The organism is Actinokineospora guangxiensis (assembly GCF_042657845.1).
Taxonomy (GTDB): Bacteria; Actinomycetota; Actinomycetes; order Mycobacteriales; family Pseudonocardiaceae; genus Actinokineospora; species Actinokineospora guangxiensis.
In genome coordinates, this window is the sequence record NZ_JBHSKF010000007.1 from 227,303 (window position 1) to 312,381 (window position 85,079).

The window sequence follows — 85,079 nt, forward strand, 5'->3', positions numbered from 1 at the left end:
CCGCGACGTGCGTGCCGTGGCCGTTCGTGTCGCGTGTGGACTGATCGTCGACGAAGCCGCGGGAGGCGGCGACGCGGCGGCGCAGGTCCGGGTGTGCCGGATCGACGCCGGTGTCCAGGACGGCGACGGTGACGCCCTTGCCGGTATAGCCCGCCTTCCACGCGCTGGGCGCGCCGATCTGGGCGGCGGTGTGGTCGAGGCTGGGCTTGCGCAGGCCGTCGAGCCAGATCGGCGCGCGGTCGCGGTCGGCCCACAGCGCGGCCATCTCGCCCTTGCCGCGCGCCTCGGCGTCGGCGTCGAGCGCGGAGCCGGTGATCAGCGGCAGGTCGGCGCGGCGGTCGTCGCCGTAGCCGTCGCGCAGCAGGGTGGCGACGTCGAAGAGCCTGCGGTCCAGGGTGCCCGCGTTGAGCCCGGCCCAGGCGTCGGACGGGACGACATGCAGCCCGCCGTCGGCGGCGGTCGTGGCGAAGTGGACGGACTCGCGGCCGGGCGCGGGCGCCACGGCGGGCACCAGCGCGGTCCCGACGCGGCGCAGGCTGACCCGGTCCCCGGTGATCAGCGTGATGGCGCCGAGGTACTCGGTCGCGGCGGGCGTGGTGCGGTCGGTGGGCTCGGCGTTCGCACGCGGGGCGGCGACCGGCGAGGCGACGAGCGCGGCGGCCGCCAGGGCGCAGAGCAGCTTGCGGGACATCGGGGCCTCCGGCGTCGGCTCCTTCCCAACCAAGCCCAGCCCGCCGGGGCCGTCAACCCGTTGCCAATTGCCGGAGCCGATGGTTGCCAGTTGCCGGCCCGGTTGATCGTTTCGCGGCGGGGGTACCTAGCCGGGCGTGAAGCTCTACGCGGAGACCCCGGTGCGCTTCGTCCGCCAGTTCGCCGCCGACGTCGCCGCGGCCGCGTTCCTGCTGCTCGCGGTGTGGGTGGCGATGGAGGTCCGCGAGGGCGTGCTGCTGCTGCGCGCCCCGGGCGACGGGCTCACCGAGGCGGGCACCGCGATCGGCGGGGCGTTCCAGGGCGCCGCCGACAACGCCCGGGATGTGCCGCTCGTCGGCGAGGACCTGGCGAACGCGCTGGGCACCGGCACCCGCGCGGGCGAGGGCATCGCCGAGGCGGGCCGCATGCAGGTCGAGGCGGTCACCACGCTCGCCTTCTGGCTGACCGCCGCGCTGATCGCCGTCCCCGCGCTCGCCCTCGCGCTGACCTGGCTGCCCCGCCGCGTCCGCTTCGCCCGCGACGCCACCGCCGCGGCCCGGCTGCGCGAGCGCGGCGACGAGGGGATGGCCCTGCTCGCCACCCGGGCGATGCTGACCCAGCCGCTGGCGCGGCTGTCCCGGGTGCGCACCACCGACTGGCAGTCCCCCGACACGCAGGCCGACTTGGCGGACCTTGAGCTGCACCGGCTCGGACTGCGCGGAAGCCGTTAGGGAACCAGCACCGCCTTGAGCACCCGTCCGGCGGCGACGTCGTCGAGGGCGCGGGCGTGGTCGGCCAGCGGGTAGGTGGTGACGAGCCGCGCCAGGTCGAAGCGAGCGGCCAGTTCGGGCAGCAGCCGGACGTACTCGGCCAGGTGCGCCCCGCTGAAGGCCCACGACCCGTAGACCGACAGCTGCCGGTGCACGATCTGGTGCGGGTTGATCGCGGTGTCACCGGCATCGGTGTACTGGCCGACCACGAGGTAGGAGCCGCCGCGCCGGGCCATCCGCAGGCCCTGGGCGACGGCGGCGGGCACGCCCGCGCACTCGATCACCAGGTCGGCCTCGCCGACGTCGGCGCCGATGTCGGCCCACGCGTGCCCGATGCCCAGCTCGGCCGCGAGCGCCAGGCGTCCCGGCGGCCCGCCGACGACGGTCACCTCGGCCCCGGCGAGCTGGGCCAGCGCGGCGGCGGCGAGCCCGACCGGCCCGGCGCCCTGCACGATCACCCGCTCGCCGACGACGACCGGCCGGCGTTCGGTGAGCGCGTGCACCATGGTCGGCCCCGCGCACGCCAGCGCCATCGCCGCGAGCGGGTCGACGGCGGTCCGCACGATCGTGGTCCCCGGGTGCAGGGCGATGTGGTCGGCCCACGCCCCGGGCCGGTTGACGCCGTAGGTCTTGCGCTCGGCGCACAGCGTCGGCTCGCGCCACCGCGCGCACGGCTCGCACCGCCCGCACGACACCGACGACGCCCACATGACGGTGTCGCCTTCGGACACCCCGGCCCGGCCCGAGGAGACCACGACGCCCAGGCCCTCGTGCCCGAGCACCAGCGGAGTCGGCACCGGCAGCCTGCCCTCGCGCAGGTGCAGGTCGGTGCCGCAGATCCCGGCGTAGGCGGTGCGCACCAGCACCCCGTCCTCCGGCGCCGCAGGCACGTCCCGGCGACCAGCTCCAGCGGCCGTCCGAACTCCGCGAGCACCACCGACCTCGATGTCGCACTCATCGCCGTCCCCTCTACTCGTAACCCTTTCGTGCCATCTTCCGGCACCACCCGAGACGGTTATGACACGTCCTGTGACCGAACGCGGCACTCGGCAACACTTTTGGGCCAGTCGGCGATACGCAGGTCATACCTACAGTAGGGAAAGGGTTACGCCGATGAAGCCTGGCCGCATCCGGGCGGGGGCGTTCGCCGCCGCGCTGGCCGCCGGACTGGTGGCCGGTCTGGTGGCCATCCTGCCCGCGGGAGCCGCGCAGGCCCCCGCGCTGCCCGCGGGGTTCCTGCTGAAGGACACGCCCACCGGCCTCGCCGAGCAGGGCGACGCGCTGACCGACTTCGCCTACCTGCCGGACTCGTCGGTGGTGGCCGTCGGCAAGTTCGGGCGGGTGATGTGGGTGCCCAAGACCGGCGCGCCCCGGCGGATCGCCACCCTGCCGGTGCGCACCGAGCAGGACCTCGGCCTGATCGGCGTCGGCGTCGCCGCCGACTACGCGAACAGCCGCCACCTCTACACCGCCAGGACCGCACCGAGCACCGCGCCGGGCTCCGGCGCCTACGGCGTGCTGCGGCTGAGCCGCTGGACCGTGCAGCTCGACGCCAACGGCGAGCCCAGCGGCCTGACCGGCGAGCAGACCCTGGTCGAGACCTCGGCCGACTCCGACATCCACGGCATGACCGGCGTCGCCGTCGCCCCCGACGGGACGATCTGGCTGAGCATCGGCGACAGCCGCGACAACTTCGTCTCCACCGTCACCCTGCGCGCGGGCCTGATCGATGACCTGCACGGCAAGATCCTGCACCTGCGCCCCGACGGCTCCGGCGTGCCGAACAACCCCTACTACGACGCGGCGAAACCGCGCGCGGCCCGCAGCCTGGTCTACGCCTCCGGCTTCCGCAGCCCCTTCCGCATCAGCCTCGACCCGGTCACCGAGACCCCGATCGTCGGCGACGTCGGCTGGAACGCCTTTGAGGAGGTCAACCACATCACCCCCGGCGGCGACTACGGCTGGCCCTGCTGGGAGGGCACGGTCCGCACCCCCGGCTTCCGCGACCTGCCCGGCTGCGCCACCCGCTCCACCCTGCCGCCGCAGCACGCCTACGCCCACGGCGCGAGCACCGGCTCCAGCATCACCGGCGGCGTGGTCTACACCGGGTCGAACTACCCGCTGGAGTACGCGGGCAGCTACTTCTTCGGCGACTACACCTCAGGTCGCTTGTGGACCATGCGCTTCGACGCGGCGGGCCGGGTCGTCACGCCGTCGGGCACCCGGGGCACGAACGTCGGCGGACCGGTCGCGCTGCGCACGATGCCGGTCAGCGGGGACGTCGTCTACGCCGACATCTTCACCGGCAGCCTGCGCCGCATCGTCTACCAGGCGGGCAACCGACCCCCGGTCCCCGACCTCGCCAGCACGGCCGACCCGGCGACCGGCCGGGTGTCCTTCGACGCCACCGGTTCCAGCGACCCCGACGGCGACGCCCTGACCTACGCGTGGGACTTCGGCGACGGGGCCACCGCCACCGGCCCGACGGCCGAGCGCGCCTACGCGGGCGCGGGCGGCTACACCGCCACGCTCACCGTCACCGACCAGTTCGGCGCGACGGCCACGAAGACGGCTTCGGTGCATCCGCGCAACCACGCCCCCTCGCTGGTCCTCACCCCGCCGTCCGCGAGCAGCCGCTACGCCGTCGGCGACGTGATCAGCGCCTCGGCCCAGGCGAGCGACGCCGAGGACGGCGCGGTGGACATCGAGTGGAGCAGCAACCTGATCCACTGCCGCGGCCAGGACTGCCACACCCACCCGGGCACCCGGCAGACGGGGAACTCCTTCTCGCTGGCCTACGCCGGCCACCCCGGCGACACCCGCCTGGAGATCACCGCGACCGCGACCGACAGCCTCGGCGCGCGCACGACGAGCACCTTCACCGCCCAGCCGCGCCAGCGCAGGCTGACCGTGCAGAGCGCGACGGCCGCCGACTTCACCATCGGCGACCAGCAGACCACCACCGACCTGTTCACCGTCGGCCAGCAGCTGTCGGTCATCGCCCCGCAGGCCTCGCGCGACGGCGTGGCGACCTTCGAGCGCTGGTCCGACGGGTCGGGCCGGGTGCGCGAGCTGACCATGCCCGACGCCGACGTCACCCTGACCGCGACCTACCTGACCCCCATCGACCGCCGCTACGCCTCCGACGCCGCCCTGCGCGCGGTCGTCGGCGCGCCCAAGGCCGTCGAGCAGGGTGACGCCACCGCGCGCTGGCGCGAGTACGCGACCGGGCGGGTCTACTGGGGACCGAACACCGGTGGCGCGTTCGAGATCCACGGATCGATCCTGGTGAAGTACCTGGCTTCCGGCGGGCACGTGGCAAACGGACTGCCGACCAGCGACGAGCTGGTCATCGGCACCGGCAGGCAGAGCCTGCTGGCGGGCGGACGCTCGGTCGTCTACAGCGGACAGACCGGCGCGCGGCTGCTCGGCGGACCCATCCGGCAGCGCTGGCTGGCCATGGGCGCGACCTCGTCGGTCCTGCGGTTCCCGACCGGCGACGACAAGCCGACCCCGGACGGCATCGGCCGCTACAGCCACTTCCAGGGCGGCTCGATCTACCACACCGCCGCCACCGGGGCCCACGAGGTCTACGGCGCCATCCTGGCGAAGTGGCGGGCGCTGGGCTGGGAGAAGTCGGTCCTGGGCTACCCGACGAGCGGGGAGCTGGCGGGCACCGGCGGCGGGCGGTACAACCTGTTCCAGCGCGGCTCGATCCACTACATCGCGGGCACGGGCGCCTTCGAGGTGCGCGGGTCGATCTACTTGAAGTACAAGGCGATGGGCTCGGAGAAATCGGTGCTGCGCTACCCGACCACCGACGAGAAGCCCACACCCGACGGCATCGGCCGCTACAACCACTTCCAGGGCGGCTCGATCTACTACACCGGTCGCACGGGTGCGCACGAGGTGTACGGGCGGATCCGGGCGAAGTGGCAGTCGATGGGCTGGGAGCGTTCCTACCTCGGCTACCCCGTTTCCGGCGAGTACGCCGTCGCGGGGGGCCGCCGGAACAACTTCCAGGGCGGTTACATCATCTACACCTTCGCCGACCAGACCGCGCGGGCCTACCGCCGCTGACCGCTTTCCCCGCACAGCAAGGATTCCAGCACGGCGCCAGAGCGGCGGGTGGCGGCAGGAGCGACTGCCGCCACCCGCCGAGCCGACCGGGGGACCGCCGGTCGGGGCTTGTGACGTGGTTCGTCCGGCCGAGACGGGCTGGGACACCACCGCCTCGGACGGACTGGCTTTCGGGGGCCTCCCGCTGGGAGCGCTCCCAGACCAAGGTTAGCCAGATCACTCTCGTTGTGTAAACCCCTGACCCGCACAGAGTTCGCGAGAAGGTCCCACCAGCGAAACATCGGCCGACCCGAACTCCCCCTTCCGGGACCGGTTTCGGCCGGTAGAACGCGATTCGGGACCATCAGCCCTGCTGTCCGAGCCCGAAACGTTACGTTCAACAACCTTGACTGCCGTCTGTGGCCCCCGGCACACTGCTCCCACCCAGCTGGGAGCGCTCCCAGGAAGTCCAAGCACTGGTGACCCGCGACGGCCACCGGCGTCAACCCATAGGGGTAGCTGTGCGTCAACTGTTCCGGAGGGCACTGGCCCTCGGTGCCGCGGTAACGCTCTCAGGCGGCATTGCCGCTTGCGGCTCCAGCGACGAGCCGGGCGGAGAAACCCCCTCCGACGGCCCCGTCGAGCTGACCCTCGGCACGTTCACCGAGTTCGGCTACGAGGACCTGATCAAGGAGTACGAGAGCCTCAACCCGAACGTCAAGATCAAGCACAACAAGACCGGCCAGGGCGGCCCGTACCACCAGCAGCTGTTCACCAAGCTGGGCGCCGGTTCCGGCCTGGAGGACGTCGTCGCGATCGAGGAGGGCCACCTCAGCGACGTGCTGTCCAAGGCCAGCCTGTTCAACAACCTCCTGGAGATCGGCCCCGCCGACGTCAAGGCCGACCGCTGGCTGGACTGGAAGTCCGGCCAGGCCACCAAGGACGGCAAGCTCATCGGCTACGGCACCGACGTCGGCCCGCTGGCGATGTGCTACCGCAAGGACATGTTCGAGGCCGCGGGCCTGCCCAGCGACCCCGAGGGCGTCAAGCCGCTGTTCGAGACCTGGGACGCCTACTTCGCCGCGGGCGACAAGTTCATCGAGAAGAGCGACGCCGCCTGGTACGACTCCAGCGCGCAGATCTTCAACGCGATGCACAACCAGCTCCCGACCGGCTTCTTCGACACCAGCGACCAGCTGGTCATCGAGTCCAACGCCGACATCAGGAACAACTGGAACAAGGTGACCGCGGCGACCGGCCGCGGCCAGTCCGCCAAGCTGACCGCGTTCAGCAACGAGTGGAACTCCGGCTTCAAGTCCGGCGCCTTCGCCACCAAGACCTGCCCGTCGTGGATGCTGGGCGTCATCAAGGCCCAGGCCGGTGACGAGAACAAGGGCAAGTGGGCCGTGACCGACGCCTTCCCGGGCGGCGGCGGCAACTGGGGCGGCTCCTTCCTCGCCGTCCCGACCCAGAGCAAGAACCCCAAGGAGGCCGCCAAGCTGGCCGCCTGGCTGACCGCGCCCGAGCAGCAGATCAAGGCGTTCGCCAAGACCGGCAACTTCCCCAGCCAGAAGCAGGCGCAGGCCGCCCCCGAGCTGCTGGAGCCCACCAACGACTACTTCGGCGTCAAGGCGGGCGAGCTGTACGCCAAGCAGGCGCAGAAGGTCGGCAAGGCCCAGTACAAGGGCCCCGGTGACGGCCGTATCCAGGAGAACGTGACCAGCCCGGCGCTGCAGTCCGTCGAGCAGGGCACCTCCCCTGACGACGCGTGGGGCCAGGTCATCGACGGCGCCAAGAAGATCGCGAAGTAGCACATGTCGACCGACATGAAGGAGAGCCCGGCCCGCGCCCCGCGCGGGCCGGGCTTCCCGGCGCGTCCCGGCGCGCGGGAGAAGCTGGCGCGCCTGGACGTCAAGCTCTCCCCCTACCTCTACATCGCCCCGTTCTTCGTCGTCTTCGCCATCGTCGGCCTGTTCCCCCTGCTGTACACCGGATACGTCTCGCTGTTCGACTGGGAGCTGATCGAGGACGACCCGGAGTTCATCGGGCTGGAGAACTACGCCACGCTGCTGGTCGACGCGCAGTTCTGGAAAGTGCTCGTCAACACGGTCAGCATCTTCCTGCTGTCGAGCATCCCGCAGATCATCATCGCGGTGCTGATCGCCTACTTCCTGAACTCCCGCCTGCGGGCGCCCACGGTGTGGCGGGTCAGCGTCCTGCTGCCCTACGTGGCCTCCCTGGTCGCGCTCGGCATCATCTTCGCCAACCTGTTCGGCCCGCAGTTCGGTCTGGTGAACGCCATCCTGGAGACCTTCGGGATCGATCCCATCCAGTGGCAGGCCGACCGCTTCTCCAGCCACGTCGCCATCGCGGTGATGGTGAACTGGCGCTGGACGGGCTACAACGCCCTGATCATCCTCGCCGCCATGCAGGCGATCCCCAAGGACCTCTACGAGGCCGCGGTGGTCGACGGGGCGTCGTCGGTCCGCCGGTTCTTCAGCATCACCCTGCCGCTGCTGCGCCCGACGCTGATCTTCGTCGTGGTCACCTCGACCATCGGCGGCCTGCAGATCTTCACCGAGCCCAAGCTGTTCTCGGAGATGCCGGGCTCCAACAACGGCGGCGCGACCAACCAGTTCCAGACGGTGACCCTGTACATGTACCAATCCGCCTTCGAGCAGCAGGACTTCGGGTACGCCTCAGCGATCGCCTGGGTCCTGTTCGTGATCATCATCGTGATCGCGATCATCAACTTCCTGATCACCCGCAGGCTGGCCGGGACGGGGTCGCAGCGATGACGATGACTTCACCCAGGGCCACCCCGCCCGCGGCGCTGCCGACCAAGGCCCTGCGCCGGGCCGCGCGCAACGACGGGCGCTCCAACGGAGGCCGGGCGGGCTTCTGGACCTACGGGCTGCTCCTGGCCTTCGTCGCCGGGTCGGTGTTCCCGTTCTACTGGCAGTTCCTGGTCGCCTCGCGCGACTCGTCCATGCTGACCGACAAGGTCCCGCCGCTGCTGCCGGGCGGCAACTTCTTCGCCAACGCGCAGCGGGTGTTCGACTCGGTGCCGTTCTGGAAGTCCCTCGGCAACAGCCTGATCGTGGCGGGCACCGTCACCTTCAGCACGGTGCTGTTCTCCACGCTGGCCGGCTTCGCCTTCGCCAAGCTGCGGTTCAAGGGCCGCAACGGGCTGTTCCTGTTCGTCGTGGCGACCCTGGCCGTGCCGACGCAGCTGGGCATCATCCCGCTGTACATGGCGATGGCCGAGTTCGGCTGGACCGGTCAGCTGCACGCGGTCATCGTGCCCAACCTGGTGACCGCCATCGGCGTGTTCTGGATGCGCCAGTACACGATCGAAGCCGTGCCCTACGAGCTGATCGAGGCCGCCCGCGTGGACGGCTGCTCGATGCTGCGCACGTTCTGGCACGTCTGCGTCCCCGCCGTGCGGCCCGCGGCGGCGTTCCTCGGCATGTTCACCTTCATGACGTCGTGGAACGACTTCCTCTGGCCGCTGGTGGTGCTCAACGCCGACAACCCGACCGTGCAGCTGGCCCTGGAGCGCCTGCAGTCCGGCTACTACGTCGACTACTCGCTGGTGCTCGCGGGCACCACGCTGGCGACCATTCCCGTCCTGATCGTCTTCGTCCTGCTCGGCCGCCAGATCGTGGCGGGCATCATGCAGGGCGCCGTTAAGGGGTGACCGTGTCCGTACAGACCGACCCGGCCGCAGCGACCCTGCGCTTCCCGCCCGGTTTCGTCTGGGGCGCGGCGACCGCCGCGTTCCAGATCGAGGGGGCGACCACGGAGGACGGCCGATCACCGTCCATCTGGGACGTGTTCAGCGCGACGCCGGGCAAGGTGGTGGGCGGGCACACCGGTGAGCCCGCCGCCGACCACTACCACCGCATGCCGCAGGACGTGGCGCTGATGAAGGAGCTGGGCCTCGGGGCGTACCGGTTCTCCCTGTCGTGGCCGCGTGTGCGGCCGGACGGTGGCGCGGAGAACCCGGCGGGGCTGGACTTCTACGACCGCCTCGTCGACGAGCTGCTGGCCGCGGGCATCACCCCGGCGGCGACGCTGTTCCACTGGGACCTCCCGCAGGCGCTGGAGGACCAGGGCGGCTGGACGTCGCGGGAGACCGCGCTGCGCTTCGCCGACTACGCCGAGTCCGCCGTGCGCAGGCTCGGCGACCGGGTCCCGATGTGGAGCACGCTGAACGAGCCGTGGTGCGCGGCGTTCCTCGGCTACGGCAGCGGCATCCACGCGCCGGGCCGCACCGACGGCGCCGCCGCGCTCGCCGCCACCCACCACCTGATGCTCGCGCACGGGCTCGGGATGACGGTGCTGCGCGCGTTCGCTCCGCAGGCGCAGTCCGGGCTGACGGTGAACCTGTACCCGGTGTTCCCCGCCGACCCGGCATCGGAGGCCGACCGCGACGCCGCCCGCCGCGTCGACGGGCTGCAGAACCGGCTGTTCCTGGACCCGGTGCTGCGCGGTCGGTACCCGGCCGACGTCCTCGCCGACGTGGCGGGCTACGGCATGGAGACCCACATCCGCGAGGGCGACCTGGACGTCATCGGCGCGCCGGTGGACTGGGTCGGGGTCAACTTCTACCGCGACTGGTGCGTCTCGGCCGAGCCCGACGGCAGCTACGACGCCGGGTGGCCGGGCAGCGAGACGGTCAGCTTCCGCCTGCGGGGGCTGCCGCTGACCGCGTCGGGCTGGGAGGTGCGCGCGGCCGGGCTGACCGAGTGCCTGGTGCAGACCGACCTGCACTACCCGGGCGTGACCTGGTACGTCACCGAGAACGGCGCGGCCTACGAGGACGAGCTGGTCGACGGCGCCGTGGACGACGCCCAGCGGCTGGACTACCTGGAGAGCCACCTGGTGGCCGCCCACGCGGCGATCGCGGCGGGCGTGGACCTGCGCGGCTACTTCTACTGGTCGCTGCTCGACAACTTCGAGTGGGCGCAGGGCTACACCCACCGCTTCGGCATCGTGCACGTGGACTACGAGACCCAGGTCCGCACGGTGAAGCGCAGCGGGCACTGGTACTCGGCCGTGGCCAAGGCCAACGGCATCGAGGGCGCTCAGCGGTGAGCGAGGCGATCGACCGGGCCCCGGTGACCCTGGAGGAAGTGGCCAGGGCCGCCGGGGTCTCCCGGTCCACGGTGTCCCGCGTGATCAACGACCTCCCCGGCGTGAGCAAGCGCGCCCGGGAGGCGGTCGCCGTCGCCATCAGCTCCCTGCGCTACGTCCCCAACCAGGCCGCCCGCAACCTCGTCACCCGCCGCACGGACTCCATCGCCGTGGTGGTCTCGGAGAAGGGCGACCAGGTCTTCGGCGACCCGTTCTTCGCGGGCGTGCTGCGGGGCGTCTCGGCGGGCCTCGGCACCAGCGCCAAGCAGCTGGTCCTGCTCATGAGCCAGGGCGAGTCCGACCGCGACACCCTGGAGAACTACCTGTGCAGCGGCCACGTCGACGGCGCGATCGTGGTCAGCCTCCACGGCAACGACCTCCTCCCCCGCCGCCTGGTCGACGCCGGCCTCCCGGTGGTCCTCGTCGGCCGCCCCCTGGCAGGCGGCTCAGTCCCCTACGTCGACTCCGACAACCTCACCGGCGGCCTGACAGCCGCCCGCCACCTGCTCTCCCTCGGCCGCTCCCGCATCGCCACCATCGCAGGCCCCGACGACATGGCCGTCGGCATCGACCGCCTCATCGGCTGGCGCCGCGCCCTGGGCGACGCCAAACGGCCCACCAACGCCGTCGTTCACAGCCACTTCGCCATCGAAGCAGGCGCCCGAGCCATGGCCGACCTCCTCACCCACCACCCCGAAACCGACGCCGTCTTCGCCGCCGCGGACATCATCGCGGTGGGGGCCATGCAGTACCTGCGCTCACGGGGAATCCGCGTGCCCGAGGACATCGCGATCGTCGGTTTCGACGATTCAGTGCTGGCGACGATGGCCACACCGTCCCTGACCACGGTGCGGCAGCCGGTGGAGGAACTGGGACGGACCACGACGTGGCGCCTGCTGGCCCAACTGGCAGGCGAACGCCACCTACCACCGTCGATCCTGCTGCCAACGGAACTGATCCTGCGGTCGTCGGCGTAGCGACCTCTCCCCTGGCCAATCACGATCAACTGCCGGTCCCCCTCCCCCAACTCCCCCGCCGACAGCACCGGGCCGAGGACGTCGAGGGCGTAGGCGATGCCTTCGGCGCCGTCGAGCAGGCCGGGCCGGCGACGAGTCGTCCAGGGCCGCGGTGAGCACCGGGCCCGGCCGGAACTCGGCGCGGATGGAAGCGGCGTAGCCGTGGGGCAGGGAGAAGCGCCGCTCGATGACATCGATGAGCCCGCCGACCTTGTCCGGGGCCAGTTCCAGCATCGCGTTCAGCGGCAGGAACACCCAGAGCTTGAGCGCGGCGACAGCGTGGCGGTCGATGTCCACCCCGGACCGGTCGGCGGGGGCGCGGACTTCCGCCGGCAGGCGCTCGACGGCGGCGACGATGCCGGTGGCCCGCGCGGTGAACGCCGCGAGCGACTCCTCGTCGGTGGTGTGCCGGGTCAGCGGGTAGTCGCGGGCCAGCCACGGACCCAGCGCCATGCCGGCCATCTCGCGCATGGCCAGGAAGCACGACCTCGCGGCCGTCGTCGCGGCGGGCGGCCAGGTGCGGCGCCAGGCAGGCGGGCAGCTCGACCCAGGACGGCACCGTGAAGGTCGGGGCGCGCTCGTCGGGGACCAGGTCGCCGCCGGGTCCGCGCAGCGCCAGGACCCTGGCCCCCTCGTGCTCGGCCCACCGCTCGGCGAACCCGCCGTAGCGCCCGTAGAGCGGGCCGCCCGCATGGCGCAGATCGCTCAGGATGTACGGACCCGAGAATCCTTCGATCCGATCCGAGAGATCGCCGAGGAGTTCCGCGAAGTGCGCGTCATCCGTCGGGTAGATGAGCTTGCCACTGCCCGACCGCTGGGCGTATTTCGCGCTGTTCGCCAGAAGGATGCCCCGGCTCCGCAGGCGCTTGAAAGTCACCTTGGCGGCGAAGCAGTATTCGGAGACAATGCCGAGGATGGTTTCCGCGTTGTCGAGCGTTGCGGATACGTGGATCTTCCAGCCTTGCTCGGGAGTAACCGCACCCATCAGGCCTGAGCAGGCGCCATGTCCCCAGTCCGCCCACCACCCGGTTTCCGGAAGAGCGACAACCGCCTCGCAGCCACCAGAGGAATCGGCGGCCACCCGCTGTTCGTCGAAGAACAGCGGATCGGCGAAACAGAACGCCGCATACCGAAGACCCATCGTAACCCTTCCCAGGTGACCTCGCCGCCGAATTCCCTCGATCCCGGCGCAAATCCCCTTCCAGCGGGACACATCCAATCCCCCATGCCACTCCGCATCACACCAATCCGCCCTTCCGGGGTCGCCTGCCATCCGATCGTGCGGCCGCGCGAAAGGATTACCGCGGAGTAACGCTTGCATTGCGTGGTGGAATTGGACGGCGAGATCACCCGAACGCCGCGCATACCCGCGGCCACCTGGAACAATCTTCAAAGTTAGGGCCGCTCACTTCCGGGTGACGCCGTCCACTCGCGCCACCGTCAGGACCAGGCTGCGGCGCGCGAGGGCCGACATGGCACCATCTGGCGAACGCGGGGGCCGGCGCCGGAGGGAGATTTCCATGCACGACCGGACCGAGCAGGTCGACGACCTCCACCTGGTCGCCCTGCCCAGCGCCATCGGGTGCGCGGACATGTTCGTGCGTTTCTCGCTCACCGAGTGGTCCCTGCGCGACCTCCGCGACCTGGCCGCCGAGACGATCCGCGCGCTCACCGGCGCCGTCGTCGCCGCCGCCGACCCCGACGCCCCCGGCATGATGACCGCGCGCGCCCGCCTCTCCGGCGGCGACCTGGTCATCGAGATCGAGCCGCCCGCGCCGATCCCGGCCCCCGCCGTGCCCGCGGGCGCGCGGGCGGGCGTGCTGGACATCGGCGGTGGTCGGACCATGTTGTGGGCGGCGATCGCGCTGCCGTCGGGGATGTCGGCCTCGGCCGTCCCGCTGCCGCGGCGCCAGCGCAGGCCGTCCTCGCAAACCGTGCGCGGCAACCCCCCGGACGAGCCGATCGGGGCGGATGCCGAGACCATGCAGCGCATCCTGTTCGGTCTGAACGGACGACGCGAAGGCGACCAGGGGTGATACCTGCACCCCAACCGGGGCGCGTCGGCCTAAGCTGATCGGGCACGGACGTCAAGGGACCCGTCCGGGCGATCGGGAGTTGAATTGAGCATGACCGAGTCGGACGAGCGGGTCGCGCCGACCCTGGAAGAGGTGGCGCGCGTCGCGGGCGTCTCCCGTTCCACGGTGTCGCGCGTCATCAACGACATGCCCGGGGTGAGCAAACGCGCCAAGGAAGCGGTCACCGAGGCGATCGCCACCCTGAAGTACGTGCCGAACCAGGCCGCGCGCAGCCTGGTCACCAGGCGCACCAACTCCATCGCGCTGGTGGTGTCCGAACAGGGCGATCGCGTCTTCGGCGACCCGTTCTTCGCGGGCGTGCTGCGCGGGGTGTCGGCCGGGATGGCCCAGCACCGGCAGCTGGTGCTGATGATGGGCCGCACCGACCAGGACGAGGCGGTCGCCAACTACCTGTGCGGCGGGCACGTCGACGGCGCGGTGGTGGTCAGCCTGCACGGCCACGACACGCTGCCCAAACGCCTGGCGCAGGCGGGGCTGCCGGTGGTCGTCGTCGGCAGGCCGCTGGGCGACATCGTCGTGCCGTACGTGGACTCCGACAACATGTCCGGCAGCCTGCAGGCGGCCCGGCACCTGGTCGAGCTCGGCCGCAAGCGCATCGCCACCATCGCGGGCCCGGAGGACATGGCCGTCGGCATCGACCGCCTCGTCGGCTGGCGGCGCGGCATGAGCGAGGCGGGCCGCAACCCCGACCTCGTCGTGCACAGCGACTTCACCGGCGCGGGCGGCGCCGCCGCGATGGCCGAGCTGCTCGACCGCGACCCCACGATCGACGGCGTCTTCGCCGCGGCCGACATCATCGCCGTCGGCGCCCTGCAGACCCTCGCCGACCGCGGCCGCCGCGTCCCCGACGACGTCGCCGTCGTCGGCCACGACGACTCCATCCTGGCGACCTCCACCACCCCCGCGCTGACGACCGTCCGCCAGTCGGTGGAGGAGCTGGGCCGCAGCGCGACCTGGCGCCTGCAGGCCCAGCTGGCGGGCGAGTCGCACCTGCCCCCGTCGGTCCTGCTGCCCACTGAGCTGGTCGTACGGGGCTCGACCTTAATTCGAACCTAAGATTCGTCACCCCCGGTAACGTGGGCTGGGTCTCATTCCGATGGAACCAAGTGACAGCTCCACCCATCCATCCTGAGACCGCAAAGTTCTCCACCACCCCGGGGGCACCCATGGACACCGCCGAACCGCACGAACTGACCGCCCGAACCCGCGCGATGCTGCGCGCCATCGCCGCGGGCCGAGGCACCCTCCGCTGTGGCCGCGAACCCCACCTCTACATCGACGGCGTCCCTTGCTGCGACCAGTTCAGCGCCCACGCCCTCATCCACGACGGCCTGGTGGCCACTCCCCCCGGCCCCACCGGCCAGTTCGTCCCCGCCACCCTCACCCCGGCGGGCTCGGCGGCCCTGGACCTGGCGACAGCCGCCGCCTGACCACCTCCGAACCGGCCCGGCAGGATTCTGCCGGGCCGTTTGCGTGCGCTCACGCTGGGTAGGCGGATGGGGTGGGCGAGGAGGGGCGGCCGTTCGGACCCCACCCACCCGACGTCACCACGGAACCCCTACTCGCCGAACAGCTCCCCCATCCCCAGATCCGCCCCCGCCGACCCCCACCACCCCGCCACCACCCAATCCCCCACCCCCGGAACGATCACCGAAACCCCCCTCCCCCGAACCAACGGAACAACCACCCGAACAGCCTCCACCACCATCCCACCCCCACCGACCTCCTCAGCCACCCGCCGAGCGACCCCGTCATCCACCCGCACCGCGTGCACCGGCAGATCAGCCACACACCCCAGTTCCCCCGCCCCCCGCCCGAACTCCGTCAACACCACCCGCACCCCCAGATCCGCCAACACCACCACGTTGTCCGCCACAGGCCCATCCGGAACCGCCGCCGCCCCCACCGGCATCCCGAGGTCAAGCCGCGACAGCTCCACCCCGCTCGACGCGCAGACGGCCCGCACCACAGCGACCAGATCGGCATCCGCGGCCAGGTCGGCGGTCAGCTCGACGTACAACCGCCCCTTCGACCCCACCCGCTCGGCGGCCCGCGACAGCATCCACCGTCCGACGCTCACCCCCATCCCGGTCTCGGCGAGCAGGTCCGCGCACATCCCAGCCGGGATCAGGCCCCGCGTCGGGCTGTTCCAGCGCAGCACCGCGCGCTCGGAGGTCCGGACACCATCGGCCAAACCGCACACCGGCTCCAAGTCCACGTCCAGTTCGCCGTTCTCCCACGCGCCCGGCAAGGCGGCGGCGAGGCTCCAGCGCGAGGAGCGGCGGGCGACTTCGGCCGCGTCGACCAGGCCCCACTGGCGTCGGCCCCTGGCCCGCAGCTCCCGGATGGTGATGTCGGTGGCCCGCAGCAGCTCCACGGGCGGTGTGCCCGCCGCCGGGCGCACGGCGACCGCGACCGAGGCCGACACCGCGATTCCCGTGCCGTCCACATAGGTCGGTTCCGCCAGTGCGTCGTTCACCTGCGCGGCGATGCGCGGGCCTGCGTCCGCCGGGCGCAGCAGAATGGCGAACTCGTGGTCGCCGAGGCGGGCGACGACGGCGTCGGTGTCCTCCACCAGCTCGACCACCCGGGAGGCGACGGAGGTCAGCAGCCGGTCGCCCGCGTGCCTGCCGAGGCCGTCGTTGACCACGGCGAAGTCCTCCAGGGCGAGGTGCACGACGGCGAAGTCGGCGCCCGCGCCGATCGCCTCCTCCAGCCTGCTGGTGAACGCCGAGCGGTTCGGCAGGCCGGTGAGCATGTCGTGGGTGCCCTGGTAGGTGATGCGGTGTTCGAGCAGGTGCAGGTCGGAGATGTCCTCGACCATCGTGACGTGGTGGTCGGGCAGGCCGTCGGCGTCGCGCAGCAGCGACACGGCGATGCGGGTCCACACGACGTCGCCGTCGGCGCGCAGCATGCGGGTGCGCTCGCGCAGCTCGCCGCCGCTGGTGGCCAGTTCGGCGTAGCGGCCGCGCAGGTAGGTGCGGTCCTCGGGGTGCAACAGGTCCTCGAAGCGCTTGCGGAACAGGGTGCCGCGCGGGTGGCCGAGGATCTCCTCGATCGCCTCGTTGGCCCGCGCCACGCCGCCGCCGGGGTCGGTGACGAGCATGCCGAGGGCGGAGGTGTCGAACAGCTCGGTGAAGCGCGCCTCGCTGGCCGCCAGGCTGCGCACGGCGTTGTCCTTGGCCCGGTGCAGGGCGGCGTGCAGGTTCTCCTGCTCGGAGAACAGCTGTGTGCGGGCGGCCTCGGCGAACCCGGCGGCCAGCTCGCCGAGGACGTGTCCGTCCACTCCGGGCAGCTCGGCCAGCAGGCCGATGGTGGTGCCGAGGCAGTCGGGGTGGCGGAAGCCCAGGGTGACGATGCCGCGGCCGACCTCGGCGGGCTGGGCGGCCAGCCGGGCGACGAGCGCCGCGAACTCCCGCTCCACCGCGGCGCGGTCGAGCGGGACGTAGGTGATGCGGGAGACGGCGGCTGCCCATCTGGCGGGCAGCTCAGCTCGATCCACGTCGACCGTCCATCGGGCGTCCTCGTCGGCAGACCATCCGGGAGGGGTATCACTCTGCACCCGATCGGGTACCCGGCGCCACCCCCGGCGCTCATCCCGAGGCGACCGCCACACCCGCGTAGAGGTTGGACCGGGCCGCGTCGGCGGCGTCCTCCTCGCGCTCGGGTCGCCACTGCGGGGTGTACACCAGGCCGGGCTCCACGAGGTCGAATCCGGTGAGCATGCGCAGGATCTCCCCGCGCGTGCGCGGGAAGATGGGGTCCTGGCTGTTGCGGAACACCTCGACGGCGCCCGCCATGCCCGCGGGCGCGTTATCCCAGGTGAACGCCGAGAGCGCCAAGTGGCTGCCAGGGGCGAGCAGCTCGCGGTAGCGGGCCACGAGCGCCCACGGGTCGTCGTCGTCGGGGATGAACTGGACGACGCCGACCATCAGCAGGCCCAGCGGCCGGTCGAAGTCGATCAGCTCCCTGGTGCGCGGCGAGGCGACGATCCTCTCCGGGTCGCGCATGTCGGCCTGCAGGGCCGAGGCGCGCGGGTTGGACTCCAGCAGCAGTTCGCTGTGCGCGATGGCGACGGGCTCGTAGTCGACGTACAGGACGCGCGCGTCCGGGTTGGCGTCCTGGGCGATCTCGTGGACGTTGCCGACGGTCGGGATGCCGGAGCCGAGGTCGAGGAACTGGTCGATGCCCTGTTCGACCAGGTACAGCACGGCCCTGCGCAGGAAGGCGCGGTTGAGCCTGGCCATGTCCCGCGCGGGCACGACCTTGACCAGCTTGTCGGCCAGCGCCCGGTCACCGGGGAAGTTGTGCCCGCCGCCGAGCAGGTAGTCGTACACCCGCGCGGCGCTGGGAAGTTCGGTGTTGACGCCCTCGGGGACCCAGCTCGCGGTCTCGCCCACCACACACCTCAATCGCCGGGGATGATCCATAAAGCCTACTGAGACCGCCTGTCATCCATTCGGGTCATCCTTTCCGCAGTCGTCTTCTACTCAGTGTCGCCGCCGGAGGTCGCCGTCAGCCCGGCGATGTGGTCGGGGTGCACCGGGGCGTGGGTGAGGGCGCGGCCGGTCGCCGCCCGGATCGCGGCGACGACGGCGGGCGTGGCCGAGATGGTCGGCGGCTCGCCGACGCCGCGCAGCCCGTAGGGCGCGTGCGGGTCGGCGAGTTCGAGGACGTCGACGGTCATCGGCGGCATGTCCAGGATCGTCGGGATCAGGTAGTCGGTGAACGACGGGTTGCGCACCTTCCCGTCCACCACCTGGATCTCCTCCATCACCGCCAGCCCCAGCCCCTGGGCGGTGCCGCCCTGGATCTGCCCGACGACGGCCTGCGGGTTCATCGCCTTGCCGACGTCCTGCGCGCACGCCAGCTCCACCACCCGCACCAGGCCCAGTTCGGTGTCGACGTCGACGACGGCCCGGTGCGCGGCGAAGGCGTACTGCACGTGCGCGACGCCCTGCCCGGTGACCGGGTCCAGCGGGTGGGTCGGCCGGTGCCGCCACTCCACGGTGTGCTCGACGGGCCCGGTGAGCACGTCGGCCAGGTCCGCGACCGGCTCGCCGTCCACAGTGGTCAGCTTGCCGCCGTGCAGCGCCGCCGCTCCCGCCACCCTGCCCAGCACGTCGGCGCGCACCCGCTCGCACGCGGCCTTGACCGCGCCCCCGGTGACGTAGCTCTGCCGCGACGCCGAACTCGACCCCGCGCTGCCCACGGAGGTGTCGGCGGGCACCACGGTCACCTGCCGCACCCCCAGCTCGGTGCGCACGATCTGGGCCTGCAGGGTCACCAGCCCCTGGCCGACCTCGGCGGCGGCGGTGTGCACGCTGGCCACCGGCTCCCCGCCGACCATCTCCAGCCGCACGCGCGCCGTCGAGTAGTCGTCGAAGCCCTCGGAGAAGGCGACGTTCTTGATGCCGACCCCGTAGCCCACGCCGCGCACCACGCCCTCACCGCGCGTGGTGCCCGCGACACCGCCCGGCCGCTCCCTCGGGTCGTCGGCGGCGGGTGCGGGCATCGGCTTGCCGCGCACCCGGCCCAGCAGCTCGGCCACCGGGGCCGCGGAGTCGATGACCTGGCCCGTCGGCATCACCGAGCCCTCGGAGACGGCGTTGCGCACCCGGATCTCCACCGGGTCGACGCCGATGCGCTCGGCGAGGCGGTCCATCTGCGACTCGTAGGCGAAGCACGCCTGCACCGCGCCGAAACCGCGCATCGCGCCGCACGGCGGGTTGTTGGTGTACATGCCGTAGGCGTCGATGTGCGCGTTCGGCACCTCGTAGGGGCCGACGCCGAGCGTGGCGGCGTTGGCCACCACCGCGCCGGTGGACGAGGCGTAGGCGCCGCCGTCGAGCAGGATGCGGGCCTTGACGTAGACCAGCCTGCCGTCCTCGGTCGCGCCGTGCTCGTAGCGCATGCGGGCGGGATGGCGGTGCACGTGGCCGAAGAAGGACTCCTCGCGGCCGTAGACCATCTTCACCGGCTTGCCGGTGCGCAGCGCGAGCATGCTGGCGTGGACCTGCATCGACAGGTCCTCGCGCGCGCCGAACGCGCCGCCGACCCCGCCGAGGGTGATGCGCACCTTCTCCTCGGGCAGCCCGAGCGCGGCGGCGACCTGGGTCCGGTCGACGTGCAGCCACTGGGTGGCGACGAAGAGGTCGACGCCGCCGTCCTCAGCGGGCACGGCCAGACCGGACTCGGGTCCGAGGAACGCCTGGTCCTGCATGCCGACGGTGTACTCCCCGACGACCACCACCGGCGCGGTCGGCTCGACGCCGTCGGCGTAGGCGCCGTGGCGGATCGGGACGTGCCGCAGCAGGTTGGACCCGTGCTCGGCGTGCAGGGCGGTCGCGGTGAAGGCGGCCTCGGGGTCGGTGATCGGGTCGAGGACCTCGTACTCCACGCGCACGGCCGCGGCGGCCCGGCGCGCGGTCTCCGGGTGGTCGGCGGCCACGATGGCGATGGGCTCGCCCTGGTAGCGGATGAGACCATCGGAGAGCACGGGCTGGTCGGCGTGTTCGAGGCCGTAGCGGTTGCCGCCGGGCACGTCCTCGTGGGTGAGGACGACACCGGCGATCTTCACGGCCTCGGTCAGGTCCATCCGGACAATGCGGGCGTGCGGATGCGGACTGCGGACCGTGGCCCCCCAGAGCATGCCGTCGGCCCACAGGTCGGAGGAGTAGGCGAACTCCCCGCGCACCTTCAACACCCCGTCAGGGCGCACAGGACTGGTTCCCACCCCAGAATCAACGGAGGAGGCGGTCTGGGTGCTGGCGGTGCTGGCGGTGCTGGCGGTGCTGGCGGTGCTGGTCATCGGACAGACCTCCGACTGCTCTGCTGGACGTGGCGTGGCCCACCGGTCTCGCCGTACACGCGTCGTGATCGGAGGAGACCGGCTAACCTGCATTCGAGTGAACCGGACCGGGGGCCATGACTGACCTCATCATCGCGATCGCACTGTGCGTCGCGGTCGCGATCGTCTACGCGACCGCCGCGCTGATTCAGGCTGGGTACGCCCACCTGACCATTCGCGAGTGCACGCGTGTTCCGCTGTGGTGGGTGGCCCAGCTGCTCAACGTCGCGGGCGCGGGCCTGCACGTCGTCTCGCTGGGCTTCGGTCCGCTGTCGCTGATCCAGCCGCTGGGCGTGCTCACCCTGGTCATCGCCATGGTGTTCAGCGCGACCAGGGCGCGGCGGAGGATGACCCGCCTGGAGACGATCGGCCTGGTGTCCACCGTGGCCGGTCTGACGGGCCTGGCGATGCTCATCACCACCGGCGGCACCCCCGACACCCTCAGCACCGGCGAGCTGACCGGCCTGCTGCTGGGCGGCGTCGTGCTGGTCGGCCTGCTCGCGGCGAAGGGCGCCATGGCGGGCTCCTCGGCGCTGTGGGAGGCCGCGGCGGGCGGCATCGCCTACGCGATCTGCTCGGCGCTGTGCCAGACGTTCGTCGTCGGCCTGCAGACCACCGGGCTGAGCGTGCTGGTCACCCCGTTCATGCTGGTCGCGATCCTGGCCATCGGCGCCTTCGCGGTCGGCGGCACCGTGTTCACCCAGCGCTCCTACCGCGACGGCCTGGCCGCCCCGCTGGCGGTGACCAACCTGGTCAACCCGGCCAGCGCCACCGGCATCGGCGTGGTCTTCCTCGGCGAGTCCGTGGCCACCACGCCCACCGAGATCGTGCTGGCCGTCGTCTGCGGCGCGCTCGCCGCCTACGGCGTCACCTCGCTGGCCAAGGCCCGCGAGGCCGAGCCGGTCCTGCAGCGCGCCTGACACGGCCGCTACCCGATCAATCCCGCTTTGCGGGCCAGGCGCGTGCTCGCGCCCGCCAGCGCGGTGGCGATGTCGTCCTCGGCCGCCTTGCACAGCCGGTCGTCCTCGACCACCGGGTGCCCGCCGACGAACAGCGCGCTCAGCGGCGGCAGCGCCCCCAGCACCAGCGCGGCGACCGGGTCGGCGATGCCCGCGTGCTCGATGCCGGTGAGGTCCCACAGCGCCAGGTCGGCCAGCTTGCCCGGCTCGATCGAGCCGATCTCGCCCGCCCTGCCCAGGCACTGCGCCCCGCCCATGGTGGCCAGCCGCAGCGCCTGGCGGACGTCCAGGGAGCCCGCTCCGCCGCGCAGCCGGGCCAGGTAGGCGGCCTGGCGCATCTCGACGCCGAGACCGCCGTCCTCGTTGGACGCCGCGCCGTCGGCGCCGAGGCCGACCGGGGCCCCGGCCGCGATGAGGTCGGCGACCCTGGCGGTGCCCGCGCCGAGACGGGCGTTGGACGTCGGGCAGTGCGCGACCCCGGTCCGGGTGCGGCCCAGCGTCCGCACCGCGTCGTCGGCCAGGTGGATGCCGTGCGCGAGCCACACGTCCGGGCCGGTCCAGCCGGTGCGCTCGGCGTACTGCACGGGCGTGCAGCCGTACTCCTCGAGGCACTGGCGCTCTTCGTCCAGGGTCTCGGCCAGGTGGGTGTGCAGGCGCACGCCGCTCGCGCGGGCCAGCTCGGCGCAGCCGGTCATCAGCTCGGCGCTGACCGAGAACGGCGAGCACGGCCCGACGGCCACCCGGACGTCGGCCTCCGGGGCCGGGTCGTGGTAGCGCTCGATGGCCGCCTGGGTGCCCGCGATCGCGCCGTCGGTGGTCTCCACCAGCGAGTCCGGCGGCAGGCCGCCGTGGGAGATGCCGCGGTCCATCGACCCGCGCACGGCGTGCAGGCGCAGTCCGACGTCCCCGGCCGCCCGCACGACGGCGCCGAGCAGGTCGGGGCCCTCGGGGAAGATGTAGTGGTGGTCGGCCGCGGTCGTGCAGCCGGTGCGGGCGAGCCTGGCCAGGCCCGCGGTCGCGGCGGCCTGGGTGATCTCCTCGTCCAGCCCGGCCCACACCGGGTAGAGGGTGACCAGCCAGGTGAACAGGTCGGCCTGCTGCGCCAGGCCGCGCGTGGCCCACTGGTAGAGGTGGTGGTGGGTGTTGACCAGGCCGGGGGTGAGCAGGCGTCCGCGCGCGTCGATGCGCCGGTCGGCGGGCAGGTCCGGGGCCTGCCCGGGGCCGACCTGGGCGATCAGCCCGTCCTCCACCACGACGTGCCCGGTGGCGTGCTCGGTGCCTGCCGCGTCCACCGTGGCCACCGCGGCGCCGTCGATGATCAGCCGCACGGCTCAGCCCCTCGCACGGGAGGCGGCCAGCCGGACCGCTTCCATGATCTTCTCGTACCCGGTGCAGCGGCACAGGTTGCCCGCCAGCGCCTCGCGGATGTCGGCGTCGGCCGGGTCGGGGTCGCGGCGCAGCAGGTCGTGCGCGGCGACGATCAGGCCGGGCGTGCAGAAGCCGCACTGCACCGCCCCGGTCTCCAGGAACGCCTGCTGCACGCCGTCGAGCTCGTCCCCGCTCCCGAGCCCCTCGACGGTGCGCACCACCCGGTCCTGCACCTGGCCAGCGGCGACCAGGCAGGCGCACACGGCGACGTCGTCCAGGTACACCGTGCACGAGCCGCATTCGCCCTGCTCGCAAGCGTTCTTGCTGCCGGGCAGGCCCAACCGCTCGCGCAGCACGTAGAGCAGGCTCTCGCCCTCCCAGACATCGTCGGCGATCCGCTCCTCGCCGTTGACCTCGACCCTCACGCGCATCCCGGCCACCTCCCGCCCCGGTGCTCGGCCCACGCCCAGCCCAGGGTCCGCTTGCCCAGCACGCCCAGGGCGTGGCGCCGGTAGGCGGCGCTGCCCCGGACGTCATCGATCGGCCGCGCGGCGGCGGCCACCAGCTCGCCGAAGCGCCGCGCGGCGGCCTCCGGCAGGTCGGCGTCCCAGTCCAGCGACGCCGCGAACTCCTCGGCCTCGACCGCGCGCAGCGGGGTCGGCCCGGCCGAGCCGATGCCGGTCCCGACCGTGCGCGCGGAGACGTCGAGTGCCAGGCCGAAGGAGCACACCGCGATGACCATCGCGTTGCGGGTGCCGACCTTGGCGAACTGCTGGGGCCCTCGCGGCCGGGGCACGCCCACCGACACCACCAGCTCGTCCGGCGCGAGCACGGACTTCTTGGGGCCGGTGAAGAACTCCCGCGCCGCCACCTCGCGCTCGCCGGAGACCGAGGCGATGCGCACGGTGGAGCCGTCGGCCAGCAGCGGCGGGTGCGCGTCGCCCGCGGGCGAGGCCGAGCCGAGGTTCCCGCCGACGGAGCCGCGATTGCGGATCTGCGGCGACCCGACCGTGCGGGCGGCCGCGGCCAGGCCGGGCGCGCGCTCGGCCAGCTCGGTGATGATGCGCGCGTACGGCAGCGCCGCGCCGATCCGCGTCCCGCCCGCCTCATCGTCCCATGTGGACAGTTCGGGCACCGCGGACAGGTCCAGCAGCGCGGCGGGCCTGCGCTTGTCGAAGTTCAGCTCCACCATGACGTCGGTGCCGCCCGCGATGGGCACCGCGTCGGGCCGCTCGGCCTTGGCGGCCAGCGCTTCGGCGAGGGAGGTCGGCCTGAGGAAGTCCACGCTCACCACCACGCCAATCCGGGCTCGGGCGCGCCGGGCCTGCGCACGGCGCCCTCGATCAGGCCGTACGGGCGGTCGGCGGCGAAGAACACCTCGCCGGGGTTGTCCAGGCCGAAGGGTTGCAGGTCGACCAGGAAGTGGTGCCGGTTCGGCAGCGACAGCCGCACCTCGGCGATCGACGACGAGGCCTCCAGCACCTTCTGGCCCATCGCGTACAGGGTCTGCTGCAGCGAAAGGCTGTGGGTGGCGGCGAACGCGCCGATGAGCGCGGCCCGCGCCGCCGTGGCCGAGGTGCCCCAGTCGGTGGGCTCGGCGTGGCGCCACCGCGCGCTGACGGCGGTGGCGAGGATGCGGTCGGAGGTCTCCTGCAGCGTCGTGTACTCGTCGCGGTGGAAACCGTGGAACTCCGAGCCGGTGGTGTTGAGCAGCACGAGGTCGCCGACCCCGGAGACGACCCACTCCCCGTCGGCCGACGCGGAGACCGTGGTCGAGCGGGTGCCCGCCCCCTTGGCGAAGGAGTGCCCGCCGACACGGTCCCAGCTGTGCTCATCGATGTGCACCCTGGCCCGGTCGATGGTGGGCGTGGTGTCCACGAAGTGCCGGGCCAGCCGCAGCGCGAAGTCCTCGATCTGGCCGACCCCGTCGCGGGCGAAGGCGTAGACGACGTTCTTCTGCGTGTCCGTCGGCAGCACGCCCGCGTTGTCGCCGGTCAGGTGCGTGGCGGCGAGGTCGCCTGCGAGGGTGGTGGTCACCGTCAGGTCGGTCAGCCGGTGCTGCGGGCCGTCCCGGTCGACGCGCACCAGCCGCACCTCGGCCTTGCCGTACTGGTTGTCCCCGAGTTCCATCAGCTCCCCCGGTAGGTCGTGTAGCCGAACGGGCTCAGCAGCAGCGGCACGTGGTGGTGGCGGTCGTCGGCGACGCGGAACTCGATGGTCGCCGCCGGGTAGAAGGCGTCCTCGCCCAGGTAGGCGGCGATGTCGAAGACCAGCCGGTGGATGCCGGGCTCGGCGGTCCAGCCCGCGACGCGGCCGTCGGCGTCGGTCGCGCCCGCCGCGACCGGCACCCAGTCGGCGCCGGCGCGGCGCTCGTGGCGGACCGGCACCCCGACCGCAGGAGCGCCGCGCGCGGTGTCGAGGACGTGCGTGGAGAGACTCACCCGATCATCCTGTCGCCGCTTTCGCCAGGCGCAAGTCCGCGATCTTGCCCAGCTCCTCGCGGACGACCTCGCGCTCGTCGTCGATGTCGTTGCCCATGCGCGCCCGCAGGGCGTCGAGGACCTGCTCGGTGGACAGGCCGGTGGCGCAGATCAGGAACACGTGGCCGAAGCGGCGCTCGTACTCGGCGTTGCCCGCGCGCAGCCGCTCGCGCAGGGCCTCGTCACCGGTGGCGGCGGCGGACTGCTCCTGGCGCGACCAGCCCGCCTCGGTGCCCGTCCCCTCGGCGCGCTCGCCGATCCTCGGGTGCGCCGACATCGCCTCGACCAGGTCTGGCCAGGCCAGACTGTCGAAGACGGCCGCCGAGCGCGCGCGCAGGGCGTCGTCATCGGTGTAGGGCCTGCCCGCGACGAGCGCCGACGCCCACTTCTGCGAGGCGCAGCACGCCAGCAGGGCGGCTGAGGCCTCCACCCCGTCCGCGGCGTTGAACCGCGCCATGAACCCGGACATCGGCACAGTCAACACCCACACGCGCCCCTCGTGCCACAAGAACCGGAGAACGGCCGGGTCTCAGGCGCTGGGGGTGAAGACCGGGGTGACCCAGTAGTGGCTGGCGTCGTAAACCTGGTGGGGGAACTGGCCCCCGGCGCCGAAGACGCCCGGGGTGCCCCCGTGCGGGTCGTAGGAGAAGTGGAACTGGGGCATGACCGGCGCGGCCGGGTTCTCCTCCTGCTCGGTCCAGACACCTGCCTTCGCCCGGTACAACGCGCCCGCCGGAACCGTGTAGGAGACGGTGTACTCGGTGTAGGAGTCGATCAGCACCGGGGCGGGGAGGGTGAAGGTCACGACGCCGGTGGCCGGGTCCTCGGAGGCCTGCGTGCTCCTGGCGAGCAGGAACGCCTCGGGGGTCAGGTACGGGCGCACCGGGATGGGCTCCCACAGCCTGGCCTGCATGCCGGGGTGCACACCGGCTCCGGCGCTCACCCGCACGGCGGAGACGTAGCCGGGCCGGTCGGTGAAGAACCGCAGGCCCAGTTCGCGGTCGACGGTCTCCCAGTAGGCGGGCGGCTCCTCGCCGTCGTGCGCCGCGAGCGCGCACGGGCAGGCCACGGGCGGGGTCTGCCCCGTCGTCACCTTCAGGTGCAGCAGGACGTCCGCGGCCTGCCCGCCGTCATCGAGGTTGACGCGGTAGCGGATGACCATCGGGCCGACGTCCGCGGCGCCGGGGGTGAAGGTGTGACTCCAGTCCGTCTCGCCCGCGCCCGCCACGACCACGAAGCTGGTGGGGTGGTGCAGGGACAGCTCGGTGAACTTCACCCCGGAGGTGGCGGTGCCCCGGGAGTGCCCGGTGATCGTCACCGGCTGCCCGGCGACCACCTCGGTGCCGGACGGGAGGTCGCTCCAGGCGCCCACCGCGCTCTGCGCCGCCGCTGGGGGCGCCATGAGCGGTAGCAGCGCCATCGCCGCCAGCGGTACCAACCACTTTCGCATCGCCACTCCTCCGGGAACCGACCGGTGCTCCATGGCGCTGTGCGCCCACATCGGAGTCGGCTGGGAAGTTCGGAGTGTTACGACGGTGAGTGGCGGTGAGGTTACGCTGGGCGCGCGAGCACGCGCCCAGCGTCGACCCGATCAGCCGAATGAGCCGCCCTGCTCGGCCTTCTCCACCAAGGACGACGGCGGCAGGAACCGGTCGCCGTAGCGCTCGGCCAGCTCCCGTGTCCTGGCGACGAAACCGGCGAGGCCGCCCTCGTAGCCCTCGATGTACTGGATGACGCCGCCGGTCCAGGGCGGGAAGCCGATGCCGAAGATCGAGCCGATGTTGGCGTCCGGCACCGAGGTCAGCACGCCCTCGTCGAAGCACTTGACGGTTTCCAGCGCCTCGGCGAACAGCATCCGCTCGACCATGTCCTGGAAGGGGATGTCGGCCGTGCCCACCGGGAACGCGTCGGTCAGCCCCGGCCAGAGCCCGGTGCGCTTGCCCTCGTCGTCGTACTCGTAGAAGCCCGCGCCCGAGGAGCGGCCCTTGCGGTCGAACTCATCGATCATCCGGTCGATGACGGCCTCGGCCGGGTGCTCCGGCCAGTCGATGCCCTGCGCCTCGACCGCGGCCCTGGTCTCCTGCCGGATCTTGCGCGGCAGGGTCAGGGTCAGCTCGTCCAGCAGCTGCAGCGGCGGCGCGGGGTACCCGGCCTGCGAGCCCGCCTGCTCCACCGACGGCGCGGGCACGCCCTCGGCCAGCAGCGCGACGGCCTCGTTGATGAAGGTGCCGATGACCCGGCTGGTGAAGAAGCCGCGGCTGTCGTTGACGACGATCGGGGTCTTCTTGATCTGCAGCGCGTAGTCGAAGGCCTTGGCCAGCGCGACCTGCGAGGTCTGCTCGCCGACGACGATCTCCAGCAGCGGCATCTTGTCGACCGGGGAGAAGAAGTGCAGGCCGATGAAGTCCTCGCGGCGCTGCACGCCCTCGGCCAGGCCGGTGATGGGCAGCGTGGAGGTGTTGGAGCCCAGCAGCGCGTCCGGGGCGACGAGCGACTCGACCTCGCCGAAGACCTTCTTCTTCAGCTCCGGGGACTCGAACACGGCCTCGACCACCAGGTCGACGCCCGCGACGTCCTCCGCCTTGCCGGTCGGGGTGATGCGGGCCAGGACCTCGTCGGCCTTCTCCCGGGTGATCTTGCCGCGGCCGACGGCCTTGTCCAGGATCTTCGCCGAGTACGCCTTGCCCTTCTCGGCCGCCTCCAGCGTCACGTCCTTGAGCACGACCTCGATGCCGTTGCGGGCGCTGACGTAGGCGATGCCCGCGCCCATCATCCCGGCGCCGAGCACCGCGACCCGCTTGGCCTGGTGCTGGGGGATGCCGTCGGGGCGGGACAGGCCCTTGTTGATGGCCTGCAGGTCGAAGAAGAACGCCTTGGTCATGTTCTTCGAGACCTGGCCGGTGACCAGGTCCACGAAGTACTGGGTCTCGATCCTGGTCGCGGTCTCCAGGTCGACCTGCGCGCCCTCGATCGCGGCGGCGAGGATGTTGCGCGGGGCGGGCATCGGCGCGCCCTTGAGCTGCTTGCGCAGGTTCGCCGGGAAGGCGGGCAGGTTCGCGGCGAACTTCGGGTTCGACGGGGTGCCGCCGGGGATCTTGAAGCCCTTGACGTCCCAGGGCTGCACGGCCTCGGGGTTGGCCTTGATCCACGCCTTCGCGGCGGCGATCAGCTCATCGGGGGTGTCGACCAGCTCGTCCACCAGGCCCAGTTCCCTGGCCTTGGCGGGCTTGTGCCGCTGGCCCTGGAGCAGGACGTTGAGCAGCGCGGACTGGATGCCCAGCAGCCGCACGGTGCGCGCGACGCCGCCACCGCCGGGCAGCAGGCCGAGGGTGACCTCGGGCAGGCCGATCTCGCTGCCCCGCACGTCCTGGGCGACGCGGTGGTGGCAGGCCAGCGCGATCTCGTAGCCGCCGCCGAGCGCGGCGCCGTTGATGGCGGCCACGACCGGCCTGCCCAGCTGCTCCAGCCTGCGGAAGTCGGCCTTCATCGCGTTGACGCGCTCGGTGAACTCCGCGGCGTCGGCGCGGGTGGCCTTGCTCATCAGCTTGAGGTCGCCACCGGCGAAGAACGTCTTCTTGGCCGAGGTGACCACCACGCCGGTGATCGAGTCCTTCTCGGCCTCCAGGCGCTCGACCGTGGCGGTCAGCGAGGTGCGGAAGGTGTCGTTCATCGTGTTCGCGGACTGGCCGGGGTCGTCCATCGTGAGCGTGACGATGCCGTCGGCGTCGGCGTCCCAGCGGAACATGTTCTCAGTCATCTGTCCTGGCCTCAGACTCGCTCGATGATGGTCGCGACGCCCATGCCGCCGCCGATGCACAGGGTCACGAGCGCGCGGCGCTCGCCGCGGCGCTCCAGCTCGTCCAGCACGGTGCCGAGGATCATCGCGCCGGTCGCGCCGAGCGGGTGGCCCATGGCGATGGCCCCGCCGTTGACGTTGATCTTCTCGTGCGGGATGTCCAGGTCCTTCATGAACTTCAGGACCACCGCGGCGAAGGCCTCGTTCAGCTCCCAGAGGTCGATGTCGTCCTTGGTGAGCCCGGCCAGGCGCAGCGCCTTCTGCGCGGCCGGGGTCGGGCCGGTGAGCATGATGGTCGGCTCGGCGCCGGTCACCGCGGCGGAGACGACGCGTCCGCGCGGGGTCAGCCCGGCGGCCTGGCCCGCGGCCTCGGTGCCCAGCAGCACCAGGGCGGCGCCGTCGACGATGCCCGAGGAGTTCGCGGCGGTGTGCACGTGCTCGATGCGCTCGACCTGGTGGTACTTCTGCAGCGCGACGGCGTCGAAGCCGCCCATCTCGCCGATGCCGGCGAAGCTGGGCGCCAGCTTGCCCAGGCTCTCGGTCGTGGAGCCGGGGCGCATGTGCTCGTCGTGGTCGAGCAGGCTCACCCCGTTGCGGTCGCGCACCGGGACGACCGACTTGGTGAAGTAGCCGCCCTCCCAGGCGCGGGCGGCGCGGTTCTGCGACTCGACGGCGTAGGCGTCGACGTCGTCGCGGGAGAAGCCCTCGATGGTGGCGATCAGGTCGGCGCTGATGCCCTGCGGGACGAAGTGCGAGTCGTAGTTGGTCTCCGGGTCCAGGAACCACGCGCCGCCGTCGGAACCCATCGGCACCCGCGACATCGACTCGACGCCACCGGCGATGACCAGCTGGTTCCAGCCCGCGCGCACCTTCTCCGCGGCGGTGTTGACCGCTTCCAGGCCCGAGGCGCAGAAGCGGTTGAGCTGCACGCCGGCGACCGTGTCCGGCAGGCCCGCGGCGATGGCGGCGGTGCGGGAGATGACCGCGCCCTGGTCGCCGACCGGGGAGACCACGCCGAGGACGATGTCGTCGATGGTGGCCGGGTCGAGTTCGGGGTGGCGGGCCCTGAGTTCGCCGATGAGCCCGGTGACCAGGCTGATCGGCTTGACGCCGTGCAGCGACCCGTTCTTCTTGCCGCGCCCGCGCGGCGTGCGGATCGCCTCGTAGATGAAGGCTTCGGTGCTCACGCCCGACCGGTCCTCTCCTGCGGGGACTTCGCTAATGACGATTAACATTCTGGCGCAGATCCGCTGGTTGTCAACGGTGGGGGCCCACGCCTACGGTGTAACTCACGCTCACTCGGAGGTGACGGTGACCGCCGACACGACCCGGTCGGCCCGCAGGCCCCGCGACCGCAAGGCGCAGCTGGCCACCGCGGCGGCCGACCTGTTCCGCAAGCGCGGCTACCACGCGGTGGGCGTCAACGACATCGCCGCCGCGGTCGGCATCACCGGGCCGGGCATGTACCGGCACTTCCAGAACAAGCAGGCCGTGCTCGGGTACGTGCTGCTCACCGGCGTCGACCGGCTCGCGACCCGGCTCAACGGCGTGCTGGCGGGCTTCAGCGACCCGGCCTCGGGGCTGCGGCCGCTGCTGCTGGAGGCGGCCGAGACCTCCATCGAGCACCGCGACCTGACGGCGCTGTGGCGCTGGCAGGGCAGGCACCTGCACCAGGCCGACCAGAAGGAGCTGATCCGGCGGACCGGCGTGCTGCTGGCGGGCTGGCAGTCCGGCCTGCGGGCACTGCGGCCCGAGCTGTCCGACGGCGACGCGATGCTGCTGTGCTTCGCGGCGCTGAGCGTCTACGGCAGCGTCGGCGACCACCACGCCGCACCCGCGCGCGCCCGCTTCGCCGAGCTGCTGGCCGACCTGGCCGAGTCGGTGGTGCGCTGCGCGGGCGTGCCCGCCCCCGGCGGATCGGCCCGCCCGCGCCCGGCCCCGGCGGCGAGCAGGCGCGAGGAGCTGCTGTCCGCGGCCACCCGGCTGTTCCGCGACCACGGCTTCCACGCCGTGAGCATGGAGGACATCGGCGCGGCGGCGGGCATCGCGGGTCCGAGCATCTACCGCCACTTCGCGGGCAAGTCCGACATCCTGCTGGCCGCGGGCAGGCGCATGGCGGACCGCCTCGCGCTGGGCCTGGCCGACTGCACCACCGCGGCCACCTCGCCCCGCGACGCCCTGCACCGCCTTGCCCGTTCCTATGTAGACACCGTTCTGCGCTCGGACGATCTGATCGCGGTGTACGCCAACGAGATCGGCAACCTGCCCGAGCGCGACGCCAAGGAGCTGCGCAGGCTCCAGCGCGCCTACGTCGCCGAGTGGGCGCGCCTGCTGCGCGAGCAGAACCCGGCCCTTAACGACGCCGAGGCCCGCGTGGTCGTCCAGGCCGCCCTCACGGTGGTCAACGACCTGCCCCGCACCCGCGGCATCACCGACCGCCCCGGCCTCGCCGACGAGCTGACCGCCCTGGCTGTCTGCCTGCTGGACCGCTGACCGAGAACGCCGATCGCAAACGAGAACACTGTTCTTGACCGTGCCACCGCCGATGCGGCACACTCGGTGCCGTTCGAGAACAGTGTTCTCTGTTTCCGAGAGGGTGGCCCATGGACACCGACCCGTCCCGGCGCCGGGACCTGGCGGGCCGCGGCCTGATGGCCGTCAACTCCGCACTGACCTTCGCGGTCTTCGTCAACGGACTGTCCGTGATGGCGGGCGCCGACGAGGACCGGCTGATGGTCGAGGGCTGGCGAACCTTCGGCTTCCTGGTCTTCAGCGCGATGTGGGCGATGCTCGCCCACCACCCGCGCCGCTCCCCGGCCATCTGGGAACTGGTGATCTTCCACAAGGTCGCCGCCACGGTGCTCGCGCTGACCCTCTTGCACACCCAGGAAGGCCTGGTCGCGGCCGTCGCCGACTCGTGGGTCGCGCTGTCCACAATCCTCGCCTACATCCTCTGCCGAGGGTGGCGTTCGTGGCAGATTGTACGCGCACACGCGGCGGCCTGAGCGCCAGATGTAGGGTTGCGCAATGGTCACCCCACGGCAATCCGCGCGCGAGCAGATGATGCGCGACATCGTGCGTGTCGGCCGCGAACACCTCAACGAGGTGCTCCCGGCCGAGCTGTCGCTGCGAGCCGTAGCGCGCGATCTCGGCGTGGTGCCCTCGGCGCTCTACCGCTACGTGCGCGACCGTGAGGCGCTCATCACACTGCTGATCGTCGACGCCTACGACGAGCTCGCCGACGAGGTCGACGCCGCGATCGCCGCGGCCGCCCGCAAGGCCTACCGGGCCCGCCTGGAGGCCGCGGTGCTGGCCGCGCGGTCCTGGGCGATCCGCGAGCCGTCGCGGTTCGCGCTGCTCTACGGCACCCCCGTCCCCGGCTACTCCGCACCCGGCGACCTGACCTCGGGGCCCGGGACGCGGGTCGTCCTCGCGCTGGGCACCCTCGCCGAGGACGCCTGGCAGGCGGGCAAGCTCAGGAAGGTCGTCACCACGCTGCCCAGAGCCGTGCGCGCGGACATGGAGCGGCTGCGCCGGGAGTACGAGCTGGACATGCCCGCCGAGAACGTCGCCCGCGTCTACGGCCTGTGGTCAGCGGTCTTCGGCGCGATCCTGTTCGACAACTTCGGCCAGTACGGCGAGGGCTCGCTCACCGACCGAGAGGGCTTCCTGCGCGTGCACGTGGCGGGCTTGGCCGAGACCATCGGCCTGTGACGCGTCCGACCGCCCACTGAGGACACCAGTGCACCATGGTGAAAATGTCGCCCATTCGGGGGTAGCGTTCGTTACTTGGCAACAGCAAGGGTGAGGTGTCCGAACCCAGCACCGACGGGAGCGGGGCGTGGAATCGACCGAAACCCTTGTCGTCGGCGGCGGCCTCGTCGGGCTGGCCTCGGCGTGGCACCTGGCCCGCGCGGGCAGGCGGGTCACCGTCCTGGCGCCCCAGCACCCCGGCACGGCGAGCACCGCGGCGGCGGGCATGCTCACCCCGGGCTGCGAGTGGAACGGCTGGCTGCCGCGGCACTTCCTGGAGCTGCTGGTCGCCGGGCGCGACTACTACCCGGAGTTCCTCGCCGCCCTGACCGGCGGCGATGACGCCGACGGCTACCGGGTGGGCTACCGCACCACCGACTTCCTGTACCTCGACTCACGCGAGCGCGACGAGCAGATGGAGCGCCACCACGCCGCGCTGAGCGCGGCCGGGCTGGACGTCACCCACCTCGACCTGCGCGAAACCCTGCGCCACGAGCCCGGCCTCAACCTCGACCCCGTCCGGGGCTCGCTGCGCATCCGCGGCGACGCCGTCGTCGACCCGCGCGCCGTGCTCGGCGAGCTGCGCGCGCGGCTGGCCGACGTCCTCGTGCCCGACGGGGTCGCCGACATCACCGACCACGGCGACCGCTTCACCGTGCGCACGGCGGGCGGGCGCGAACTGGCCGCCGAGCGCCTCGTGCTGGCCGCCGGGGCGTGGACGCAGGAAGTGGCGGGCCTGCTGGGCGTCGACGTGCCCGTGGCGCCGATCCGGGGGCAGATCGTGGAGCTGCGCGGTGCGCCCGGCGCTGTGCGCACCGTGCTGTACATCGCCACCGGCGCGTGCGGCAGCGTCGTGGAGCGCTACCCGGGCACGTACGTGGTGGGCACCAGTGAGGAGGGGACATCGGCCACCGTGGCGAACACCCCCGCCGTCGTGGCCGCCGTGCTCTCCCGGGTGTCGTCGCTGGTGCCCGCGCTCAGCACGATGTCGATCACGGACATGTGGTCGGGGTTCCGGCCGACCACCCCCGACGAGATGCCGGTCATCGGCGCGGTCGACGGCGGGCGGATCGTGCTCGCCACCGGCCACTACCGCAACGGCGTGCTGATGGGCCCGGTGACCGGTCGGCTGGTGTGCGACCTGGTCACCGGCGCGGCGCCCGCGCTGGACCTGGACCCCTACCGCCCTGACCGGTCGTTCGGCAAGCAGTACCGCCTGGCCGCCCGCTACTGAACCCCGCACGCTGCCGAAGGAGTCGCCGGTGGAGACCCTGTTCGAGGTCGCGGAGGAATCGCTGTCCGGAGTCGCCGACGCGCTGGCCTGGCAGACGGCGGCGTTCCCCTCGGTGTGGCGGTGGACCACCGACCGGCACCTCAGCCCGCCGCGCAGGCTGGTGGCCGACTACCAGCTGCGGCACCGGGGCCTGCTGCCCGCCGAGGAGCCATCCGGGTCCGGTGTGGACAGCGGGTTCCCCAAGGCCGTCGTCGACCAGCTCACCGCGGACTGCGCCGTGCACCCGCACGGCGCGTCGATGGTGGCCGACCGGGCGCCGATCCGCCTCGTCGGCGTCCCGTCGCTGCTGTGCCCGCTGTATGTCAACGAGACCAGGGAGCTGTTCCTGCCCGGCTGGCTCGACGCCGCCGCGCTGTCGGTGCTGTTCACGCCGACCGGGGCGTTCACCGCCCCGCGCCCGGTGTGCCTGACCTGGCTGGTGCTCGACGCCGCCGTGCGCCGCGACCCGGGGCGCGAGCTGGCCACCTTCGCGTTCTTCTTCACCCGCGAGGGGACCGACCCCGGCGCGCGCTGGCACTGGCGGGCCAACACAGGCCGCGACTGACCGACCGAAACCGGGCCGTCAGTCGCGGTCCGGGACGAGGGGAGGAGGTGGAACGGATGCGCAAGGCGCTGCTGTCGGTGGCGGTCTTCGTGGGCATCGCCCGCAAGGACCGGCTCACGGCTCCGTACGTCTACTACTGATCGGCCACTAATGATCGGCGTGTGGGGCCGCCTGTCCGGGGCGGCCCCACCCCTTCTCCGCCTGGGAGGCCACCATGCCCGGTCCGCCCCCCGGCCCCGTGGGCGACCGCACCACCGGCACCCTGGCCGCCTTCACCGCCGACCCGCTGGGCTTTCTCACCGCGTGCGCGCGCGAGCACGGCGACGTCGTGTCGATCGCCTCGCGCAACGTGCTGCTGTGCGCGCCCGAGGACATCGAGCAGATGCTGGTGGACCGGACGGGCGACTTCGCCAAGACCGGCGGGCTGACCCGCGGCCGAAGGCAGGGCTTCCCCGAGGCGATGATGAACAGCGACGGCGCGGTGTGGCGGGGCAAGCGCGACCGGCTCGGCCCGGCGTTCACCCGCGACCTGGTGACCGCCGCCGCGGCGCTGGCGCGCGCCGAGGCCGCCGCGGTGGACTGGCCGCCGGGCACCGCGGTCGACCCGGCACCCGCGGTGGCGCGGGTGACCCTGCGCTCGGTGACCCGCCTGCTGTTCGGCACCGCCCTCACCGACGTCGACGTGGCCGCCGTCGGCAGGCTGGTCGCCGAGATCATGGACCTGTCGGTCTCCCCGTACGCGCTGCCCGAGTGGCTGCCCACCCCGCGCGCCCTGCGGATGCGCAGGGCGCTGCGCGGGATGGACGGCGTCGTCGCCCGGATCGGCGCGGGCTCGTCGCCGGTGCTGAGCGCGCTCGGCGGCGCGGGCGCCGCGGAACTGCGCGACGAGCTGGCGACGCTGGTCCTCTCCGGCTTCGAGACGACCAAGAACGCGGTGCTGTGGACCCTGCACCACCTGGCCACCCACCCCGAGCACGCCGAGCGGGTGGCCGAGGACGCGGGCGGGGCGTTCACCGACGCCGTCGTGCGCGAGGCGATGCGCCTGCACCCGCCCGCCTGGCTGACCAGCCGCGAAGCGCTGCGCGACGTCGAGTTCGGCGGCTACCACGTCCCAGCGGGCACCACGGTGACGGTGAGCCAGTGGGTCACCCACCGCGATCCGCGCTGGTTCCCCGACGCGGACGGCTTCCGCCCGGACCGCTGGCTCGGCCCGGCGACGCGCCCGCGCGGGTCGTACTTTCCCTTCGGCCTCGGGCCCCGCGCCTGCATCGGCGGCGCCATCGCCGTCGCCGAGGCCACGGCCGTCGTCGCCGAGCTGGGCCGCCGGTTCCACGTGCGCTCCGCCGGGCCGGTCCGCCCGCGCCCCGCGCTGTCCCTGCAGCCCGCGGGCCTGCGGCTCCTGGTCAGCGCCCGGGCGGGCACCCGAACCGGATGAGCGAGACCGGACGAGCGGGGGCGCACGAGCGGGGCCGCTGGGCCGCGCCGCTGCGGGTGCCGGAGTTCCGGGCGATCCTGGCCGCGCACGGGATCTCGCTGCTCGGCGGCGCGGTCGCGCAGGTGGCGCTGGGGGTCTTGGTCTACACCGGGACGGGTTCGCCGCTGCTGACGGCGTTGGTCTTCGCGGTGGGCCTGCTGCCCAGCCTGCTCACCGCGACGCTGGTCTCCGCGGTCGCCGACCGCTTCCCACCGCGCCGGGTGCTCGTCGGCTGCCAACTGGTCAGCGGCGTGGTGGTGGCGGCGCTGGCCGTCCCCGGGCTTCCCGCGGCCGGGGCGCTGCTGCTGGTGTTCGTGCTGGGCGCGGCCGGGTCGGTGTTCGTCGGCGTGCGGGCCGCGGTGCTGCCCGAGGTGCTCTCCGCCGAGGTGTTCCCACTCGGCCGCGGCCTGCTGCGGGTGGTCGCCAACGCCCTGCAGATCCTCGGTTACCTGCTGGGCGGCGCGGTGCTGGCGGTGTTCTCCCCGGCGACGGCGCTGCTGGTCGACGCCGCCGCGTTCGCCGTGGCGGCCCTGCTGCTGCGGCGCACGGCCGACCGACCGCCCGCGGTGGGACGCGCGGTCGGGGTGCTGCGGCGGTCGTGGTCGGGCGTGCGCGAGAGCCTGCGCGACCGCCGCCTGCGCGCTCTGCTGGCCCTGCTGTGGCTGCCGCCCGCGTGCGCCGTCGTGCCCGAGGCGGTCGCGGTCGTGTACGCGGCCGAGAACGGGATCGGGACGGCGGGCCTCGGTCTGCTGCTGACCGGCACGCTGGTCGGGGCCGTGCTCGGCGAACTCGCCGTCGGCCGGTGGCCGGGCGACTCGGCCCGGCTGGTCACGCCGATGCTGCTGCTGGTGGCGCTGCCGCTGCTCGGGTTCCTGGCCCGCCCCGGCGTGGTGGTGGCGGCACTGCTGCTCGTCGCCTCCGGCGCCGGGCTGGGCTGCGCGATCGGCGTCGACCGGCTGCTGCTGGCCGCCGTCGCGCCCGAGCTGCGCGGGCGGGTGCTCGCGATGGCGACCACGCTGCCGATCGCCGCGCAGGGCCTGGCCATCGCCGCGGCAGGGGCGCTGGCCGAGGTGCTGCCCGCGCACCTGGTGGTCGCGGCGGCGGGCGTACCGGTCCTGCTGGTGCTGGGCACGGTGGGCGGGCGCGCGGCGGCGGTGCGCTGATGCGGCTGCTGGTGACCGCCTGCCCGGCGGCGAGCCACTTCCACCCGCTGGTGCCACTGGCCAGCGCGGCACAGGCGGCGGGCCACGACGTGCTGGTGGCCGTGGGAGGCGGCTTCGCGCCGCGGGCCGCGGCGGCGGGCTTCGCCGTGCACCCGGTGGGCGGCGGGATCGACCTGATGTCGGTCCCGGGCGGACCGGGCCGCTCCGGCTGGGCGCGGATGGTCGCGCTCGCCGAGCGCACCGCTCCCGAGGTCATCGCCCTGGCCCGGCGCTGGCGGCCCGACGCGGTGCTGCGCACCCCACCGGAGTTCGCGGGCGCGCTGGCCGCCCGCGCGGTGGGCGCGGCGCTGGTGGAGCACTCCTTCGGCCTGGTGATGCCCCGCGCGCGGCTGGCCGCCGCCGAACGGGAGATCGCGGAGTTGAGCGCCGCGCACGGTGTGACCGGCGGTCTCGCCGAGCCCGACGCGCTGATCGACCTGTGCCCGCCGTCGCTGCGCCCCGCCCACCTGCCGACGGGTGTGCCGATGCGCTACGAGCCTTACGACGGGGAACCCGCCGCGGGCGGCTCCGACATCGACCTCTGCCTCACGCTCGGCACGATCCTGCCCCGGCTGGGCCGCACCGAGGTGGTGCGACCGGTCCTGGCCGCGGCCGAGTCCCTCGGTCTGCGGACCGTGGTGCTCGGCCTGGACCCGGGCGCGGCGTGGACACCGCTGTCGGGTGTGCTGGCCCGCTGCCGCGTCCTGGCCCACCACGGCGGCTCCGGCACCACGTTCAGCGCGCTGGCGGCCGGTGTTCCGCAGCTGGTGATGCCGCACATGACCGACCAGCCCGACAACGCGGCGCTGGTCGCGGGCACCGGGGTCGCGCTGGCCCCCGACGAGGTCACCGCGGCCTCCGCCCGCCGGGCTCTCGCGCACCTGCTCACGCCCGCGGCGCGCGCGGCGGCGCGCCGGGTCCGCGACGAGGTGGCCGCCCTGCCCTCGCCCGCCGCGACCGCGGCCCGCCTCTTCGGCTGACGGGTCGCGGTGTGGCAGGACCGGCCCCGGGGTGTTTGGCTGATCGCATGGAGCTGATGCCCGCCCTGGAAGCAGGCCTGACCGAGTTCGACAGCCGCGTCCGCCTGGTCCAGGACTGGGCGGCCCCCACACCCTGCGCCGAGTGGGACGTCCGCGCCCTGGTCAACCACGTGACCGCCGAACACCTGTGGGCCCCCTACCTGCTGCGCGGCGCCACCCTCCCCGAAGTCGGCGACCGCTTCGACGGCGATGTCCTCGGCGACGACCCGGTCGCCGCCTGGACCCACGCCATGACCGCCTCCCGCGCGGCCTTCCACGAGAACCGCACCCTCAGCGGCCAGGTCCACACCTCCGGCGGCCCGATCAACGCCGACGAGTACGCCTGGCAGATGACCTTCGACCTCACCATCCACTCCTGGGACCTCGCCAGGGGCGCGGGCCTCGACGAGCACCTGGACCCCGACCTGGTGATGACCGTCCACGACGAACTCGGCAAGTACTTCCCCGTCTGGTACGGCGCGATCCTCGACCACCCGGTCGCCGTTCCCGACGACGCCTCCGACCAGGACCGCCTGATCGCCGCCACCGGCCGCGACCCCGCCTAGGCCGCCGGTCGGGCGTGCGAGCGCGCTGCCCGCACCCCCACCCAGACGCCGACGGCCCCGCCGAGCACCGTTCCCACCAGGCCGAACGTCGTGAAAGCCGTCACCACGACCGCCATGAGGAACCGCAGCCAGGGCGGGCCGCCCATGTCCGGCATCGCGCTCTGGATGCTCGCGATCTCCAGCACCCCCGCACCCACCATCGCGGCGAAGGACACCGACGCCACGAACGCGAAGACGACGGTGAAGAGGGCGGGCCAGCCGGAGACCTTGGTCGCGGCCAGCGCCCAGGTCGCGAGCGCGCACCCGAGTGAGAACGCCAGTGTCGCGAAGAAGACCCCGATCCAGCCGTCCGCGCCCGCGACTTCGGGCGAGAGCGCCGCGCCGCCCAACCCGGCCAGCACCGGAAGGGCGACGTCCAGCCCGGTGTCCCATGTCCCGCCTTCGCGCTCCGTCCTCTCCGACCACGTCTCGGCGACTGGTCGCGCCACCCGCGGAAGCGGGGCATCGGCCGCGATCGCCCGCGTGTTCTGGAGCACGCCCGCGGCGGTGTACACCCGCAGCTCGCCGCCCGCGGGCCGCAGCTGCCGGATGGCGTCCTCGATAGCGTCGGCCTTGAGCCGGTGCTCGGCCAGCACCGCTCCCCCGGCGTCGCGGACAGCCCAGACCGCCCCGCTCTCGGACCTGTTGACCACTCGGCTGCTGTCCATGGCGTCTCGATTCACCCGTCGTACCCCGGTACGTCGCGCGGACCGCCCCGCCGGTTACGGGTCGAAGTGCCTGATCAGCCCGCCTCGTGCACCGAGCGGTGCAGGCTGCGGGCCCACTCGCGCAGCACCCGGTCGCGGCGCTTGGTGTCGTCGGTGAGGACGTTGGCCAGGCCGAGGCCGCGGGCCAGGTCGAGGGTGGCCTGGACGGACTCGCGGACGCCGGGGTGGGACTCGTCGGCGTCGAGGGCCTCGACGGTGAGGCGGTGGGCTTCCCGGCCGACGTGGGCCTCCAGTGGGACGACCTTGGCGCGGAGGGTGTCGTCGGAGGCGGCGGCGACCCAGAGCTGCAAGGCCGCACGGAAGAGCTTGCCCGCGTACATCTCGCCGATGGTCAGCACGACGTGCTCGGTGCGGTCGTAGCCCGGCGGCAGCGCGGGCAGGTCGGCGCGGAGCTGGGCCAGGCGCTCGTCGGTGACGTGCTCGATGGCGGCGGTGACGAGGTCCTCCCTGGTCGGGAAGTGGTGCTGGGCGGCGCCCCGGGAGACGCCCGCCCGCTCGGCCACCACCGACACCGTGCTGCCCGTCCAGCCGAGTTCGGCCAGGCAGCCGACAGCCGCGTCCAGCAGCCGCCGCCGGGTGGCCCGGCTGCGGTCCTGCTGCGGCTCAGCCACGTCTCCCCCTAGTAGGACTTCGGCAGCCCGAGCGAGAACTGCGCCACGAAGTTGAGCACCATCTCCCGGCTCACCGGGGCGATCCTGGTCAGCCGGGACGCCGCGACGAGCGCACCGAGACCGTACTCGCTGGCCAGGCCGTTGCCGCCGTGGGTCTGCACGGCGGCGTCGACGGCCTTCACCACGGCCTCGCCCGCGGCGTACTTGGCCATGTTCGCCGCCTCGCCCGCGGCCATGTCGTCGCCTGCGTCGTAGAGCGCGGCGGCCTTCTGGGTCATCAGCTTGGCCAGTTCCAGCTCGATCTTGGCGATCGCCAGCGGGTGCGAGACGGCCTGGTGGGCCCCGATGGGCTCCTTCCACACCGTGCGGGTGTTGGCGTAGTCGACGGCCTTCTCCAGCGCGAAGCGGCCCATGCCGACGGCGAACGAGGCGGCCATGATGCGCTCGGGGTTGAGGCCGGCGAACAGCTGCATGAGCGCGGCGTCCTCGGACCCGATCAGCGCGTCGGCGGGCAGCGCGACGTCGTCGAAGAACAGGGTGAACTGGCGGTCGGGACTGATGATGTCCATCGGGATGTGCTGGGCGGTGAAGCCCGGCGCGTCGGTCGGGACGACGAACAGCGCGGGCTTGAGCTTGCCCGTCTTGGCGTCCTCGGTGCGCCCGACGACCAGCACCGACTCCGACTCGTCCACGCAGGAGATGTAGACCTTGCCACCGCTGAGGACCCAGCCGCCGTCGGTGCGCCGGGCCGTCGTGGTGATCTTGTGGGAGTTGGAGCCCGCGTCGGGCTCGGTGATGGCGAAGGCCATGCGCAGCGAGCCGTCGGCGAAGCGGGGCAGGTAGCGCGACTTCTGCTCGTCGGTGCCGAAGCGGGCGATGATCGTGGCGCAGATGGCGGGCGAGACGACCATCTGCAGCAGTCCGGCCCCGGCCGCGCCCAGCTCCTCGCACACCGCCGCGAGGTCGCCGATGCCGCCACCCCCGCCGCCGTACTCCTCGGGCACGTTCACGCCGAGGTAGCCCAGCCGACCGGCCTCGTCCCACAGCTCGGTCGTGTGGCCGCCGGAGCGGGCCTTCTCGACGGTGTAGGCGTGGCCGTACTTGCGGCCCAGTTCCAGGACCGCCTTGCGCAGCGCCTGGCGTTCCTCGGACTCGGTGAAACCCGCTTCGGTGTGGGTCATGCTTCCTCCTCGCTCACGACGGCCAGCACGCGCCCGACGTCCACCTGGTCGCCCGCGCCCACGCCCAGTTCGGTGACCACGCCGTCGGTCGGCGCGTCGATCCGGTGTTCCATCTTCATCGCTTCCAGCCACAGCAGCGGCTGCCCGGCGCTGACCTCGTCCCCCTGCGCCACCGCGACCCGCACGACGGTGCCGGGCATCGGCGCGAGCAGCGAGCCGGCCGCGACCTGGTCCGCCGGGTCGGTGAACCGCCCGACACGGGTCAGCGCCACCGATCCCGAGTTGGTATCCACATAGGACACCCCAGCGTGGCGCGCGACGGTGAACCGCCGCCGGATGCCGCCGACGTCCAGCACGACCAGCTCCGGCGAGGCCGACACCAGCGCGGCGGGCCCGTCCAGCACCCCGCGCTCGACCCGGTAGCGCACCTCGTGCTCGCCCAGCGCCGAGGTGAACCGCTTGACCTGCGGCTGCGACACCACATTGCGCCACCCGCCGGGCAGGCGTCCGAGCACCTTCGCCGCGGCGCGGTTGGCCTCGGCGTCGGCCAGCGCCGCGGCCAGCGCGCACAGTTCGGCGGTGTCCTTGTCCACCAGCGGCGTCGACAGCGCCGCGAGCCCGTGCCGCTCGAAGAACGCCGTGTCGGTCTCCCCGGCCAGGAACGCCGGGTGCCGCAGGACGTTGACGAGCAGGTCCCGGTTGGTCACCACGCCGTGCAGCCGCGCCCTGGCCAGCGCCCCCGCCAGCGCCCGCGCCGCGCTCGCGCGGTCCGGGGCCCAGGCGATGACCTTCGCCAGCATCGGGTCGTAGTGCACGCCGGCGACCGAGCCCGGCTCGACCCCGGAGTCCAGCCGCAGCCCCGACTCGCCCGCCACGCCGAAGCGCGCGGTCACCCCGGGGACGGCGATGTCGTGCAGCACGCCGCTCTGCGGCCGCCAGTCCGCCGCCGGGTCCTCGGCGTAGAGCCGGACCTCGATGGCGTGGCCGCGGGTCGGCGGCGGCTCGGCGGGCAGCGCCGCGCCCTCGGCGATCGCCAGCTGCCAGCGGACCAGGTCAAGGCCGGTGACGCACTCGGTGACGGGGTGCTCGACCTGCAGGCGGGTGTTCATCTCCAGGAAGAAGAACCGGCCGGCCTCATCGGCCAGGAACTCCACCGTGCCCGCGCCCGTGTAGCCGATGGCCCGCGCGGCCGTGACCGCCGCGTCGAACAGCCCGGCCCGCATCTCGGCCGAGACCAGCGGGGACGGGGCTTCCTCCACGACCTTCTGGTGCCTGCGCTGGATCGAGCACTCCCGCTCGCCGACCGCCCACACCGTGCCGTGCGCGTCGGCCAGCACCTGCACCTCGATGTGCCTGCCGCGCTCGACGTAGGGCTCGCAGAACACGGTCGGGTCGCCGAAGGCCGAGCCCGCCTCCGAGCGCGCGGCCTCGATCGCGCCGGGCAGCTCGTCCAGGGTCCGCACGATCCGCATGCCCCGGCCGCCGCCGCCCGCCGACGCCTTGACCAGCACCGGCAGGTCGGCCTCGGTGACCTCGGCCAGCTCGGCGAGCACCGGCACACCCGCCTCGGCCATGATCCGCTTGGACTCGACCTTGGAGCCCATCGCCTCGATCGCCTCGGCGGGCGGGCCCACCCAGGTCAGCCCCGCCTCGGCGACGGCGCGGGCGAAGGCGGCGTTCTCCGAGAGGAACCCGTAGCCCGGGTGCACCGCGTCGGCCCCGGCGTCGACGGCGGCGCGCACGAGCAGGTCGGCGCGCAGGTAGGTCTCGGCGGGCGCGGCCCCCGGCAGCCGCACCGCGGTGTCGGCCTCGGTGGCGTGCGGGGCGTCGGCGTCCGGGTCGGAGAACACCGCGACGGTGCCCAGGCCGAGGTCGCGGGCGGTGCGGAAGACGCGGCGGGCGATCTCACCGCGGTTGGCGACCAGCACGGACGTGATCATCTTGGGGGCGCTCATCGCGGTCCTCACATCCGGAAGACGCCGAAGCCCTCGGCGCCCTTGATCGGTCCGCTGTGGATGGCCGAGAGGCTCAACCCCAGCACGGTGCGGGTGTCGCGCGGGTCGATGATGCCGTCGTCGTAGAGCATCCCGGACAGGAACATCGGCAGCGACTCAGCCTCGATCTGGCCCTCGACCATCGCGCGCATGGCCGCGTCGTGCTCCTCGTTGTAGGGCTGGCCCGCGCGCTCGGCGTTCTGCCGCATGACGATCGACAGCACGCCGGCCAGCTGCGCGGGCCCCATGACCGCGGACTTCGCGCTGGGCCAGGCGAACAGGAAGCGCGGGTCGTAGGCCCGCCCGCACATGCCGTAGTGGCCCGCGCCGTAGGAGGCTCCCATGAGGACGGACAGGTGCGGAACGGTCGAGTTCGACACCGCGTTGATCATCATGGCGCCGTGCTTGATGATGCCGCTCTGCTCGTAGTCCTTGCCGACCATGTATCCGGTGGTGTTGTGCAGGAAGATCAGCGGCGTGTCGGTCTGGTTGGCCAGCTGGATGAACTGGGTGGCCTTCTGCGACTCCTCGCCGAAGAGCACGCCGCGCGCGTTGGCCAGGATGCCGACCGGGTAGCCGTGCACGCTCGCCCACCCGGTGACCAGGCTGCTGCCGTAGAGGGGCTTGAACTCGTCGAAGTCCGAGCCGTCCACGACGCGGGCGATGACCTCGCGCGGGTCGAAGGGCACCTTGAGGTCGGTGGGCACGATGCCGAGCAGGTCATCGGGGTCGTGCACCGGCTCGGCGTAGTCGGCGGCGGGCTCGGGGCCCAGCTTGCGCCAGTTGAGCCGGGCGATGACGCGGCGGCCGACGCGGATGGCGTCCTGCTCGTCGGCGGCGAGGTAGTCGGCGAGGCCGGAGACGCGCGCGTGCATCTCCGCGCCGCCGAGGGACTCGTCGTCGGACTCCTCGCCGGTGGCCATCTTCACCAGCGGCGGGCCGCCGAGGAACACCTTCGCCCGCTCCTTGACCATGACCACGTAGTCGGACATGCCCGGCAGGTAGGCGCCGCCCGCGGTGGAGTTGCCGAACACCAGCGCCACGGTCGGAACCTTGCGCTGCGAAGCCCGCGTGAGATCCCGGAAGGTGCGCCCCCCGGGGATGAATATCTCCTTCTGGGTCGGCAGGTCCGCGCCGCCGGACTCGACCAGATTGATGGTGGGCAGCCGGTTCTGGGCGGCGATGTCGGCGGCGCGGAAGCCCTTGCGCATGCCCCACGGGTTGATCGCGCCGCCCTTGACGGTCGGGTCGCTGGCGTTGACCAGGCACTCGACGCCCTCCACGACGCCGATGCCGGTGACCAGGCTGCCGCCGACCTGGTAGTCGCTGCCCCACGCGGCCAGCGGGGACAGCTCCAGGAACGGCGAGTCCTCGTCCAGCAGCAGTTCGACGCGCTCGCGGGCGAGCAGCTTGCCCCGGTCGCGGTGGCGGGTCACGTACTTCTCCCCGCCGCCCGCGACGGCCTTGGCCTGCTCGGCGCGCAGCTCGGCCAGCTTGGCGAGCATCGCCTCGGCGTTGGCCTTGAAGTCGTCGCCGCCGGTGTCGGCGCTCGTGCGCAGGACGGTCATGCCGTGTACCCCAATCGCTTCGCGGCGAGTCCGGTCATGATCTCGCTGGTGCCGCCGCCGATGCCGAGGATGCGCAGATCCCGGTAGTGGCGCTCCACTTCGGACTCCCGCATGTACCCCATGCCGCCGTGCAGCTGCACGGCCTGGTTCACCACCCACTCCCCCGCTTCCACGGCGGTGTTCTTGGCGAAGCACACCTCGGCGATGACGTCCTCGCCGTCGAGGTGGCGCAGCGCGACGTGCCGGGTGTAGGCGCGGGCGACGTCGACGCGGCGGGCCATCTCGGTGAGGGTGTTCTGCACGGCCTGGCGCGAGATCAGCGGCCTGCCGAAGGTCTCCCGCGCGCGGCACCACGCGAGCGTGAGGTCCAGCGCCCGCTGGGCGTGCGCGTAGGCCTGCACCGCGAGCGTGATCCGCTCGGCGACGAAGTTGACCGCGATCTGGACGAACCCGGTGTCCGCCTGGCCGACGAGGTTGGCCTTGGGGACGCGGCAGTCGGTGAAGGACAGCTCGGCGGTGTCCGAGCAGTGCCACCCCATCTTCTCCAGCCTGCGGCTGACGGCGAACCCCGGCGTGCCCTTCTCCACGACGAGCAGGGAGATGCCGTGCGCGCCCGGCCCGCCCGTGCGGACGGCGGTGGTGACGAAGTCGGCGCGCGCACCGGAGGTGATGAAGGTCTTGGCGCCGTTGACGACGTAGTGGTCGCCGTCGTCCTTGGCGGTGGTGCGGATGTTGGCGACGTCGGACCCGCCGTCGGGCTCGGTGATGGCGAGCGCCCCGATCAGCTCACCGTCGAGGGTCGGCCTCACCCACGTGGCGACCTGCGCCGCGGCACCCGCCGCCGCGATGTGGGGCACGGCGATGCCACAGGTCAGCAGCCCGGCGATCAGCCCGCCGGACGCGCCCGCGTAGTGCATCTCCTCCACGACGACCATGGCGTCGATGAGGTCCCCGCCCCCGCCCCCGACCTCTTCCGGAAAGGCGACCCCGAGCAGCCCGGCCCGCCCCGCCGTGCGGTGCAACTCCCGGGGAAGCTCGCCGTCGCGCTCCCACTGGTCGAGGTGGGGCAGGACCTCGCGCTCCATGAACGCGCGGACGGTGCCGCGCAGCTCCTTGCGCTCGAAGGGTTTCACAGCAGCGCCTCCGGGACGTGGACGTGCCTGCTCCGCAGCCATTCCCCGAGCCCCTTGGCCTGGGGGTCGAAGCGGGTGGAGGCCGCGACGCCTTGGCCGAGGATGCCCTCGATGACGAAGTTGAGGGCGTTGAGGTGGGGGAACTCGTGGCGGTGGACGGTGAGCGGCCGGGTTTCGGGGAGCAGTTCCTTCAGCCGCTCGACGGTCAGGAAGTCGCTGAGCCAGGGGTAGGCCCGCTGCTCGCGCACCCACACACCGAGATTGGCGTCCCCGCCCTTGTCCCCGGACCGGGCACCGACTATCCGGCCGAGGTGGACGGTTCGGTGCGGACCGGTCGACGGCGTGGCGGGCGCTGGGTGGAATCCGGGTGGGGGGTGTGAAGCGGCGGTTGTCTCGGCGGGCCAGGGGATGTCTTCGCGCGTGCCGTCGTGGTGGACGGCGGTGTGCGGGACCTCGGCTCGGTCCACGTACTCGGGGCGGTAGACGCCGACCGGGGTGCCGTCGGCGGGAGGGGCGGTGAGGGTGAAGCCGGGGTAGGAGGCCAGCGCGAGTTCCACGGCCGCGCGGGAGAAAGCCTTGGCGCGCGCCGGGTCCGGAGTCCGGACGACAGCGTGGAGGAAAGCGCTTGCGGTCTCCTCCGTGTCGGCGTTCTCATGGTCGGTGCGGGCCAGGGTCCAGGTCACGTCGTCGCCGAGTTGGGACTGGAGAAGGGCCGCTTTGGGCTCAATGTCGAGGCCGGTGAGGACGAAGGTGGCGCTGTTGCGGAAGCCGTCGAGGGTGTTGACGCAGACCTTCACCGTCGGGGGCGGCGGGGTGCCGCGCACGTCGGAGATCCGGACGCGGTCGGGGCCGTCGGGGGTCAGGGTGATGGTGTCGAAGCGGGTGGTGACGTCCGGGCCCAGGTAGTGGGTGCCCTGGATCTCGTACAGCAGCTGCGCTGTCACCGTCTCCACGGTCACCGCTCCGCCCGTGCCCGCGTGCTTGGTGATGACCGACGACCCGTCCGCCGCGATCTCGGCGATCGGGAAGCCCGCGTGCGCCAGGTCGGGGATCTCGGTGAAGAAGGAGTAGTTGCCGCCGGTCGCCTGCGTGCCGCACTCGATGACGTGGCCCGCGACGGTCGCGCCCGCCAGGGCGTCGTAGTCCGACGGGGTCCAGCCGTAGTGGGCCGCCGCCGCGCCGACCACGAGGGACGCGTCGGTCACCCGGCCCGTGACGACAACATCCGCGCCGCCGCGCAGGCACGCCGCGATGCCCCACGCCCCGAGGTAGGCGTTCGCCGTCAGCGCGCCGGTCAAGCCGAGTTCGCCCGCGCGCGGCAGCAGGTCGTCACCCTCCACGTGGGCCACTCGGCCGCCGAGGGCGCGCACGGCCTCCGCCAGGCCGGCCGGGTTCAGCCCGCCCGCGTTGACGACGATCTTGACCCCGCGCTCCAGCGCCGTGCCCAGGCATTCCTGGGCCTGCTTGAGGAAGGTGCGCGCGTAGCCGCCGCTCGGGTCCTTCAGCTTCTGCCGACCGAGGATGAGCATGGTCAGCTCGGCCAGGTAGTCCCCGGTCAGCACGTCGATCTCGCCGCCGTCGAGCATCTCGCGCATGGCCGAGAGGCGGTCGCCGTAGAAGCCGGAGATGTTGCCGACGCGGATCACTCGGCCCGGCCTCCCCCGGGCGGGCCCGCGAAGGCCTGGGCGATGCCGAGCCAGTGGTCGGCCTCCGCGCCGACGGCGACCAGGCCGGTGTTCGCGCGGTGCGCGCGCTGGGTGACCAGCAGGCAGAAGTCGAACGCGGCGCCGGTGACCCGCTGCGCCGCCTCCTCCGGTCCCCAGGTCCACAGTTCGCCGTCGGGCCCGGTCAGCTCGACCCGGAACGGCGCGGCCGGGGCGGGCAGGCCGCGGATCGCGTAGGCGAAGTCCCGGGTGCGCACGCCGAGGTGTGCGACGTGCTTGAGCCGCGGGGACGGCTCGCGCGTGATGCCGAGGGCGTCGGCGATGTCGGTGCCGTGCGCCCAGGTCTCCATGATCCGGGCGGTGGCCATCGACGCCGGGCTCATCGGCGGGCCGAACCACGGCAGCCGGGCGCCCGCGGGCGCGGCGGCCAGCGCGGCGGCCAAGGCCTCGCGGGTGCCGCGCCAGTGCGCGAGCAGGTCGGGGCGGGTCGCGCCGTGGGCCGCGGCGTCGTCGACGACCCGGTTGGGGTCGGGGGCCGAGGTGAAGGCCGAGGTGACCGCGGCGGTGAAGGCGGCCGGGTCGGCGGTGGCGAGCAGGGCCTGTTCGTCGGCCCAGGCCAGGTGCGCGATCTGGTGGGCGACGGTCCAGCCCGCCGCGGGGGTGGGCGCGGCCCAGCCCCGCGCGTCGAGGTCGGCGACCCAGGAGTCCACCAGGTCGCCCTCGGCGCGCAGGTCGGCGAGCAGCGCGGTCAGGTCGATCACGGGTCCACCGTGGCACGCGGCGGACCCGATTTCAAGCATGCGCGCTTGATTGTTTCTAGCGGACCACCCGGTAGTGGTGGAACACGATGCCGGAGGCGAAGGTGCGCGTCTCCAGCAGTTCCAGGTCCGAGCGGCTCCCGGCGTGGGCGAAGTACGGCGTGCCGCCGCCCACCAGCACCGGGAAGATCCTGATCCGGTACTCATCGATGAGGTGGGCCACCTGTGCGGCGAGGTCGGCGCCGCCGATGGCGATGGTGCCCTCGCCCGGCTCGGCCCGCAGCCGCTCGATCTCCTCGACCGGACCGCCGGAGGCCAGGCGGGCGTTGCCGCGCACCGCCGAGAGCGTGCGGGAGAACACCACCTTCGGCAGCGGGTTCCAGAGACCGGCCCACTCCCGCTGCGCCTCGTCCAGCTCGGGCGCGTCCTCCCAGTACAGCATCGACTCGTAGAGCCGACGCCCCAGCAGGTGGACGCCGACGCCCTTGATCTCCTCGATGGAGAAGCCGAACACCTCCGGGTCGGGCGCGGTCCAGTCGAAGCGGCCGTCGGGGCCGATGGTGTAGCCGTCCAGGGACATGCCCATCGAGTACGTCACTCTGCGCATCGGGCGAGTATGCGGCCACGCACCGACGATCTGCGGCAGCCGTCGCCGCCGCCCTCGACCCGGTCACCGTCGCCGTGGCCACCCCTGCGGGTCTGACACGGCACGGGGCGGGAGCACCTGCTCCCGCCCCGTCCGCTCGTCCCGTCAGTTGTCGAAGAGGGTGATGGGGAACAGGAAGCCCCCGGCGACGACGAAAGCGGTGGTGATCAGCACCGATCCCCAGTAGCCGATGCGGTCGAGAGCGCCGTACATGTAGATCTTGCCGCCCTCGCCGCGGTAGTTGTCCTTCTTCCCCGCCCAGCTCAGCCAGACGACGATGACCCCCGCGATCCCCAGCGCGACCATCCCCCACTGCACACCGCGCGACTCCGACACCCGGAAGACGAGCACGGAGGCGATCATCGCGAGGTTGCCGACCACGAGCCTCAGCGCGAAGGCGGGCGTCCACTCCCAGAACCGCCGCCTGCCGGTGCCGTATCGCGTCGTCATGCTCGACTACTCCCCATAGGTGAAGCCGCGCTCCTGGGTCGCGCGGCGCTCGTCTTCGGAACCCCTCGGGTTCGCCGTGCGGTCGTAGGCGGTCTCGCTGATGTTCTCCGCCGCCGCCATCGGAAGGTTTTCGAGGGTACCCCGGAAGATCGCGGTGCCCCGGTCGGTGGTGCCGCCCAGCCCCAGATAGCCCAGACCGGTGCTGACGGTGCGCTGCGCCAGCGCCTGTTCGCCGGTCGCCGTGGTGCCGAAGACGTTCTGGTTGGACACGGTCCCCTGGTTCACGAAGTTGTCCATCTGGCGGCGGGCGGTGGCCAGCTCGTTGGTGGCGTCGGCGATCCGGGCGGCATCCCCCGCCTGGGTGGCGTTGTCGAGGTTGCGCTGGGCGTCGCGGACGGCGTCCACGCGCCGCTCCAGCCGGGCGATGTCGCCGGGATCGGAGCCCGCCAGGAACTTGAAGGCCGGATTGCGCTTGAGCACCTTGCCCACGACCTTGGCGTCGCCGAGCTTGTGCATGCGCTGCACCACCCCGCGCAGCGGCCCGGAGCGCAGGGCCTTGAGGATGTCCTCCAGCTTGGTGAAGATCGGCTTGAGCTTGTGCAGCAGGTTGGCGACCTTGGTGCCCAGCCGGGTGCCGGTGACCGCGACCTGCGCGGTCGTCAGACCGGTCGCCGCGCCGACGGACGCGCCGAAGGTGATCCACGAGGCGGCCAGCGCGGCCAGCCACTCGATGATCAAGCCGATGACCAGCTCGGTCAGGATGTCGATGACGGTCTCGACGAACAGGTCGAACAGGTCGGCGGCGAGTTCCAGGTTCTCCTTGAGGTTGCGGAGATCCCCGGCGAGGGCCTGCACGCCCTCGGCGAACTCCGACATCTCCGCGCGGAAGGCGTCACCGGCCTCGCCGGACCACACCGGCCCGGTCGCCTCGGCCCTGGCCCGCTCGTGCTCGGCGACCCCCTCGACCCACTGCGCGACCTGCTCCCACCCCTTGCCGGTGCTGCGCATCTGCTCGGGGTCGCCGACCGCGGGCTCCACGATGAACTCGATCAGCGGGCTGATCACGATGCCGATGAGGAAGCCGAGGCCGTTGTCGACAAAGGCCTGCCCGGGGCTGGTCACCCAGTTCAGCTGCTCGGCGCGGGCGTTGATCAGGGCGAAGGTCGCTTCCGGCGGGCTTCCCGGATCGGCCAGCTTGTCCCCGCTGAAGGCGACCTTGGCCAGTGAGCTGCCGTAGCTCGCGTGCTGCTCGAAGTAGCCCGCCTGGTCGCCCGCGCCGTTGACGGAGCCGATCGAGCCCGGGCCGCCCATCCCCTCGGCCAGCCCGTCGAAGTTGCCCGCGTTGCCCTCGTCGGTGCCGGTGTAGGCCGCCGCCGTGTCGGTGATCGCCTGCGACACCACATCCAGGTAGTCGCCCGCCTGCTTGGCCAGGTCGCGGCACTCTTCGAGGTTGTTGAAGTACGCCATCGCCAGGAACTCGCCGATGGGTCCGAAGCACTCGTCGCTGACCCTGGCCTGCTCAACTAGGCCCGCCAATGCGCCGAAGTTCTCCGCCGTTCCCGTCGTGCCGCGGCTGTAGGCCAGCAGCCCGTCAGGCTGGATCTCCACTGAGGTCATGCTTCCCCCCGTCGAACAGAATGACCCGTTAGGCGCACGGCGGCCGCCGTCGGTTCCCCGCACCAGCCCGGCCGAACCGTTCCCCCACTCGGCGGATAGTAGCGCTCAGCCGCGCAGGTCGCCCCGGGTTCGCTGCCAGTCGGAGACGGTGTCCAGGCCCGCGGCCAGTTCCTCGCCGAACACCGCGGCGCGGTGGTCGACCACGGCGTCGCCGAGGGCGGCGCGGGCGAGCTTGGACTCGGTCAGCAGGGTCAGCGCCTCCCACGGGGTGCGGGCCAGCTCGCCGACGACGCGGCCCTCCTGGGGCAGCGGCAGCCGCTCGCGCACACCGGCGACCCCGGCCCCGAGCAGGGCGGCGACGACCAGGTGCGGCTGGGCGTCGGCCCCGGCGAAGCGGGCCTCCAGGCGCAGGGAGCGACCGCTGCCCGCCAGCCGGACCGCAGCGGTGCGGTCGTCGCAGCCCCAGCGCAGCTCGCGCGGGGAGAACGGGGCGGTGCGCAGCCGGACGTAGGAGTTCCAGGTGGGCGCCCAGACCGCGGTGAGGTCGGCGGCGGCGCGCAGCACGCCCGCCAGGAAGTGGCCGAACAGCGCCGAGGGCTCCCCCGGCGACGCGCCCGCGGTCAGCGCGGCGCCCTCGGGGTCGGCGAGGGACAGGTGGACGTGGCAGGAACCGCCCGTTCCGGACGATTCGGCGGCCAGGTACCCGGCTCGCACGCCGTGCTCGGCGGCGGCGCGGCGGACGGCCGCCTGGTGCAGCATCGCGTCGTCGCAGGCGGCGACGGCGTCGCGGTGGCGCAGGACGATCTCGTACTGCCCGGGGTGGACCTCCCCGCGCGCGGACTCCGCGCCCAGGCCCAGCGCGGCGACGGCGGCGTGCACGTCCGACAGCAGCCCCCGCATCGGCGCGAGCGCCGCGACCGCGTAGTCCAGCCCCTGGGAGACCAGCGGCGTGCCGTCGGGCCGGGTGAAGGTGACCTCGTGCTCGATGCCCACCGACGGCACCAGCCCCAGCTGCTCGGCGTCGGCGAGCCGCTCGCGCAGCGCGGTGCGCGGCGCCTCGGCCACCGGCCTGCCGTCGGGCCACTCGACGTCGCACACGACCTGCCAGACGCCGGGCTCCAGCGGGGACAGGGTGGCCAGGTCGGGCTTGAGCACCAGGTCGCCGTAGCCGCCGAGGAACTGGTCGACGGCGGGGGCGTTGATCGGGTCGCGGGCGGGGTTCCAGCCGAAGACGTAGGAGCACAGCCCGTACCCGCTCGCCAGGACGGTGTCGACGAAGAAGTCCGCGGCCAGCTCGACGGCGGCGAAGCGGGCGTGCGGGTCCGGCGCCAGGCACACCACCCGCCGCACCTCACCCGCCGAGACCGCGGCGCGCAGCATCGCCGACTGGGTCACCGCCGCCTTCGCGCGGGCGGCCAGCGTGCGCGGCCCGACCGGCCGCCGGTGGTCGATCACCACGCACCGCCGGAGTCCGGCCCGGCGAGCGGGTTGCGGGCGCGGCCGTGGCGCACGTCGAACTCGTCGTCGCGCTCGACCTTGTCGAAGCCCTGGCCCGCCAGGTGCTCGCGGTTGAGGGTGACCCGCTCGACGTCGGGGGCGAACAGCCCGCACGCGTCGAACCGGGCCGCCGTCTCGGGGTGGGTGTCGCGGTAGGCGCCGACGATCTCGCGCACCCGCGCCCACAGCCGCGGCCTGGCGTAGTCCAGCTCGGCGTCGGCGATCTCGGCGAGGAACCGCAGCTGCCCGGCGAACACCGAGCTGAACAGCGACTGGACCAGCAGGTGCGCGGGCCAGCGCAGCATGTCGGCCTTGGCGTCGGCGCCGAGCAGCGCGTAGGCGGGCAGCTCCTCGTCCAGCAGGTCGACGCCCTGGGCGAAGTCCTTGATGGCCACCCGCAGCGGCACGCCGTCGGCGTCGGTGACGAGGATGAGGTTCTGGCCGTGCGGGCAGAACCCGACGCCGTGCTCCAGCAGCCAGTGCAGCAGCGGGGTGAGCAGCAGGTCCAGCACCCGGCCCAGCCAGGCGTCGGGGTCCATCCCGGACGTGCGGACCAGGCGCGCGAGCACCGAGCCGTCCTCGCCGCGGTAGGGCAGCGCGGCGAAGGAGACGGCCCGCTCGCCCGGTGCGAGCTGAGCGCGGATCGGGTCGCGCCAGAGCGCGCCCAGGGTCTCGTGGAAGCGGTAGGGCAGTTCGTCGATGGCGCCGAAGAGCGGGTGGCGCACGGAGACGCTGGCGACCTCGCCGAGCAGGTCGAAGCGGTAGCGCTCGCGCAGCAGCTCGTCACCGGCGTGCACGGTGCGCAGCCAGGTCGTGACCTGCGGGGCGGCGAGCGTGGCCGCCGAGGCCAGGCCGCGGTAGACCAGCGTGTTGCGCACCGACACCGCGGTCTTAACGTCGCGCCGGGTGGGGTGGCTTGCGTTGGCGAGTGTCCGGATGGTCTGGTGTGGACGGTAGTGGTCGCCGCTCTCGCCGACCGGGATGACGACGCCGGTGGCCAGCTCGGCGGCGTAGAGCGTGCCGAGGATCTCGTCCAGCTGCCAGGGGTGCACGGGCACCAGGGTGAAGTCGCCGGGGTCGTCCAGGCGCGAGCGGAACTCGGCGAGCCGCCCGCCCAGCTCCTCGGCGAGCAGGGACTCCTCGGTGAGGTCGTCGGTGCAGCGGAAGGCGGCGTGCTCGCGGCGCACGGCCACCCACGGCAGCGCGAACGTCGTGCCCGCCTCGGGGGCGTAGCGCGCGCGGTCGGCGCCGGAGAAACCCACCCTGCCCTTGTTGAGGACCAGGCGCGGGTGACCGGTCAGCTTGCCGTCCGCGGTGTCGTAGTCCATTTCGGACAGCTCGGCGGCCGAGGGCGCCGCGGCGATCCGGGTGGCCTCGTTGGCGACGGTGGCGGTCAGCTCGGCGAGGACGTCGGCCAGGCGCAGGCCGGTCAGGCCCAGTTCGGCGCGGGCGTCCACGACGAGCGCGCGCGGGTCGTCGGCGGGCTGGCCGTCGCGCAGCGCCGTCCCCTCGCGCACCGCCCAGGACTCGAACGCGCCGCGCCGGGCGGCGAAGCGGTACTCCGCGCCACTGGTCAGCGCGAGCCGCCAGTCCTGGAAGCCCGCCGGGTCGGCTTCGCCGACGGGCTCGGGCCGCAGCATCCCCTCGTAGCTCAGCTCGCCCAGCATCTTGTGCACCACCGCCGCGCCCGCGACCGCCCACGCCTCGCCCACTAGTGCGCCTCCCCTGTTTCCGTTCCAAGCGTGTCCAGTCCGAACGTGGTGAACGCCGTGCGGGCGGGCAGCCGGTAGACCTCGCGCCCGCACACAGCGTTGAGGATGGTCGCCGCGCGCCACGCCGCCAGGCCCAGGTCCGGCGCGCCCACGCCGTGGGTGTGGCGCTCGGCGTTCTGCACGTACACCGCGCCGGTCACCGCCGGGTCCAGCCGCACGCGGTAGTCGGCGTCGACCTGGATGCGGCCGTCGCCGTCGCGCACCGGCAGGTCGCCGAGCAGCGGCCCCAGGTCGGGTTCGGCGTAGCCGGTCGCGCACACGACCGCGTCGGTGCGCACGGTCGCCGTCGTGCCCTGCTGGGTGTGCCGCAGGTCCAGCTCGATGCCCGGCCGCGCCCCGACCACCTCGACGCCGGGGGTCAGCCGCACGTCGGGCCAGCCGCCGCCGATGCTCCGCTGGTACAGCTCGTCGTGGATCGCGGCGATGGTGTCGGCGTCGATGCCCTTGTAGAGCTGCCACTGCTCGGGCACCAGCCGGTCGCGCACCCGCTGGTCGAGGCCGTGGAAGTAGCGGGTGTAGTCGGGGGTGAACTGCTCCAGCCCGAGCTTGGAGTACTCCATGGGCGCGAAGGCGGGCGTGCGGGCGAGCCAGCGCAGCCGCCCGACCCCGCGGCGCAGCAGGTCCAGCACGACCTCCGCGCCGGACTGCCCCGACCCGACGACGGTGACCTCCCCCGCGGTGAGCAGCTTGTCGCGCTCGGCCAGGTAGTCGGCGGAGTGCACGGCCAGCGTGCGCAGCGGCGCGGGCACGACCGGCTCGGTGCCGACGCCGAGCACCAGGTTCCTGGCCGACACCGGACCGCCCGGCAGCGCCAGCTCGAAGGCCGCGCCGTCCCAGCGCACCGAGGACACCTCGGCCCCGAACCGGCACGACGGCAGCCGCTCGCTGGCCCAGCGGCAGTAGTCGTCGTACTCGGCGCGCGGGATGTGGAAGCGCTCGGCGAAGTAGAACGGGAACAGCCGGTCGCGGTCGCGCAGGTAGGACAGGAACGACAGCGGGTGCGCGGGCTCGACCAGGGTGACCAGGTCGGCCAGGAACGGCACCTGCAGCGTCGCGCCGTCGATGAGCAGGCCGGGGTGCCAGCGGAACTCGGCCCGGCGCTCGAAGAACGCCGTGCGCAGGCCGGGCACCGGGTCGGCGAGCGCGGCCAGCGACAGGTTGAACGGGCCGACGCCGACCCCGGCCAGGTCCAGCGTCATCGCGCCGCCTTGGCGACGAGGTCCAGCAGCGGCAGGTAGTCCGCGGCGGTGGTGTGCGGGTGCAGCAGGGTCAGCTTGAGCCACAGTCCGCCGAGGCGGGCGCGGCCGAGCACGGCGCGGCCCTCGTCCAGCAGCCGCCTGCGCAGCGCGGCGACGTCGCACTCGCCCGTGGGCCGGAAGACCACGGTCGAGAGCTCCGGCCGCGCCCACAGCTCCAGCTCGGGGTTGGCCTCCACGGCGTCGGCGACGCGGGCGGCGGTCGTGCGGCAGGCCTCGACCAGCGCGCCGAGGCCGTGGCGGCCGAGCGCGCGCAGCGTGGCGGCGATCTTGACGGCGTCGGGCCTGCGGGAGGTGCGCAGCGAGCGGCCGAGCAGGTCGGGCAGGCCTGCCTCGGTGTCGTCGTCGGCGTTGAGGTAGTCGGCGCTGGCGGCCATGGCGCGCAGGTCGGCGGCCTCGCGCACGGCGAACAGCCCGGCCGCGATCGGCTGCCAGCCGAACTTGTGCAGGTCGAGCGCGACCGAGTCGGCCGCCTCCATGCCCGCCAGCAGGCCGCGGTCGGCGGTGAACAGCAGACCGCCCCCGTAGGCGGCGTCGACATGCAGCCAGTCCGCGCCGAGGGCGGCGATCTCCGGCAGCGGGTCGATCGATCCGCTGTTGGTGGTGCCCGCAGTGGCGACCACGGCGACGGGGCCCTCGACCGAGGCGAGCGCGGCGGCCAGCGCGGCGGGGCGGACCCGGTCGTCGGCGCAGTCGACCAGCAGCGGCGCGGGCAGGCCGAGCAGCCAGGCGGCGCGCGCGACGCTGTGGTGGGCGTTGCGGCCGCAGACCGGGGTGATCCGGCCGTGCTTCTCCCTGGCCAGCAGCAGACCGTGCAGGTTGGAGTCGCTGCCGCCGGTGGTGATCAGCGCGTCGGGCTCGGCGGCGTCGGGGTAGCACAGTCGGGCCAGCGCGTCGGTGACCTGGCGCTCCAGCGCGCTGGCCGAGGGCGCCTGGTCCCAGGAGTCCATCGACGGGTTGAGCGCGCTGGCGGCGAGGTCGGCGGCCACGGCAACGGCCAGCGGCGGGCAGTGCAGGTGCGCGGCGCACCACGGGTCGGCCGGGTCGGCCGAGCCCGCCGCCAGCAGCCGCGCCACCTCGGCCACCGCGCCGACGCCGACCCCGTGCTCGGGCAGCACCTCGGCGAGCGGGCCGAGCGCGTCCGGCCCGCCCGCGGGCAGCGGCCCGCCGCGTGCGGCCGCGCCGTCGGCGAGCGCGTCGAGCAGCGGTCCGATGAGCCCCCGCACCGCTCCCGGCGTGGCGAGGCTGGCGGCCCCGGGCAGCTGTGCGGGGGCCGCGGGGGCGTCATGCGGTACGGACATCCGCCAACCCTTCTTAGGTGAGCCTAACCTTTGAAGGATACTCAGCGACCCTTCTCCCGATCTTGCGGCGGTCAGCGGCGCGGCGCCAGGGCCCGCACCACCTCGGCGGGGTCGTCACCCGTCGGGAGCACCGCGATCACCGGGGTCGTGAGACCCGCCTCCTGATAGGCGGCGACCTTCTCCACGCACTCCGCCGGGCTGCCGTGCACGATCAACTCGTCCACGACCGAGTCCGGGATCGCCGCGTTGGCGCCCGCCCTGTCGCCTGCCGCCCACGCCTCGTGCATCGGGCGCAGCACGTCGCCGCGGCCGAGCCAGTCGTGGAAGGCCGCGTACACCGGCACGGTCAGGTAGCTGCTGATCAGCAGCCTGCCCAGCCCGCGCGCGGCGTCGGCGTCCTCGGTCGGGCAGACGAAGACCCGCGCCACCAGCTCGGTGTCCGCACCCACCTCGGCGCGGACCTTGGCCACGTCGTGCGGGGCCAGCCAGTTGGTGATCGCGCCGTCGGCCTGCTGCGCGGCCAGGCGCAGCATCCCCGGCCGCAGCGCGGCCAGCATCACCTGCGGCGGCACCGCGGGCGGGCGCTCCAGGCGGAACTTGCTGACCGAGAACGTGCCGTACTCCTCGGTGACCTTCTCCCCCGCCAGCGCCGAGCGCAGGAAGTGCACGGTGTCGCGCACGCGGCGGAACGGCTCGGCGAAGTCCCCGCCGTTCCAGCCCTCCACGATCGCGGGCGATGAGGTGCCGATGCCCAGCACGAAGCGGCCGGGCGCCAGCTCGGCCAGCGTCGCCGCGCTCATCGCGAGCAGGCCGGGGCCGCGGGTGTAGACCGGGACGATCGCCGTGCCCAGCCGCAGGCCCGGCGACCACTCCGCGGCCAGCGCCAGCGGGGTGAACGCGTCGGTGCCCGCGGTCTCGGCCGACCACACGTCCGTGTAGCCCAGATCGGGCAGCTCCTTGACCAGATCGCGGTGCGCCGTCAGCGGAACACCGGTCAGCGGCAGGGTTACGCCCCACCTGGGCCGCACGGTCATCAGGGTGTCTCCTCTAGTCGTGGGCCAGGCCGAGCGCGGACTTCAGCCAGCGCACCTGCATGAGCATGAAGTTCTCGGCGACGTCGTCCTCCTGCGGCGTCATGTGCGTGACGCCGGGCAGGGGCAGCAGCGCGTGCGGGCGGCCCGCGGCCACCAGCGCGCTGGAGAGCCGGATCGCGTGCGCCACCACGACGTTGTCGTCGGCGAGGCCGTGGATGATCAGCAGCTGCCTGACCAGGTTCGGCGCGTCGTCGATGAGCGAGTTGCGGTCGTAGACCTCGGGCTGCTCGTCGGGGTGGCCGAGGTAGCGCTCGGTGTAGTGGGTGTCGTAGAGACGCCAGTCGGTGACCGGCGCACCCGCGATGGCGGCGTGGAACACCTCCGGGGCGCGCAGCACGGCCAGCGCGGACAGGTAGCCGCCGTAGGACCAGCCGCGGATGGCGACCTTGTCCAGGTCGAGGTCCGGGTGCTCCTTGGCGATGGCGTGCAGCGCGTCGACCTGGTCGGCCAGCGTGGCGCCCGCGAAGTCGTCGCGGATGGCCCGCTCCCACTCCGGGCCCCGGCCGGGCGTGCCGCGGCCGTCGGCGACGATGACCGCGAAGCCCTGGTCGGCCAGCCACTGCGGGGTCAGGTAGGCGTTGCGGGTGGACAGCACGCGCTGGGCGTGCGGGCCGCCGTAGGGGTCCATGAGGACGGGGAGCCTGCGGCTGCCGGGCACGTGGCCGCTCGGGTAGAGCAGGGCGGCGCGCAGGTCGCGGTCGCCGACGGTCAGCATCGCCACGGCCGGGGTCAGCGGCGGGGTGACGGCGAGGTTCGCGATCTCCAGCTCGCCGATGGTGTGCCTGGCGCCCGCCCGCTCCAGCGACCAGCTGGTGAGCACCGTGCCCGCCGGTCCGCGGGCCGCGGAGTGCACGCCATCCTCAGTGGACAGCCGGGTGAGGCCGTCCGGGCCCGCGGTGTAGACGTGCACCTGGGTCGGGTCCTCGGCGGAGGCGGTGAACAGGACGTCGTCGCCGACGTCGAGCACCGCGCGGACCTGCAGGTCGCCGCTGACCGGGCGGTCACCGACGAACAGCCGGTTGGCGTCGCCGTCGGCGGACACCCTGACCAGCTCGCCGCCGGGGGTCCAGGCGGGGACGCCGGTGACGATCTCCACCCAGGTGTCGTCGGTGTCGGTGTGCACGACCTCGGTGGCGCCGGTGGCCGGGTCGACCGAGCGGACCTCGTAGGTGCGCTGGTCGCGGGTCTGGGTCGCGATGAGCAGGCCCGCCGCCGACCAGTGCGCGGTGACCAGGTACTCGCCGTCGAAGTCGACGTCGGTGCGGGTGCCGTCGAGGTCGATCACGGCCAGGCGCACGGTGACGTTGGCGGTGCCCGCGGCCGGGTAGGCCACGGTGCTCGGCGCGCTGCCCGGGTTCGCCGGGTCGGCGATGTGCCAGCGCCGCACCGCGCGGCGGTCGGTGTGCGCGACCAGCAGGCGGGTGCCGTCCGGGGACCACCAGTAGCCGCGGGAGCGGTTCATCTCCTCGGCGGCGATGAACTCGGCCACGCCCCAGGCGCGGTCCTCGCCCTCGGGCTCGGCCAGCGCGCGGTCGCCGGTCCCGTCGACGCCGACGACGCGCAGCGCGCCGTCGACCACGTAGGCGATGTGGCGGCCGGTCGGGTCCGGACGCGGGTCGATGACCGGGCCGGGGGTGTCCAGCTCGGCGGTGCTCGCGCCCGCGGCGATGCCGGTGGTGGCGAACAGGCGCCCGGACAGCGCGAACGCGGCGGTGGTGACCTCGGCGTCGGTCGCGTAGCCGACGATCCCCGCGCCCTGCTCCCGGCTGCGCTCGCGGCGGGCCCGCTCCTCGGCGGAGAGCTCCTCGGTGCCGCCCAGCAGAACGCCCGGGTCGGCCAGGCGCGTCTCCTCCCCGGTGGCGAGGTCCTTGCTCCACAGGATGTGCGTGCGGTCCTCGCCGTCGGCGGTGCGCAGGAAGAGGACGCGGTCGCCCGCGACGCGGAACTCGCGGGGGGTGCCGAGGGTGAAGCGCTGGGTCCGCGCCTGTAGGCGCAGGAACGAGGTCTCGTTGGTCACGCTGGACAACCTAACTGGGCGGGGCGGGCGCGGGGCAGAGCGGCTTGGCCGGGATTCTTCGGTTCCGCAGAGCGAATCCACAGCCGGTTCCCAGGATGCGGACCGATGGTGGGGGCATGACCACACCGCAGCCGCCGTTCTGGCCCCAGACCCCGCCCGCTCAGCCGCCCTACGGCGGCGGGCCGTTCCCCCCGCCCGCGCCGCCCGCCAAGCGCCGGGCCTCGCGGACCGTCGCGCTGGTCGCGGCCGCGGTGCTGGGCGGCGGCGTCATCGGCGGCTCGGCGGGAGCGCTGGTCGCGGGGATGGACTCGCCCGCCGCCGCGCCCGCGGTCAGCGCCACGTCAGCGGCGGACACCGCGCCGCTGGACGTGAGCGCGATCGTCGACAAGGTGATGCCGAGCGTGGTCGAGGTCACCACCCGCTCGGGGTCGGCGCAAGGGGTCGGGTCCGGGGTGGTGGTGAGCGCGGACGGGCGCGTCATGACCAACTACCACGTGATCGCGGGGGCGCGCGAGATCGTCATCACCTTCGCGGACGGGTCGCGGGCGCCCGCCCGGGTGGTGGGCGGGGACCAGCAGTCCGACCTCGCGCTGCTCCAGGCCGAGGGCGTGACCGACCTCACCCCAGCCGAGCTGGGGGACTCGTCGTCGGTGAGCGTGGGCGACTCGGTCATCGCCATCGGCTCGCCCGCCGGGCTCCAGGGCACCGTCACCACGGGCATCATCAGCGCCGTCGACCGGGATGTGTCGATCTCCTCCGGGCGCGGGGGCGGGGTGTCCTACAAGGCGCTGCAGACCGACGCGTCGATCAACCAGGGCAACTCCGGCGGGCCGCTGTTCGACGGCGCGGGCCGGGTCATCGGGATCAACTCGGCGATCTACTCGCCGGTCTCGGGCGCCGACGGGTCGGCGGGCAGCGTCGGCATCGGCTTCAGCATCCCGATCAACACCGCCAAGTCGGTCGTCGAGCGCTTCGGGTGAGTCACCCCAGCGGGTCGCTGTCGCGCAGCGTCGCCAGTTCGGCCGCGGGGTCGAAGTCGCCCGCCGGGGGCTGGGGGGCCATGGCCTCCAGGGTTTCCAGCAGGATGTTCGCCACCGCCCAGTTGCGGTACCACTTGCGGTCGGCGGGGATCGCGTACCAGGGGGACTCCTCGGTCGAGCAGCGCTCGATGGCGACGGCGTAGGCACGCTGGTAGGCCGACCACTTGGCGCGGGCCGTCAGGTCGGCGGAGTTGTACTTCCAGTGCTTGGCGGGTTCCTCAAGGCGGGCGATGAGGCGTTCGCGCTGTTCTTCCGGGGAGATGTGCAGGAAGCACTTGACGACGGTGATCCCGGCGCCGGTCAGCTCGTCCTCGAAGGCGTTGATCGCCGTGTAGCGCGCGTTCAGCTCACCGCGGGGCGCGAGGTTCTCCACGCGGGCGATGAGGACGTCCTCGTAGTGGGAGCGGTCGAAGACGCCGACGTGGCCCGCGGGCGGGACCTGGCGGCGGATGCGCCACAGGAAGTCGTGGCGCAGTTCGGCCCTGGTGGGCTTCTTGAAGGAGGCGATCCTGATGCCGAGCGGGTTCAGCAGGCCGACGACGTGCTTGATGGTGCCGCCCTTGCCGGAGGTGTCCATGCCCTGCAGGACGAGCAGCACGCCCCGGGTGGACTCGGCGTAGAGGGCCTCCTGCAGGGCGGCCAGGCGGGAGCCGATGGCCGGGAGGGCGGCGACGGCGTCCGATTTGGTCTTCGGGCCGACCGGCGTGGAGCGTGGTTGGGGCAGGTCGCCGGTGGTTACCCTCAGGACTTCGCGGACGGTCTTCTTCGCCATGCAGCGCAGGGTAGCCCGCATTCGAGCGGGCCGCTCGCGAACGTTTCCAAAGCGCGCGGGCTCAACCACGCAACGTTTGCCCGCCGAAAGCAACGTTGGGCGGATGAAATCGCCGCTGCCCTCCCCTTAACCTGGCCCCATGACCGCGACTGCCCACGGCACCGACCTCATCGGCTTGGACGAGCGCTGGAGCCCGCACAACTACCACCCGCTGCCGGTGGTGATCGCCGAGGCCGAGGGCGCGTGGGTGACCGATGTGCACGGTCGGCGGTACCTGGACTTCCTCGCCGGGTACTCCGCGCTCAACTTCGGGCACCGCCACCCCGCGCTGGTCGCGGCCGCCGTCGAGCAGCTCGGGCGGGTCACGCTGACCAGCCGCGCGTTCCACCACGACCAGTTCGGCCTGTTCTGCCAGGAGCTGGCCGAGCTGACCGGCACCGAGATGGTGCTGGCGATGAACTCCGGCGCCGAGGCCGTCGAGTCCGCGGTCAAGATCGCCCGCAAGTGGGCCTACCGGGTCAAGGGCGTCCCGCAGGACACCGCCGAGATCATCGTCGCGGGCGGCAACTTCCACGGCCGCACCACCACGATCGTGTCGTTCTCCACCGACGCGGTCGCGCGCGCCGACTTCGGCCCGTTCACCCCCGGCTTCACCGTCGTGGAGTACGGCGACGACCAGGCCCTGGCCGAGGCGATCACCGACCGCACGGCCGCCGTGCTGGTCGAGCCCATCCAGGGCGAGGCGGGCGTCGTCGTGCCGAGCGCGGACTACCTGCGCCGCGTCCGCGCCCTCTGCGACGAGCACAACGTGCTGTTCATCGCCGATGAGATCCAGTCCGGCCTGGCCCGGACCGGCACGCTGTTCGCCCTGGACCATGCGGGCGTGCGCGCCGACGTCTACACCCTCGGCAAGGCGCTCGGCGGCGGCATCCTGCCGGTGTCGGCGGTCGTCGGCCGCCGGGACGTGCTCGGGGTCCTGAAGCCCGGCGAGCACGGTTCGACCTTCGGCGGCAACCCGCTGGCCTGCGCGGTCGGCCGCGCCGTGGTCCGGCTGCTGTCCACAGGGGAGTTCCAGGAGCGCTCGCGGGCGCTCGGCGCGCACCTGCACCGGCGGCTGGGCGAGCTGGTCGGCCAGGGTGTCACCGAGGTCCGCGGGCGCGGCCTGTGGGCAGGGGTGGAGCTGACTTCGGTCGCCGGGCGCGCCGCGTCGGAGGCGCTGATGGCGCGCGGTGTGCTGTGCAAGGAGACCCACGACACCACGCTGCGCGTCGCGCCGCCGCTGGTGATCACCGAGGCCGAGATCGACCACGGCGTCGCCGCGATCGCCGAGGTCATCACCGAGCTGGGCTGAGCCGCGCTCCCGCGCCGGATCAGCGCACCAGCAGGAAGACCACACCGCCGACCAGCGGCCCCGTGAGCGCGCCGACCACCACCTGGGCGGCGGTGTGGTCCCCCAGCACCACCCGCGACCAGCACACCGCCGCCAGCGCGGCCAGCAGCGCCAGCGCCCACGGCCCGTAGAGCAGGGTGACCATGGCGACCGCGCCGCCCGCGACCGCGGCGTGCAGCGAGATCTTCCAGAACCGGGTCACCGCCAGGCACACGACCAGGGTCGCGGCCATGGCCAGCGTCAGCGCCAGCACCTCCCGCGGCGCGCCCGCCCACACCAGCAGCGCGACGCCGACCGCCGTCGAGGCGAGGCCGACCAGCAGCGGCACCGTGCGGTGCTCGCGGTCGCGCACGTGGTGGCCGTCCCAGCGGCCGGCGCGGGCGCCGCGGACGATGAACAGCATCGGCAGCACGCTGGAGAACAGCGCCACCGCCAGTCCCCAGCCCAGCGCGGCCCCGAGGTGCCCGGTGGCGTGCCAGGCCACGACGACCGGCAGCACGAGCACCACGACCGCGGGGGACAGCACCTCGGTCGCCGCCTTGGCCAATACGATCTCCACGCGATCGATACTGGCAGACCCATCCACCCCGACCGGCGTGCCGAATGCGGGGAGGACCGCCCACGACCTGAGCAGATCGGAGCCGCTGTGGCCGAACGCGCACCTGTCGCCGCCACCCTCGCCGAGCTGGCCGAAGGGGTGCTCGGCGCACCGCTGCCGGTGCGTCTGCGCGCCTGGGACGGCAGCGAGGCGGGCCCCGCCGACGCACCGGTCGGGGTGCTCAGGAACCGGCGGGCGCTGCGGCACCTGCTGTGGAGCCCGAACGAGCTCGGTCTGGCCCGCGCCTACGTCAGCGGCGACCTCGACGTGCAGGGCGATGGCCTCGGCGGAGGGGTCGACAAGGCGCTCTCGCTGTTCTGGTCGATGAACCGCGACGGCGCGAAACCGACGCTGTCGGTGCGCGACAAGCTCGGCCTCGTGCGCTCCGCGGCCCGCCTCGGCGTGCTCGGGACCCGCCCGCCGATCCCGGAGGCCGAGGCCCGGCTGCGCGGCGAGGAGCACAGCAAGGCCCGCGACGAGGCCGCGATCTCCCACCACTACGACTTCTCCAACGCCTTCTACCGCATGGTGCTGGACCCGCAGATGGCCTACTCCTGCGGCTACTGGACCTCCGACGCGCCGGACTACACCGTCGAGGACGCGCAGCGCGACAAGCTCGACCTCGTCTGCACCAAGCTGGGCCTGGAGCCCGGCATGCGGATGCTGGACGTCGGCTGCGGGTGGGGATCGCTGGCCATCCACGCGGCGCGGCACTACGGCGTGCACGTCACCGGCATCACGCTGGCCCGCGAACAGCGCGAGTTCATCCTGGGCAGGCTGGCCGAGCTGGGCATCGCCGACCGCGTCGACATCCGCCTGCAGGACTACCGCGATCTGGGCAGCGACCCGGCCGACGAGCCGTTCGACGCCATCGGCACCCTGGAGATGGGCGAGCACGTCGGCCGGGCCAACTACCCGGTCTACGCCGCGACGCTGTTCCGGATGCTCAAGCCCGGCGGCAGGCTGCTGCTCCAGCAGATGTCGCGCGGCGCGACCGCGCAGGGCGGCGGGGCGTTCATCGAGACCTACATCGCCCCGGACATGAACATGCGCCCGGTCGGGCAGACCGTGGACCTGCTGGAGCGCGCCGGGCTGGAGGTGCGCGACGTGCAGGCCCTGCGCGAGCACTACGTGTGGACGGTGCGGGCCTGGTGGGAGACGCTGGAGGCGCGCTGGGACGATGTGGTGGCGCTGGTCGGGGTCGAGCAGGCGAGGGTGTGGCGGCTCTACTTCGCGGGCGGGGCGCTGGCGTTCGAGGAGGGCAGGATGGGGGTCGACCAGGTGCTGGCGGTGCGGCCGACGCCGACCGGGGGCAGCGGGATGCCGCGCACCCGGGCTGAGCTGCTCGCGAAGCGGGTGGGCACATGATCTTCCTCGCCACGGCGATCGCGGTCGTCGTGTTCATCGGTGTGGTCTTCGGGATCAGCGTCCGGCTGGGCAAGTACGACACGATCGACACCGCGTGGGGCCTCGGGTTCGGCGTGATCGCGCTGGTCGCACTTGCACTGTCCTATGGGGACGGACCGAACGCGCTGCGGATCACGGTCACCGCACTGACGGTGGTGTGGGGCGTGCGCCTCGGGGTGCACCTGCACATCCGCAACCACGACAAGCCCGAGGACCGGCGCTACGTCGCGATCCAGAGCCGCGCCAAGGGAAACCCCCGACTGCACATGCTGCGCGTGGTGTTCCTGACCCAGGGCGTGCTGATGTGGATCATCTCGCTGCCGGTGCAGGTGGCGCAGACGGGGTCGGCCGAGTTCCACGCGCTGGCCTGGGTCGGCGTCGCGCTGTGGGTGTTCGGCTTCGCCTTCGAGACCATCGGCGACGCCCAGCTGACCCGGTTCAAGGCCGACCCGGCAAGCAAGGGCAAGGTCCTCGACACCGGGCTGTGGCGCTACACGCGGCACCCCAACTACTTCGGCGACGCCTGCGTGTGGTGGGGCCTGTACCTGATGGCCTGCCACTCGTGGTGGGGAGCGGCCACGGTCGTCGCCCCGCTGATCATGACCTACCTGCTGGCCAAGGGCACCGGCAAGCCGCTGACGGAGAAGCACCTGAGCTCCAGCCGCCCCGGCTACGCCGACTACGTCGCCCGCACCAGCGGGTTCTTTCCGCTGCCACCGAAAGGAAACCGATGAAGACCGGAGACAAGGTCGCCGACTTCACCCTCGCTGACGAGACCGGCGCCGAGCGCTCCCTGTCGGAGTTCCTCGCCAGCGGGCCCGTCGTGCTGTTCTTCTACCCGGCGGCGATGACCGGCGGGTGCACGGCGGAGAGCTGCCACTTCCGGGACCTGGCCGCGGAGTTCGCCGAGGTCGGCGCGCACCGGATCGGAATCAGCCCGGACTCGGTCGGCAAGCAGGCGGAGTTCTCCACCATGCACGGGTTCGACTACCCGCTGCTGTCCGACCCGGACGGCAAGGTGGCCACCCAGTTCGGCGTCCGCCGCCGCTTCGGCCCGCTGCTCACCAAGCGCAAGACCTTCGTCATCGACACCGACGGCACTCTGCTCGGCGACGTCAAGAGCGAGCTGCGCTTCACCGTTCACGCCGACCAGGCGCTGAGCATCCTGCGCGAGCGCAAGGCCAAAGCCTGAACCGCGAGGCCTGATCCCGCCCAGCGACAGCGGCCGCCGGTCCTGATGACCGGCGGCCGTTGTCGTTGTCGCGGAACTACTTCGGGGGCTTCACGATCACGTCGGCCGGGACGGCGGCGTCGGTGCCCAGGGCGTCGAAGAGGCGCAGCGCCTTCTCCCGGTCCCAGCGGATCACCGAGCCGACGCCCTGCACGCGCTCGCTCCCGCCCATCGGCACCGTGGTGGTGACCAGGTCGCTGGAGCCCATCGCCAAGGCCAGCGGAAGCAGATTGTGCAGGTGGTCGCCCTCGTCCACCGTCACCGCCTCGGGTGCGGCGGCGACCAGCGGGATCACCCGGAAGGGGTTGATCATGGTGCCGAAGCTGGTGGCCTTCTCCGTCAGGGCGCTGATGAACTCGCGCTGGCGGATGACGCGGTCGAGGTCGGCGCGGGGACCGACACGGGTGCGGACGTAGCCGAGGGCGTCGGGGCCGGAGAGTTCCTGGCAGCCCGCCTTGAGGTTGATGCCCGCGAGCGGGTCGTTGATGGGGTTCTTGAGGCACATCTCCACCCCGCCGACGGCGTCCACTAGGTCGGCGAAGCCGCCGAGGCCGATCTCGATGTAGTGGTCCATGCGCAGGCCCGTGGTGGTCTCCACGGTCTTGGCCAGCAGCTCGGGTCCGCCGAAGGCGTAGGCGGCGTTGAGCTTGTTGCGGCCCTTGCCCGGGATCGGGACGTAGGAGTCGCGCAGCAGGGACACCAGGGTCGGCGGGGTGTCGTTGTCCGGGATGTGCAGGAGCATGATCGTGTCCGTGCGCCTGCCCTCGGGCGCGCCGGTGTTCAGCTCTTTCTGCCGGTCCTCGGAGAGATCCTCGCGGCTGTCGGAGCCGACGATGAGCCAGTTCGTGCCCGCCCCCGCCGCGGGCCTGCCCTCGTACTCGGTGAGGGCGGCGGTGCGGTTGAGCGACGTCTCGCCGTAGATCCAGAGCCCGCCGACGATGGTCAGCAGCACCAGCAGCACGACCAGCACGATGCGCCCCGGCCTGCGCCGCTTGCGCTGGCGCGGCGGCGGCCCCGGCGGCGGCCGGTGCCCGCCCTGGCCGAACCCGCCCTGGTTGTGCCCCTGCGGACGGCCTTGGCGGTGCCCCTGCGGTCCGTCCGGGTGGTAGGGAGGCGGCCGGTGCCCGCCCTGGCCGTAGCCGGGCTGACCCTGTCCGTAGCTCATGGAAGTACCACCCGATCGCGTCATCAGCGTTCCCTGCCCGGTGGGAGTCTCCCACCGCTCACCAGGGAGACGTCCCACGGGTGGGCGAGGTTGCCACAAGCCGACCGCGGTCGGCTTGTGGCCGCCTCCACCGCGTCCTCGGGGGCGGCTACCGCCCGATCGAGAGCTGGCGGACGTTGAGGTAGCCGGAGCGGAAGCCAGCCTCGCAGTAGGCCAGGTAGAACTCCCACATCCGCCGGAACGTCTGGTCGAAGCCCAGCGCCGCCACCCGCTCCCACCGGTCCAGGAAGCGCACCCGCCACTGGTGCAGGGTCTCGGCGTAGTCCAGGCCGAAGTCGTGCACCGCGTGCACGCGCATGCCGGTGTGCTCGGTGACGGTGCGCTCGATCGACTCGTTCGACGGGATGATGCCGCCGGGGAAGATGTACTTGTGGATCCACGTGTACGACTCGCGCGTGGCCATCATGCGGTCGTGGGGCATGGTGATGGACTGCAGGCCGAAGCGGCCGCCGGGCTTGAGCAGCCGGTCGACGGTGCTGAAGTAGGTCGGCCAGTAGCGCTCGCCGACCGCCTCGATCATCTCCACGCTGACCACGGCGTCGAAGGAGCCCTGGGCCTCGCGGTAGTCGCGCAGCACGACCCGGACGCGGTCGGCGACGCCCGCTTCGGCGATGCGGGTCTCGGCCAGCGCCTTCTGCTCCGCCGACAGGGTGTGGGTGGTGACCACGGCCCCGCGCTGCGCCGCGCGGATGGCCAGGGCGCCCCAGCCGGTGCCGATCTCCAGGACCTCGCTGCCCGCGCCGACGCGGGCGTGGTCCAGCACGCTGTCGATCTTGCGGAGCTGGCCCGCGCGCAGGTCGGTCTCCCCGGGGGCGAAGAGGGCCGACGAGTAGGTCATGGTCTGGTCGAGGAAGGTGGCGAACAGGTCGTTGGACAGGTCGTAGTGGCGCTGGATGTTGCTGCGCGAGTTCTCGACCGTGTTCTCCTCCGCGGCGGGCTGGCGGCGGTCGACCCAGCGGCGGAACGCCTGCAGCCGCGGCGGGATGAGGGTGCTCATCCGCGCGGCGAACTCGGTCAGCAGCTCCACCAGCGCGGTGCTGGTCCAGTCGCCCGCCATGTAGCTCTCGCCGAAGCCGATCTTGGCGTCGGCGCCGAGGCGGTGGAAGAACGCGCCGGGCCGGGCGATGTGCATGACCGGCGAGCCCGGTCCGCCCGCTCCGGCCTGGTCGCCGTCGGCGTAGACGACGCGCACGGGCAGGCCGCGCACGGCGTTGGCGAACAGCGCGCGGGCCACGCGGGCGCGCAAGGGGCTGCGCGGCGGGGTGAACAGCGATCCCCACCTGTCCCCGGACGGATCGGGGCGGTCCGTCTCACGGGTCGGCATCTCGGTCACTGGACACCCTCCTGGGGCACGTGCTGGGGTCGGGGGACAACGGGGACTCGGCGCAGCCAGAGCGCGACGCCGTGCCTGCGGATGAGGGCGCTGACCCGCTGCGGCAGGAGCCGCCCGCGCAGCACCATCCGCACCACCTCCCCGATGGTGGGTCGCACCCGCGCGCCGGTGAGCGTCGCGGTGAACGGTGTGGTCCCGTTCTGTTCGAGCGTGACCGCGACGGAAAGCCTGTCATCGGGAAGCGGCACCCGCATCAGGTAGCGGCCACCCATCTCCAGGAAGGGGGAGACGTAGAACTGCTTGTCCACACGGGCCGCGTCGTGCTCGTCCGGACGCAGCAGGTAGCAGTGCCGTTCGCCGTAGGTGTTGTGCACCTCGGCGACGACGCACTCGACCTCGCCGTGCTCGTCGTGCACCCAGAAGACGGTCAGCGGGTTGAACACGTAGCCCAGCACGCGCGCGTTGGCGAGCATGAGCACCCGTCCCCGGACCTGGACGCCCTGCCCCGCCAGCCAGGCCGCCAGGTTGTCCTTGATGGACCTGGTCGGGTCGCCGAGGTGGTCGGCGGCGCGGAAACGGGCGAACGGCCCCAGATCGGGCAGCCGGTCGAGATCGACCAGCCAGTAGTGCACCTTGTGGCGGAACGTGCGGTCCATGCGCTCGCGGCGGGCGTGGGCGACGGTGCTGTCGTAGAGGACGGCGTCGGCGAGTCTCGGCGTCACGGTGTGGACCCCGAGGGTCGCGCCCACCCCGTGCCGAAGTGCTCGGCCGCGCGGACGCCGGAGGCGCAGCCGTCCTCGTGGAAGCCCCACCCGTGGTAGGCGCCCGCGTAGGCGACGCGGGCGTCGTTGAGGCCGGGCAGCTCGCGCTGCGCGGCCAGCGACTCGGGGGTGTAGATGGGGTGCTCGTAGACCATCCTGCGCAGCACCTTGGCCTCGTCGACGCGGTCGGGGGCGTTGAGGGTGACGACGTAGCGCTCGGGCTCGGTGAGCCGCATCAGCCGGTTCATGTCGTAGCTGACCCGCACCGGCCCGTCGGCGACCGAGCAGGCGGGCTTGAGGTAGTTCCACGACGCCGCCGCGCCCGCCGCCGTGGGCAGGACCGCGGTGTCGGTGTGCAGCAGGGTCTCGTTGACCGAGTACTCGAAGGCGCCCAGCACCCGGCTCTCGGCGGCGGTGGGCTCGGCGAGCAGGCGCAGCGCCTGGTCGGGGTGGGTGGCGACGACCACCTTGTCGAAGGTGTGGACGTCGTCGGCGTCGTCGCGGACCTCGACGCGGTCGCCGTGGCGCAGGACCGCCCGGACCGGCGTCGACACGTGCACCGCGGACAGGCCCTTGGCGGCCCGCTCGACGTAGCTGCGCGAGCCACCGACGACCGTGCGCCACTGCGGGGAGCCGGTGACGGCCAGCATGCCGTGGTGCTGGAGGAACTCGAACAGGTAGCGGGCTGGGTAGCGCATCGACAGCTCCGGCCCGGCCGACCAGACGGCGGAGACGACCGGGATGAGGAAGTGGTCCACGAAGTAGCGGGAGTAGCCGCCGATCACCACGAACGCGCGCAGGGTGACATCGCCCGGGTCCTCGCGCAGGACGCGCCGCGCGTGCACGTGGAAGCGCTTGATCTCGGCGAGCATGCGCAGGTAGCGCGGGTTGGCGAGGCTGGCGGGCTGGGCGAAGAGGCCGCGGGGGCCGCGCGCGCCCGCGTACTCCAGGCCGCAGCCCTCGCAGCGCACGCTCATCGACATCTCCGAGTCGCGGGTGGCCACGCCCAGCTCGCCGAAGAGCCGCAGCAGGTTGGGGTAGGTGCGCTCGTTGTGCACGATGAACCCGCTGTCCACGGCGGCGACGCGGCCGTCGGCGGTGGGCAGGTCGTGGGTGTGGGCGTGACCGCCCAGCCGCTCGTCGGACTCGAACAGAGCCACGTCGTAGCGGCGCTGCAGGAGGTAGGCGGCGGTGAGGCCGGACACCCCGCTGCCAATCACCGCGACCCGCTCGCGAGCACCCTGCACGGTGTCCTCCCTCTACATCGGCACCCGCAGGCCATCTGGTGCGGGCTGTCGCCAGGCATTCGTAATCACCGGATCGAGAGGTTTGGTGCCGAGCGCGCCGAGGGCGAAGGACGTGGTCAGCCTGGTCCAGGCGGGGGCCTTGCGGAGCATGCCGTGGCCCGCGCCCGCGACGTCGAAGCGGGCGACGCGGTCGGTGACGGCGCGGGCGCGCTCGGCGAAGCGGAAGGAGGCCCGCGGGTCGGTGGTGCGGTCGCGGTCGCCGTGGGCGATGAGCACGGCCCGGCCCGCCAGCTGCTCGACCGGCTCGTTCTTGATCCAGGGCGCGAGCAGGCACACCCCGACGACGCCGGGCGCCCCGGCCACGCGCAGCGCGACCCGCCCGCCCATCGAGTGCCCGACCAGCACGACCGGGATGTCGCCGTGCCGCTGCCGGACCTGCTCCAGCGCCCACTTCGCGTCCTGGACCGGGTGCTCGTGCGGCGGGTTCCACCCGCGGTAGCGGTTCTTGAGCAGGTAGACGGCCACGCCGTCACCCCGTCGGGCGATGTCCTTGGCGAACGGGACCATCCGCAGGTAAGCGAGCTGGTGGGAGGCGACGGCGGCCGTGCTCCACTCCCGCCCGCCGTGCAGCACCACGACGGCGGCCTCGGCGTCGCCCCCGCTGAAGGAGCGCAGGCTGGGGCTGTGTTCGGTCACACCGTCATCTTCGCAAGCCCGGGGCCGGAAGGATTGGTCGCGGCGCGCGTGTCGTGGGCCACGGCTACTCTGCGGCCGTGATCGAACACGTGGGTGTGACCACGGCGGCGGGCACCTTCGACGGCATCACCGCGGGCGAGGGCAGGCCGGTGCTGCTGCTGCACGGCTTTCCCGAGGCCGCCTCGGCCTGGGAGCACCAGGTGGTGGCGCTGGCCAGGGCGGGCTACCGCGCGCTGGCCGTCGACCAGCGCGGCTACTCCCCCGGTGTGCGCCCGGCCGACCCTGGCGACTACCACGTGGACGAGCTGGTCGGCGACGTGCTGGCCATCGCCGACGCCTGCGGCTGGGACACCTTCGACCTCGTCGGCCACGACGTGGGCGCGGTGGTCGGCTGGCACACCGCCGCCGCGCACCCCGACCGCGTGCGCACGCTGGCCGCGCTGTCCGCGCCGCACCCGTGCGCGCTGGCCGAGGCGGCCCGCACCGACGAGGACCAGGCGATGCGCTCCCAGCACCTGACGCTGTTCAAGGAGCGCTCGGCCGAGCGGCGGCTGCTGGCCGACGACGCCGCCGCCCTGCGCGCGGTCTTCGAGCACCGGCTGCCGCCGTCGGCGGTCGCCGACTACGTGACCCGCCTGTCCGAACCGGACGCGCTGAGCGCCGCGCTCAACTGGTTCCGCGCGTCGCGGCGGCCGGTGCTGCCGGACCCGGTCTCGGTGCCGGTGCTGTACCTCTGGGGCACCGAGGACGTCGCCGTCGGCTCGACGGCCGCGCTGAGCTGCGCGAAGTGGGCAAATGGTCCATACCATTTCGAGATGCTGGACGAGGTGTCGCACCGGCCGCACTGGGACGCGCCGGAAGCCGTTGCGGCCCTTCTGATCGCGCACCTGACGTAGTTCTGGATCACCACGGGGCAACAGCGCTAAGCTGCTGCCCCATGACCGCCGGACTCCTCCTCGCCGCGGGCGCGGGAACCCGGTTCGGCATGCCCAAGGCGCTGGCGCGCTTCCGCGGCGAACTCCTCGTCGACCACGCGGTCCGCGCGCTCGTCGACGGTGGCTGCTCACCGGTGGTCGTGGTCGTCGGAGCGGCGGGCGAGACCGTCGCCGAGCACCTGCGCGGCACCGGCGTGCGGGTGGTGGCCAACCCGGACTGGGCGCAGGGCATGGGCTCGTCGCTGCGCGCCGGACTCGCCGCCCTCGCCGGGGAGAGCGCGGCGGTCGTGCTCACAGTGGACACCCCCGGCATCACGGCGGCGGCCGTCGCCCGGCTGGTCGAGCGCTCAGCCCCGGACGCCCTGGCCCGCGCGACCTACCACGGCAGGCCGGGGCACCCCGCGCTGATCGGCGGCGAGCACTGGGCCGGTGTCGCCGAGCTGGCCGTCGGCGACACCGGCGCCCGTCCCTACCTCTCCGGCAGGCCCGTGGTCGACGTCCCGTGCGAGGACGTCGCCGACGGCGCCGACGCCGACCGCCCGCAAGACCTCATCCGACTTGGAGGCCCCGTGGACACCTACGGCGAGCTGGCACTCGCGCACCTGGCGAAGGTCGCCGAGCACAACGCCGACGCCCTGGACGACGCCGCCGACCTCGTGCTGGCGTGCGTGCGCGCCGACGGGATCGTGCTGACCTCCGGCGCCGGGCACTCGCTGGCCGCGGTGGCCGAGACGTTCTTCCGCGCAGGCGGCCTCGCCTGCGTGCGCCCGCTGGTGCACGACGACCTCCAGGTCTTCGGCGGCGCCCGCCAGGCCACCGCGGCCGAGCGCCGCTCCGGCCTGGCCGCCGAGGTCTTCGCCGGAGTCGCGCGCACCGGCCACGAGGTGCTGTTCATCTTCTCCAACTCCGGGGTCAACCCGTTCCCGGTGGAGCTGGCCAAGACCGCGCTCGACGCGGGCTGCCCGGTCGTCGCGGTGACCTCGCCCGCGTCGTCGGCGGGCGCGACCCGGCGCGCGGGCGGTCTGCTCGCCCACCACGCCACGATCGTGCTGGACACGCTGACCGGCCCCGGCGACGTCGCCTACCCCCCGGCCTCCCCGGTCACCTCGTCGCTGTCCACCCTGTGCAACGCGTTGCTGTGGAACCTGCTGCTGGCCCGCCTGCACGACCGCGCCGAGGCCGAGGGCATCACCCTCCCCCGCTGGCGCAGCTCCAATGTGGAGGGTGGAGACGCGGCCAACGCCGGGCTGCTCGACTCCTACGGCGAACGCGTCCCCAACCTGGGCTGACCGGCCCGCTCAGGCGGGGACCATTCCGGCGGCGGCGAACTCGCGCACGTGCGCGAGCGCCGTGGCCTCGAACGCGGCGTAGTGGGCCCGGCGGGCTTCGCCGGTGATGGCCTCGCCGATGTGCAGGACGCCGTCCTCGGAGACGGTCTGCGGCTTGTCCTCGGCGTCGGTCAGCATCGCGACCCGGCTCTCGCCGAAGCCGCAGTAGTAGGCGATGCCGTCGTTGAGCTGGGCGGACAGGAAGGCGTGCATGCCCTCGGTCATCGGGTCCTCGGCGGAGGCGCCCGCCAGGCCGAGCCACAGCACGCGCTTGCCCGCCAGGCGGGGCTTGCTGCGGCCGTAGGCGAAGCCGTAGTTCCACACCCGGTCGATCCAGCCCTTGAGGATCGCCGGGACGTTCTGCCAGTAGACGGGGAAGGCGAAGACCACGAGGTCGGCGGCCAGCAGGCGCTTCATGTGGGCCTCGGTCTCGGCCGAGTAGAGCTTCTCCCGGTTGCCCCAGTCGGGCTGGTCGGCGACGGTCATGCGCGGGTCGAAGCCCTCGTGGTGCAGGTCGAGCACGTCGACCTGGTAGCCGCCCGCGGCGAGTTCGCGGGCGGCGAGCCCGGCGATGTGGGCGGTGAGGGAGTCGGGGCGGTGGTGGGCGAGGACGACGAGCGCGGTGGCGGTCACGGTTTCTCCTTCTGCTGAGGTGATCCCATTCCACCGGTGATCGTCTAGACGTTCCATGGCTGGAAGTCTCCGATCCATGTCCGAACGTATACAGTCGCGGGCATGGACCCGTTGAGCGCGCTGTTGAGCGGCATCCGCGCGGAGGGCTCGGTGGTGGCCCACGCCGAGCTGTCCGCGCCGTGGAGCATCCGCTTCGCCGACCGGGCGCCCCTGGTGATGGTGACGGTGGTGCGCGGCGGCGGCACGCTGGTGCTCGCCGACGGGACCCGGCGCGCGGTCAGCGCCGGGGAGACCGCGGTCGTGCAGGGCGCCCAGCCGTTCCAGCTCACCGACTGCCCGGAGACGCCCACCGCCGCGCACGAGCAGTACGAGATCGCCTGCTTCGTCGGCGACGGCTGCTCCGACGGGCAGCCCCTCGGCGGCGAGCACCCCGACGCCGAGGTCTCCACCGCCCTGGTCGTCGGCGCGTACCGGGCCAGCGGGCAGCGGCACAAGCGGCTGCTCCAGGCGCTGCCCGACGTGCTCGTCGTCAGCGGGGAGAGCGACCTGTGCCCGTGGCTGGAGGGCGCGGCCATCGAGATCACCACGCACGGCGCGGGCGCGCAGGCGCTGATGGACCGGCTGGTCGACTGGGGCCTGGTGTGCACGCTGCGCGAGTGGCTGGCCGGGCAGGGCGACCGCGCCCCCGGCTGGTACCGCGGGCTCTCCGACCCGGTCGTCGGCCCCGCCCTCGACGCCATCCACGGCGCGCCCTTCGCCCGCTGGACGGTGGCCGACCTCGCCGCGCGGGCCCGGGTGTCGCGGGCGCTGCTGGCCCGCCGGTTCACCGAGGTGATGGGCCAGCCGCCGCTGGCCTACCTGACCGAGTGGCGCATGGTCGAGGCCGAGGAGCTGCTGCAGGACCCGGGCCGCACCGTCGGCCAGGTCGCCCAGGCCGTCGGCTACGCCGACGCGTTCGGGTTCAGCTCGGCCTACAAGCGGCTGCGCGGCATCACCCCGACCGAGTTCCGCACCCGCGCGTCCCGCCCGGCGGAGTCCCCGGAGTCCCCGGCGGTGTCCCCGGCGGTGTCCCCTGTGGTGTCCGCGGTGGCGTCTCCGGTGGCGTCTCCGGTGGCGAACTGAGTGCGGTGCAGCTCGGCGTAGCGGCCGTCGGCGGCCAGCAGGTCGGTGTGCGTGCCCTGCTCCACGATCCGGCCGTCCTCCACCACGAGGATCTTGTCCGCGGCGCGGACCGTGGACAGCCGGTGGGCGATGACGATCGCCGTGCGCCCGCGCAGGGCGCTGGTCAGCGCCTCCTGCACCGCGACCTCCGATGAGGAGTCCAGGTGCGCGGTCGCCTCGTCCAGCACGACCACCTTCGGCTGGGCCAGCAGCAGCCGGGCGATGGTCAGCCGCTGCCGCTCGCCGCCGGAGAGGCGGTAGCCGCGCTCGCCGACGACGGTGTCCAGCCCGTCGGGCAGGGACGCGACCAGAGCGCGCAGCCGGGCGGCGTCGAGGGCGTTCCACAGCTCGGCCTCGGTGGCCGACGGCGCGCCGTAGGCCAGGTTGGCGCGGATGGTGTCGTGGAACAGGTGCCCGTCCTGGGTGACGACGCCGACGGCGCCGCGCAGCGCGGCGAAGGACAGCTCGCGCACGTCCACCCCGGACAGCCGCACGGCGCCGGACTCCACGTCGTAGAGCCGCGGCACCAGCGAGGCGATGGTGGACTTGCCCGCGCCCGACGAGCCGACCAGCGCCACCAGCTGACCCGGCTCCGCCGTGAAGGAGATGCCGTGCAGCACCTCCGTGCCGCCGCGCCGGTCGAGCACCGCGACCTCCTCCAGCGAGGCCAGGGAGACCTTGTCCGCCGACGGGTACCCGAAGCGCACGTCCTCGAACTCCACCGACACCGGGCCCGCGGGCAGGGCGCGCGCCCCGGGCCGCTCCTCGATCATCGGCTTGAGGTCCAGCACCTCGAAGACGCGCTCGAAGGACACCAGCGCCGTCATCATGTCCACGCGCGCGTTGGCCAGCGCCGTCAGCGGCGTGTAGAGCCTGGTCAGCAGCAGTGCGAGGGCCACCACCGTGCCCGGGGCCAGCTCGCCGCGCAGGGCCAGGTAGCCGCCGAGCCCGTAGACCAGGGCCTGGGCGAGCGCGGACACCAACTGCAGCCCGGTCATGAACCAGCGGGTCGCCATCGCGGTGCGCACGCCGATGTCGCGGACCCGCCCCGCCCGCGCGCCGAACTCCCCGGCCTCGGCGCCCGGGTCGCCGAACAGCTTGACCAGGGTCGCGCCGGGCGCGGAGAAGCGCTCGGTCATCTGGGTGTGCATGGCCGAGGTGAGGTCGGCCGATTCCCGCTGCAGCTCGGCCATCCTGCGGCCCATCCGGCGGGTGGGCAGCACGAACACCGGCAGCAGCACCAGCGCCAGGGCGGTGACCTGCCAGGACAGCGTGAGCATCACGCCGAGGGAGAGCAGCAGCTGGATGACGTTGGTGACGAGCCCGGCCAGCGTCGAGGTGAACGCGCGCTGCGCGCCGAGGACGTCGTTGTTGAGCCTGCTGACCAGCGCGCCCGTGCGGGTGCGGGTGAAGAACGCCACCGGCATCCGCTGGACGTGCTCGTAGACGGCGCGGCGCAGGTCGTGGATCAGGCCCTCGCCGATGCGCGCGGACTGCCAGCGCTCGGCCAGGCCGAGACCCGCGGCCACCACCGCGAGCGCGGCGATGGCCACCGCGAGCCACACCACCGTCGAGGCCGACGAGCCCGCCACGATCTCGTCGACCACCCGGCCCGCGAGCAGCGGTGTGCTCACGGTGAGGACCGCGCCCAGCACGGTCAACCCGAGGAAGGCCGCCAGCCTGCCGCGGTGCCTGCCGCTGAACGCCCAGACCCGCCGCAGGGTCCCGGCCCGCAGCGCCTTGGGTGTGTCCGCGGCCCGCATCGAGCCGCGCATGAACGTGCGCGCGTTGTCCACCGACCGTCTCCCCTCGAACCCCAGCCAGGGTCCAACGCCGGGACGCTCGGGGATGTTCCCCGCACACGCTCCGGGTAACCGCTCGGGCACAGCCGGGAGCGGGGGGCGACGCCGAGTCCACACCGGACTGGTGCGGCCCGGGATCGATCATGCGGATGGGACAAGCCCATTCCGCTGTCGATTCGTCGGATCGAACCGGTTTCCGCAGCGGATTCCGATGTTGGCACCACACCGGAACCGCTGCGATCGCCGGCTGGCGACTACTTCTTCTTGGTGCGGGTCGCCCCGCCCCTGCCCCGCAGGGTCACACCCGACTCCGAGAGCACGCGGTGCACGAATCCATAGGACCGTCCAGTGCTTTCCGCGAGCGCTCGGATGCTGGCGCCCTTCTCGTACTTCCTCTTCAGATCGCCGGCCAGCTTGTCGCGCGTGGCGCCAGTGATCCGCGCGCCTTTCTTGAGGTCAGCCACGTTTCCGCCTTCCGTCGCGAGTGGCAGGGGACCACGGAAGACCCCTACCGCCGCAATGATCGAACACAGTCGCGCGGAATGCCAGACGAGATGGCGAAAACGTGTCCAACACGGTGATCACGGCCGATACCGAAGTGGGGACGGTCCGTGATCTCTCATTTGTCGATCCCCAGGAAAACGGGGTTATCTACGCAAGTTGCACGAGTTCGAGGTAGTCGGCGGACCAGTGATCCTCGCTGCCGTCGGGCAACAGGATCACCCGCTCGGGTTGGAGGGCCTCCACCGCGCCGGGGTCGTGCGTGACCAGCACGACCGCCCCGGAGTAGCGGCGCAGCGCGTCGAGGACCTGCTCGCGGCTGGCCGGGTCCAGGTTGTTCGTGGGCTCGTCCAACAGCAGCACGTTGGCCGCGCTGGAGACCAGGCCGGCGAGCGCGAGCCGGGTCTTCTCGCCGCCGGAGAGCGTCCCGGCGGGCTGGTCGAGCTGCTCGCCCTGGAACAGGAAGGTGCCCAGCAGCGAGCGCAGCTGCTGCTCGGGGGCGTCCGGGGCGGCGTGGCGCACGTTGGCCCACACGCTGGCGTCGTGGTCGAGGGTCTCGTGCTCCTGGGCGTAGTAGCCGATGCGCAGGCCGTGACCGGGGACCACGCTGCCGGAGTCGGCCTTCTCCATGCCGCCCATGAGCCGCAGCAGGGTGGTCTTGCCCGCGCCGTTGAGGCCGAGGATCACCACCCGCGAGCCGCGGTCGATGGCGAGGTCGACGCCGGTGAAGACCTCCAGCGAGCCGTAGGACTTGCTCAGGCCCTCGGCGGTGAGCGGGGTCCGGCCGCAGGGGGCGGGCTCCGGGAAGCGGATCTTGGCGACCTTGTCGGCCTGGCGGATGTCGTCGAGGCCGGAGACGAGCTTCTCGGCGCGCTTGATCATGTTCTGGGCGGCGACGGCCTTGGTCGCCTTGGCGCGCATCTTGTCGGCCTGGGCCATGAGCGCCCCGGCCTTCTTCTCGGCGTTGGCGCGCTCGCGGCGGCGGCGCTTCTCGTCGGCGGCGCGCGCGTCGAGGTAGCGCTGCCAGCCCATGTTGTAGAGGTCGACCTCGCCGCGGGTGGCGTCGAGGAACCACACCTTGTTGACGACGTCGCCGAGCAGCTCGACGTCGTGGCTGATGACCACCAGGCCGCCGCTGTGCTGCTTGAGGAAGCCGCGCAGCCAGCCGATGGAGTCGGCGTCGAGGTGGTTGGTGGGCTCGTCCAGCAGCAGGATCGTGCCGGAGCCGCCGCCCGCGCCCGCCTCGGAGGCGGCGAAGAGGATGCGCGCCAGCTCGACGCGGCGGCGCTGGCCGCCGGAGAGCGTGCTCAGCTGCTGGGCGAGGATGCGGTCGGCCAGGCCGAGGTTCGCGCAGATCCGCGCCGCCTCGCTCTCGGCGGCGTACCCGCCGAGCGCGGAGAAGCGCTCCTCCATGCGCCCGTACTTGCGGACGGCCTTCTCCCGGGCGGCCTCGTCGGCCAGTTCGGCCATCGCCGACTGGGCCTTCTCCATCTCCCTGGCCAGCTCGTCCAGCCCGCGCGCGGAGAGCACGCGGTCTTTGGCGGTGACCGACAGGTCGCCTTCGCGCGGGTCCTGCGGCAGGTAGCCCAGCTCGCCGGTGCGGCGCACGCTGCCGCCGTAGGGCTCGCCCTCGCCCGCGAGGACGCGCAGCGTGGTGGTCTTGCCCGCGCCGTTGCGGCCGACGAGGCCGATGCGGTCGCCCGGCTGGATGCGCAGCGCGGCGTCGGCGAGCAGGATGCGCGAGCCCGCGCGCAGTTCCAGGTCAGTGGCGGTGATCACGAGAGATTCTCCGAACGGGTGGTCGATCAGGGCAGGGGACATCGGCCCGCGTGCTTCGGCCCGCGGGCGGCACCTGCCGATCAGTCGATGAAGACCACGCCCCGAGTGTAGCCGCAGGGCGCGACCCGGTTTCCCACCCTCGCTACTAAGCGCTCGCTTAGCTACAGTGCCCGCTATGACTACTGCCGAGTACTCGGGGAAGACCGCGCTGGTCACCGGGGCCAGCCGCGGCATCGGCCTGGCCATCGCCACCGAACTGGCCCGCGGCGGCGCCGCGGTCACCCTGACCGCGCGCAAGCTGGACGCCCTGGAGGCCGCCGCCGCCCAGATCCGCTCGGCGGTGCCCAGGGCGCGGGTGCTGGTGGTGGCGGCCAACACCGGCCGCGACGACGACCGCGCCGGGGTCGTCGAGGCGGCGATGGCCGAGTTCGGCAGCCTGGACGTGCTGGTCAACAACACCGGGATCAACCCGGTCTACGGTCCGCTGGTCGACGTCGACCTCGACGGCGTGCGCAAGATCTTCGACACCAACGTCGTGGCGGCGCTGGGGTACGTGCAGCTGGCGGCGAAGGCCTGGATGCTCGAACACGGGGGCGCGATCGTCAACATCGCCTCGGTCGCCGGGCTGCGCTCGACCGGCGTGATCGCGGCGTACGGGGCCTCGAAGGCGGCGCTGATCCGGCTGACCGAGGAGCTGGCCTGGCAGCTCGGGCCGAAGATCAGGGTGAACGCGGTCGCGCCCGGGGTGGTGAAGACCCGCTTCGCCGAGGCGCTGTACGCCGAGGGCGAGGAGCGGACCGCGTCGTCGTACCCGATGAAGCGCCTGGGCACCCCGGAGGACGTCGCCGAGCTGGTGGCGTTCCTGGCATCGGAGCGCGCGGCCTGGATCACCGGCGAGACCGTCCGCGTGGACGGCGGCCTGCTGGCGACCGGCACGCTGGGCTGAGCCCGGTGGCGGGTCCGCGCGGACCCGCCACCGGCAGATCCTAGCAGTTCCCGGCCACCGGCCCGTTGACGCCGGTCCAGAGGAACGCGTCGCTCATCCAGGTTCCGTCGGAGAGCCGGTTCCACAGGCTGGTGCTCCCGTAGCGCCCGGTGTGCGATGTGCCGTTGGCCGAGCACGAGACGGTGACCGTCGCGCCGTCGGTCACGGACCCGACGACGCCGTACCCGGTGCCGGGGCCGGAGCGCTTGTTGACGCTGCCGCCGCCGTTGGTGTCGACCACGCCCTGGGTGAAGCCGAGCGCGCCGTAGTTGTAGAGGGAGCCGCCGGGGTAGACCCGGGCGCTGCCGTGCAGCGCGGAGCCCTGGTAGGCGGCGCCGCCGTTGGCGGGGGTCCACTTGCCGATGCTGTGCCCGGCGATGTCGACGTAGGCGCTGTTCTGCCGCAGCGCGAAGTGCACGTGGCGCCCGAGCGCCGAGCCGCCGCAGGTGACGTCGGTGCCCGTGTCCCCGAGGTAGGCCCCCGCCGCGACGGGGACGCCGTTGACGTTGATGTTGTTCCAAAGATGGTAGTAATCGGTGGCGTAGCCGCGGTCGTGGATCACCCGGACCCACCCCTTGCACATCGTGTACGCCGTCCCGGCCCGCACGGCCCGAACCCGCTGGTCCCCGCCCGCGAGGTCCAGCGAACTCCACGGCCGCGGCGCCCCCGCCCAGCCGTGCGGCCCGCCGGGCATCGCCCAGGTCTGCCCGGTGGCCCACGGCAGCGCCATCCCGGTGCGGAAGTCACCCCCGGCCTGCGTCCCGTTCTGCTTGGCGAACAGGGGCTTCTCCACCACGTTCACCAATGGCGACTTGGCCGCCAGCTCGGCGAACGCCTGCTGCCCGTCGAGCGCCGCCCGCCAGCCCTTCGGCGTGCGCTCGGCGAGGAACAGCCACCCGTCGGGCATCTTGTCGGTCCCCGGCGCGCCGTGGGCGACGGCGGTGCCGAACGCCCATCCGTCCGCGGACCGGGTGATGGTGACCTTGGGCGAGGCCCCGGCGGGCATCGCGGCGATGACGGACGGGACCGGGTCGCCCGGCGGGGCGGCGGTGGTGGTCGGGGCGAAGAGGACAGCTGCCGTGAGGGTGGCGGCGGCCAAGACAGGGATGCGTAAGGCAGGGGACACGCGACCTCCTGTGTGCGAGTGATCGCACACAGTATGAGGACGGTTGGTGGAGAAGTCACGAGACATGCGACGACAGCGGCGCCAACGAGTGGCCGAGCCTCCCGATCCCCCGCACATGGACACGGACCCCTGATTGCGCAACGGGTGGAGCGTCATCACCTCGGCCCCGACGAACTCTCAGCTGGCTGGAGTGCTCGCCGGCTTCGTGTTCACGGGGATCATCATCTTGTTCGGGCGATCCGGCCGCGCGAACACCAGGACGCTCGGGGTGTTCTGCGCCGCTTTCGTCGTTCTGGCGTTCGACAGCTACCTGTTCAGCCTCATCTCCGCGTGTGGTCGGGCAAGCTGTCCCGCCACATGGCGCTGGGCGTGGCGGGTGGGGTGACCCTTCTTTTGGGGATGGCGTCCCTCGACACATCTACGTGGCCACCGGTCAGACACGGGGCCCACTCATCCTCACGCTGTGCTTCTACGGCGTGCCGATCCTCGTCGTGGGCATCGCCGCCGTCCTGTCGCGGAAGCGGGCGACACGGGCTCGACGTGTGTCCGATGTCGTAGAGGCGCTCCCCCGCAAGTCCTCGGACACCGGCGATTCCCCTTCGGTCGGCGAAGCGGATGGAAAGCCAGGGCCGGGTGACCCATCGGCAAGCTAGGCAGCCGAATCCAGATCCTTCGAGAGCAGGGCGGCGATGTCGGCGAGGGCGGTCTCGGCGCCGTCGCCGTCGGCGGTCAGGACGACCTCCTCGCCGCCCGCGATGCCCAGGGACATCACCGCCAGGATGCTGGTGGCCGGGACGGCCTCGGCCTCGGTGCGGCCGATGCGGACCGGGGCGGGCGCGGCGGTGGCGGCTTCGACGAGGAGGCGGGCGGGGCGGGCGTGCAGGCCGACCTTGGAGCCGATGGTGACGCGGCGGGTGGGCATTGCGGTCTCCTTGCTTGGGGGGATGGGCTCCGGTGGCGTGGCTGCGGTGAGAGCGGCGGCTGCTCAGGGCTGGGGCCGCGCTTGGGGCGGCGCTACTTCAGGGCTCGGGCGGCCAGGTCGGTGCAGTCGGCGAAGGTGCGGGTGCGCAGGGCGGCGCGGACGGCGGGGACGGCGGGGGCCGACATCGACAGGCTGGTGACGCCGAGGCCGGCGAGCACGGGGGCCAGGCCGGGGTCGGCGGCGGCCTCGCCGCAGATGCCGACGGGCTTGCCGACGGTGGCACCCGCGCGGGCGACCATGTGCACCAGGGTGAGCAGCGCGGGCTGGGCGGGGTCGAGCAGGTCGCCGAGGTCGCCGAGCATGCGGTCGGCGGCGAAGGTGTACTGGGAGAGGTCGTTGGTGCCGATGCTGGCGAAGTCGACCTCGGCCAGCAGGGCGGGGGCGCGCAGGGCTGCGGCCGGGATCTCGATCATGACACCGACGTCGGTGAGCCCGGCGGCGCGGGCCGCGGCGGCGAAGTCGGCCGCCTCGTCGGGGGTGGCGATCATGGGGGCCATGACGCGGACCTTGGCGGTGTGCTCGGCCGCGGCCGCGGCGATCGCGTCCAGCTGCGCCTTGAGCAGGTCGGGGTGGCGGCGGGCGGTGCGGTAGCCGCGCACGCCCAGGGCCGGGTTCGGCTCGTCGGCGGCGGTGGCGAACGGCAGCGGCTTGTCCGCGCCCGCGTCCAGCGTGCGCACGGTGACCGGGCGGCCGGGGTACTGGGCGAACACCGCGCCGTAGGCGGTGCGCTGCTCCTCGTAGGTCGGCGCTTGCGTGCGGTCGAGGAAGAGGAACTCGGTCCGGAACAGGCCGACGCCCTCGGCGTCGACGGAGCCGCCGGGGTCGCCGCTGCCGATGTTGAGCAGCAGCGCGACGGGGTGGTCGTCGGCGGTGCGGCCGGGACCGGTGTGCGCGGCCAGCTCGCGGGCGCGCGCCTGGGCCGCCTCCCGCACCGCGACCACGGTCTCCTCGGCCGGGTCGACCTCCACCGAGCCCGCCGACCCGTCCACGATCACCCGGACGCCGGGGACCAGCTCGGCTGCCGCCGCGCAGGCCACCACGGCCGGGATGCCCATGGCCCGCGCGACGATGGCGGTGTGGCTGGTCGGCCCGCCCTTCTCGGTGATGATGGCCAGCACGCGCGCCGGGTCCAGCACGACGGTGTCGGCGGGCGCGAGGTCGACGGCGACGAGCACGTACGGCTCCTCCCCCTCCGGCAGGCCCGGCTTGGGCAGCCCGAGCAGGACGGCGACGGCCCGGTCGCGCAGGTCGGCCAGGTCGCCGACCCGCTCCCCCAGGTACCCGCCGATGGCGGCGAGCGCCTCCAGGTGCACGCCGAACGCCTCGTGCACCGCCCACGCCGCGGGTTCGCCGCGGTCGACGGCGGCCTTGATCCCGGCGGCGACGCTCGGGTCGCGGGCCATCATGACCTGGGTGTCCATGATGTCCCGCAGCTCCCCGGTCAGCCCGGCCGCCCGCGCCTCCAGCTCGGCCACGACCTCGTCCAGCGCGGCCAGCGCCGCGCCGTGTTCGTCGGGGCCGGGCGCGGGCTTGGCGGCGGGCAGCGCGGGGGCGGGGGCGAGCCGGGCCACCGGCCCGACCGCCGTCCCCGGGCTGGCCGGGGTTCCGGTCAGCATGTCGGCTCGATGGTGACCTTGATGGCGACGCCGCTGGCGACGGTGTCGATGGCCTCCAGGACACCGTCCAACGGGAGCCGGTGGGTGATCAGGTCATCGACCGGCACAGCACCGGTCGCGATCAGTTCAA

At 73.0% G+C, this 85,079-nt stretch carries 76 protein-coding genes and 3 pseudogenes (1 of these 79 cut by a window edge); 32 read left to right on the forward strand and 47 right to left on the reverse strand.

Annotated elements, in window-relative coordinates:
- Positions 1–691, reverse strand: the 5' end (the start) of a protein-coding gene (locus ACFPM7_RS16995) for a S8 family serine peptidase (RefSeq protein WP_378248598.1). It extends 2,423 nt beyond the left edge of the window; only the first 691 of its 3,114 coding nucleotides appear in the window; the start codon lies at positions 689–691; its stop codon lies off the left edge, out of view.
- A gap of 136 nt (positions 692–827) precedes the next feature.
- On the opposite strand from ACFPM7_RS16995, the gene ACFPM7_RS17000 reads away from it, so the two are divergent.
- The gene (locus tag ACFPM7_RS17000) at positions 828–1,421 is read left to right on the forward strand and encodes a hypothetical protein (RefSeq protein WP_378248599.1); all 594 of its coding nucleotides are present in this window, start codon (positions 828–830) and stop codon (positions 1,419–1,421) included.
- On the opposite strand, the gene ACFPM7_RS17005 is transcribed toward ACFPM7_RS17000, so the two are convergent.
- Positions 1,418–2,350, reverse strand: a complete 933-nt coding sequence (locus ACFPM7_RS17005; protein WP_378248600.1) for an alcohol dehydrogenase catalytic domain-containing protein — start codon at positions 2,348–2,350, stop codon at positions 1,418–1,420. The genes ACFPM7_RS17000 and ACFPM7_RS17005 overlap by 4 nt on opposite strands.
- Before the next feature lie 223 nt (positions 2,351–2,573).
- Between ACFPM7_RS17005 and ACFPM7_RS17010 the strand changes: the two genes are divergently transcribed.
- From ACFPM7_RS17010 to ACFPM7_RS17035, 6 genes are all read left to right on the forward strand, one after another.
- On the forward strand, positions 2,574–5,540 hold the full coding sequence (locus ACFPM7_RS17010; protein WP_378248601.1) for a PQQ-dependent sugar dehydrogenase: 2,967 nt from the start codon (positions 2,574–2,576) through the stop codon (positions 5,538–5,540).
- Positions 5,541–6,049: 509 nt separating this feature from the next.
- Positions 6,050–7,330 carry an ABC transporter substrate-binding protein gene (locus tag ACFPM7_RS17015; RefSeq protein WP_465251840.1) on the forward strand — a complete coding sequence of 427 codons (1,281 nt, stop codon included), beginning with the start codon at positions 6,050–6,052 and terminating at the stop codon, positions 7,328–7,330.
- A 3-nt stretch (positions 7,331–7,333) separates the two neighbouring features.
- A complete protein-coding gene (locus tag ACFPM7_RS17020) occupies positions 7,334–8,317 on the forward strand; it encodes a carbohydrate ABC transporter permease (RefSeq protein ID WP_378248603.1) in 984 nt (327 codons plus the stop codon).
- Positions 8,314–9,219 carry a carbohydrate ABC transporter permease gene (locus ACFPM7_RS17025; protein WP_378248604.1) on the forward strand — a complete coding sequence of 302 codons (906 nt, stop codon included), beginning with the start codon at positions 8,314–8,316 and terminating at the stop codon, positions 9,217–9,219. Before ACFPM7_RS17020 ends, ACFPM7_RS17025 begins: the two co-directional genes overlap by 4 nt.
- Complete coding sequence (locus ACFPM7_RS17030; RefSeq protein WP_378248605.1) at positions 9,216–10,619, forward strand: GH1 family beta-glucosidase; 1,404 nt, start codon at positions 9,216–9,218, stop codon at positions 10,617–10,619. Before ACFPM7_RS17025 ends, ACFPM7_RS17030 begins: the two co-directional genes overlap by 4 nt.
- Positions 10,616–11,635: a LacI family DNA-binding transcriptional regulator gene (locus tag ACFPM7_RS17035; protein WP_378248606.1), complete on the forward strand. Its 1,020-nt coding sequence runs from the start codon at positions 10,616–10,618 to the stop codon at positions 11,633–11,635. Before ACFPM7_RS17030 ends, ACFPM7_RS17035 begins: the two co-directional genes overlap by 4 nt.
- On the opposite strand, the gene ACFPM7_RS17040 is transcribed toward ACFPM7_RS17035, so the two are convergent.
- The gene (locus tag ACFPM7_RS17040; RefSeq protein ID WP_378248607.1) at positions 11,582–12,127 is read right to left on the reverse strand and encodes a hypothetical protein; all 546 of its coding nucleotides are present in this window, start codon (positions 12,125–12,127) and stop codon (positions 11,582–11,584) included. The two genes, ACFPM7_RS17035 and ACFPM7_RS17040, sit on opposite strands and share 54 nt — an antisense overlap.
- 106 nt (positions 12,128–12,233) lie before the next feature.
- A pseudogene (locus tag ACFPM7_RS30390) lies at positions 12,234–12,995 on the reverse strand (class III lanthionine synthetase LanKC N-terminal domain-containing protein); the annotation flags it as partial.
- Positions 12,996–13,194: 199 nt separating this feature from the next.
- On the opposite strand from ACFPM7_RS30390, the gene ACFPM7_RS17050 reads away from it, so the two are divergent.
- The 3 genes from ACFPM7_RS17050 to ACFPM7_RS17060 all read left to right on the forward strand — a co-directional run bounded on the left by ACFPM7_RS17050 (position 13,195) and on the right by ACFPM7_RS17060 (position 15,200).
- Positions 13,195–13,710, forward strand: coding sequence for an ATP-binding protein (locus ACFPM7_RS17050; protein WP_378248609.1), 516 nt, complete (start codon positions 13,195–13,197; stop codon positions 13,708–13,710).
- 90 nt (positions 13,711–13,800) lie between these two features.
- On the forward strand, positions 13,801–14,826 hold the full coding sequence (locus tag ACFPM7_RS17055; protein ID WP_378248610.1) for a LacI family DNA-binding transcriptional regulator: 1,026 nt from the start codon (positions 13,801–13,803) through the stop codon (positions 14,824–14,826).
- A gap of 110 nt (positions 14,827–14,936) precedes the next feature.
- The gene (locus ACFPM7_RS17060) at positions 14,937–15,200 is read left to right on the forward strand and encodes a hypothetical protein (protein WP_378248611.1); all 264 of its coding nucleotides are present in this window, start codon (positions 14,937–14,939) and stop codon (positions 15,198–15,200) included.
- Between the two features lie 128 nt (positions 15,201–15,328).
- On the opposite strand, the gene ACFPM7_RS17065 is transcribed toward ACFPM7_RS17060, so the two are convergent.
- The 3 genes from ACFPM7_RS17065 to pucD form a co-directional block, all read right to left on the reverse strand.
- Complete coding sequence (locus ACFPM7_RS17065; protein WP_378248612.1) at positions 15,329–17,272, reverse strand: diguanylate cyclase domain-containing protein; 1,944 nt, start codon at positions 17,270–17,272, stop codon at positions 15,329–15,331.
- Positions 17,273–17,363: 91 nt separating this feature from the next.
- Positions 17,364–18,170, reverse strand: a complete 807-nt coding sequence (locus ACFPM7_RS17070) for an SAM-dependent methyltransferase (protein WP_378248613.1) — start codon at positions 18,168–18,170, stop codon at positions 17,364–17,366.
- Positions 18,171–18,256: 86 nt separating this feature from the next.
- Entirely contained in the window at positions 18,257–20,581 is a 2,325-nt protein-coding gene (gene pucD / locus ACFPM7_RS17075; protein ID WP_378248614.1) for a xanthine dehydrogenase subunit D, read from the reverse strand.
- A gap of 116 nt (positions 20,582–20,697) precedes the next feature.
- On the opposite strand from pucD, the gene ACFPM7_RS17080 reads away from it, so the two are divergent.
- Positions 20,698–21,540: a DMT family transporter gene (locus ACFPM7_RS17080; protein WP_378248615.1), complete on the forward strand. Its 843-nt coding sequence runs from the start codon at positions 20,698–20,700 to the stop codon at positions 21,538–21,540.
- A gap of 8 nt (positions 21,541–21,548) precedes the next feature.
- Here ACFPM7_RS17080 and ACFPM7_RS17085 read toward each other — a convergent pair whose 3' ends face one another.
- The 9 genes from ACFPM7_RS17085 to ACFPM7_RS17125 form a co-directional block, all read right to left on the reverse strand.
- Positions 21,549–22,907, reverse strand: coding sequence for an 8-oxoguanine deaminase (locus ACFPM7_RS17085; protein ID WP_378248616.1), 1,359 nt, complete (start codon positions 22,905–22,907; stop codon positions 21,549–21,551).
- A 3-nt stretch (positions 22,908–22,910) separates the two neighbouring features.
- A complete protein-coding gene (locus tag ACFPM7_RS17090) occupies positions 22,911–23,378 on the reverse strand; it encodes a (2Fe-2S)-binding protein (RefSeq protein WP_378248617.1) in 468 nt (155 codons plus the stop codon).
- The gene (locus ACFPM7_RS17095; RefSeq protein ID WP_378248618.1) at positions 23,369–24,232 is read right to left on the reverse strand and encodes an FAD binding domain-containing protein; all 864 of its coding nucleotides are present in this window, start codon (positions 24,230–24,232) and stop codon (positions 23,369–23,371) included. Before ACFPM7_RS17095 ends, ACFPM7_RS17090 begins: the two co-directional genes overlap by 10 nt.
- Positions 24,233–24,234: 2 nt before the next feature.
- Positions 24,235–25,077: a factor-independent urate hydroxylase gene (pucL, locus tag ACFPM7_RS17100; protein WP_378248619.1), complete on the reverse strand. Its 843-nt coding sequence runs from the start codon at positions 25,075–25,077 to the stop codon at positions 24,235–24,237.
- The gene (gene uraH, locus ACFPM7_RS17105; RefSeq protein ID WP_378248620.1) at positions 25,077–25,388 is read right to left on the reverse strand and encodes a hydroxyisourate hydrolase; all 312 of its coding nucleotides are present in this window, start codon (positions 25,386–25,388) and stop codon (positions 25,077–25,079) included. Before uraH ends, pucL begins: the two co-directional genes overlap by 1 nt.
- A gap of 4 nt (positions 25,389–25,392) precedes the next feature.
- The gene (gene uraD, locus ACFPM7_RS17110) at positions 25,393–25,896 is read right to left on the reverse strand and encodes a 2-oxo-4-hydroxy-4-carboxy-5-ureidoimidazoline decarboxylase (RefSeq protein WP_378248621.1); all 504 of its coding nucleotides are present in this window, start codon (positions 25,894–25,896) and stop codon (positions 25,393–25,395) included.
- A gap of 60 nt (positions 25,897–25,956) precedes the next feature.
- On the reverse strand, positions 25,957–26,877 hold the full coding sequence (locus ACFPM7_RS17115; protein WP_378248622.1) for a DUF4082 domain-containing protein: 921 nt from the start codon (positions 26,875–26,877) through the stop codon (positions 25,957–25,959).
- 141 nt (positions 26,878–27,018) lie between these two features.
- The gene (locus ACFPM7_RS17120; protein ID WP_378248623.1) at positions 27,019–29,184 is read right to left on the reverse strand and encodes a 3-hydroxyacyl-CoA dehydrogenase NAD-binding domain-containing protein; all 2,166 of its coding nucleotides are present in this window, start codon (positions 29,182–29,184) and stop codon (positions 27,019–27,021) included.
- 11 nt (positions 29,185–29,195) lie between these two features.
- A complete protein-coding gene (locus tag ACFPM7_RS17125) occupies positions 29,196–30,410 on the reverse strand; it encodes an acetyl-CoA C-acetyltransferase (RefSeq protein WP_378248624.1) in 1,215 nt (404 codons plus the stop codon).
- Between the two features lie 124 nt (positions 30,411–30,534).
- Between ACFPM7_RS17125 and ACFPM7_RS17130 the strand changes: the two genes are divergently transcribed.
- From ACFPM7_RS17130 to ACFPM7_RS17175, 10 genes are all read left to right on the forward strand, one after another.
- Positions 30,535–31,716, forward strand: a complete 1,182-nt coding sequence (locus ACFPM7_RS17130) for a TetR/AcrR family transcriptional regulator (protein ID WP_378248625.1) — start codon at positions 30,535–30,537, stop codon at positions 31,714–31,716.
- A gap of 110 nt (positions 31,717–31,826) precedes the next feature.
- Positions 31,827–32,228 carry a hypothetical protein gene (locus ACFPM7_RS17135; protein WP_378248626.1) on the forward strand — a complete coding sequence of 134 codons (402 nt, stop codon included), beginning with the start codon at positions 31,827–31,829 and terminating at the stop codon, positions 32,226–32,228.
- Positions 32,229–32,250: 22 nt separating this feature from the next.
- On the forward strand, positions 32,251–32,937 hold the full coding sequence (locus tag ACFPM7_RS17140) for a TetR/AcrR family transcriptional regulator (protein WP_378248627.1): 687 nt from the start codon (positions 32,251–32,253) through the stop codon (positions 32,935–32,937).
- 127 nt (positions 32,938–33,064) lie between these two features.
- Positions 33,065–34,210, forward strand: a complete 1,146-nt coding sequence (locus ACFPM7_RS17145) for an NAD(P)/FAD-dependent oxidoreductase (RefSeq protein WP_378248628.1) — start codon at positions 33,065–33,067, stop codon at positions 34,208–34,210.
- A gap of 28 nt (positions 34,211–34,238) precedes the next feature.
- On the forward strand, positions 34,239–34,814 hold the full coding sequence (locus ACFPM7_RS17150; RefSeq protein WP_378248629.1) for a hypothetical protein: 576 nt from the start codon (positions 34,239–34,241) through the stop codon (positions 34,812–34,814).
- Between the two features lie 56 nt (positions 34,815–34,870).
- Positions 34,871–34,954 (forward strand): cittilin family RiPP precursor, encoded by an 84-nt coding sequence (locus ACFPM7_RS17155; protein ID WP_378248678.1) that lies wholly within the window; start codon positions 34,871–34,873, stop codon positions 34,952–34,954.
- Between the two features lie 74 nt (positions 34,955–35,028).
- Entirely contained in the window at positions 35,029–36,249 is a 1,221-nt protein-coding gene (locus ACFPM7_RS17160; protein WP_378248630.1) for a cytochrome P450, read from the forward strand.
- Entirely contained in the window at positions 36,246–37,451 is a 1,206-nt protein-coding gene (locus ACFPM7_RS17165) for an MFS transporter (protein WP_378248631.1), read from the forward strand. The genes ACFPM7_RS17160 and ACFPM7_RS17165 overlap by 4 nt, the downstream gene beginning before the upstream one ends.
- On the forward strand, positions 37,451–38,470 hold the full coding sequence (locus tag ACFPM7_RS17170; RefSeq protein WP_378248632.1) for a nucleotide disphospho-sugar-binding domain-containing protein: 1,020 nt from the start codon (positions 37,451–37,453) through the stop codon (positions 38,468–38,470). The genes ACFPM7_RS17165 and ACFPM7_RS17170 overlap by 1 nt, the downstream gene beginning before the upstream one ends.
- 47 nt (positions 38,471–38,517) lie before the next feature.
- Complete coding sequence (locus ACFPM7_RS17175; RefSeq protein WP_378248633.1) at positions 38,518–39,075, forward strand: TIGR03086 family metal-binding protein; 558 nt, start codon at positions 38,518–38,520, stop codon at positions 39,073–39,075.
- Here ACFPM7_RS17175 and ACFPM7_RS17180 read toward each other — a convergent pair.
- The 17 genes from ACFPM7_RS17180 to ACFPM7_RS17260 form a co-directional block, all read right to left on the reverse strand.
- Positions 39,072–39,782: a hypothetical protein gene (locus ACFPM7_RS17180; protein ID WP_378248634.1), complete on the reverse strand. Its 711-nt coding sequence runs from the start codon at positions 39,780–39,782 to the stop codon at positions 39,072–39,074. The genes ACFPM7_RS17175 and ACFPM7_RS17180 overlap by 4 nt on opposite strands.
- 74 nt (positions 39,783–39,856) lie before the next feature.
- Positions 39,857–40,453, reverse strand: a complete 597-nt coding sequence (locus tag ACFPM7_RS17185; RefSeq protein WP_378248635.1) for a TetR/AcrR family transcriptional regulator — start codon at positions 40,451–40,453, stop codon at positions 39,857–39,859.
- An 8-nt stretch (positions 40,454–40,461) separates the two neighbouring features.
- Entirely contained in the window at positions 40,462–41,634 is a 1,173-nt protein-coding gene (locus tag ACFPM7_RS17190) for an acyl-CoA dehydrogenase family protein (RefSeq protein ID WP_378248636.1), read from the reverse strand.
- A complete protein-coding gene (locus ACFPM7_RS17195) occupies positions 41,631–43,574 on the reverse strand; it encodes an acetyl/propionyl/methylcrotonyl-CoA carboxylase subunit alpha (protein ID WP_378248679.1) in 1,944 nt (647 codons plus the stop codon). Before ACFPM7_RS17195 ends, ACFPM7_RS17190 begins: the two co-directional genes overlap by 4 nt.
- Before the next feature lie 23 nt (positions 43,575–43,597).
- Positions 43,598–45,196 carry an acyl-CoA carboxylase subunit beta gene (locus ACFPM7_RS17200; RefSeq protein ID WP_378248637.1) on the reverse strand — a complete coding sequence of 533 codons (1,599 nt, stop codon included), beginning with the start codon at positions 45,194–45,196 and terminating at the stop codon, positions 43,598–43,600.
- Positions 45,193–46,329, reverse strand: coding sequence for an acyl-CoA dehydrogenase family protein (locus ACFPM7_RS17205; protein ID WP_378248638.1), 1,137 nt, complete (start codon positions 46,327–46,329; stop codon positions 45,193–45,195). The genes ACFPM7_RS17200 and ACFPM7_RS17205 overlap by 4 nt, the downstream gene beginning before the upstream one ends.
- The gene (locus ACFPM7_RS17210; RefSeq protein WP_378248639.1) at positions 46,326–47,975 is read right to left on the reverse strand and encodes an acyclic terpene utilization AtuA family protein; all 1,650 of its coding nucleotides are present in this window, start codon (positions 47,973–47,975) and stop codon (positions 46,326–46,328) included. The genes ACFPM7_RS17205 and ACFPM7_RS17210 overlap by 4 nt, the downstream gene beginning before the upstream one ends.
- Positions 47,972–48,754: a TIGR03084 family metal-binding protein gene (locus tag ACFPM7_RS17215; protein ID WP_378248640.1), complete on the reverse strand. Its 783-nt coding sequence runs from the start codon at positions 48,752–48,754 to the stop codon at positions 47,972–47,974. The genes ACFPM7_RS17210 and ACFPM7_RS17215 overlap by 4 nt, the downstream gene beginning before the upstream one ends.
- Before the next feature lie 55 nt (positions 48,755–48,809).
- The gene (locus ACFPM7_RS17220) at positions 48,810–49,358 is read right to left on the reverse strand and encodes a dihydrofolate reductase family protein (RefSeq protein WP_378248641.1); all 549 of its coding nucleotides are present in this window, start codon (positions 49,356–49,358) and stop codon (positions 48,810–48,812) included.
- A gap of 144 nt (positions 49,359–49,502) precedes the next feature.
- On the reverse strand, positions 49,503–49,847 hold the full coding sequence (locus ACFPM7_RS17225; RefSeq protein WP_378248642.1) for a hypothetical protein: 345 nt from the start codon (positions 49,845–49,847) through the stop codon (positions 49,503–49,505).
- Between the two features lie 6 nt (positions 49,848–49,853).
- Entirely contained in the window at positions 49,854–51,464 is a 1,611-nt protein-coding gene (locus ACFPM7_RS17230) for a WXG100 family type VII secretion target (RefSeq protein ID WP_378248643.1), read from the reverse strand.
- A gap of 105 nt (positions 51,465–51,569) precedes the next feature.
- Complete coding sequence (locus tag ACFPM7_RS17235; protein ID WP_378248644.1) at positions 51,570–52,919, reverse strand: type I glutamate--ammonia ligase; 1,350 nt, start codon at positions 52,917–52,919, stop codon at positions 51,570–51,572.
- The gene (locus ACFPM7_RS17240) at positions 52,916–54,628 is read right to left on the reverse strand and encodes an IucA/IucC family protein (RefSeq protein WP_378248680.1); all 1,713 of its coding nucleotides are present in this window, start codon (positions 54,626–54,628) and stop codon (positions 52,916–52,918) included. The genes ACFPM7_RS17235 and ACFPM7_RS17240 overlap by 4 nt, the downstream gene beginning before the upstream one ends.
- 44 nt (positions 54,629–54,672) lie before the next feature.
- On the reverse strand, positions 54,673–55,932 hold the full coding sequence (locus ACFPM7_RS17245; RefSeq protein WP_378248645.1) for a lysine N(6)-hydroxylase/L-ornithine N(5)-oxygenase family protein: 1,260 nt from the start codon (positions 55,930–55,932) through the stop codon (positions 54,673–54,675).
- The gene (locus ACFPM7_RS17250; RefSeq protein ID WP_378248646.1) at positions 55,929–57,290 is read right to left on the reverse strand and encodes a pyridoxal phosphate-dependent decarboxylase family protein; all 1,362 of its coding nucleotides are present in this window, start codon (positions 57,288–57,290) and stop codon (positions 55,929–55,931) included. Before ACFPM7_RS17250 ends, ACFPM7_RS17245 begins: the two co-directional genes overlap by 4 nt.
- A gap of 71 nt (positions 57,291–57,361) precedes the next feature.
- On the reverse strand, positions 57,362–58,324 hold the full coding sequence (locus ACFPM7_RS17255; RefSeq protein WP_378248647.1) for an LLM class F420-dependent oxidoreductase: 963 nt from the start codon (positions 58,322–58,324) through the stop codon (positions 57,362–57,364).
- Between the two features lie 13 nt (positions 58,325–58,337).
- On the reverse strand, positions 58,338–60,401 hold the full coding sequence (locus tag ACFPM7_RS17260; protein WP_378248648.1) for a S9 family peptidase: 2,064 nt from the start codon (positions 60,399–60,401) through the stop codon (positions 58,338–58,340).
- Between the two features lie 116 nt (positions 60,402–60,517).
- Here ACFPM7_RS17260 and ACFPM7_RS17265 point away from each other — a divergent pair, with 116 nt between their 5' ends.
- The gene (locus ACFPM7_RS17265) at positions 60,518–61,381 is read left to right on the forward strand and encodes a S1C family serine protease (RefSeq protein WP_378248649.1); all 864 of its coding nucleotides are present in this window, start codon (positions 60,518–60,520) and stop codon (positions 61,379–61,381) included.
- A gap of 1 nt (position 61,382) precedes the next feature.
- Here ACFPM7_RS17265 and ACFPM7_RS17270 read toward each other — a convergent pair whose 3' ends face one another.
- Positions 61,383–62,213, reverse strand: coding sequence for a PPK2 family polyphosphate kinase (locus ACFPM7_RS17270; protein WP_378248650.1), 831 nt, complete (start codon positions 62,211–62,213; stop codon positions 61,383–61,385).
- A gap of 139 nt (positions 62,214–62,352) precedes the next feature.
- Here ACFPM7_RS17270 and rocD point away from each other — a divergent pair, with 139 nt between their 5' ends.
- Complete coding sequence (gene rocD, locus ACFPM7_RS17275; RefSeq protein ID WP_378248651.1) at positions 62,353–63,564, forward strand: ornithine--oxo-acid transaminase; 1,212 nt, start codon at positions 62,353–62,355, stop codon at positions 63,562–63,564.
- 19 nt (positions 63,565–63,583) lie between these two features.
- Here the strand turns inward: rocD and ACFPM7_RS17280 are convergent, their stop codons facing one another.
- The gene (locus ACFPM7_RS17280; RefSeq protein WP_378248652.1) at positions 63,584–64,162 is read right to left on the reverse strand and encodes a hypothetical protein; all 579 of its coding nucleotides are present in this window, start codon (positions 64,160–64,162) and stop codon (positions 63,584–63,586) included.
- Positions 64,163–64,249: 87 nt separating this feature from the next.
- Between ACFPM7_RS17280 and ACFPM7_RS17285 the strand changes: the two genes are divergently transcribed.
- The 3 genes from ACFPM7_RS17285 to ACFPM7_RS17295 are packed head-to-tail and all read left to right on the forward strand — an operon-like array spanning position 64,250 to position 66,800.
- The gene (locus ACFPM7_RS17285) at positions 64,250–65,569 is read left to right on the forward strand and encodes a class I SAM-dependent methyltransferase (protein WP_378248653.1); all 1,320 of its coding nucleotides are present in this window, start codon (positions 64,250–64,252) and stop codon (positions 65,567–65,569) included.
- Entirely contained in the window at positions 65,566–66,342 is a 777-nt protein-coding gene (locus ACFPM7_RS17290) for a DUF1295 domain-containing protein (RefSeq protein ID WP_378248654.1), read from the forward strand. Before ACFPM7_RS17285 ends, ACFPM7_RS17290 begins: the two co-directional genes overlap by 4 nt.
- Complete coding sequence (locus ACFPM7_RS17295) at positions 66,339–66,800, forward strand: peroxiredoxin (protein WP_378248655.1); 462 nt, start codon at positions 66,339–66,341, stop codon at positions 66,798–66,800. Before ACFPM7_RS17290 ends, ACFPM7_RS17295 begins: the two co-directional genes overlap by 4 nt.
- A gap of 76 nt (positions 66,801–66,876) precedes the next feature.
- Here the strand turns inward: ACFPM7_RS17295 and ACFPM7_RS17300 are convergent, their stop codons facing one another.
- The 5 genes from ACFPM7_RS17300 to ACFPM7_RS17320 all read right to left on the reverse strand — a co-directional run bounded on the left by ACFPM7_RS17300 (position 66,877) and on the right by ACFPM7_RS17320 (position 72,101).
- Positions 66,877–68,004, reverse strand: a complete 1,128-nt coding sequence (locus ACFPM7_RS17300) for an LCP family protein (protein WP_378248656.1) — start codon at positions 68,002–68,004, stop codon at positions 66,877–66,879.
- Positions 68,005–68,152: 148 nt separating this feature from the next.
- Positions 68,153–69,388, reverse strand: coding sequence for a class I SAM-dependent methyltransferase (locus ACFPM7_RS17305; protein WP_378248681.1), 1,236 nt, complete (start codon positions 69,386–69,388; stop codon positions 68,153–68,155).
- Between the two features lie 5 nt (positions 69,389–69,393).
- Positions 69,394–70,119, reverse strand: a complete 726-nt coding sequence (locus ACFPM7_RS17310; RefSeq protein ID WP_378248657.1) for a DUF1365 domain-containing protein — start codon at positions 70,117–70,119, stop codon at positions 69,394–69,396.
- The gene (locus ACFPM7_RS17315; RefSeq protein ID WP_378248658.1) at positions 70,116–71,405 is read right to left on the reverse strand and encodes an NAD(P)/FAD-dependent oxidoreductase; all 1,290 of its coding nucleotides are present in this window, start codon (positions 71,403–71,405) and stop codon (positions 70,116–70,118) included. Before ACFPM7_RS17315 ends, ACFPM7_RS17310 begins: the two co-directional genes overlap by 4 nt.
- A gap of 12 nt (positions 71,406–71,417) precedes the next feature.
- On the reverse strand, positions 71,418–72,101 hold the full coding sequence (locus ACFPM7_RS17320) for an alpha/beta hydrolase (protein ID WP_378248659.1): 684 nt from the start codon (positions 72,099–72,101) through the stop codon (positions 71,418–71,420).
- 77 nt (positions 72,102–72,178) lie between these two features.
- Here ACFPM7_RS17320 and ACFPM7_RS17325 point away from each other — a divergent pair, with 77 nt between their 5' ends.
- The 3 genes and pseudogenes from ACFPM7_RS17325 (at position 72,179) to ACFPM7_RS17335 (ending at position 74,325) form a co-directional block, all read left to right on the forward strand.
- Positions 72,179–72,997, forward strand: coding sequence for an alpha/beta fold hydrolase (locus tag ACFPM7_RS17325; protein WP_378248660.1), 819 nt, complete (start codon positions 72,179–72,181; stop codon positions 72,995–72,997).
- A gap of 41 nt (positions 72,998–73,038) precedes the next feature.
- Positions 73,039–73,500: pseudogene (locus ACFPM7_RS17330) on the forward strand (nucleotidyltransferase family protein); the annotation flags it as partial.
- Between the two features lie 87 nt (positions 73,501–73,587).
- The gene (locus ACFPM7_RS17335; RefSeq protein ID WP_378248682.1) at positions 73,588–74,325 is read left to right on the forward strand and encodes a sugar isomerase domain-containing protein; all 738 of its coding nucleotides are present in this window, start codon (positions 73,588–73,590) and stop codon (positions 74,323–74,325) included.
- Between the two features lie 9 nt (positions 74,326–74,334).
- Here ACFPM7_RS17335 and ACFPM7_RS17340 read toward each other — a convergent pair whose 3' ends face one another.
- The gene (locus ACFPM7_RS17340; RefSeq protein ID WP_378248661.1) at positions 74,335–74,997 is read right to left on the reverse strand and encodes an NAD(P)H oxidoreductase; all 663 of its coding nucleotides are present in this window, start codon (positions 74,995–74,997) and stop codon (positions 74,335–74,337) included.
- Between the two features lie 102 nt (positions 74,998–75,099).
- Here ACFPM7_RS17340 and ACFPM7_RS17345 point away from each other — a divergent pair.
- Positions 75,100–75,954 (forward strand): annotated as a pseudogene (locus tag ACFPM7_RS17345) (AraC family transcriptional regulator); the annotation flags it as partial.
- A gap of 14 nt (positions 75,955–75,968) precedes the next feature.
- Here the strand turns inward: ACFPM7_RS17345 and ACFPM7_RS17350 are convergent.
- From ACFPM7_RS17350 to ACFPM7_RS17360, 3 genes are all read right to left on the reverse strand, one after another.
- Positions 75,969–77,921, reverse strand: coding sequence for an ABC transporter ATP-binding protein (locus ACFPM7_RS17350; RefSeq protein WP_378248683.1), 1,953 nt, complete (start codon positions 77,919–77,921; stop codon positions 75,969–75,971).
- Between the two features lie 293 nt (positions 77,922–78,214).
- Positions 78,215–78,424 (reverse strand): helix-turn-helix domain-containing protein, encoded by a 210-nt coding sequence (locus tag ACFPM7_RS17355; protein ID WP_378248662.1) that lies wholly within the window; start codon positions 78,422–78,424, stop codon positions 78,215–78,217.
- Between the two features lie 187 nt (positions 78,425–78,611).
- On the reverse strand, positions 78,612–80,240 hold the full coding sequence (locus tag ACFPM7_RS17360; RefSeq protein ID WP_378248663.1) for an ABC-F family ATP-binding cassette domain-containing protein: 1,629 nt from the start codon (positions 80,238–80,240) through the stop codon (positions 78,612–78,614).
- 175 nt (positions 80,241–80,415) lie between these two features.
- Here ACFPM7_RS17360 and ACFPM7_RS17365 point away from each other — a divergent pair, with 175 nt between their 5' ends.
- Positions 80,416–81,186, forward strand: a complete 771-nt coding sequence (locus tag ACFPM7_RS17365; protein ID WP_378248664.1) for an SDR family oxidoreductase — start codon at positions 80,416–80,418, stop codon at positions 81,184–81,186.
- A gap of 40 nt (positions 81,187–81,226) precedes the next feature.
- Here the strand turns inward: ACFPM7_RS17365 and ACFPM7_RS17370 are convergent, their stop codons facing one another.
- Positions 81,227–82,324, reverse strand: coding sequence for a peptidoglycan DD-metalloendopeptidase family protein (locus ACFPM7_RS17370; protein ID WP_378248665.1), 1,098 nt, complete (start codon positions 82,322–82,324; stop codon positions 81,227–81,229).
- A 217-nt stretch (positions 82,325–82,541) separates the two neighbouring features.
- On the opposite strand from ACFPM7_RS17370, the gene ACFPM7_RS17375 reads away from it, so the two are divergent.
- Positions 82,542–82,736 carry a hypothetical protein gene (locus ACFPM7_RS17375; protein ID WP_378248666.1) on the forward strand — a complete coding sequence of 65 codons (195 nt, stop codon included), beginning with the start codon at positions 82,542–82,544 and terminating at the stop codon, positions 82,734–82,736.
- Positions 82,737–83,000: 264 nt separating this feature from the next.
- Here the strand turns inward: ACFPM7_RS17375 and ACFPM7_RS17380 are convergent, their stop codons facing one another.
- The gene (locus ACFPM7_RS17380; RefSeq protein ID WP_378248667.1) at positions 83,001–83,273 is read right to left on the reverse strand and encodes an HPr family phosphocarrier protein; all 273 of its coding nucleotides are present in this window, start codon (positions 83,271–83,273) and stop codon (positions 83,001–83,003) included.
- Between the two features lie 92 nt (positions 83,274–83,365).
- Complete coding sequence (gene ptsP / locus ACFPM7_RS17385; RefSeq protein ID WP_378248668.1) at positions 83,366–84,949, reverse strand: phosphoenolpyruvate--protein phosphotransferase; 1,584 nt, start codon at positions 84,947–84,949, stop codon at positions 83,366–83,368.
- Positions 84,950–85,079 lie beyond the last annotated feature (130 nt).

Coding starts and splice junctions, on each gene's coding strand:
- ACFPM7_RS17010 (WP_378248601.1), top strand. CDS start 2,574: ATGAAGCCTGGCCGCATCCGGGCGGGGGCGTTCGCCGCCGCGCTGGCC.
- ACFPM7_RS17020 (WP_378248603.1), top strand. CDS start 7,334: ATGTCGACCGACATGAAGGAGAGCCCGGCCCGCGCCCCGCGCGGGCCG.
- ACFPM7_RS17025 (WP_378248604.1), top strand. CDS start 8,314: ATGACGATGACTTCACCCAGGGCCACCCCGCCCGCGGCGCTGCCGACC.
- ACFPM7_RS17040 (WP_378248607.1), bottom strand. CDS start 12,127: ATGGCGCTGGGTCCGTGGCTGGCCCGCGACTACCCGCTGACCCGGCAC.
- ACFPM7_RS17050 (WP_378248609.1), top strand. CDS start 13,195: ATGCACGACCGGACCGAGCAGGTCGACGACCTCCACCTGGTCGCCCTG.
- ACFPM7_RS17055 (WP_378248610.1), top strand. CDS start 13,801: ATGACCGAGTCGGACGAGCGGGTCGCGCCGACCCTGGAAGAGGTGGCG.
- ACFPM7_RS17060 (WP_378248611.1), top strand. CDS start 14,937: ATGGACACCGCCGAACCGCACGAACTGACCGCCCGAACCCGCGCGATG.
- pucD (WP_378248614.1), bottom strand. CDS start 20,581: ATGACCAGCACCGCCAGCACCGCCAGCACCGCCAGCACCGCCAGCACC.
- ACFPM7_RS17080 (WP_378248615.1), top strand. CDS start 20,698: ATGACTGACCTCATCATCGCGATCGCACTGTGCGTCGCGGTCGCGATC.
- ACFPM7_RS17090 (WP_378248617.1), bottom strand. CDS start 23,378: ATGCGCGTGAGGGTCGAGGTCAACGGCGAGGAGCGGATCGCCGACGAT.
- pucL (WP_378248619.1), bottom strand. CDS start 25,077: ATGGAACTCGGGGACAACCAGTACGGCAAGGCCGAGGTGCGGCTGGTG.
- uraD (WP_378248621.1), bottom strand. CDS start 25,896: ATGTCCGGGTTCATGGCGCGGTTCAACGCCGCGGACGGGGTGGAGGCC.
- ACFPM7_RS17115 (WP_378248622.1), bottom strand. CDS start 26,877: ATGCGAAAGTGGTTGGTACCGCTGGCGGCGATGGCGCTGCTACCGCTC.
- ACFPM7_RS17120 (WP_378248623.1), bottom strand. CDS start 29,184: ATGACTGAGAACATGTTCCGCTGGGACGCCGACGCCGACGGCATCGTC.
- ACFPM7_RS17135 (WP_378248626.1), top strand. CDS start 31,827: ATGGACACCGACCCGTCCCGGCGCCGGGACCTGGCGGGCCGCGGCCTG.
- ACFPM7_RS17140 (WP_378248627.1), top strand. CDS start 32,251: ATGGTCACCCCACGGCAATCCGCGCGCGAGCAGATGATGCGCGACATC.
- ACFPM7_RS17155 (WP_378248678.1), top strand. CDS start 34,871: ATGCGCAAGGCGCTGCTGTCGGTGGCGGTCTTCGTGGGCATCGCCCGC.
- ACFPM7_RS17160 (WP_378248630.1), top strand. CDS start 35,029: ATGCCCGGTCCGCCCCCCGGCCCCGTGGGCGACCGCACCACCGGCACC.
- ACFPM7_RS17165 (WP_378248631.1), top strand. CDS start 36,246: ATGAGCGAGACCGGACGAGCGGGGGCGCACGAGCGGGGCCGCTGGGCC.
- ACFPM7_RS17170 (WP_378248632.1), top strand. CDS start 37,451: ATGCGGCTGCTGGTGACCGCCTGCCCGGCGGCGAGCCACTTCCACCCG.
- ACFPM7_RS17175 (WP_378248633.1), top strand. CDS start 38,518: ATGGAGCTGATGCCCGCCCTGGAAGCAGGCCTGACCGAGTTCGACAGC.
- ACFPM7_RS17180 (WP_378248634.1), bottom strand. CDS start 39,782: ATGGACAGCAGCCGAGTGGTCAACAGGTCCGAGAGCGGGGCGGTCTGG.
- ACFPM7_RS17190 (WP_378248636.1), bottom strand. CDS start 41,634: ATGACCCACACCGAAGCGGGTTTCACCGAGTCCGAGGAACGCCAGGCG.
- ACFPM7_RS17195 (WP_378248679.1), bottom strand. CDS start 43,574: ATGATCACGTCCGTGCTGGTCGCCAACCGCGGTGAGATCGCCCGCCGC.
- ACFPM7_RS17200 (WP_378248637.1), bottom strand. CDS start 45,196: ATGACCGTCCTGCGCACGAGCGCCGACACCGGCGGCGACGACTTCAAG.
- ACFPM7_RS17220 (WP_378248641.1), bottom strand. CDS start 49,358: ATGCGCAGAGTGACGTACTCGATGGGCATGTCCCTGGACGGCTACACC.
- ACFPM7_RS17225 (WP_378248642.1), bottom strand. CDS start 49,847: ATGACGACGCGATACGGCACCGGCAGGCGGCGGTTCTGGGAGTGGACG.
- ACFPM7_RS17230 (WP_378248643.1), bottom strand. CDS start 51,464: ATGACCTCAGTGGAGATCCAGCCTGACGGGCTGCTGGCCTACAGCCGC.
- ACFPM7_RS17240 (WP_378248680.1), bottom strand. CDS start 54,628: ATGCTGGGCGAGCTGAGCTACGAGGGGATGCTGCGGCCCGAGCCCGTC.
- ACFPM7_RS17245 (WP_378248645.1), bottom strand. CDS start 55,932: ATGACGCTGGACCTGGCCGGGGTCGGCGTCGGCCCGTTCAACCTGTCG.
- ACFPM7_RS17250 (WP_378248646.1), bottom strand. CDS start 57,290: ATGTCCGTACCGCATGACGCCCCCGCGGCCCCCGCACAGCTGCCCGGG.
- ACFPM7_RS17255 (WP_378248647.1), bottom strand. CDS start 58,324: ATGACCGTGCGGCCCAGGTGGGGCGTAACCCTGCCGCTGACCGGTGTT.
- ACFPM7_RS17265 (WP_378248649.1), top strand. CDS start 60,518: ATGACCACACCGCAGCCGCCGTTCTGGCCCCAGACCCCGCCCGCTCAG.
- ACFPM7_RS17270 (WP_378248650.1), bottom strand. CDS start 62,213: ATGGCGAAGAAGACCGTCCGCGAAGTCCTGAGGGTAACCACCGGCGAC.
- rocD (WP_378248651.1), top strand. CDS start 62,353: ATGACCGCGACTGCCCACGGCACCGACCTCATCGGCTTGGACGAGCGC.
- ACFPM7_RS17290 (WP_378248654.1), top strand. CDS start 65,566: ATGATCTTCCTCGCCACGGCGATCGCGGTCGTCGTGTTCATCGGTGTG.
- ACFPM7_RS17295 (WP_378248655.1), top strand. CDS start 66,339: ATGAAGACCGGAGACAAGGTCGCCGACTTCACCCTCGCTGACGAGACC.
- ACFPM7_RS17300 (WP_378248656.1), bottom strand. CDS start 68,004: ATGAGCTACGGACAGGGTCAGCCCGGCTACGGCCAGGGCGGGCACCGG.
- ACFPM7_RS17305 (WP_378248681.1), bottom strand. CDS start 69,388: ATGCCGACCCGTGAGACGGACCGCCCCGATCCGTCCGGGGACAGGTGG.
- ACFPM7_RS17350 (WP_378248683.1), bottom strand. CDS start 77,921: ATGCGGGCCGCGGACACACCCAAGGCGCTGCGGGCCGGGACCCTGCGG.
- ACFPM7_RS17365 (WP_378248664.1), top strand. CDS start 80,416: ATGACTACTGCCGAGTACTCGGGGAAGACCGCGCTGGTCACCGGGGCC.
- ACFPM7_RS17380 (WP_378248667.1), bottom strand. CDS start 83,273: ATGCCCACCCGCCGCGTCACCATCGGCTCCAAGGTCGGCCTGCACGCC.
- ptsP (WP_378248668.1), bottom strand. CDS start 84,949: ATGCTGACCGGAACCCCGGCCAGCCCGGGGACGGCGGTCGGGCCGGTG.